This window comes from Paenibacillus kyungheensis, from assembly GCF_028606985.1.
In the GTDB taxonomy this organism is placed as follows: domain Bacteria; phylum Bacillota; class Bacilli; order Paenibacillales; family Paenibacillaceae; genus Saccharibacillus; species Saccharibacillus kyungheensis.
Genome location: NZ_CP117416.1, coordinates 4,252,501 through 4,367,843 on the forward strand (window position 1 = coordinate 4,252,501; position 115,343 = coordinate 4,367,843).

Annotated in this window: 107 protein-coding genes, 2 tRNA genes, 3 rRNA genes and 1 riboswitch (2 of these 113 only partly in view); of the genes, 24 read left to right on the forward strand and 88 right to left on the reverse strand. The window is 39.8% G+C overall.

Annotation, left to right across the window (positions count from 1 at the left end):
* The 23 genes from PQ456_RS18335 to yyaC form a co-directional block, all read right to left on the reverse strand.
* Positions 1–1,703 (reverse strand): 23S ribosomal RNA (locus PQ456_RS18335) (it extends 1,220 nt beyond the left edge of the window).
* 145 nt (positions 1,704–1,848) lie between these two features.
* Positions 1,849–1,924 (reverse strand) — tRNA-Ala (locus PQ456_RS18340).
* A gap of 22 nt (positions 1,925–1,946) precedes the next feature.
* Positions 1,947–2,023, reverse strand: a tRNA-Ile gene (locus PQ456_RS18345).
* 35 nt (positions 2,024–2,058) lie between these two features.
* Positions 2,059–2,175 (reverse strand): 5S ribosomal RNA (gene rrf / locus PQ456_RS18350).
* A 167-nt stretch (positions 2,176–2,342) separates the two neighbouring features.
* Positions 2,343–3,895: ribosomal RNA gene (locus tag PQ456_RS18355) — 16S ribosomal RNA — on the reverse strand.
* The 16S, 23S and 5S rRNA genes sit together here with 2 tRNA genes alongside, the layout of an rRNA operon.
* A gap of 404 nt (positions 3,896–4,299) precedes the next feature.
* Positions 4,300–5,184, reverse strand: a complete 885-nt coding sequence (locus PQ456_RS18360; protein ID WP_273613551.1) for a nucleotidyltransferase-like protein — start codon at positions 5,182–5,184, stop codon at positions 4,300–4,302.
* Between the two features lie 209 nt (positions 5,185–5,393).
* On the reverse strand, positions 5,394–7,016 hold the full coding sequence (locus PQ456_RS18365) for a glycosyl hydrolase family 18 protein (RefSeq protein ID WP_420540674.1): 1,623 nt from the start codon (positions 7,014–7,016) through the stop codon (positions 5,394–5,396).
* A gap of 209 nt (positions 7,017–7,225) precedes the next feature.
* A complete protein-coding gene (gene perR, locus PQ456_RS18370; protein WP_204827141.1) occupies positions 7,226–7,660 on the reverse strand; it encodes a peroxide-responsive transcriptional repressor PerR in 435 nt (144 codons plus the stop codon).
* A 143-nt stretch (positions 7,661–7,803) separates the two neighbouring features.
* Positions 7,804–9,210: a DUF4097 family beta strand repeat-containing protein gene (locus PQ456_RS18375; RefSeq protein ID WP_273613553.1), complete on the reverse strand. Its 1,407-nt coding sequence runs from the start codon at positions 9,208–9,210 to the stop codon at positions 7,804–7,806.
* Positions 9,200–9,775, reverse strand: a complete 576-nt coding sequence (locus PQ456_RS18380; RefSeq protein WP_273613554.1) for a hypothetical protein — start codon at positions 9,773–9,775, stop codon at positions 9,200–9,202. Before PQ456_RS18380 ends, PQ456_RS18375 begins: the two co-directional genes overlap by 11 nt.
* 29 nt (positions 9,776–9,804) lie before the next feature.
* Positions 9,805–10,512 (reverse strand): MgtC/SapB family protein, encoded by a 708-nt coding sequence (locus PQ456_RS18385; RefSeq protein WP_273613555.1) that lies wholly within the window; start codon positions 10,510–10,512, stop codon positions 9,805–9,807.
* A complete protein-coding gene (locus PQ456_RS18390) occupies positions 10,512–11,006 on the reverse strand; it encodes a GNAT family N-acetyltransferase (protein ID WP_273613556.1) in 495 nt (164 codons plus the stop codon). The genes PQ456_RS18385 and PQ456_RS18390 overlap by 1 nt, the downstream gene beginning before the upstream one ends.
* A 116-nt stretch (positions 11,007–11,122) precedes the next feature.
* Positions 11,123–12,556, reverse strand: coding sequence for an Asp-tRNA(Asn)/Glu-tRNA(Gln) amidotransferase subunit GatB (gene gatB / locus PQ456_RS18395; RefSeq protein WP_273613557.1), 1,434 nt, complete (start codon positions 12,554–12,556; stop codon positions 11,123–11,125).
* Between the two features lie 30 nt (positions 12,557–12,586).
* The gene (gene gatA / locus PQ456_RS18400) at positions 12,587–14,041 is read right to left on the reverse strand and encodes an Asp-tRNA(Asn)/Glu-tRNA(Gln) amidotransferase subunit GatA (protein ID WP_273613558.1); all 1,455 of its coding nucleotides are present in this window, start codon (positions 14,039–14,041) and stop codon (positions 12,587–12,589) included.
* Positions 14,042–14,089: 48 nt separating this feature from the next.
* Positions 14,090–14,377: an Asp-tRNA(Asn)/Glu-tRNA(Gln) amidotransferase subunit GatC gene (gatC, locus tag PQ456_RS18405; RefSeq protein ID WP_273613559.1), complete on the reverse strand. Its 288-nt coding sequence runs from the start codon at positions 14,375–14,377 to the stop codon at positions 14,090–14,092.
* Positions 14,378–14,506: 129 nt separating this feature from the next.
* Positions 14,507–14,884: an ATPase gene (locus PQ456_RS18410; protein ID WP_273613560.1), complete on the reverse strand. Its 378-nt coding sequence runs from the start codon at positions 14,882–14,884 to the stop codon at positions 14,507–14,509.
* A gap of 252 nt (positions 14,885–15,136) precedes the next feature.
* Complete coding sequence (locus tag PQ456_RS18415; protein ID WP_373461988.1) at positions 15,137–15,772, reverse strand: MBL fold metallo-hydrolase; 636 nt, start codon at positions 15,770–15,772, stop codon at positions 15,137–15,139.
* 6 nt (positions 15,773–15,778) lie between these two features.
* Positions 15,779–16,348: a thioredoxin family protein gene (locus PQ456_RS18420; protein WP_273613561.1), complete on the reverse strand. Its 570-nt coding sequence runs from the start codon at positions 16,346–16,348 to the stop codon at positions 15,779–15,781.
* Between the two features lie 4 nt (positions 16,349–16,352).
* Positions 16,353–16,964 carry an undecaprenyl phosphate transporter UptA gene (gene uptA / locus PQ456_RS18425; protein ID WP_273613562.1) on the reverse strand — a complete coding sequence of 204 codons (612 nt, stop codon included), beginning with the start codon at positions 16,962–16,964 and terminating at the stop codon, positions 16,353–16,355.
* 235 nt (positions 16,965–17,199) lie between these two features.
* Positions 17,200–18,381 (reverse strand): class I SAM-dependent methyltransferase, encoded by a 1,182-nt coding sequence (locus PQ456_RS18430; RefSeq protein ID WP_273613563.1) that lies wholly within the window; start codon positions 18,379–18,381, stop codon positions 17,200–17,202.
* Positions 18,382–18,410: 29 nt separating this feature from the next.
* Positions 18,411–19,064, reverse strand: a complete 654-nt coding sequence (locus PQ456_RS18435) for a DUF6483 family protein (RefSeq protein ID WP_273613564.1) — start codon at positions 19,062–19,064, stop codon at positions 18,411–18,413.
* A gap of 19 nt (positions 19,065–19,083) precedes the next feature.
* Positions 19,084–19,881, reverse strand: a complete 798-nt coding sequence (locus PQ456_RS18440; protein ID WP_273613565.1) for an alpha/beta fold hydrolase — start codon at positions 19,879–19,881, stop codon at positions 19,084–19,086.
* A 41-nt stretch (positions 19,882–19,922) separates the two neighbouring features.
* Positions 19,923–20,477, reverse strand: a complete 555-nt coding sequence (gene yyaC, locus PQ456_RS18445) for a spore protease YyaC (RefSeq protein WP_273613566.1) — start codon at positions 20,475–20,477, stop codon at positions 19,923–19,925.
* Between the two features lie 176 nt (positions 20,478–20,653).
* Here yyaC and PQ456_RS18450 point away from each other — a divergent pair, with 176 nt between their 5' ends.
* From PQ456_RS18450 to PQ456_RS18470, 5 genes are all read left to right on the forward strand, one after another.
* Positions 20,654–20,878 (forward strand): DUF1128 domain-containing protein, encoded by a 225-nt coding sequence (locus PQ456_RS18450; protein ID WP_204827128.1) that lies wholly within the window; start codon positions 20,654–20,656, stop codon positions 20,876–20,878.
* A 116-nt stretch (positions 20,879–20,994) separates the two neighbouring features.
* A complete protein-coding gene (locus PQ456_RS18455; RefSeq protein WP_273613567.1) occupies positions 20,995–21,723 on the forward strand; it encodes a phosphatase PAP2 family protein in 729 nt (242 codons plus the stop codon).
* A gap of 120 nt (positions 21,724–21,843) precedes the next feature.
* On the forward strand, positions 21,844–22,101 hold the full coding sequence (locus tag PQ456_RS18460; protein WP_273613568.1) for a GlsB/YeaQ/YmgE family stress response membrane protein: 258 nt from the start codon (positions 21,844–21,846) through the stop codon (positions 22,099–22,101).
* A gap of 170 nt (positions 22,102–22,271) precedes the next feature.
* Complete coding sequence (locus PQ456_RS18465; protein ID WP_273613569.1) at positions 22,272–22,838, forward strand: YtxH domain-containing protein; 567 nt, start codon at positions 22,272–22,274, stop codon at positions 22,836–22,838.
* A 118-nt stretch (positions 22,839–22,956) separates the two neighbouring features.
* On the forward strand, positions 22,957–23,328 hold the full coding sequence (locus PQ456_RS18470; protein WP_273613570.1) for a DUF5665 domain-containing protein: 372 nt from the start codon (positions 22,957–22,959) through the stop codon (positions 23,326–23,328).
* A 229-nt stretch (positions 23,329–23,557) separates the two neighbouring features.
* Here PQ456_RS18470 and PQ456_RS18475 read toward each other — a convergent pair whose 3' ends face one another.
* From PQ456_RS18475 to PQ456_RS18520, 10 genes are all read right to left on the reverse strand, one after another.
* Positions 23,558–24,334, reverse strand: a complete 777-nt coding sequence (locus tag PQ456_RS18475) for a sigma-70 family RNA polymerase sigma factor (protein ID WP_069325602.1) — start codon at positions 24,332–24,334, stop codon at positions 23,558–23,560.
* On the reverse strand, positions 24,331–24,783 hold the full coding sequence (gene rsbW, locus PQ456_RS18480; protein ID WP_204827123.1) for an anti-sigma B factor RsbW: 453 nt from the start codon (positions 24,781–24,783) through the stop codon (positions 24,331–24,333). The genes PQ456_RS18475 and rsbW overlap by 4 nt, the downstream gene beginning before the upstream one ends.
* An 18-nt stretch (positions 24,784–24,801) precedes the next feature.
* Complete coding sequence (locus tag PQ456_RS18485) at positions 24,802–25,140, reverse strand: STAS domain-containing protein (RefSeq protein WP_069325604.1); 339 nt, start codon at positions 25,138–25,140, stop codon at positions 24,802–24,804.
* A 213-nt stretch (positions 25,141–25,353) separates the two neighbouring features.
* The gene (locus PQ456_RS18490) at positions 25,354–27,024 is read right to left on the reverse strand and encodes a response regulator (protein WP_273613571.1); all 1,671 of its coding nucleotides are present in this window, start codon (positions 27,022–27,024) and stop codon (positions 25,354–25,356) included.
* Between the two features lie 18 nt (positions 27,025–27,042).
* Positions 27,043–27,876 (reverse strand): CheR family methyltransferase, encoded by an 834-nt coding sequence (locus PQ456_RS18495; RefSeq protein WP_273616357.1) that lies wholly within the window; start codon positions 27,874–27,876, stop codon positions 27,043–27,045.
* A 164-nt stretch (positions 27,877–28,040) separates the two neighbouring features.
* Positions 28,041–31,748, reverse strand: coding sequence for a response regulator (locus PQ456_RS18500; RefSeq protein WP_273613572.1), 3,708 nt, complete (start codon positions 31,746–31,748; stop codon positions 28,041–28,043).
* A complete protein-coding gene (locus PQ456_RS18505) occupies positions 31,745–32,914 on the reverse strand; it encodes a PP2C family protein-serine/threonine phosphatase (protein ID WP_273613573.1) in 1,170 nt (389 codons plus the stop codon). Before PQ456_RS18505 ends, PQ456_RS18500 begins: the two co-directional genes overlap by 4 nt.
* A 200-nt stretch (positions 32,915–33,114) precedes the next feature.
* Positions 33,115–33,459: a YflT domain-containing protein gene (locus PQ456_RS18510; protein WP_273616358.1), complete on the reverse strand. Its 345-nt coding sequence runs from the start codon at positions 33,457–33,459 to the stop codon at positions 33,115–33,117.
* A gap of 84 nt (positions 33,460–33,543) precedes the next feature.
* The gene (locus tag PQ456_RS18515; RefSeq protein ID WP_273613574.1) at positions 33,544–34,122 is read right to left on the reverse strand and encodes a hypothetical protein; all 579 of its coding nucleotides are present in this window, start codon (positions 34,120–34,122) and stop codon (positions 33,544–33,546) included.
* Positions 34,123–34,218: 96 nt separating this feature from the next.
* Positions 34,219–34,728: a DUF948 domain-containing protein gene (locus PQ456_RS18520; RefSeq protein WP_273613575.1), complete on the reverse strand. Its 510-nt coding sequence runs from the start codon at positions 34,726–34,728 to the stop codon at positions 34,219–34,221.
* 333 nt (positions 34,729–35,061) lie between these two features.
* Between PQ456_RS18520 and PQ456_RS18525 the strand changes: the two genes are divergently transcribed.
* Positions 35,062–35,226 carry a DUF1328 domain-containing protein gene (locus PQ456_RS18525; RefSeq protein WP_083243274.1) on the forward strand — a complete coding sequence of 55 codons (165 nt, stop codon included), beginning with the start codon at positions 35,062–35,064 and terminating at the stop codon, positions 35,224–35,226.
* Positions 35,227–35,321: 95 nt separating this feature from the next.
* Here PQ456_RS18525 and PQ456_RS18530 read toward each other — a convergent pair whose 3' ends face one another.
* The 11 genes from PQ456_RS18530 to isdC all read right to left on the reverse strand — a co-directional run bounded on the left by PQ456_RS18530 (position 35,322) and on the right by isdC (position 48,822).
* Positions 35,322–35,918 carry a hypothetical protein gene (locus PQ456_RS18530; RefSeq protein WP_273613576.1) on the reverse strand — a complete coding sequence of 199 codons (597 nt, stop codon included), beginning with the start codon at positions 35,916–35,918 and terminating at the stop codon, positions 35,322–35,324.
* Between the two features lie 34 nt (positions 35,919–35,952).
* The gene (locus PQ456_RS18535; RefSeq protein WP_273613577.1) at positions 35,953–36,828 is read right to left on the reverse strand and encodes a cation diffusion facilitator family transporter; all 876 of its coding nucleotides are present in this window, start codon (positions 36,826–36,828) and stop codon (positions 35,953–35,955) included.
* A 349-nt stretch (positions 36,829–37,177) separates the two neighbouring features.
* Positions 37,178–38,803, reverse strand: a complete 1,626-nt coding sequence (locus PQ456_RS18540; protein ID WP_204827114.1) for an ABC-F family ATP-binding cassette domain-containing protein — start codon at positions 38,801–38,803, stop codon at positions 37,178–37,180.
* A gap of 323 nt (positions 38,804–39,126) precedes the next feature.
* Positions 39,127–40,131 (reverse strand): MBL fold metallo-hydrolase, encoded by a 1,005-nt coding sequence (locus PQ456_RS18545; protein WP_273613578.1) that lies wholly within the window; start codon positions 40,129–40,131, stop codon positions 39,127–39,129.
* A 127-nt stretch (positions 40,132–40,258) separates the two neighbouring features.
* Entirely contained in the window at positions 40,259–41,035 is a 777-nt protein-coding gene (locus tag PQ456_RS18550) for an ABC transporter ATP-binding protein (protein WP_273613579.1), read from the reverse strand.
* Positions 41,025–42,089 carry a FecCD family ABC transporter permease gene (locus PQ456_RS18555; protein WP_273613580.1) on the reverse strand — a complete coding sequence of 355 codons (1,065 nt, stop codon included), beginning with the start codon at positions 42,087–42,089 and terminating at the stop codon, positions 41,025–41,027. Before PQ456_RS18555 ends, PQ456_RS18550 begins: the two co-directional genes overlap by 11 nt.
* 24 nt (positions 42,090–42,113) lie before the next feature.
* A complete protein-coding gene (gene isdE / locus PQ456_RS18560) occupies positions 42,114–43,010 on the reverse strand; it encodes a heme ABC transporter substrate-binding protein IsdE (protein WP_273613581.1) in 897 nt (298 codons plus the stop codon).
* Positions 43,011–43,106: 96 nt separating this feature from the next.
* Positions 43,107–47,114, reverse strand: coding sequence for an NEAT domain-containing protein (locus tag PQ456_RS18565; RefSeq protein WP_273613582.1), 4,008 nt, complete (start codon positions 47,112–47,114; stop codon positions 43,107–43,109).
* Positions 47,115–47,220: 106 nt separating this feature from the next.
* Positions 47,221–47,712, reverse strand: a complete 492-nt coding sequence (locus tag PQ456_RS18570) for an NEAT domain-containing protein (protein ID WP_273613583.1) — start codon at positions 47,710–47,712, stop codon at positions 47,221–47,223.
* A 122-nt stretch (positions 47,713–47,834) separates the two neighbouring features.
* Complete coding sequence (locus PQ456_RS18575) at positions 47,835–48,317, reverse strand: NEAT domain-containing protein (protein ID WP_273613584.1); 483 nt, start codon at positions 48,315–48,317, stop codon at positions 47,835–47,837.
* A gap of 28 nt (positions 48,318–48,345) precedes the next feature.
* Complete coding sequence (isdC, locus tag PQ456_RS18580) at positions 48,346–48,822, reverse strand: heme uptake protein IsdC (protein WP_273613585.1); 477 nt, start codon at positions 48,820–48,822, stop codon at positions 48,346–48,348.
* A gap of 393 nt (positions 48,823–49,215) precedes the next feature.
* Here isdC and PQ456_RS18585 point away from each other — a divergent pair, with 393 nt between their 5' ends.
* The 7 genes from PQ456_RS18585 (at position 49,216) to PQ456_RS18615 (ending at position 56,486) form a co-directional block, all read left to right on the forward strand.
* On the forward strand, positions 49,216–50,181 hold the full coding sequence (locus PQ456_RS18585) for an ABC transporter substrate-binding protein (protein WP_273613586.1): 966 nt from the start codon (positions 49,216–49,218) through the stop codon (positions 50,179–50,181).
* Position 50,182: 1 nt separating this feature from the next.
* Positions 50,183–51,187 (forward strand): FecCD family ABC transporter permease, encoded by a 1,005-nt coding sequence (locus PQ456_RS18590; protein WP_273613587.1) that lies wholly within the window; start codon positions 50,183–50,185, stop codon positions 51,185–51,187.
* Positions 51,184–52,014, forward strand: coding sequence for an ABC transporter ATP-binding protein (locus tag PQ456_RS18595; RefSeq protein WP_273613588.1), 831 nt, complete (start codon positions 51,184–51,186; stop codon positions 52,012–52,014). Before PQ456_RS18590 ends, PQ456_RS18595 begins: the two co-directional genes overlap by 4 nt.
* The gene (gene isdG / locus PQ456_RS18600; protein ID WP_273613589.1) at positions 52,011–52,346 is read left to right on the forward strand and encodes a heme oxygenase; all 336 of its coding nucleotides are present in this window, start codon (positions 52,011–52,013) and stop codon (positions 52,344–52,346) included. Before PQ456_RS18595 ends, isdG begins: the two co-directional genes overlap by 4 nt.
* Before the next feature lie 158 nt (positions 52,347–52,504).
* Positions 52,505–53,263 (forward strand): DUF4253 domain-containing protein, encoded by a 759-nt coding sequence (locus PQ456_RS18605; protein ID WP_273613590.1) that lies wholly within the window; start codon positions 52,505–52,507, stop codon positions 53,261–53,263.
* Between the two features lie 123 nt (positions 53,264–53,386).
* Positions 53,387–54,532 carry a virulence factor gene (locus PQ456_RS18610; RefSeq protein WP_273613591.1) on the forward strand — a complete coding sequence of 382 codons (1,146 nt, stop codon included), beginning with the start codon at positions 53,387–53,389 and terminating at the stop codon, positions 54,530–54,532.
* A 136-nt stretch (positions 54,533–54,668) separates the two neighbouring features.
* Positions 54,669–54,866: riboswitch (Lysine riboswitch) on the forward strand.
* A 147-nt stretch (positions 54,867–55,013) separates the two neighbouring features.
* Positions 55,014–56,486 (forward strand): amino acid permease, encoded by a 1,473-nt coding sequence (locus tag PQ456_RS18615; RefSeq protein WP_273613592.1) that lies wholly within the window; start codon positions 55,014–55,016, stop codon positions 56,484–56,486.
* 191 nt (positions 56,487–56,677) lie between these two features.
* On the opposite strand, the gene PQ456_RS18620 is transcribed toward PQ456_RS18615, so the two are convergent.
* The 5 genes from PQ456_RS18620 to PQ456_RS18640 all read right to left on the reverse strand — a co-directional run bounded on the left by PQ456_RS18620 (position 56,678) and on the right by PQ456_RS18640 (position 61,462).
* Entirely contained in the window at positions 56,678–57,610 is a 933-nt protein-coding gene (locus tag PQ456_RS18620; RefSeq protein ID WP_273616359.1) for an arabinan endo-1,5-alpha-L-arabinosidase AbnA, read from the reverse strand.
* A 524-nt stretch (positions 57,611–58,134) separates the two neighbouring features.
* Positions 58,135–59,256, reverse strand: a complete 1,122-nt coding sequence (locus tag PQ456_RS18625) for a transglutaminase domain-containing protein (protein ID WP_273613593.1) — start codon at positions 59,254–59,256, stop codon at positions 58,135–58,137.
* A gap of 241 nt (positions 59,257–59,497) precedes the next feature.
* Positions 59,498–60,595 carry an alpha/beta hydrolase gene (locus tag PQ456_RS18630; protein WP_273613594.1) on the reverse strand — a complete coding sequence of 366 codons (1,098 nt, stop codon included), beginning with the start codon at positions 60,593–60,595 and terminating at the stop codon, positions 59,498–59,500.
* Between the two features lie 254 nt (positions 60,596–60,849).
* The gene (locus PQ456_RS18635; RefSeq protein WP_273613595.1) at positions 60,850–61,179 is read right to left on the reverse strand and encodes a DUF3139 domain-containing protein; all 330 of its coding nucleotides are present in this window, start codon (positions 61,177–61,179) and stop codon (positions 60,850–60,852) included.
* Positions 61,180–61,195: 16 nt separating this feature from the next.
* Positions 61,196–61,462, reverse strand: coding sequence for a hypothetical protein (locus tag PQ456_RS18640; RefSeq protein ID WP_273613596.1), 267 nt, complete (start codon positions 61,460–61,462; stop codon positions 61,196–61,198).
* Between the two features lie 75 nt (positions 61,463–61,537).
* On the opposite strand from PQ456_RS18640, the gene PQ456_RS18645 reads away from it, so the two are divergent.
* Entirely contained in the window at positions 61,538–62,077 is a 540-nt protein-coding gene (locus PQ456_RS18645) for a GrpB family protein (protein ID WP_273613597.1), read from the forward strand.
* 124 nt (positions 62,078–62,201) lie between these two features.
* Here PQ456_RS18645 and xylB read toward each other — a convergent pair whose 3' ends face one another.
* Together xylB and xylA are read right to left on the reverse strand one after the other, a co-directional pair.
* Positions 62,202–63,698, reverse strand: a complete 1,497-nt coding sequence (gene xylB, locus PQ456_RS18650; RefSeq protein WP_273613598.1) for a xylulokinase — start codon at positions 63,696–63,698, stop codon at positions 62,202–62,204.
* A gap of 635 nt (positions 63,699–64,333) precedes the next feature.
* Positions 64,334–65,650: a xylose isomerase gene (xylA, locus tag PQ456_RS18655; RefSeq protein WP_069325632.1), complete on the reverse strand. Its 1,317-nt coding sequence runs from the start codon at positions 65,648–65,650 to the stop codon at positions 64,334–64,336.
* 234 nt (positions 65,651–65,884) lie between these two features.
* Here xylA and PQ456_RS18660 point away from each other — a divergent pair, with 234 nt between their 5' ends.
* Positions 65,885–67,048 carry an ROK family protein gene (locus PQ456_RS18660; RefSeq protein ID WP_273613599.1) on the forward strand — a complete coding sequence of 388 codons (1,164 nt, stop codon included), beginning with the start codon at positions 65,885–65,887 and terminating at the stop codon, positions 67,046–67,048.
* Positions 67,049–67,571: 523 nt separating this feature from the next.
* On the opposite strand, the gene PQ456_RS18665 is transcribed toward PQ456_RS18660, so the two are convergent.
* The 7 genes from PQ456_RS18665 to kduI all read right to left on the reverse strand — a co-directional run bounded on the left by PQ456_RS18665 (position 67,572) and on the right by kduI (position 73,481).
* Entirely contained in the window at positions 67,572–67,805 is a 234-nt protein-coding gene (locus PQ456_RS18665; protein WP_069325635.1) for a glutaredoxin family protein, read from the reverse strand.
* A 106-nt stretch (positions 67,806–67,911) separates the two neighbouring features.
* Positions 67,912–68,856, reverse strand: a complete 945-nt coding sequence (gene trxB / locus PQ456_RS18670; RefSeq protein WP_273613600.1) for a thioredoxin-disulfide reductase — start codon at positions 68,854–68,856, stop codon at positions 67,912–67,914.
* A 268-nt stretch (positions 68,857–69,124) separates the two neighbouring features.
* Positions 69,125–69,955 (reverse strand): SDR family NAD(P)-dependent oxidoreductase, encoded by an 831-nt coding sequence (locus PQ456_RS18675; protein WP_273613601.1) that lies wholly within the window; start codon positions 69,953–69,955, stop codon positions 69,125–69,127.
* 200 nt (positions 69,956–70,155) lie between these two features.
* A complete protein-coding gene (locus tag PQ456_RS18680) occupies positions 70,156–71,004 on the reverse strand; it encodes a sugar phosphate isomerase/epimerase family protein (protein WP_337957861.1) in 849 nt (282 codons plus the stop codon).
* Between the two features lie 70 nt (positions 71,005–71,074).
* A complete protein-coding gene (gene kduD, locus PQ456_RS18685) occupies positions 71,075–71,827 on the reverse strand; it encodes a 2-dehydro-3-deoxy-D-gluconate 5-dehydrogenase KduD (RefSeq protein ID WP_273613602.1) in 753 nt (250 codons plus the stop codon).
* A 17-nt stretch (positions 71,828–71,844) separates the two neighbouring features.
* Positions 71,845–72,606: a DeoR/GlpR family DNA-binding transcription regulator gene (locus PQ456_RS18690; protein WP_273613603.1), complete on the reverse strand. Its 762-nt coding sequence runs from the start codon at positions 72,604–72,606 to the stop codon at positions 71,845–71,847.
* Between the two features lie 44 nt (positions 72,607–72,650).
* On the reverse strand, positions 72,651–73,481 hold the full coding sequence (gene kduI, locus PQ456_RS18695; RefSeq protein WP_273613604.1) for a 5-dehydro-4-deoxy-D-glucuronate isomerase: 831 nt from the start codon (positions 73,479–73,481) through the stop codon (positions 72,651–72,653).
* A 262-nt stretch (positions 73,482–73,743) separates the two neighbouring features.
* Between kduI and PQ456_RS18700 the strand changes: the two genes are divergently transcribed.
* The 6 genes from PQ456_RS18700 (at position 73,744) to galU (ending at position 80,638) form a co-directional block, all read left to right on the forward strand.
* A complete protein-coding gene (locus PQ456_RS18700; protein ID WP_273613605.1) occupies positions 73,744–74,415 on the forward strand; it encodes a response regulator transcription factor in 672 nt (223 codons plus the stop codon).
* Between the two features lie 2 nt (positions 74,416–74,417).
* Positions 74,418–75,941, forward strand: a complete 1,524-nt coding sequence (locus PQ456_RS18705; RefSeq protein ID WP_273613606.1) for a sensor histidine kinase — start codon at positions 74,418–74,420, stop codon at positions 75,939–75,941.
* 244 nt (positions 75,942–76,185) lie between these two features.
* The gene (locus tag PQ456_RS18710; protein WP_273613607.1) at positions 76,186–78,261 is read left to right on the forward strand and encodes an ArnT family glycosyltransferase; all 2,076 of its coding nucleotides are present in this window, start codon (positions 76,186–76,188) and stop codon (positions 78,259–78,261) included.
* Positions 78,262–78,309: 48 nt separating this feature from the next.
* Positions 78,310–79,314, forward strand: coding sequence for a glycosyltransferase family 2 protein (locus PQ456_RS18715; protein WP_273613608.1), 1,005 nt, complete (start codon positions 78,310–78,312; stop codon positions 79,312–79,314).
* Positions 79,301–79,678, forward strand: coding sequence for a GtrA family protein (locus PQ456_RS18720; RefSeq protein WP_273613609.1), 378 nt, complete (start codon positions 79,301–79,303; stop codon positions 79,676–79,678). Before PQ456_RS18715 ends, PQ456_RS18720 begins: the two co-directional genes overlap by 14 nt.
* A 66-nt stretch (positions 79,679–79,744) precedes the next feature.
* Positions 79,745–80,638, forward strand: coding sequence for a UTP--glucose-1-phosphate uridylyltransferase GalU (galU, locus tag PQ456_RS18725; RefSeq protein ID WP_273613610.1), 894 nt, complete (start codon positions 79,745–79,747; stop codon positions 80,636–80,638).
* 373 nt (positions 80,639–81,011) lie between these two features.
* Here the strand turns inward: galU and cyoD are convergent, their stop codons facing one another.
* From cyoD to def, 12 genes are all read right to left on the reverse strand, one after another.
* A complete protein-coding gene (gene cyoD / locus PQ456_RS18730) occupies positions 81,012–81,353 on the reverse strand; it encodes a cytochrome o ubiquinol oxidase subunit IV (RefSeq protein WP_069325649.1) in 342 nt (113 codons plus the stop codon).
* A gap of 1 nt (position 81,354) precedes the next feature.
* Entirely contained in the window at positions 81,355–81,975 is a 621-nt protein-coding gene (gene cyoC / locus PQ456_RS18735; protein ID WP_273613611.1) for a cytochrome o ubiquinol oxidase subunit III, read from the reverse strand.
* Positions 81,975–83,951: a cbb3-type cytochrome c oxidase subunit I gene (locus PQ456_RS18740; RefSeq protein WP_273613612.1), complete on the reverse strand. Its 1,977-nt coding sequence runs from the start codon at positions 83,949–83,951 to the stop codon at positions 81,975–81,977. Before PQ456_RS18740 ends, cyoC begins: the two co-directional genes overlap by 1 nt.
* 68 nt (positions 83,952–84,019) lie before the next feature.
* Positions 84,020–85,051 (reverse strand): cytochrome aa3 quinol oxidase subunit II, encoded by a 1,032-nt coding sequence (gene qoxA, locus PQ456_RS18745; protein WP_273613613.1) that lies wholly within the window; start codon positions 85,049–85,051, stop codon positions 84,020–84,022.
* A 286-nt stretch (positions 85,052–85,337) separates the two neighbouring features.
* Entirely contained in the window at positions 85,338–85,607 is a 270-nt protein-coding gene (locus PQ456_RS18750; protein WP_273613614.1) for a hypothetical protein, read from the reverse strand.
* A gap of 364 nt (positions 85,608–85,971) precedes the next feature.
* Positions 85,972–88,389, reverse strand: a complete 2,418-nt coding sequence (locus PQ456_RS18755; protein WP_273613615.1) for a glycoside hydrolase family 95 protein — start codon at positions 88,387–88,389, stop codon at positions 85,972–85,974.
* A 116-nt stretch (positions 88,390–88,505) separates the two neighbouring features.
* Positions 88,506–90,197, reverse strand: a complete 1,692-nt coding sequence (locus PQ456_RS18760; RefSeq protein WP_273613616.1) for an ABC transporter substrate-binding protein — start codon at positions 90,195–90,197, stop codon at positions 88,506–88,508.
* 99 nt (positions 90,198–90,296) lie between these two features.
* Positions 90,297–91,199, reverse strand: a complete 903-nt coding sequence (locus tag PQ456_RS18765; RefSeq protein ID WP_273613617.1) for a carbohydrate ABC transporter permease — start codon at positions 91,197–91,199, stop codon at positions 90,297–90,299.
* Between the two features lie 31 nt (positions 91,200–91,230).
* The gene (locus tag PQ456_RS18770) at positions 91,231–92,211 is read right to left on the reverse strand and encodes an ABC transporter permease (RefSeq protein WP_273613618.1); all 981 of its coding nucleotides are present in this window, start codon (positions 92,209–92,211) and stop codon (positions 91,231–91,233) included.
* Between the two features lie 255 nt (positions 92,212–92,466).
* A complete protein-coding gene (locus PQ456_RS18775) occupies positions 92,467–94,002 on the reverse strand; it encodes a response regulator transcription factor (RefSeq protein WP_273613619.1) in 1,536 nt (511 codons plus the stop codon).
* Positions 94,002–95,807: a sensor histidine kinase gene (locus PQ456_RS18780; protein WP_273613620.1), complete on the reverse strand. Its 1,806-nt coding sequence runs from the start codon at positions 95,805–95,807 to the stop codon at positions 94,002–94,004. The genes PQ456_RS18775 and PQ456_RS18780 overlap by 1 nt, the downstream gene beginning before the upstream one ends.
* 257 nt (positions 95,808–96,064) lie before the next feature.
* Positions 96,065–96,640 carry a peptide deformylase gene (gene def, locus PQ456_RS18785; protein ID WP_273613621.1) on the reverse strand — a complete coding sequence of 192 codons (576 nt, stop codon included), beginning with the start codon at positions 96,638–96,640 and terminating at the stop codon, positions 96,065–96,067.
* 324 nt (positions 96,641–96,964) lie between these two features.
* Here def and PQ456_RS18790 point away from each other — a divergent pair, with 324 nt between their 5' ends.
* The gene (locus PQ456_RS18790) at positions 96,965–97,432 is read left to right on the forward strand and encodes a MarR family winged helix-turn-helix transcriptional regulator (RefSeq protein ID WP_273613622.1); all 468 of its coding nucleotides are present in this window, start codon (positions 96,965–96,967) and stop codon (positions 97,430–97,432) included.
* A 79-nt stretch (positions 97,433–97,511) separates the two neighbouring features.
* Here PQ456_RS18790 and PQ456_RS18795 read toward each other — a convergent pair whose 3' ends face one another.
* The 14 genes from PQ456_RS18795 to PQ456_RS18860 all read right to left on the reverse strand — a co-directional run bounded on the left by PQ456_RS18795 (position 97,512) and on the right by PQ456_RS18860 (position 110,527).
* A complete protein-coding gene (locus PQ456_RS18795) occupies positions 97,512–97,829 on the reverse strand; it encodes a thioredoxin family protein (protein ID WP_204827062.1) in 318 nt (105 codons plus the stop codon).
* A gap of 146 nt (positions 97,830–97,975) precedes the next feature.
* Positions 97,976–98,749, reverse strand: coding sequence for an alpha/beta hydrolase (locus PQ456_RS18800; RefSeq protein ID WP_273613623.1), 774 nt, complete (start codon positions 98,747–98,749; stop codon positions 97,976–97,978).
* 134 nt (positions 98,750–98,883) lie between these two features.
* Positions 98,884–99,657 carry a ZIP family metal transporter gene (locus PQ456_RS18805; RefSeq protein WP_273613624.1) on the reverse strand — a complete coding sequence of 258 codons (774 nt, stop codon included), beginning with the start codon at positions 99,655–99,657 and terminating at the stop codon, positions 98,884–98,886.
* Between the two features lie 121 nt (positions 99,658–99,778).
* Positions 99,779–100,687 carry an aldo/keto reductase gene (locus PQ456_RS18810; RefSeq protein ID WP_273613625.1) on the reverse strand — a complete coding sequence of 303 codons (909 nt, stop codon included), beginning with the start codon at positions 100,685–100,687 and terminating at the stop codon, positions 99,779–99,781.
* 77 nt (positions 100,688–100,764) lie between these two features.
* Positions 100,765–100,968: a YwbE family protein gene (locus PQ456_RS18815; protein ID WP_273613626.1), complete on the reverse strand. Its 204-nt coding sequence runs from the start codon at positions 100,966–100,968 to the stop codon at positions 100,765–100,767.
* A 111-nt stretch (positions 100,969–101,079) separates the two neighbouring features.
* Positions 101,080–101,343: a YqkE family protein gene (locus PQ456_RS18820; RefSeq protein ID WP_273613627.1), complete on the reverse strand. Its 264-nt coding sequence runs from the start codon at positions 101,341–101,343 to the stop codon at positions 101,080–101,082.
* Positions 101,344–101,411: 68 nt separating this feature from the next.
* Positions 101,412–102,740, reverse strand: a complete 1,329-nt coding sequence (locus PQ456_RS18825; RefSeq protein WP_273613628.1) for a hemolysin family protein — start codon at positions 102,738–102,740, stop codon at positions 101,412–101,414.
* A gap of 239 nt (positions 102,741–102,979) precedes the next feature.
* Complete coding sequence (locus PQ456_RS18830; RefSeq protein ID WP_273613629.1) at positions 102,980–103,486, reverse strand: hypothetical protein; 507 nt, start codon at positions 103,484–103,486, stop codon at positions 102,980–102,982.
* Positions 103,487–103,676: 190 nt separating this feature from the next.
* Positions 103,677–105,365 carry a glycerol-3-phosphate dehydrogenase/oxidase gene (locus PQ456_RS18835; RefSeq protein ID WP_273613630.1) on the reverse strand — a complete coding sequence of 563 codons (1,689 nt, stop codon included), beginning with the start codon at positions 105,363–105,365 and terminating at the stop codon, positions 103,677–103,679.
* A gap of 227 nt (positions 105,366–105,592) precedes the next feature.
* On the reverse strand, positions 105,593–106,564 hold the full coding sequence (locus tag PQ456_RS18840) for an ABC transporter substrate-binding protein (RefSeq protein ID WP_273613631.1): 972 nt from the start codon (positions 106,562–106,564) through the stop codon (positions 105,593–105,595).
* Between the two features lie 200 nt (positions 106,565–106,764).
* Positions 106,765–108,258: a glycerol kinase GlpK gene (gene glpK, locus PQ456_RS18845; RefSeq protein ID WP_273613632.1), complete on the reverse strand. Its 1,494-nt coding sequence runs from the start codon at positions 108,256–108,258 to the stop codon at positions 106,765–106,767.
* Between the two features lie 48 nt (positions 108,259–108,306).
* Positions 108,307–109,128 carry an MIP/aquaporin family protein gene (locus PQ456_RS18850; RefSeq protein WP_273613633.1) on the reverse strand — a complete coding sequence of 274 codons (822 nt, stop codon included), beginning with the start codon at positions 109,126–109,128 and terminating at the stop codon, positions 108,307–108,309.
* 207 nt (positions 109,129–109,335) lie between these two features.
* Positions 109,336–109,896: a glycerol-3-phosphate responsive antiterminator gene (locus PQ456_RS18855; protein WP_273613634.1), complete on the reverse strand. Its 561-nt coding sequence runs from the start codon at positions 109,894–109,896 to the stop codon at positions 109,336–109,338.
* Between the two features lie 37 nt (positions 109,897–109,933).
* Positions 109,934–110,527 carry a DJ-1/PfpI family protein gene (locus tag PQ456_RS18860; RefSeq protein WP_420540675.1) on the reverse strand — a complete coding sequence of 198 codons (594 nt, stop codon included), beginning with the start codon at positions 110,525–110,527 and terminating at the stop codon, positions 109,934–109,936.
* 286 nt (positions 110,528–110,813) lie between these two features.
* Between PQ456_RS18860 and PQ456_RS18865 the strand changes: the two genes are divergently transcribed.
* On the forward strand, positions 110,814–111,767 hold the full coding sequence (locus PQ456_RS18865; RefSeq protein WP_273613636.1) for a bile acid:sodium symporter family protein: 954 nt from the start codon (positions 110,814–110,816) through the stop codon (positions 111,765–111,767).
* Between the two features lie 237 nt (positions 111,768–112,004).
* Here the strand turns inward: PQ456_RS18865 and PQ456_RS18870 are convergent, their stop codons facing one another.
* The 3 genes from PQ456_RS18870 to PQ456_RS18880 all read right to left on the reverse strand — a co-directional run bounded on the left by PQ456_RS18870 (position 112,005) and on the right by PQ456_RS18880 (position 114,654).
* Entirely contained in the window at positions 112,005–112,433 is a 429-nt protein-coding gene (locus PQ456_RS18870) for an RrF2 family transcriptional regulator (RefSeq protein WP_273613637.1), read from the reverse strand.
* A gap of 255 nt (positions 112,434–112,688) precedes the next feature.
* A complete protein-coding gene (locus tag PQ456_RS18875; RefSeq protein ID WP_273613638.1) occupies positions 112,689–113,618 on the reverse strand; it encodes a manganese-dependent inorganic pyrophosphatase in 930 nt (309 codons plus the stop codon).
* 136 nt (positions 113,619–113,754) lie between these two features.
* Positions 113,755–114,654 (reverse strand): LysR family transcriptional regulator, encoded by a 900-nt coding sequence (locus tag PQ456_RS18880; RefSeq protein ID WP_273613639.1) that lies wholly within the window; start codon positions 114,652–114,654, stop codon positions 113,755–113,757.
* Positions 114,655–114,849: 195 nt separating this feature from the next.
* Here PQ456_RS18880 and PQ456_RS18885 point away from each other — a divergent pair, with 195 nt between their 5' ends.
* A complete protein-coding gene (locus tag PQ456_RS18885) occupies positions 114,850–115,293 on the forward strand; it encodes a rhodanese-like domain-containing protein (protein ID WP_273613640.1) in 444 nt (147 codons plus the stop codon).
* 12 nt (positions 115,294–115,305) lie between these two features.
* Here PQ456_RS18885 and PQ456_RS18890 read toward each other — a convergent pair whose 3' ends face one another.
* On the reverse strand, positions 115,306–115,343 hold the 3' portion of the coding sequence (locus PQ456_RS18890) for an O-methyltransferase (RefSeq protein ID WP_273613641.1). 631 nt of this gene lie beyond the right edge of the window; the window shows 38 of its 669 coding nt (coding positions 632–669); its start codon lies off the right edge, out of view; its stop codon occupies positions 115,306–115,308.

Consider the following 115,343-nt stretch of genomic DNA (forward strand, 5'->3'; position numbering starts at 1 on the left):
GTTCTTCCGCGCGCCTTAGAATTCTCTTCTCACCCACCTGTGTCGGTTTGCGGTACGGGCACCTGCTTCCTGGCTAGAGACTTTTCTTGGCAGTGTGAAATCATGACCTTCGCTACTGTAATTTTCGCTCCTCATCACAGCCTGGCCTTGGGGTATGCGGATTTGCCTACATACCAGCCTCACTGCTTGAACGGACATCCATCAGTCCGCGTCACTATCCTCCTGCGTCATCCCATTGCTCATAACGGCTTTCGGTGGTACAGGAATTTCAACCTGTTGTCCGTCGACTACGCCTTTCGGCCTCGCCTTAGGTCCCGACTTACCCTGAGAGGACGAGCCTTCCTCAGGAATCCTTGGGTTTTCGGCGGATCAGATTCTCACTGATCTTTTCGTTACTCATACCGGCATTCTCACTTGAATGAGGTCCAGCGCTCCTTGCGGTACACCTTCAATCTTCATTCAACGCTCCCCTACCCCTGATACAAAGTATCAAGCCATAGCTTCGGTGGTGTGTTTAGCCCCGTTACATTTTCGGCGCAAAGTCACTCGACCAGTGAGCTATTACGCACTCTTTCAATGGTGGCTGCTTCTAAGCCAACATCCTGGTTGTCTGTGCAACTTCACATCCTTTCCCACTTAACACACACTTGGGGACCTTAGCTGATGGTCTGGGCTGTTTCCCTTTCGACAATGGATCTTAGCACTCACTGTCTGACTCCCGGAATAAAGTCTGTGGCATTCGGAGTTTGACTGAACTTGGTAACCCTTGCGGGCCCCGCATCCAATCAGTGCTCTACCTCCACGACTCAACTTCCGAGGCTAGCCCTAAAGCTATTTCGGGGAGAACCAGCTATCTCCAGGTTCGATTGGAATTTCTCCGCTACCCCCACCTCATCCCCGCACTTTTCAACGTGCGTGGGTTCGGGCCTCCAGTACGTGTTACCGTACCTTCACCCTGGACAGGGGTAGATCACCTGGTTTCGGGTCTACGTCCACGTACTCAGTCGCCCTATTCAGACTCGCTTTCGCTGCGGCTCCGGCTTTTCACCTTAACCTTGCACGGGAACGTAACTCGCCGGTTCATTCTACAAAAGGCACGCCATCACCCAGTAATAGGGCTCTGACTTTTTGTAAGCACACGGTTTCAGGTTCTATTTCACTCCCCTTCCGGGGTCCTTTTCACCTTTCCCTCACGGTACTGCTTCACTATCGGTCGCTAGGGAGTATTTAGCCTTACCAGATGGTCCTGGCAGATTCATACGGGGTTTCACGTGCCCCGCACTACTCGGGATCCGTCTCGGAGAGAAGATGATTTTAGCTACAGGGCTTTCACCTTGTCTTGCGGGCCTTTCCAGACCTCTTCGCCTACCATCTTCCTTTGTAACTCCAAAGAGACGTCCCACAACCCCAACAAGCAAGCTCATTGGTTTGGGCTGTTCCGCGTTCGCTCGCCGCTACTGACGGAATCACTCTTGTTTTCTGTTCCTGAGGGTACTTAGATGTTTCAGTTCCCCTCGTCTGCCTCTGCACACCCTATGTATTCAGGTGTGAGTAACTGGAGATGAATCCAGTTAGGTTTCCCCATTCGGACATCCCCGGATCACAGCTTGCTTACAGCTCCCCGAGGCTTTATCGTTGTTCGCCACGTCCTTCATCGGCTCCTAGCGCCTAGGCATCCACCGTGTGCTCTTAGTAGCTTAACCTAAGTGTTTCTAAATTAATAGAAACGGTGTATTTCAATTTCTCGCCTACCACTGTTTACACAGTTTGTAGAGAAGAAACCTTCTAAAACGCGATGTTTCGTTTTCGGTATCCAGTTTTCAAGGATCAACTTGGGTAAAAATAATATGGTGGAGCCAAGCGGGATCGAACCGCTGACCTCCTGCGTGCAAGGCAGGCGCTCTCCCAGCTGAGCTATGGCCCCATAATTGGGAAGTAAATCTATATGGTGGGCCCTAGTGGACTCGAACCACCGACCTCACCCTTATCAGGGGTGCGCTCTAACCAGCTGAGCTAAGGGCCCGTATTGTAAGATTCTTTTCGACATGAAAAGAATGCGCTTGGCGGCGTCCTACTCTCCCAGGACCCTGCGGTCCAAGTACCATCGGCGCTGGAGGGCTTAACGGTCGTGTTCGGGATGGGTACGTGTGGAACCCCTCCGCCATCGCCACCAAACGATGAAACATACGGTAAAGATTGAGAAGATTGACCTCTCAAAACTGAACAACGAGTGAGTGGTGTCATTCAATGAATGACCACAGATCCACCGGAGTGTTCTGCGTTTGTCTTTCCCGAAAGAAAGACGTTCGAATGTTTCCGTTGCAGGAAACGATTCTCCATAGAAAGGAGGTGATCCAGCCGCACCTTCCGATACGGCTACCTTGTTACGACTTCACCCCAATCATCTACCCCACCTTCGGCGGCTGGCTCCTTGCGGTTACCCCACCGACTTCGGGTGTTGCAAACTCTCGTGGTGTGACGGGCGGTGTGTACAAGACCCGGGAACGTATTCACCGCGGCATGCTGATCCGCGATTACTAGCAATTCCGACTTCATGCAGGCGAGTTGCAGCCTGCAATCCGAACTGAGACCGGCTTTTAAGGATTGGCTCCATCTTGCGATATTGCTTCCCGTTGTACCGGCCATTGTAGTACGTGTGTAGCCCAAGTCATAAGGGGCATGATGATTTGACGTCATCCCCACCTTCCTCCGGTTTGTCACCGGCAGTCTGCTTAGAGTGCCCACCATAATGTGCTGGCAACTAAGCATAAGGGTTGCGCTCGTTGCGGGACTTAACCCAACATCTCACGACACGAGCTGACGACAACCATGCACCACCTGTCTCCTTTGTCCCGAAGGAAAAGACTATCTCTAGTCCGGTCAAAGGGATGTCAAGACTTGGTAAGGTTCTTCGCGTTGCTTCGAATTAAACCACATACTCCACTGCTTGTGCGGGTCCCCGTCAATTCCTTTGAGTTTCAGTCTTGCGACCGTACTCCCCAGGCGGAATGCTTAATGTGTTAACTTCGGCACCAAGGGTATCGAAACCCCTAACACCTAGCATTCATCGTTTACGGCGTGGACTACCAGGGTATCTAATCCTGTTTGCTCCCCACGCTTTCGCGCCTCAGCGTCAGTTACAGCCCAGAAAGTCGCCTTCGCCACTGGTGTTCCTCCACATCTCTACGCATTTCACCGCTACACGTGGAATTCCACTTTCCTCTTCTGTACTCAAGCTCTCCAGTTTCCAGTGCGACCCAAGGTTGAGCCTTGGGCTGTGACACCGGACTTAAAAAGCCGCCTGCGCGCGCTTTACGCCCAATAATTCCGGACAACGCTTGCCCCCTACGTATTACCGCGGCTGCTGGCACGTAGTTAGCCGGGGCTTTCTTCTCAGGTACCGTCACTCCGAGTTCAGTTACTAACCCGGACGTTCTTCCCTGGCAACAGAGCTTTACGATCCGAAAACCTTCATCACTCACGCGGCGTTGCTCCGTCAGACTTGCGTCCATTGCGGAAGATTCCCTACTGCTGCCTCCCGTAGGAGTCTGGGCCGTGTCTCAGTCCCAGTGTGGCCGATCACCCTCTCAGGTCGGCTACGCATCGTCGCCTTGGTGAGCCGTTACCTCACCAACTAGCTAATGCGCCGCAGGCCCATCCTCAAGTGACAGATTGCTCCGTCTTTCCAAATTCGTTCAGGCGAACAAATCATGTATTCGGTATTAGCTACCGTTTCCGGTAGTTGTCCCAAGCTTGAGGGCAGGTTGCCTACGTGTTACTCACCCGTCCGCCGCTAAGAATAAAAGAAGCAAGCTTCCTTCATTCTCCGCTCGACTTGCATGTATTAGGCACGCCGCCAGCGTTCGTCCTGAGCCAGGATCAAACTCTCCATAAAGTGTTTGACTTGCTCAATTGAAACTGGCGAGAACCGAAGTTCTCTATTTTGTAAAGGTCGGCTAAGACCTTTATTGACTCACTCGTTGTTCAGTTTTCAAAGATCAAACATTTCGTTTGTTTTGCTTTTGTGCACCGACGCGTTATCGCATCAGCAACTCTTATAATATATCATGCTCATTTCATTTCGTCAACACTTTTTTTTCAAGAAGTTTTTTTCTTCCTTCGTAATCTTTCATTTACTTATAGAAGAATATATAGTGTTAATCGCTGTATCCGTTGAAGCGGAACGTTTTATAATTTATCACAGATTGTTGATACAAGTCAACTACTTATTTAGCAAATTATTATAGATTGGATATTGCCGTATTCCGCTTCGTTAGTGAACATTAATTTCTTCAGTTGTTATCGGTTAAGCCAATAGCGAATTTCTCTTTCTCCACCTGCTTGTTCTGGTCTCCATGATACGACTTCATTGATCAATGACCGAAATACAAGTTTGCGAATAACCATAGGTAGCATATTGCCCACATGAGATAGGTCAGGATGCTGTAATAGTTCTTTGACGCTCCATGGTTGCTTACGGCTCCGAAGCACTTGGAATAGTATAGATGAACATTCTCTCATTTTGGACATGACTGAAAATTCACATGCCAGTAATACTAACTCTACTCGCTGCTCCATCGTCTCTGTACTGAATGCTAGTTGTTCATATAATTTGTAAACGTCTAGCTTGCATGTCCTTACTTGTTCCCATACTGCTGATTCAGGATAGATACCTTTTTCAGATAGATCAATTCTTGCCCAGTGTTGTAATGCTTGAAAAATACTATTATAAGCATCCATAACTTGATTCTGTTTCATATGGTGCTTGGCTTCTACGTATTGTGTTAGAAATTGTGTAAATTCTAAAAATATACGGCGCTCACGCAAAGGGCTGGAAAAGTGTATAAATTGTTTTCTTAAATGATCTACTTGTTCATTGGTATCCCAGAGCAATTCCCCTTTAAGGAAATGTTCGATCATAATACGGTTATCTCCAGTGATCATACATTGTTCTAGAATGTCTTGATCGACATAGATAACTTGTACATGTGTATTTGATCCATCAATACGATGCTCGATAACTTCTACCTGCTCATGATAACTGCATACTACAATAATAAGAACTTCAAAATCATGTAAAAGTGAACCATTGAATTGCTGGTTTTGGCCTTTCGATGCAACCGCCCCGATAATCTTATGGTTATTGGAATGTGCATGTAGAAAAGAAAGATTAGTTAATTCCACGTTGTCCTCCTTCATTTGGTTGAAAGTTGACTCATTGTTTTTATCGCTATAGAACTTATTTCTACAATTTGGAATCCCTTTCCTGCTTGAAATGTGAGTATTTCTATAAAAAAGGCTAGAACGCCTATAGATGGATACTCTATAGATGCTCTAGCCTTATAAAAGAAGATTACTTTATTGGTGATGAAGTGTTATTGATTCACCATGATTTATTTCTCTATCTTGGATAATGTACTCCATGCGCGATCATCACCTAAGCTACGTGTCCATGAAGCGACTCCACCTAGATTAAGCTTTTGAGCAAGTTCTACTCTTGCTTGGAGTGACACTTCATCTTCGATCCAAATTCGCTTGAGTGCTCCGTCTTGTTGGTACTCTACATAATTTTGTCCTGTGCTAGGGTCTAACTTCGGTGATAATTTCTTTTCTTTGATTAATTCTGCAATGCCGTTCATGCCTAATGCTTTGGATGAGACTTTTGTTTGGCCATCTTCAGTCTTTTCTGTCCATACACGCGCATATAAAGGAACACCCAGAATCAATTTGTTAGCTGGCACTTCATCTTCTTCCAGAACACGATTTACTGCTTTTTCTACCCAGGGTAATGAAGCTACTGAACCGGATTTGGGGCTTGCTGCCCAGTGTTCATCGTACGCCATGAGCATCATATAATCTAACGAAGGGGCTAATGCTTCACGATCTAAAAATTTCGACCATAGCTCACTATTGGACTTTGGTGTTACATCCATTGAAAGTACCAGGTCTTTTTGAAGAGCAAGTGGTCGTAGTTCACGTACAAATTGAGTTACGTTAGGACCATCTTTGGTATGGACACTTTCAAAATCAATATTGATCCCGTCTAGTTGGTACAGATCGGCATATTCTAATAGTTGTGATATAACACGACTTCTATTCTCATACGTTGATAGTGCTCCTGTTGTCATATCAGCATCAAAATTGTTAGTGACCAATCCCCATACTTCTTTGTTGCGGTTGTGTGCCCAATTTACATAATGCATATCGGCTTTACTGCGTACATTTCCTGTATTATCGACAATTTCGAACCATGTCGGACTGACGACATTAACTCCTGGTAACTCGCCAATCTTTGTAGTATCAGGTTGACGTTCATAGACTGCTTCCCATGTTAGATTCACTTTTTTACCAGCCCAGTCTCTATTGACTCGACTATCGGGCATCTGTGGCACTGATACTGTCTCTAAATCATCCAGAACAACGTTATCGCTCTGCATATAACCAACATACCCATTATCTAACTGAACGGTATACCAACCTTCTCCAGTCTCCCAAATACGTAAACGTGCGTTATCAGGAACGTCTTTGTAAATACGAGAATGAATATCTGCTTCTGCTCGCAATGCTACTGTCTGGTCTGATCCTCCTGTGACTGTGTGAGCATATTGAACTTTTTCGCCTGCTTTTAACAAAATCACAGCACCGGTAGTCGGATCTTCATATACATTAATGCCATACGTTTCTTTGAGTGGAGCTAGCGGTACATACAAAATGTCTCCTTCTTGTTGAGGAGCAAATCGCAATTGTACTGATTTCATATTCAGTTGTGCATCTTTACTTCCACTTTGTAATTGCACTAGATTACGATCTGTTGTTAAAATGACTGATTGCGTTGCTTCTTCATAGCGAATATTAGGATCTATCTGTTCTTGCAAAACAGGCAGAGGTAACTGTAAAGAATCTCCTGTACCTATTGCGGAATAAGGAAGGATCTCTCCTTTGATAAAAATAGGCTTGGTTAGGCCTTTCCAATCTGGGTCTTTATGTAAAGGGTTAGGGAAAATCTCAAATATCATCCAACCTACAACTAAAAGAGCAGCAAACCCTAGTATCCACCAACGACGTTTGTTTGATTTGCGTAGACGTGCTCGTTCTTTTCTATTCAAAGTATCCTCCTTGTGCTGCGTGATTCAGGCTCATGCTGTTCTTTTCTACTTTTACCCTGCTAGTTGCACATCTAATAAAAAAAGCGAGAAAAACCATACGGTTTCTCGCGCTTTGGAAATTACTGTTGATTCAAGCCTCTGCAATGTGCGCAAGTTCCATAGAGCTCCATCCGATGCCCAGAAATCTGAAATCCTGTATGCCTGGCTGCTTGTTGTTCTACTGCTTCTAAAGAAGGATAACTAAAATCTTCGATTTTGCCACATTGCTGACAAATGACATGATAATGATCTGTAATATTCGCATCGAACCGACTGGAATTATCACCGTACGTTAATTCGTGCACCATACCTGCTTCAATAAACATTTTCAAATTATTATATACCGTAGCTACACTCATACTTGGAAACTGAGGTTCTAACGAACGATAAATTTCATCTGCTGTTGGATGTTCCATTGATTCTAATAAATAACTTAAAATCGCATGACGTTGAGGTGTAATCCGTACGCCACTGACTTTGAGTTGTTCTAATGCGTGTTGAACACTTGTCGTCATCTTATTCACCGCCTTATTGAACTTTCCGAAAAAAACTGTATGTCCGGTAAGAACTAATAAAAGAAGAAAGTGACCAGACAAGGCAGACATTCGTCAGCTTTAATTGTACGGTTAGATGAAGAGGATTGTCAACGCGACCTCTTTTAGTTGGCTGAGGTGGACTCTGTGACCGCTTCATCTGTGTTGGTTGTATTGCTTTTTGGTATATTGCTAGAAGATTTCGAATTGGTGGAAGAATCAGTCTCTTCAGCATTGGATGGATCTATCGTCTGATCATCATTATCTTTGATCATTGCATCACTGTTACGCATAATATTCAAATCACCATTACCATCTACCTGAATCGAATGATCAGCCGTACCAAATTCACCTGTGATTGTTCTTTTTTCAACTTTTAACGGTAAATCTGTATTGATCGTTCCATAACTATTAGATCCGGAAACTTTGTAATCGCCTGTAGGTGGTAAATATAGATGAATGACACCAACAGCGCTATATACCGACCAATCTCCGCCAATACTGACAGAACGAATCTCTATATTTCCATTTAACGATTCAGCTTTGACTGCAAAATTGGCTTCATCCACCATAACATTACCATTTCTTGTGTTGACATCAATATCACCAAGTCCACCGATTAATGAAACATCACCTACTTGGGTATACAATTTGGCAGCGCCGCTAATATCGCTAGCTTTATATGTGCCTTGCTTCGTATCTGCTTCGACATTACCTAAAATAGACGAAATGTCCATATTTCCATTAACCGTCTGAGCTTTGATATCCCCTACAAGGTTACGCATAATCAGACTACCATTTCCTGAACGTACAGCAATATTGCGTAATGCTTCAATATTGGTCATCGTGACTTTACCGTTGGTTGTCTGCACATTGATATCTAGCCGACTTTTTTCAGGTAATGTAATCTCCATATTGATTCGTGGTTGCCGATTGTTGGATTCTCCATACGTCTGGGTCTGTGGACGAATTGAAATCTCATCGCCTTCTGAAACGTCGATACTTGTAGCATCTGCAATTTTCTGTGCTTCCTCTGCTTTGATCTCATCGATCCAGACAACAGGGCGAACTTCGATTTTTTCGACATCCCCACGATGAACGATTAAATCTCCGTTGATGCCTTCTACTGTTAATTCATCCGTATCTTTATCTACCGGAATCTCAACCGGCGTTAATTCTATTCGATTGCCAGATGCTTCGCTAAATTCAGAAGAAGCGGCGGTTAAATCTAAGCTTACTTTGCTCCATAAATATAAATACTGATTCTGCTCGGTCACGAAAAAAATAGCCGCAGTCGCAATCACAGCTGTCAGTATTCCTTTGATATCCAAACGGAATCTCATACGGTTACGCCGGGAAAGGATATAAAAGATAATATATTCCAAACCCCAGCATACGAAAATAAGCGGCCACCATTGGAGAAGGATCATTAATTGGCTACCACCGCTCCATTGATCTATCCAGATTAATATACCCAATGCTATCCATAACAGGGAAGCTGTAATTCGTCCTACTCTAATTCTACCGGTCATTGCTAGCACCTCCTACCGCTTGAGATGTAGCAGAAGACTTGTGTTTCTGAATCGTACGATAGATACGTACCATTTGAAAAGCAAGCAGTCCTACTCCAATAACTATACAAACGACGGCGATAATATAACCGCCCCAAAAGCTTACGATATTGCGTAGCCAATACGGTCGTACTAAAAACATACAGATTAATAATCCTTCAGCCATCAATACTAAACCGAATGAAATGCCGCGTACACCTGCAAATGACTTGCGACGCTTATACTTGGGAATCAATGCTTTTATATGATCGTTAATCCAATCTGTTGATTGCAAAACATCATATACATTATAAAAATAAATAACAGGAATCATTAATGCTAACAATATTAAAAGAGGTACGTTGATCTGAATGCCTTTTGATGTGAAATAAAAAAGGGCAGCAATATCAAGCAGTAAAACAGCAATAAACTGTATTCCCCTTTGCGCCAATCCTAGATACATATGACCAAATCCAGGAAGAATAGCAGCGATAAGAACAGCGATAAATTTACGTTTGAGAGGTAGCTTGGCAGGGGATTTCTTCACTGTTGATCATGCCTCCTTCTTCTTTGCTTTTACTCAATAGCAACTGCGGTGACTCCCTCAATCTTCTGAATACTGCCTATCAATTCTAATGAATCGTATTCGTGCTTGATCACTACGCTCAAACGAAGTTCAGTAACTAACAAATCAGATGTCATACTGATCCCGCCTCGTTCTTTAACATAAGTGACTTTTCTGATCTGGATATGTTCGCTATCCATAAAGCGAGAGATTTTATCTAATGTTAATGTCCCTGCTATGCCTTCAATCGTAATCTGATGATCTTTGCTACGACGAATATAACGTTGTTCTACGATATTAAGTACCCACAAATTCAAAAGAACGATCAATGTACAGACAAAAGCTGCAAAATAAAAACCAGCTCCAATCGCCAAACCAATCGCAGCTACTACCCAAAGTGAAGCGGCTGTAGTCAGACCAGTGATCGCTTTACCTGTAAATAAAATCGTACCTGCACCCAAAAATCCGATACCTGAAATAACCGCTGTAGCTAATCGAGCCGGATCAAGTCTTACATTCGGTTCTTTGACAAATTCAGCAAATCCATAGACTGAGAGCATCATAATCAAAGTAGAACCTACACATACTAAAATATGTGTTCGAAGTCCTGCTGCATGACTAGAACGCTCTCGTTCCCAACCGATCAATCCGCCCATCAGCATAGATGCAACTAAACGAAGTAAAATATGAACATTGGTAATGTACCAGGGATCAGACATTAGTCAACTGAGTCCTCCCTTACTTGAGAAAGAGCAGGATTTAACCGATGAAATGTTGTTAATTTCACACCTGGTGCTACTTCAAAAGTCTCTACCGGGCAAAATCCATACTTTTTATATAAAGCGACAGCAGGTTGATTTAACTTCCCTGTCGATACAATATATAAAGGAACATTAGGATATTGTGCAAACACATGTTCAATCAATTGACTTGCAATCCCTTGTCGAAAAGCAATCGGATGCACCATCATTCGAGCGATTGTTAATGTATCATGTTCTTCTTGCTCTATAGAAATAACACCTTGAATTTCTTCGTACTCATTCACATACGCATAAAACGTTTCACCAGAACGACGAATACTTTCCACCGTATCCATTAATGGTGGAAGTTCTTTAAACCCGATCAATTCAGCTTCTAATCGATAAGCAATATGTTGTAACGCCCATATTTGTTGAACGGTATTGTCATCTTCTAATACACACTTTTGAATCACAAGATCACTCCTTGATCGCCAGATATAATGTATTCAAAAGCAAAAAAAGAACAATAAAAGAGACATGCCATATGGCATGCCCCTATATTCCTTTATCATTCCGGGATGATGCCAGATTAGCGAGGCAATAATTCAGCCAATAGTTTGTTAACCATACCTGGATTCGCTTTGCCTTTACTTTGCTTCATGACTTGTCCAACTAAAAAGCCAATCGCTTTGTCTTTGCCTGCTTGGTAATCTTCAACAGACTGCGGATTCGCAGCGATAACTGCTTCAACAATACCTTTGATTGCACCTTCATCACTAATCTGAGTTAATCCTTGCTCTTCTACAATTTGTTGCGGTAATTTGCCAGACTGTAGCATTTCTTTAAATACGGTTTTGGCAATTTTATTACTGATGGTTCCTTTTTCGATCAATCCAATCAATTCACCTAGTGCTTGTCCTGTTAAAGGAACAGAGGCTAATTCAAGACTATTTGCGTTCAAATAACCTAGCAATTCCCCTTGCATCCAGTTCGCTACCGATTTGGCATCACTGGTATACGTCAGGCTATCTTCAAATAGATCAGCTAAAGGTTTGGAAGAGGTGATAACACCTGCATCATATTCAGGCAATCCGTATTCTGAAGTATAACGAGCTTTACGTGCATCAGGCAATTCAGGAATAGAAGCTTGAATACGATCTTTCCATGCTTGATCGATATGCAATGTCACTAGATCTGGATCAGGGAAGTAACGATAATCATGCGATTCTTCCTTGCCACGCATCGATAATGTTTTGCCTTGAGCTTCATCCCAGCGACGAGTTTCTTGAATCACTTTGTCGCCATCATCCAAAATCTCAGCTTGACGATATTCTTCATACTCTAATCCTTTTTGTACACCACGGAAAGAGTTCATATTTTTAAGTTCAGCACGAGTACCAAATTCTTTTTGACCTGCTGGACGTAGACTGATATTCGCATCACAACGAAGTGATCCTTCTTCCATTTTCACATCAGATACATCACAGTACTGCATAATCGCACGAATCTTTTCCAAATAGGCACGCGCTTCTTCTGGTGAAGAAATATCAGGTTCCGATACAATTTCAATAAGAGGTGTACCGACACGGTTAAAATCAACCAAAGAGTCATATCCACCGGATGTATGTGTTAATTTACCTGCATCTTCTTCTAAATGCAGACGTGTAATCCCGATACGCTTGGTTGTACCATTTACTTCAATATCAACCCAACCATGTTCGCCGATCGGTTGGTCAAATTGAGAAATCTGATACGCTTTGGGAGAATCAGGATAGAAATAGTTTTTGCGATCAAACTTACTAACATCGCCTATTTTACAGTTAATCGCCATTGCTGCTTTCATTGCATAGTCAACAGCTTGACGATTTAGTACAGGCAATACACCTGGATGACCGAGACAAACAGGGCAAGTATGTGTATTGGCAGGTGCACCGAATGCTGTAGAACAGCCACAAAAGATTTTGGACTTGGTATGTAGTTCAACGTGAACTTCCAGTCCGATTACTGTTTCGTATTTGGACATACTGATAGGTTCCTCCTTCTTCATACGGTTTTAGAGCTGCGGCCGTTGTTGATGATTGGTATTTTGTTCAAAAGCGTGTGCCACGCGCAAAACCGTCTGTTCGTCGAAGGCTTTGCCGATAATTTGCATCCCTACAGGTAATCCAGAAGCAAATCCACAAGGAACACTGATTGCTGGAACACCTGCAAGACTTACAGGAATCGTCAAAATATCATTAAGATACATTGTTAATGGATCATCTAATTGGGAACCTAACTTAAAGGCTGTTGTCGGCGCAGTAGGTCCAATAATAACATCATATTTTTCAAATACATTATCAAAATCACGTTTGATCAATGTACGTACTTTTTGTGCTTTCAAATAATAAGCATCATAATAACCAGAACTTAACGCATATGTTCCAAGCATAATACGACGTTTCACTTCATCTCCGAATCCTTCACTACGCGATTGATGATACAACTCTAATAGATTGCCAGGATTCTCTGCACGTACACCATAACGTACGCCATCAAAACGTGCTAGATTGGAAGAAGCTTCAGAAGAAGCAAGCAGATAATATGTGGCTACTGCATATTCAGTATGTGGTAAAGATACTTCTTCCCACTCTGCACCCAATCCTTCTAATACAGCCAAAGCATCCATAATCGATTGCTTCACTTCTGCATCGACACCTTCACCGATGTATTCAGAAGGAACTGCAATTTTGAGACCTTTGATTTCACCGGACAATGCACTTACATAGTCAGGAATATCCACTTTTGCAGATGTTGAATCTTTGGCATCATATCCTGCGATTGCTTGTAAAACATAAGCCGAATCTTCTACATTTTTGGTCAAAGGGCCTATCTGATCTAAAGAAGATGCAAAGGCAACTAGACCAAAACGAGACACAAGACCGTAAGTCGGCTTCAGTCCTACAACTCCACAATAAGAAGCAGGCTGACGAATCGATCCACCTGTATCTGATCCTAGCGTAAAGTAAGCTTCCCCTGCTGCTACAGCTGCTGCCGAACCACCACTTGAACCTCCAGGAACATAATCCAAGTTCCACGGATTGCGCACAGGTGCAAAGCTAGAATTCTCATTAGAACCACCCATAGCAAATTCATCCATATTTAGCTTGCCGATCGTAACAGCGTCTGCTTGACGAAGCTTGTCCGCTACGGTTGCGTTATAAATAGGATCGTAATTTTTAAGAAATTGACTACCACATGTTGTTCGTAGCCCTTCTGTCACAATATTATCTTTAACCCCTACTGGAAGTCCAAACAGTAATCCGCGCGCTTCTCCGCTCACTAGCTTTTCATCTAGTGCTTTGGCAGACTCTGTTGCGCCTTCTTCGTTAAGTGTAAGGTATGCTTGTATTTTGTCGTCTTGTTCACAGATTGTCTTGAATGCTTGAGCTACAAGGTCGGTGACTGCCAAGTCTTTGGCATGAAGCCGATTATGTATTTCATTCAGACTCAAATCAAATAAAGTCAATGCAGGTTCCTCCTTCAATTCTGTTGATCACAGTGGTTGATCTATAGTCTATTCCAGTACAGCAGGTACTTTGAATTGTCCGTCTTCATCGTCTGGTGCATTACGCAACACTTTTTCAATCGGAAGACTTTCGTGAACTTCATCTTCACGCATTACATTACTTAAATGCAATACATGAGTAGTCGGCTCTACCTCTTCTGTATCTAATTCTTTTAATTTTTCTGCATATTTCAAAATAGCACTCAACTGCGCAGTAAACATTTCTTTCTCCTGCTCGCTCAAATCCAAACGTGCTAGCTTGGCTACATGCTCTACATCATTGATATTAATACTCAATTGTGGTTCCTCCCTCGCTGAAAATAACTTTTTTAATTATAGGGTAGATAAGGTGACAATTCAATTGAAGTTCTATAATAAGTCGTTAGTTATTTGTAGATAATAAAAAAGAGCCGGCAAGCCGACTCTTTAAATCCAAGCACGCAAATTAATTTGTTTTACAAAATCTGCTTGCGCTACAGTATCCGTCAAAGGTTCTTCCACAAATGGAAGTTCTTCGCCATTCATAATATGATAAAATAATTTCTCATTATGTGTCGCTAGAGCATAATCGATTAGCGCCTCGCGTCCGACTCGTTCAGCTTCCTGCCGGAGCAACCGTTCTTCTGGCTCAATATCACCGGAAGGAACAAAAAAATTACGATTGACCTTAGGAATACGAATGACATAATCGAAGGCATTATCAGGGTTACGGTCATATGCAATAACATATCCGTAATCTCCTACAGGCAGACTTTGCTCAAAGGTATCAGCGACAACTACGATTTTTTCTCCTAAATGCAGCATCGTGTAACTCCCCCTAGCTTTATCTACTTTATTTCTGTATCATACTAAAAAAAAATAACGATGTCCAATTTTATTACGAAAAATCAGGCTAATTACACTTGCATAACGTTTATTTCTATATCCAAAGTCGATTCATGTCATTTACTGGTCAATTATTAATCTTATTCAATAAAAAACACGCAAACCAGAGAAATGATCTCGATTTGCGTGTTGGAACTCTTTTCGAAGATTGTAATAGATTATGCCTTCAAATTAAGCAGGAACGTAAGGATTACTGGATTTCTCTGCACCGATTGACGTTTTGGGTCCATGACCTGGATATACCGTCACATCATCTGCCAAACGATATAGCTTGGTACGAATAGAATCAATCAATTGGCGTTCACTACCACCTGTAAGATCAGTACGACCTACACCCATACGGAATAAGACATCACCTGCAAATAGTTCTTTACCACAAAGGAAGCTTACACTCCCCGGTGAATGACCTGGCGTATGATATACGGTGAAGGTATGACCGATTAACTTCAATTGTTGTCCTTCATCTAAAGCATATTCAGCAGGTTCGGCTGTAATCGGCGGTGTCACTTGAGACCAATTAGCAGAACCGTTTAATTTGGCATTGGTTAACCACTCTGCTTCTAGATCATGCAGGTATACAGGGCAGTTGCATAATGTACGCACTTCTTCCAGTCCACCCATATGATCAAAGTGAGCATGAGTTAGCAAAATCGCTTCTACGTTGAGGTTCAGTGATTGGATGCGGCGAACTAACGCGCCTGGATTCATACCTGGATCAATCACTATCGCATCGGAACTATTTTCAGCAATGAGTAAATACGCATTGGTCTGTAAAGGGCCTAACGAAAAACTTTCTATTTTGAACAAAATGTATTACACCCCCGATAAAATTTCACGCAATTCACGAATAATCATAGCGTGAGAAGCAGAACCTTCACCATACCGTTCAGCCATACCTTTACGGACAACAGCCATTTTTTCTTGATAGTCTGGTGCTTCACGATCTGGATTTTCCTGTTTGAAAGCGATCATTAATTCTTGTACGTGTTCTGGACGAGGTCCCCACTGAGCAAGCACATGTCCACCTGTATCTGTAATAATCACGACAGGTACAGAGCGACCACCCATTGTTAAATAGTCATCCATCGTATCAAAATGATCTTCCAAAATTAAAATTTTGGTTGGAATCTCTGCTTCTTCAAATGCACGGAATACGACAGGAACGTTACGAACGACATCTCCACACCAATCTGCTGCTAGAATTAATGAGCGCAAATCATCACGATGAGCAAGCAATTTAAAAAACTCATGATCGTCTAGATCCGTCCAGTTAAACAATTCGTATCCATGATGAAATTCGTCTTTATTTTGAGTCATCCCCTCCATAAATTCCTGAGGAGAAATTCCTTTTTCCCATTTATCTGCTAAGTTTGGTTTGTTCATAAGATTAGCCACCCTTCTTTTTGTTCTTCATCTTCCATTTAACCAAAAAGTAAGCTGCCAATAGCACAATAGCTGCAACAATCAATGGTACTGTATATTTGCTAGCGATATCATCAATATGTTCCCATTGACTTCCAAGTACCATTCCTAGATAAACAAATAGCGCAGACCATGGAATAACTGCAAGGGTAGTCAATAAAATAAAGCGCATATGTGACATTCTAGAAATACCTGCCGGAATCGAGATCGCATGACGAACGACAGGAATAAAGCGTGCTGTAAAAATAACACCTGAACCGTATTTATCAAACCATGCTTCGGCATGATCGATATGGCTTTTTTTGATCAAAATGTATTTGCCGTACTTTTCCAAAACAGGTCTACCGCCATACCGTCCTATCCAGTAAATAAATAGCTGAGCAACAACGCCCCCTACTGTTCCGAAAAAGACAGCTCCAAAATAATTGATCGCTCCTGTGGAGACTAGATATCCTCCATAAGCCAGTACAATCTCACTTGGAATGACTTCGATCATCAATCCAAGCATAATTCCAAAATACCCAAGTTGTTGAACCCAATGCAATAATTGGGCAATAATATCAGATATAATTTCCACCAATCCCCCTTAACCTTTTGTTTGATGTGTATCGTTCTGTATCTTTGTATCCCATATTTATGTATTCCCATGTCAGTACAAGTAAGCCAGCTATCACGATGTTCTGTTATTTTAGCACAGCCCATAGAAGGCATTCCACTATGTACCAGAGTGACTGAATCCCCTCTGCCCATGAAAAAAGCTGAACTCGCTGTTAAACAACGAATCCAGCTTGGATTATACCATAAAATATAGATTATACTAATGATTTTTGATAATGCTGTAGCAGATCTTTGCATGCATTTTCAAGATATGGCTTGGCTTGAATCATATCCCGAAATGCTGTATATTCCTGCCACATTTCCGCCGATTGCTCTGTATCTGCTTTGACAGCACGAATTAAAATATTTTTGGGTGTATGTTCCATGTCTATAAATTCAAGCAATTGCGTTTTGTATCCTAACAGATCAAGCAATTTGGCACGTATCGCATCAGTAGCTAGTGCAGAAAAACGCTCTTTTAAAATACCATGCGATAATAGTGGACTCATAGTATCGTTCTGAATCTGGCTGAATAATTCATGCTGACAGCAAGGAACCGATAAAATAACAGATGCGTTCCAGCGTACTGCTTTTTCTAACGCGGCATCTGTTGCTGTATCGCAAGCATGCAATGTCACTACCATATCGACTTGTTCTAGCTCATCGTAATCCGCAATATCACCGACTAAAAACTTCAATTGATCATAATGAAGCTTTTCTGCTAATTGGCTACAATGTTCAATCACATCTGCTTTGAGATCAAGACCGACAATATTTAGCGGACGATGTTGTTGAATATTCAGATAATGATAGAGTGCAAATGTAAGATATGATTTACCACAACCAAAATCAACAATCGTCAGCTCTTTGTTAACCGGTAAAGAAGGGAGTACATCTTGTACCATTTCCAAAAAGCGATTGATCTGGCGGAACTTATCATATTTACGAGCCAATACTTTGCCATCTGCATTCATAATACCTAGTTCAATCAAAAAAGGAACAGGTTCGCCATCTTCAAGAATATATTGCTTTTTGCGATTATGATTAAGATCGGTCGATGTTTTGGTTGGTGTTTTGGTCAAAATAGATACTTTATACTTTTTACTGATCAGTACTTGATAATCCGCTTCTTTGGTACAGATAAGCCCTTGACGCATCGTTTCTTGCAATAATGCAAATAATGTCGTGATGGCTTCTGCTGGTAACAGATTATCATGAGTCACTTTGTTGCTGTAATGATATGCGAATTGGTAATGAAGTTGCTTTTTCAATTCGACAGGTTTGATAATGACTTTGGTAAAAGCATCATTATCTTTTTTACGAAGTTGGCTTAGAGTTGCTGTAATTAGCTCGCCAACTTCGATACATTGAGTAATTAATCGTTGCAGTGAATCCATGGTGTACAGCTCGCTTTCTGTCTTTCAACTTAATTTGACTGGGCTTCAAGCTCGGCATGTGCTGTAGTCAGCTCTGCACGAGATACGCCACCTTCTTCTAACTGTTCATCGCTTAATAATAGTAGACGTTGATACAGCGCCTGACCTTCTGTATGACCTTGTGCAGGATCAAGCTCGGTAAGACGCTTCAAAGCATCTACTGCATTATCGTAGTAGCCTTCTTGCTCTTCATACTGGACAAATAGATGCTCAACCGCAGCCGGCAGTGCATAGTCTGCTAATTCATCGGTTAATTGATCGATCTGCTCTGGATAATCAAACATTGTCCGATCGGCATCATTAACTGCACAATATAAAAATAAATGTAAAGATTTAATTCGGCGTACGGCTGCTTCTTGTTCTTGCTCGCTTAATTCGTAAATATCTGCTTCTTCACGCATCAATCTTGCTAATGCTTGCAGACGATCGACTTCAACCACTGAACCGATACGGAATAGTTCTATTACTTCTTCTGCTGGCAATCGGTTAATCAATCCATTATTCAACTGGAACTTCTGGCGAACCATATCATCCAATTCCCAGAGCGCTTCTGTTAATTTCTTCTGTTGCTTTAATCCGAATACTTTCGAAATTACCGATGCCATATCTTCAATCATACCCATAAGGTAATCATTTCTGAACATTCCTATCCCGCCTTTAATATTAATCTTTTCGTTGATTTTCCATAAAATCATGAATAATATTGACCAATTGTTCAGGTGCTTCCATCATACTCATATGTGCAATATCTGGAATAACTGCTGTTGTAATATTCTTAGAATCTGCAATAAACATCCGATCAGGTGGAGCAATCGGATCATCTGCCCCGGCTACTAATAATACAGGAACATTTGCGTTTTGGATAATATGCAATCGTTCAGGACGTTCTCGCATCGCCGCCGCTGCTCCACATGCACCTTCTGGAGAAGTAATATAACCGATCTCTTTTACCTTTAATACAGATTCAGGTAATTTGTAGACTAAATGCGAAGCAAATAACCCTTCAGCAAATCCATCGACAAAGTCGATAATACCTGTTGTACGAATCTGTGTAATAGTATTCAAGCGCTTCTGCTTCGCTTCTTCTGTATCTTCGTATGCTGTGGAATGTACAAGTCCCCATGCTTTAATATATGAAGGATATAGATCGACCAATGCTAATGTAGTATATCCACCCATCGAGTGCCCCAGTACGGTCACTTGTTGTAGACCAAGTTCATCTAATACGTTCACCACATCAGCTGCCATGTCTTCTATCGTATAAGGATCTGTTGATACAGGGCTATGACCATGTCCACGCAGATCCGGCACAATACAACGATAATGTTTTGATAAAAGAGGAATTACTTCATCCCAATACGCTGAACTTCCTAGAAAACCATGTAATAATACAATCGGCTCTCCTTGACCAGTATCTGAAAAATGTAATTTGATCGGTTGCTGTTCTGTTGGTTGGCTCATATCCTCATCTCCTATCAATAATGAAATAACGTTGATTCTTTTTATTTTAATATACCTAGCCCTTGAACAACAGCTTGGACAATATCTTGTGACATATTCATCACTGTATGCAGTGAAGTGGTCTGAAGTGTCCAATATGGTTTGGGGCCATTTTCATTGACAATCGCTGCGATACTATAATTGCCTACTCCAGGAAAACGTCCTCCTACCGATAATGCAGGAAATAGTGGAGTTGCTCCTATACTATACAACCCCACAGTATGATGTCTACCCAGACACGCATCAATAGCGATCACTTGGAGATAATCTTCAATTTGGGGAATACGTTCATGAAGATTATGAGCATCACAAGGAAAGTCCATCGTACCTATAACATGAGGCAGTCCATAAGCGACTAGCCCGCTACCGGTTAAAGGCCCTAACGCATCTCCTGTAGAACGATCTGTACCAATACACACAAAAGCTAATGTATCTATAGAATGAGTAGCTCCTATATCGCGAAAAAAATCAGTCAGTCCATCTTGATTTACATTGCGGCGATCTTGATTATCATAAGGAAGCAGACTGGAACGACGATTGATCATAATAAAAACCATGTCCCTCCTTTTATCAACATATATACGTACTTGAGGTACGATTCGATAGCGTATCTTATCGATACTCATTTTACCTTATGCAACAAGTTACCGCAAAATAATTGGTTCCCCATCATTATCCATGATACAATACAAAAAATAAGCTAATGCTTAATGAAGAAAGGAAGAACCCATTCATGGATTTGTCTCAACCTACCCAAGAAAATATCGCTTTTATGATTGAAGGCATCAAAACCAAACTTCGGATGGCCAGCGGAGCAGCAATGCAAGCTTCTGCTTTTTCGACCGAACAATACGAAGATATTCAAGAAGTATACGATATCGTGATCAATAAGCCGAACTTAAGTATTAGTGAAGTAGAAGCTTTAGTGTCTGAATTAGGACGTTTACGTAAAAAATAAATAAAATGAATGAGTCTTTCCTGAATAATAAGGAGAGGCTTTTTTTATATTCGATTCATTTGTTAAACTAGGGTTAAATTAAACATAACTCTATGTAAAGAAAGAAGGCGATACAGATGTCATCCGAGCAGTTCTCTAATTCCAAACATGAACAACCCCAACGATTTTCTTCTATTCCGATCTGGCTCCTTATTGTTATGGTATTGGTAGGTGGAGGTGTAGCTTCCTTCCTATTATTAAGAGGAATCGTATGGATTGTTGAATCGATAGCATTATATGATATACACACATGGGAAAAAGGGCTTCAAGCGTATGTACGTACATTCCATGAAGAACCTGTACGAACGATTATGTTATTTTTCACTTATATGGGTTCATTTTATTCTACAGTGTTTGTAGCATTATCATTTTCGATCTTATTTATGTTCCATAATATGTATCGTGAAGGATTGGCTCTGCTCGTTACAACAGCAGGCGCATGGCAAATCAATGTATTGCTTAAATCTTTCTTTATGCGTCCACGTCCTGATCTTGAATTTTGGACACATGCTTCAGGTTATAGCTTCCCCAGTGGTCATTCTACAATTGCAGCCGCGATGTATGGTATGCTTTTTGTCATCTGGTCAATGCATCGTAGAAGACGTCACTTGTCGATTGCCCTTCCAGTCATTTGTGGTATTTTCCTCATTGTAGGTATAGGTCTATCTAGAGTATATTTGGGTGTACATTACCCTACAGATATTATTGGTGGCTATATTGCTGGTTCACTTTGGCTGTCTGCTTGTGCTTATTCTTTACACTTATGGAGACATTCCGATGAACAAAGGGCTTCGATTCGCTATTGAATAGAAGAAATGTAATGTTTCACCTTTTGGTACTGGGTTTATATACGAAGTAAGACAAACTGCTAACTGATTGATATTACGACAGGTGTTTTGACTTGTTCAGCAAAGGAGGCGATTACGATGTGGGGCATTATTATCAGTATTGTTATGGCGGTTATTATCGGCGTTATTGGTAATGCACTTGCAGGTAATGAAATGCCAGGTGGCATTATCGGGGCTGCTATTGCTGGATTTGTAGGCGCTTGGTTAGGCGCTCTCGTATTTGGTCATTTTGGACCAACGATTGGAGATTTTGCTATTATTCCTGCTATACTAGGAACTGCTATTTTTGTGTTTTTGCTTGGTCTGGTTTCCAGATTGTTCAGAAGAACAGCCTGAACCTTTACCAGCATCACATATATAAGCCATACTTAACGTGAGCTACACATAATACCTGAACTTCGAGAACAGCTTTATTAAGGAATAACATATGGCTAATTTTTTTCTTACTTACAAAGATTGATCTGTTCAGACAAATCGATCTAAATTAAATCAAGGAGTGATTAATAATGAATGAAGTCGAAAAACAGTACCCAGTCCAAACAAGTTCTACATTTGTAAAAGGTGTATTTATCGGAGGATTGTTGGGAGCAGCAGCAGCATTATTGTTCGCACCAAAACCAGGTCGTGAATTACGCGGCGATATTTCTGAAAAATTTGTAGAAGCTTCTGATAAAACGAAAGAAGTTGCAGGTAATGTAACTGATCGTACGAAAGAGATTGCTACTACTGTAGCAGATCAAACTTCTCAAGTAGCTGGTCTAGTAAGCGATTCTGCTGTTTCTTTAGCTCAAACGGTATCTACTAAAGCTAAAGATGTAGCTAGATCTATTACTGAAAACAAAGAAACAGTAAGTAACTCTTTGGCTGATGCTGCTCAAAGCGTAGCTAAAGACGTTAAAGAAGCTTCTGATAATGTAAGCAAAGATGTAAAAGATGCTTCTAACGACGTTGCTAAAGACGTAAAAAGCGCTTCTAACGATGTAGCTAAAGAAGCTCAAAATAAAAGCAATGAAGTGAAAAAAGAAGTGAATTCTACAACGGGTAGCAACAACACAAGTTTCCCTACACGTTAATAGGTATTCACCAATAGCCGGCTCATTGCAGTCGGCTATTTTTATGTCCGGTTCATAGAACATCTGAAATATATACTTAATTGATCTTATTATTTATACGAAAGCGAGGGAATATCCGATGGCTCATGACACCAAAGACAAGGAAGTATCACCACGGTCTCCAGAACTCGTCAAACCTCCTAGTGAAATTGGAGAGCATCCTTTTGAATTACGCCATGAAGTAAAACGACTCAATGAACGTCTGGATCAGATTGCAGAAGCGTTGGATAAAGCAGAGATTCAGGACATTATTGAAAACTATAGTAGTGTCAAACGCAGATTGGTCGTTAACTTTATTGCAGGTGCAGCACGTGGTCTAGGTCTATCTTTAGGAACGATTGTTATTCTAGCGATTCTGGGTTTTATACTAAGCCAATTGGTTTCTCTTCCTCTGATCGGAAACTATATTGCTCAAATCCTAGATTATGTGAAAGCTTCACAAGGTAGATAAGACGATATGATTTTCTATCAAAGTCAAAAAACCTCTATGTTCAATATATCCCCTACATAGTATAGGGATTGAATATAGAGGTTTTTTGATGTATTTAGCTCTGTATACTTACAAAAAATGCGCTTTTACTATTCCATTATTCGGAACAATAAAGCGCATTTTAACAATCTTCTATTTTCCAAAGTATCCTAGCATCATTGCTGCACTTCGTGGCATGTATAAAATGCATTTAGCCTGAAGTGGAAGCATTTGACATGATCTGCTTCAACTTTTCAGTTGCCCGCTTTTGGATACGGGATACACTCATCTGAGATACACCAAGCTTTTGAGCAATCGCGCGTTGAGATTGACCTTCCTGGAAAGCCAATAACAATACTTTTTGTTCTTGCTCTTTCAATTGACTAAGAGCTTGTTGTAAATCCATACGTTTCTCGACAGAATCGTAATCATTCACATCTGCACTAATCAATTCACCTAGTGTAGCCGCACTCTCCTCTTGTGAAAGTGGAGAATCCAAAGATACATAGTGATAGCATTCACGTCCAGCTAGAACCTCAATTGTTTCTTCTTCAGATAGATCTAGAAAATGAGCAATCTCACGCACATGGGGCGAACGTTCCAATTTCATGGTCAATTCATCGATAGCTTGTTGTACTAATGCTCCCTTTTCTTTAATACGACGGGGAACCTGTATGTACCAAGATTTATCGCGCAAGAAATTTTTCATATGCCCGATCATACTCTTCATCGCATATGGTTCGAAAGGAATCCCAAGTGAGATATCGTATTGCTGCAACAAACGGATTAATGCCATCTGACCTACTTGATACAAATCTTCGTACAAGTCCGGTCGGTTACGGGCAATTTTACCCGAAGCCATTTTGACCATAGGCTCGTACTTTTTGATCAGTACTGTAGCGATGTCATTATCTTTTGTTTGTTGATACTCCCAGATCATACTGATTGCCTCGTCCATAGACTCGGGGGGAGTTAATCTTTCACTCATACAGTTTCCTCGCTTAGAGCAAGGTTTTTAGATAATACTACACGAGTACCTTGACCAGCAGAATTTTCGATACTCACATTGTCCATCAATGCTTGCATCAAATAAAAACCTAATCCACCGATTTGTACATCGTTTAGGTCTTTATCATGAAGTGTATTGTTCTGTCCCATATCCTTTACTGATTCGAAGCTCTCCCCTTCATCTTCGACAATAATGGATAATGTTTCTTCACCAACTTCAAAAGTCACTTCCACATGTCCTCCCTCTTGTCCGTACGCATACAACACAGAGTTATTACAAGCTTCAGAGACAGCTACTTTCATATCTTCAATATCTTCATAAGAAAAGCCCATTTTAGAAGCAATTCCATACAAATTTAGTCTTACAACGTCCACAAATTCTGCCGTCGCAGGCAAATTAAGAACTACTTTTTGAGTATCAGCATTCATTCGATGTTCGATCCTTTCCTATTGGGAATTCTCCTGAGGGACAAAAAACTTAGCAATACCAGTCATTTCAAATAACTTTTGAATCTGTGGAGGAACTTCTTCAACAGTAAAGCTGGCATTCATACCGTGCCGTGCTTTTAGAATAGAAAGTAGAATACCAATACCAGTACTGTCAATATATTTCAGGTCTTTCATATTGATAATTAAATCTTGTTCTGCTTCCCCAACAAGCGGTTCCATAACAAGACGGAATTCCGGAGCAACCGATAAATCCATTTCCCCACTTAAAAATACGGTGCATGCTCTTTCATCCATTTCAGTTACAACATTAAATTTCTCATTTTTATTAGTAGTCATAGACATTCTCCCCTGAACAATGGTTTCTTTACTAATAACCCAACTGCAAAACTTCTGAAACATCCAAAATATAACATAAAAAATAGAGCAATAAAACTACTTTAATTCATTGTCTCAACAAATGTATAAATAAGAAAATAATTCTATCTCTTGTAAGTATACGCTCACTACAGGACATAAACATTATTTTCTTATCAGCGAATCTTATTTTATTTAAAAGACTGTTTTTTTGGTTTCATAATTATGAGGATTGGCAGAGTAATGTTCAAGCATATTTTTAACACTCATTAATTTGACAGGCTTGCTAATATAATCATCCATGCCTGCTGCAAAACAGCGTCCTTTGATGCCTTCCATAACATCAGCAGTCATTGCAATAATAATAGGATTCTCGTCTTTTTGGAGACTTCGAATCATTCTTGTTGCTTCAAGGCCATCAATATTAGGCATTTGAACATCCATAAAAATATAATCGTATTGATGAACGGAAGCCATTCGAATCGCTTCTTCTCCATCATCTGCCATATCCGGATTGTATCCTAGACGATTAAGCATACTTACCATTAATTTCTGATTGATAGGGTGATCATCTACAACAAGAATATTAGGAGCCGATGAATGTCTATTCGACCATAGATGCTCTGCACGCTCTTCTAACAATCCAAGCGTGGGATCCTCCATAACATATTCGCCTGTACAAATCGTAAATACAAATACAGCACCTGAGCCTTCATGAAGCGGTGTATTCTCTAATCGAATATCGCCATCCATCATTTGAACCAAGTTTTTGCAAATAGCTAAGCCAAGACCTGTACCACCATACTTTCTTGTCATCGAAGAATCAAGCTGTGAAAACGGTTGGAATAATTGTTCACGTTTCTCTTCAGCGATGCCAATTCCAGTATCTTTCACTCTAAATTCAAGTTCTAACCGATCTGCTAGTTTATCTTTGATCATGACTTCTAGATAAACTCCGCCTTCATCTGTAAATTTAATAGCATTCGCTGTTAAATTGATCAATACCTGGCGCAAGCGAGCCATATCTCCATACAGATAAGCTGGTACATCTTCTGTTACAGAATACATTAACTCTAGATTTTTTTTGCCAGCATCGACAGAGAACAGACTGAATACTTCTGAAATACAAGCTTCCAGTGAGAAAGGATGTTCTTCCAATTCCATTTTACCGGATTCCATTTTAGTAAAATCAAGAATATCGTTAATCACCATAACCAATGTATCTGCACTGCTTCGAATAATCGAAGCATATTCTTTTTGTTCTTCTTGAAGTTCAGTATCCATCAATAGATCAATCATGCCGATTACACCATTCATCGGTGTACGAATCTCATGACTCATCATTGCCAAAAATTCTGTTTTTGCTTTGGCTGCGATTTCTGCTGCTTCTTTGGCTATCGTTAATTCCTGATTGATTTTTTCCAATTCCAATGTTTTTTGTTGCAATAACATCGATTGCGTTTTATGACGTTTATTGGTCAAATACATACTTACAAATCCTTCAATTTTGGACTTGAGGATCTGTGGAATAAATGGTTTGACCATATAATCAATCGCACCCGCAGAGTAACCTGCGAATAAGTGCTCAGATTCTTTGCTATTTGCAGATATAAAAATGATCGGAATTTCTTTTGTTTTTTCACGCGCTTTGATTAGTTTGGCCGTTTCAATCCCGTCCATCCCTGGCATCTGTACATCGAGTACAATTACAGCAAATTCATCTTTTAGCAAACAGCGTAATGCTTCTTCACCGGATGTTGCTTTAACCAGATTATAACGTTCACTCTCAAGAACGGCTTCCAGAGCGAGCAAGTTTTCAGGTCGATCATCTACTAATAAGATATGAATCGGTTCATGAAACCTCATGGAATCCCCCTACAATCTCTAATTAATTTTGCGATATACTTTCTCTACGCGATCCAATAATTCATAACTATCACTGTATTCTGTAAATTGCATCGATTCTTTGGAGCCCAGTACTAATATGCCAAAACGACTCAAGCTCTCGTTGAATAATCCGTGAACTTGATCACGTAATTCATCATTAAAATAAATCATAACATTGCGGCAAAGAATAACATTAAATTCGTTAAATGAACGATCTGTTGCTAGATTATGCTCAGCAAAGATCATATTTTTTCGTAAAAACGGTTGAAAGATTACAGAACTATATTTCGCTGTATAATATTCAGAAAACGAACGCTTCCCGCCCGCTTCTAGATAATTTTTAGTGTAAAGTTGCATACGTTCTATTCCAAATACACCTTCACGCGCTTGTTGCAAAGAACGGTTATTCATATCCGTCGCATAAATTCTTGCTTTATCTAACAAACCCTCTTCATGCAATAAGATTGCCATTGAATAGACTTCTTCTCCTGTAGAACATCCAGCATGCCAGATCCGAATATAAGGATACGTCCGTAATAAAGGAACGACTTTCTCACGAAACATACGAAAAAGAGAAGGGTCACGAAACATTTCAGTGACCGGTATCGATAAATTCTGTACTAAGCGTTCAAAACAAGCACGATCATGCAGTACTTTTTCTTGAAGTGCTGAGATAGATTTAAGATTCTCTGCATGCACATGATGCCAGATTCGTCTGGTTAAAGAAGCTCTGGCATAGTTGCGAAAATCGTAACCATATAGACGATGAACTCCATCCATAAGCAAATCAACTTCGATATTTTCGCGTTCTGCCAGATTATTGACAATCATTTCATCCGCTTGGGGCGGTTCGGATTTGATTGGTAATTGGTCACGTTCTGTCTGTGTCATTATATTCAGCCCCGATTCAATATTTCTTGTATATTTTTCAAGTGTAAAATGTCTGTGAAAGATATAAAACTTCAGTATTACTATCCATTACCCAAATTATTCACTTACGAATACAACCATACACGCATTAATGATAAAAGTTGGTCCGTTTGAATCGGTTTTTTCACATAATCGGAAGCCCCGGCTTCAATACATTTCGCTCGATCATCTTTCATCGCTTTCGCGGTCAGTGCAATAATTGGTAATTTCTCATAAGCTGGAATTTGGCGAATAATACGCATCGCTTCGTATCCATCCATTTCTGGCATCATCATATCCATCAATACCAGATCAAAATCATCCTGCTGTAAAAGCTCGATCGCTTCCCGTCCATTTTCAGCAAATGTAACATCCATCCGATATCCTTCTAACACACTGGATAAAGCAAATACATTACGTACATCATCATCGACTAACAAAATGCGTTTGCCTTCAAACAATGTTTCTTTATTATGCAGCTTTTGTAAAATACGACGCTTATCTTCTGGTAAATCAGCTTCAACACGATGTAAGAACAACGTGGTCTCATCCAACAAACGTTCTGGAGATTTCACATCTTTAATAATAATAGACTCTGCATATTTGCGTAATTGTGTTTCTTCTTTATTATCGAGTTCTTTACCTGTATAAATAATAATCGGTAGATCACTCAATTGTTGATCATCACGAATACGATCTAATAATTCGAAGCCTGTCATATCTGTAAGCATCAGATCCAGCACCATACAATCATAACGCTTGCTTCGTAGTTCATTAAGAGCTTCTACACCTGTAGATACAGCAGTGATCGCAACATCATCATGTCCTATCAATTCAATAATCGATTTACGTTGATTTTCATCATCTTCGACAATTAATAGTTGTTTGAGACTTTGATCTGTATAAGATTCCAAATGAGAGAATGCTTGTTCAAGCGATTCTTTGCTTGATGGCTTTTTGAGATAGGCAATCGCTCCCATCATTAATCCTTGCTTCACATCATCGACGACAGAGATTACATGAACAGGAATATGACGTGTATGAGCATTACTTTTCAGTTCACTCAAAATTGACCAACCATCCATAATAGGTAGCTGAATATCAAGAATAATCGCATCTGGAATATACGTTTTGGCCATATGCATACCTGTATCACCTTGCATAGCGACTAAAGCTTTAAATCCGCGACCACGAGCCATTTCTAATAAGATTTTAGCAAAATTCACATCATCTTCGATAATCAAAATAACTTTATCGTTTTTACTCAAACGATCTCGATCATCTGCTAATGGTTGTGGAATAATCATTTGTTCTTCATTCGTGCTATTTTTGCTAGGTGTTAATGAACCTGGTGAATTGCGAAGCAATTGCTCTGTAAAGTCAGCTGGCGTATATACATCACGATTCGCTGTATTTGTATCCGATTCTTCTGCTTGTGTTACCTGCTCATCGGTCAGTGCATCTTGTCTTGGCAAATAAAGTGTAAAGGCACTGCCTTTATTTTCTTCCGATTCCAGTCCGATTCCCCCACCAAGTAGACGGGATAATTCACGACTGATCGATAATCCTAATCCTGTACCACCATACTTACGACTGGTTGTACCATCTACCTGTTGGAAAGCTTCAAAAATAATATCTTGTTTATCTGCTGGAATACCAATACCACTGTCTTTTACTGTAATAGCTATATAATCATGCTTGCGATTCAGATAAGAAGGTACTTGTTCCGCAGCAGGAATTTTAATATTGACATCAATATGACCTTTATCTGTAAATTTGAACGCATTCGATAACATATTACGCAACACTTGCTTCACTCGATGATCATCCGTCACTACAGCTTCTGGAACGTTATCATCAATATTGATATTTAGATCTATTCCTTTTTGGATAGCCACCGGAGCAAAGTTCATATTTACAAATGTTTCGATCGCTTTCATCGGTACAGCCTCTAGATTGATATCCATTTTACCTGCATCCACTTTAGACAAGTCTAAAATTTCATCAATCATTTTTAGTAGATCTGCTCCGGACATATAGATCGTGCTTGCATACTCTACCTGTTTCTCGGTCAAATTACCGCCTTTGTTCTCTGTAAGCAATTGAGAAAGAATCAATAAACTGTTGAGCGGAGTACGTAATTCATGAGACATATTAGCAAGGAATTCTGATTTGTATTTACTGCTTATTGATAATTGTTGTGCTTGTTGTTCTAATCGGTGACGACTTTGTTCGATCTCTTGATTCTGCTCTTCCACTTGTTGTACTTGTTCTTGCAATTCACGTGTCTTCGCAATTAATTCCGTGTTGAAATGTTCCAACTCTTCTTGTTGACGTTGTAGCAAATCTTCAGAACGCTTCAACTCTTCTGTTTGTTCTTCCAGATTTTCGTTGGTGCGTTTTAGTTCTTCTTGTTGCATTTGCAATTCTTCAGACTGACTTTGCAATTCTTCAGTCATTGCTTGCGATTCACGTAATAACTCTTCGATATGCAATCGACGATTAATATTATTCAAAATCACGCCTAAATTATGGCATAACAGCGCAAGTAATTGTTTTTGTAACTCTGTAAATGTGCCTAAAGAAGCTAATTCAATAACACCTAACAATTCATCATCAAATAAAATCGGGTAGATCATAATACTTTGAGGTGGGTTCTGTCCTGTTGCTGAATGAACAGAAACATAATTATCAGGTACATGATCTAACATGATAGGGTGTTGATCAGAAGCACATTGTCCTGCAAGACCTTCTCCCAACATCAAAGTAGGCTTCGCTTGTAATGTACCTTCCCCTGCATAAGATGCTTGCAAAGCAAGTTCATTAGGGTTGTTAATCTTACGTACATAAAGTGCACCAAAATGTGCGCCCAATGTCGGAGAAAATTCATTGATAAATGTCTGTGCACTCTGCTCTAATGTGCTAACGCCACGTAATAACTCTGTAATGCGTGCACTGTTCGAGTTGAGCCATGATTGATCTTGTTGTGCTTTTTGATAACGATGCTCTGCTTCTCGTTGCTGTTCCAGATCAGTTGCCATCTCTTGAAACACACGAGCTACATCGCCAATCTCGTCTTTGGATTGAACTTTAATTCGGCTGATCGCCCGTAAGCGCCCTTCCGAAAAACCGTTGATCATTAAGGAAACTGTCCCCAGCCCTTTACTAATACTTGGAATAATCCATAACATAATCAGTAGACTCAACAAAATGCCACCTAACATCACAAAGGTGGTTGTTTGAATAGAGTTCTGATATGCTTGGTTCGCATTTTTTATTTCTTGATCGATTGCAAGGTCTTGATAATCTGCTAATGCGTTCGCTAGAGCGCCCAAATTATTCTGAGCAGCTAGCCCTGTGCCGGTACGGTAATTGTTAGCTTGAGCAATCTGATTATCTTCTAATAGATTCAATACTTGATCGCCATAGGCATCAAAGTCTGTCCAAGCATCAGCGACTTCATTAACCATTTGCTTTTCTTCTAACGTTTGAGCACTCTTTTGTAATAAATCTACATTTTTTTGAGCATCATCACTTAACTTCTGTACAGTAGCACGACTTTCGGATACCGATTCTGATGAAGCGCTTAGCAATTGATTCGCTAATGCTTTGGCAATACTATTCATATCCCCGCGCAAGCTTGTAGAATATCTTACTTTTAAATACCGATCTTGATACACTTTATCTAACTGTGCATTCATGTAATTCATTCGATCATAACTGATAAAAGCCAGCGTCATCATTGTCAAAATGATAACGCTGAATCCTATAACCAGCTTCGTTCTAATTTTCATCCAAGCTCCGCCCCTTCAGCCAAAGAAATCCATACTAAGCATTTATCATCATCACGTTCTTGTGAAGATATCTCGTCAAAAAATACTTTTTCAATCTGTTGTTTATTGATGTGATGACTGGATTTCAATTCATTGATCAAGAATTCTAATTGTACATCTTGATCACCTTCAACCATTTCCAGCAAACCATCGGTATAAAGGACAAGGTGAGCAGCGCCTTCATATGAAAAGCTTTTCGGTTCTGCTTCAATACGATCAAATAATCCAACCGGGAATGTAGTGGTAGATAATTTGGTAATCTCTCCATTGTCATGGAAAAATAGTCCTGGTGGATGACCCGCATTTACATAATCTACCCGTTTGTATTTGGTATCGACAACAAGATAAATAGCGGTAAAGTAGTATTGCACCAGTTGATTTTCGATATGCAATTGATTAAAGCGTCGATTCAGCTCCTGGATTACTTTTTCTGGTTCTACATAAGTCGTTACTGTATCTTTCAATACAGAAGCGATAAACATACAGAATAAAGAAGAAGAAATACCATGTCCCATCATATCTAACAAAATAACTCCATATCGTCCTTCGCCTAACGGATACCATGCATACAGATCTCCTGCTAGTTCAAATGAAGGCTTATAAAGTGCTTCAATTTGAATATTGGTTTCTTGAATAGGTACACTTAATACAGCATGCTGTACCTGACTTGCTAATTTCAATTCATCTTGAATATGTTGATCACGCTCTTTGTGCCAATCTTTTTCATGTTTTAAACGTAACGCAAGGCGTATTCTTGCTAATAGTTCCACTTTGTTAATCGGTTTGGTCACATAATCGACTGCCCCTGCATCCAAAGCTTCAGCTAACTTTTTAGAATCCCCGACAGCGGTAACCATAATAATTGGAATATCACGTAGTTCATCATGTTGTTGTACTATCCGACAAGCTTCAATTCCATCCATTTCAGGCATCATCATATCTAGCAATACTAGATCCACTTTGTTCATCTTCGGTACATTAACTACACCTGAATCTTCAATCCCTAAATATCCAAACATTTCACGTGCAGAAGAAGAAGTCGTTATATTTGTATATTTTTCTCGCTTAAGAATTTCACGAATAATAATCACATTAGTAGGGTTATCATCAACTATTAATATATGCATAATTTCTCCTTGTCGCCTTATTTCAGCTTTTTTAGACGTATACTGATTGATATACATTACCAAATGCAGTTTCTATTATAGATCAAATACCTCTTTTGTCCAAAAAGAAGCTGTATCAAAACTCGTCAAAAAACCTTCAATTCTACTAAAAAGTAAAATTGAAGGTAGACGATTCACTGTTATATTTTGATACAACTTCTTTATGATTTACGATTGGCAATGACAAGTACTTTGCCCAAATCGAGTTCACTTTCATAGAAATCAGCCTCTTCTTTCGTAAAGCCCATAGATGTAATTTTGGAGCGCAATTCGTCTCCCCGTGAACGGAAAAAGTTAGCTACAGAATCGAACATTCCTTCTTCTTTCACGCCAACTTCTTTGGCATTAGCTGTTTCTGCAATTTTTTCAGTACGGTCTTTTTGATGTGCAAGTACATAAATCTCTTCAACGCTATATCCTGTATTACGCAGGTTTTTAGCTTCTTCGACTGCTTGTACACCATTTTCGACTACTTTAGCATAAGCTTTGGAATCTGTTGAACTCATCATTCTCCACTCTCCTCTATATACTTATGATTGAATAGTATTAACCTTACTTATCATGGAATGAAACATTTAAATGATAGGCTGTTATTCTGAAGTTGCATCAAATATGTCTACGCTACGAATAGCGCCTGTGCTGGAATCATAAAACACTTTTAGAGCAGATATACCATTGGTATAACCTTCTCCATCTTCTGCTGAAAAATCTGGAGTACCTAGTTCTTGTCTGATCTCGGCTTTGTCTATCGTTAATGTCCGACCATCTAGTGTAAATCTGCCTGCTTGTTTGGGCACACTGATATAGGTAATCCATTGATCTTGAAAACCAACACTTACATCTTTGTATTGATATTCTTGATCTCCTAACTCGTTGGTCACAATATTCATCGGTTTCCCTTTGATCCGTAGAACATCTTCTCTGGTATCTGCCAAAGAAATTCCATTCAAACGGCTATATTGTTCATCATAAACAGAGTCAGTCGTTGAATACACCGCAGTCGAAGCTGTTAACTTAGGTGTCGCTACTTCAGTATAAGATACTGGTGTTGCTTCATAATCAGCAGTTTGTACAGCTGTAACAGCTTGTACTGGAGTAGCAGCGGATACTTGAGCAGAACCGGAGTAAGGGGACAATATGCCAGCAAGTAACATCATGAAAGTAATCATCGTCTCACCCTTTCTTACGGTATAAACTCTCAATACAATATACGTTGTTATCGGTTATACCTTTGGTTAATGATCTTAAAAATGTACAAATTCCTTTTATTTACGATATCTTTGCCATACTGTAGCCGCTGTATCTACCCATTTCATCCAGTTGGTAGCTTTACTGTGGCTATATGTAGCTGAGTACGATTGCAATGTACGTTGTTGAGGTGTAGAAGCAGTCGCTTGATTGCTTACGCCTGTTTTTGTAGAAGCAACCGGTTTTGGTTTACTTTCACCAATATGTTTTACTTTTTCAATAACACGTGTCGACAAATCTTTAGAAGACAATGTCACTTCGTTTAAGATTTCGCCCAAGTTTTTTACAGTTTCCATTAAAGGATCAACCTGTTTTAGTTTGTGTTCAACATCCACTGTAATATCATTCACGTTACGGATCGTTTGTTTCACTTCATACGTTAACTCTTCGATCGTTTTTTGTACGTCTACCAAAGTAGAAGATACATTGTCTAAAGATTTTGCTGCGGATTGAAGCACTTTAATTAGGAAAATAACAAGTGCTACAAATGCTAATGCGATAACGGCTACACTAATCTCAATAATCATGGCATTCCCTCTCTTTTCTTCACAATATGATTTGGTGTTACTACATTTCTCTAGTAGAAAATGTATCTGTCAACATTTCAAGATGTTACTCAATAACTACCCTTCAGTTTTGTCACCGAAACATGATGGCGTTATGAGCATCAAGATACGCTTGCTTAAACAATGTAAATTGTTTCAAGCTAAACTTTGTCGGTTAAGATACAACTACCAACGACATCATAACATTGAGTCATCGTAGATTACACATACATATCTACTCAATAGAAGTCGTTTTACGATTATTTCAATCGTTATTTAATTATACTTAATATTGAAAAGGAATGGTGATTACTTATGTTGAAATGGTCTGTTATCCTACTAATCATTGCATTAGTAGCTGGTATCTTCGGATTCTTCGGAATTGTTGAAGCTGCTGCTTCTATTGCTAAAGTATTATTCTTTATCTTCTTAGTATTGTTCGTGATCAGCTTGTTTACAGGCAGAAAACGTAGTTTCTAACAAAGCACCAATCGGTTAGAAATGACTATAATACACCAAAAAACGCTTATCTCTTGAAGAGATAAGCGTTTTTGTTATGTAAGTACCCGTTATCATTATCGCAATAACAATCGGGGTAGACTCATCAAATTGAGCTTGAATGATACTTGAATATGATCTTGTTCAAATTCCATCTGGCTTACATTTGCTATAGCAGGGAAATATTTAGTTAACGATATTCGAATAGGAGAAATCAGTGCCCCTTGCACATTTCCATGACGAACATGAGTCGCTTGATGATCCAAAATCAAAAAATTATCTTCTCGTCTAATATGAAAATCAAGTATTGCTCCAAAAGGAATACCAAAATATGTTCCTGTTAGATCAGCTTTGACCGTATCATGATCCAGAGTGAATTGCGCTCCGGTCATTTTCAGACCGACCGGAAATTCATCTTCACGATCTATCAATTCCTTTTTGGCTAATTGATTAAATTCATCTTGAGAAATAGTCGTCTGTAACTTTTTGGTCTCGATCATTGCTAAAATTTTGGATGTTGTATCTACATCTGTATAGTTCAAATTAAGCTGGCGTTCAGGCGCTGCTGCCCAATATAATGTAACTGCTCCTGCAATCCCTATTACCAAAATGATGCTGATTATCCAAATGATCCACAAACGAATACGCCGAGTGGTAGAACGTGTACCGGACATGTAAGCTACCCCTTTATACAATATAATGTACTGTTTATTTGATCGTTTTTGGTTCTACATGTACATGAACATATCGGATATTATGAACTAATTCCATTTTGGCTTCAATCTCATCCGTAATATCATGACTTTCGATAATCGTTAAATCCGGCTGTACCTCGATCACTACATCCAACAACGTCTGACTTCCATTCACACGAGCTTTGATATCTTTGATATGCTCAACTCCATCAATCGATTCGATCGTTTGACGCAGTCCAGGTAATTCTTTTTCGTCGAATCCATCGGTTAAACGATGCATTGATTCACTTAGAATTTCCCATGCAGTTTTGCAAATAATTAATCCGACAGCAAGAGCGGCTACAATATCTAACCACGGCATACCAAATTGAGAACCGATAATCCCCACTGCTGCTCCTATACTTACCATCGCATCAGATAGATTGTCTTTAGCCGCCGCTTTGAGCGCTTGACTGCCTGTTTGTCTTGAAAGCTTAATATTATAGCGATATACGAAATACATCACTACAGCGCATAGTACAGCTACACCTGCTGTCCATAAAGCCGGAGATTCTTCCCGTCCTGCGAACAGGGATTGTACACCATCTACGAGCACCTGTATGCCTACCATCGCCATAATAAAAGAAGCAATTAATGCGGCAACCGTCTCTGCGCGGAAATGTCCATACGCATGATCAGAATCAGGCGGTTTTCTCGAAATTTTCAACCCGATTAGCACAGCTAATGAAGCTACAATATCTGTTAAGTTGTTAAGCCCATCGGCTTTGAGTGCACTTGATAAAAAAAGATAACCAATAACTAATTTGAAAGCAGACAATACCAGATAGCTAATAATGCTAACCCATGCTCCGCGTTCCCCTGCCTTAATATTTTGATATACATCAACCATTTTGTTCCCCCTGCTATAAATTAAGCATTCAAAAATGCTGAGATTATCTTTTTTAAATATCCTGCGTACATATACGTCTGTAGAGCTTGTTTATCTTATCAAACGAATACATAGTGGGTCTAGAGAAACGTTTTAGGTTAGGTCAAACGTTGTGAGACCAAGCAAATGTTGTATGACAGACGAAATCTTGTAACGACTATACAACATTTTTGCCCATAGGAAAAATGAGCCGAATTTTTCTATGTAGATCGCTATCTTCTACACAAAAAAATCCTTCTCTGAGCGCAAATAAAAAACGGCTCTCCGTAAAGAGCCGCTGTTTCACTCTAATCTTATCCTTTTGCTATCCTTATACTTGTACAGGGTACATCCGTTCACGCATTTCTTTAACTTCTTTGTTTTCCAAGTATTCATCATAGCTCATCATACGATCGATCAGACCTGTTGGTGTGATTTCGATAATACGGTTTGCAATCGTTTGGATAAACTGATGGTCATGAGACGTTAGAATAATCGTACCATCAAAATCAGTTAAACCGTTATTGAGTGCTGTGATAGATTCCAAGTCCAAGTGATTGGTAGGTTCGTCTAGTAGCAATACGTTACCGCCCATCAACATCATACGGGACAACATACAACGTACTTTTTCTCCTCCAGATAGAACGTTCGCTTTTTTCAGCGCTTCGTCACCAGAGAACAACATACGTCCTAAGAAACCACGTAGGAATGATTCGTCTGGATCTTTGGAATACTGACGTAACCAGTCTACTAATGTATCTTCTACGCCATCAAAGTAAGCCGAGTTATCATTCGGGAAATAAGCTTGAGACGTGGTAATTCCCCATTGGAATGTACCTGCATCCGGTTCAATCTCACCCATCAACAATTGGAATAACGTTGTTTTTGGTAATCCATTTGGACCAACCAAAGCAATTTTATCACCTTTGTTGACTGTGAATGTTAAGTTGTCGATTACTTTTTCGCCATCGATAGATTTCGTCAAACCATCTACTAACAATAACTGTTTACCTGCTTCGCGTTCACCTTTGAAGTTGATAAATGGATATTTACGGTTCGAAGGACGAATATCATCAAGCGTAATTTTGTCGAGCATTTTTTTACGAGAAGTCGCTTGTTTGGACTTGGACTTGTTCGCACTAAAACGCAAGATAAAGGCTTGTAGTTCTTTGACTTTGTCTTCTTTTTTCTTATTCTGTTCACGACCCAATTGTAGAGCAAGTTGACTGGATTCGTACCAGAAATCATAGTTACCCACATACATTTGGATTTTACCAAAGTCGATATCGGCAATATGCGTACATACGGTATTCAAGAAGTGACGATCATGGCTGACTACGATAACTGTACCATCATAATCGGCTAAGAAATTTTCTAACCAGTGAATCGAATCGATATCCAAATGGTTGGTAGGCTCATCCAGTAACAGGATATTCGGATGACCGAACAATGCTTGCGCCAGCAATACGCGAACTTTCTCGTTACCGCCAAGCTCTTTCATTAATTTGGATTGCATATCGGTTTTGATATCCAGACCGTTTAGCATTTCTGCTGCTTCGGATTCTGCTTCCCAACCGTTCATTTCAGCGAATTCAGCTTCCAATTCGCCTGCACGCATACCATCTTCATCTGTAAAATCAGCTTTGGCATACAATGCATCTTTTTCTTTCATAATATCGTACAGACGCTTGTGACCCATCATAACAGTCTCTAGCACCGGAAATTCATCATATTCAGATTGGTTCTGTTTCAAAATAGCTAAACGTTCGCCCGGTGTAATATGGACTTCACCTTGGTTAGGCTCGATTTCACCAGAAAGAATTTTTAAAAATGTAGATTTACCTGCACCATTCGCACCGATTAGACCATAGCAGTTACCCGGTGTGAACTTGATATTAACATCTTCAAAAAGCGCGCGCTTACCATAGCGAAGCGTGACACCTGTTGTATTGATCATGTATTCATTACCATCCTTATCGTTAGTGAAGTATTTGTTGTAGACGTGTTGACCTCTATGAAAATAAGCATCGCTGTTTTCATAAAATTGCCGATGGCAATAGTATACCACACAACACCATCTAATCGAACAGCAGTATTGAGGAAACTGGAAAAAATGTGCTGGAATATTTGAAGTGAGTTGCTCAGTTAAAATATCACTTGATATATCACGATCATCCAGCAAAGCAAAAAACCGTTTAACTTCAACTCAGTTAAACGGCGAAATATACAATATTTATTGCTATCTTATCAATACATGTATTCTTTCTACATCTTATCTATTTATAGCTTAGACTGAGCATTACCATGCACAATTAGAGTCTCGCCATGAGCCAGTACACGAATACGTTCTTCAGCGATCTCCAGACGTTGTCGTTCTGCTTCTAATCGATCTAATGCTTCGCGGGCAGTATCGTCAGCCAGACGGAATGTACCGTAATGCATCGGTATCATCGTCTCAGCTTGTACATCGCAAAAAGCACGAATTGCTTCTTCTGGTGTCGTATGTTGAGAGCTCATAAACCATTCAGGTTCATAGGCTCCTATCGGCATCAATGTAATATGAATCTTGTAGCGTTTACCAATTTCAGTGAACCCCGGGAAATAACCGCTATCTCCAGCAAAATAGATCGTTGGTGGCACTTTCTCTTCAATAGAATGATGAGTAGGATGTTCCGCCTGCTCTGAACTCACAGGATGATGCACAGGTTCTATAATATACCCGCCCCAGTGTGATGTATTGGTATCTAACAATGTACGCCGACTCCAGTGCTGAGTGGGTACAAACGTAATATTGATCTCGCCTACTTTAAACGTTTCCCACCACTGCATTTCATGACAACGTGCAAATCCTTTACGCTTCATTTTGGCTTTGAGCCCTTGTGGAACGATAATCAGTGTAGAACTGCGGTAAAGCTGGCGAATCGAACTAATATGCATATGATCGTAATGAGCATGTGAAAGTAAAATAATATCGATTGGAGGAACATCTACAATCGGAATTCCGGGCTGTCCTATTCTTTTTTGAAAGCCCATTCGACTTGCCCATACAGGATCAGTAACGATATTCAATCCTTCGTATTGTATAAAAAAGGTAGAATGCCCTACCCATGTAATCGAAGCATCTTCACGATTATGATGTAAATAATCCATCTCAGGTGGATGATTAGGCACTACATAGGAATAGTCTTTATTTTTGAGTCGTCGTTCTTCACGCCATTGCCGTAGCTGTTTGAGTGTCTTATCGGTACTGACATTATCCATATTGTTATAGCGAATCTTCGGCATGTGCTACTCACTCTCCTCAGTGCTTTTCTTTTTCCACTATTACCCTATTTTCAAAAAAGCGTATCAAGCTACACTTCGTCAATCCTAGATTCAATAGACAAAAAAGCACTACTTACAAGCGATATTATTACTGCCCTATCCCTATCGGAATTAGATGCAGACCTGCTTCAAGATCGCGTCTAACAAGCACTTCGACTCCATAAATATCACGAATAAGATCGGTAGTGATCATATCTGTTGGCAATCCACTGGCGACAATCGAACCTGCTTTCATTGCAATCAGATGATGGCTGTACCGAATCGCTTGATTGATATCATGTAATACCATCACAATCGTCAGTTGATGTTGTTCATTGAGATCGTGAATCAATTCCATAATTTCTAATTGATAATACATATCCAAATAGGTCGTTGGTTCATCGAGAAAAAGAATCGGTGTTCGCTGTGCAAGTGCCATAGCAATCCAGACCCGTTGCTGTTCGCCACCAGATAATTGATCAAGTGTACTGAACCTTTTACTTTGTAAATTCGTACAGTCTAGCGCCCACTCGATCGCTTGTTCATCTTCTTCTTGAGAACTGCTAAATAATGTACGGTGTGGTAATCGACCGAAGCTAACTAACTTTTCGATCGTAAGATCTGCCGGTGCTTCATTTTGCTGATGCACTACAGCTAATTTGCGTGCTAATTCTTTGGGTTTGTACTGAGCAACTTGCTTGCCATCCAGTATCACTTGCCCGAGACGGGGTACAGCATTGTTCGACATCACATGCAGTAATGTAGACTTGCCACATCCATTAGGCCCAATAATCGTAGTGATTTTACCCTGCTGAATCTGAGCATTCACTTGATGTAGTCGATCAATACGACGATCATACGAAAAAGTAATATCGTTAACGTCCATAGATACGGTCACTCCTTGTAATGAGGAAAATCAGAAAAGGGCCGCCAATGACGGCCATAATAATCGAAGCTGGAATTTCATTAGGAGCCAGTACGGTTCGACCTAGTGTATCTGCTAGCAGTAATAATAAGGCTCCTGCCACTGCTGAAAAAGGAATCAACCATTTATGATCTGATCCTACAAGTTGCCTTGCAATATGAGGAATCAATAGTCCGATAAATACAATCACTCCGGCAATAGCTGTTGCTGTCGCCGCCAAAATAACAGCAATCACTGAAATGATAAGCCGTGCACGAGTCACATGCAGACCTAAGTTTTTGGCTGTTTTTTCTTGTAACGCTAGAAAGTTACACCATGAGTAAACAAGCATTGCTAGAATCAGCCCGAGTCCACCATACATCAAAATAATCTCAACATCGACCCACTTTTTCATCGCTAATGTAGAGGTTGTCACCTGATTAATACTGGTGACTGCATAACTTCCCCGATAATTAAATGATTGCCCCAGCCCTGAAAAGATCGCATTAACCGCTACACCGATTAATATTAAGCGAATCGGATGCAGTCCAGATTTCCATGAAAATCCATACACCATTAGACATGCCAGCGCACCGCCAAAAAACGAAAACAAAGGCATCCAGAAATATAACGTTGGAAATACAGTCACAGCAATCAAAGACACCAAAGCCGCTCCAGAAGATATTCCGATCACACCAGAATCGGCTAACGGATTCTTCATCACAGCTTGTAGCAAAACCCCTGCTACTGCCAGTGCCGCTCCTGCCATCATCGCTACAATAATGCGAGGCAGACGCAAATCTCGAACTACATTGACCTGATTATCAGTACCTGTCCATAGACCTTGTACTAATTGCCATGCCCCTACTTTAAGACTACCGGTCATTGCTGAAAATAAAACAACATCGATCAGTAGTAAACATACGACAATAAAGCTCCATAGTCGTTTGCGGTTTTGACGAGAATACACAGGTTGGTGAGATACATTATATTCAGTTTCTTGTTGCGCATATTCAGTAGATGGTTTAGTTATCATTAATAACATCCTTCATATGATCGATTAGGAGGAAGCGTACATCATTTTCAATAATTCATCAAAAGCTTGTGGAGCAGAAAGACTTGCAGTCGTGCCAAATAATGGTTCAGGCAGATCATACACTTGCCCTGTTTTAACTGCATTAAAATGCTTCCAGATATCATTACTTTTGAAATCTTCGTCAAACATCTTCACGACTTCTTCTGGCATACCATGAGCAGCACGCAAAATAATGTCTGGATTAGACTTTTGCAGATATTCAGTATTTGAAGCTAAATATTCTACACTTTCTCCTTGTACAATATTGGTTCCGCCTGCAATTTTGACTAGATCACCAATATACGAATGTTCGGTAGCTACTAAATAACTGCCCGGTACGCCGAGAAGAATTAATACTTTAGGTGATTTTTTGCCTGCGGTTGCCTTTTTTATTGCGGCTACTTTGGCATCTAGCTGACCTGTAATTTCTTTAGCTTTAGCTACGCGATCAAATTTGGTTCCCATTTTCAAAATTTCATTTTCCATTTTTTGCAGACTTTCAAAATTTAAAAATTCAGCATTCATATTTAAATCTTTGAATTTGGGTTCAAGATCATATTGAAGCGTAGTTACAGACAATACATCTGTCGGTTGTAGAGATAATACTTTTTCCATATCAGGGCTCATCGGGTTACCGACATCTGGAATATCTTTATATTGTTCAGGTAATGTTTTGGTACTGGTTGGTTTACCGACTAAAGGAAGATCTAACGCAGACATAATTTCGGTAATGGCTACAGTGGTAGCGACAATTCGTGCAGATGAAGCTGAATCGGTTGCAGATGGATTAGCGGATGTAGATTGTTCTGCTCTAGCACCTGTTGAACACCCGGCTAATACAAGAACAATGACCAACAACCATGCTGTATATTTTACATTCACTGATTTCCCCTCTTTCTATCGATTGTCCCTTACATGCCTACAAGTCCTGGCACAATCGCACCAAGACTCAAAGACATGATCATTAGATTGATCGAGTTACTGCTCTTTTTTGCTTGCTAGATCAAACTGGAATTGTACGGTGTACCAGTGATCATAAGCGACACCGCCGATAACTAATCCAGGCACAATCACATGGGTGTATGCACTGATTTTTTGAGATAAATCACCTACTTCAAATTGCACTACACGCTGATCGCCTGATGTTGAGATCACTTCAACATCTTGCAAAGTACCGTTTTGCTTCACTTGCAATACCGGCATCCAGCTACTTTTATCCAGTGTAATTTGAGCAAATGTTTTACCGTCTTTTTCGATTAAGGTCGCTTTTTTGTTTACATAGTCATTCATCACTGATAGTTCGTTACTTTGATCTTTGTATACTTTATAAGCAATCGTGTATTTTTGTTCTGTTGTAGCTTGTGGTTCTGTTACTTCTGTTGTCGGATGGCTTGGTGTTGATACTGTTGGTTGTGTGTCTTGAGCAGGTGCTGTTACTGTTTCTTCGATTCCATTTGCTTTGAGTGTATTGCGATCAAATATAATTTGTCCGCCCATTTTCTCATTGTTCATATAACGATCTGGAATAGACACTTGACTGAAAATACTTAGCTTTTGATCCAGATTAGGCACTTCAAACGTAATCGTACGAGCGTTGTCTGTTGCTGTATTTGCCACAATCGTTGGATCGGTATATTTCCCTTCGAAATCAGTCTGGAATGTAGGTACAACCTGACTATTTTTGATCGTAATCGTGGCATAGACTTTGCCATTTTTCGCTGTCAGTTGAGCCGTCTGATCTACATAATCAGCCAGTACAGAATCTTGTTCACTACCATTTTGTAAAATGCGATATTGAGCGGTATACTCACCATCTTCGATGGTATTGGTTCCTTTTTCTACTGTTGTGGTCGTCTCGGTTGTATCTTTGGTGACTTTGGCAGTATCAAATTTAAATTCAAAATCATAGACTGTCTCGTTCTTATTGTCACTATCTGTCGGAGTACTCGCTATACTCACTCCACTGCTTGTGACTAATTGCGCAGCAATATTCTTTTTAAAATCAGCTACACTGAAACGTACTGTTTTGGTGTTGGCTTGCTCATCGGTTGCTGTTACTTCTGCATCTGTATAGACTCCATTATTGCTAACACGTAATGCTTTTACTTCTTTGGCATCTTGAAGAGTTACGATCACATACCGTTGATCTCCTTCAACCACGAATTGAGCAGGTTCATCTTTAGATAGAAAACGTTGCACAGGAGACACTGCATCTGAAGATGAATTAGGTACAAGAACCTGGAAAGGCATTTTGTACTTACCATTGCTTAATTTATCGTAATCCAATGGAATAACTGGCGTAGATGTGGTGGATGCTTTTGGTTCTTCATACGGTCCTAGCGGGCCAAATTTGAAATCAACATTGTACGTATGATCATAAGTGACTCCACCAATTTCAAGTCCGGGTACAACAACATGTGTATTAACAACGATCGTCTCTGACAAGTCTTTCACTGCAAATTGAACTATACGTTGATTACCACTTGCCGAAATGACTTGCGCATCACTTCCGCCTACTTTAAATGTTTTGATCCAATCGCTTTCTTTTAAAGTGATTTGCACATATAGCTTACCTGAACGTTTGATGACGGTTGCTGGATGTAATACATATCCATTCATCACCGATACGTCTTTTTCTTTAAATTTATAAGCTACAAAGTTAGCACTATATTTTCCGTCTGCCACTTCACTCGGATTCGTAGGTACTGTTGGTGTAGTTGGCTCTTCTGGCGTAGTAGGAATCACTGTCATCTTATCTAGATCGAATTGAAGACGAATAGCATAATCAGCTTCATATACAGAGCCTGCATATGCTGTTTTGATATGCACTTGAGCATTTAGTGGACGGCTCGGATCAGTCACAGGGAATGTAACGATTCTTGTGTTGTTGATCTTATCTTCGCTAACGATTTGAGTATCTGTAAGCGTACCTTTTTGTTCTGTTTTAAAAGCCGTAATTACTGAACTATCTTTAATCACTTTTAGCGTAGCTTGATAGTTACCATCGACTGCGGTCAATGTCACTTTGGAATCGAAATAACTACCCATTGTCGATACCGCATCTGATGTTGATTTTAACGTAGACATCGGAATACTATACGTTCCATTGTCCAGTGCTACAGGTGTAGGCACTGTTGGTATTGTCGGTTCTGGTAATTGCGTACTGTCGAATTTGAATTGAACCGTATAGTAATGATCATAATCAGGTGTAACTTCGGGTGGAACCACTACATGTGTATAAGCATTTAAAACAGGATTCGTTTTGGATAAATGTTCTGCTTCAAATTGAATGACTCTCGTATTTTTTGCTACATCCGTCGAAATAATAGTCACATCGGTATAATTTTTCCCACCGTTGCCGTCGACTTGTAATGACTTGATCCAAGCACTATTTTTAAGTGTAAGTTGGATATACTTTTTCTCATCTTTAATAATGAATGTAGCTGGTTTTTCTACATAGTCATCCATGACTGATATTTCGCTACTATTGTTTTTGAATACTTGATAATTAATTGGAGTCGTTTGATCTGGAACAGGCAGGACTACTGGGCCAATACTGTTTGTATCCCATTTAAAACGAATTGGATAATCAGCTTCATACACTGAACCTGCATATGCTGTTTTGATATGCACTTGGGCTTTGACTATCGATTCTAGATTAGCGATCGGGAATGTAACGACTCGCGTGTTCGCTGTGGAGTCTGTACTGACGATACTCGTCTCGGTCAATGCTCCATTGTATTCTGTTTGAAAAGAAGTAATCACTGAACTATCTTTGATAATATTCATTATGACTTGGTACTTACCATCTTTAGCTACTAGTGTTGCTGGATTACCAAAATAGGCAGCCATTGACGAAGGATCATCTGTTTTTTCTTTTAATGTCGCAACCTTGAGACTATACTGCCCATCGGGTAACGATAATGGAATCGAAGCTTTGTCAAAATTAAATTGAACCGTATACCATTGATCATAGGCTCCCATATTTGGAATCGTACCTGCTGGCATTACAACATGCACTTTGGCATTAATAACCGGATTCGTTTGGGATAATGAATCAGCTTCAAACTGCACTAGACGTGTATTGGCTGTTTCGTTTGCAGAGATCAATCCTACATCCGTATAGGTTCCATCTTTATCGATATCTGTCTGTAATGCTTTGATCCAACTGCTCTGATTCAATGTCAGTTGAATATACTTTTTGGTTCCATTGGTGATTAATGTAGCTGGCTTTTGCAAATAGCTATCCATCATCGATGTTTCATTTGTTCCATCTTTTAATACTGTATATACAATAGAAGTTTCCGTTCCTGTCGCAGGTTCAACTGGGATAACAGGCGGTGTTTTGTCTATAACTTTCAAAGTGGAAGGATCAAGTGTTAACCGTTCATTATAAGAAGATCCGTTAAATGTATAAGCAATATTGATTTCTTTGGACATGTCATATACATCAAAAGCAACTGTCCCTTTAGTCGTACTTCCATCATCTAAAGTTACTTTGGCATCTTGAGTCTGATCGTTCTCAGTAGCTTTGAATTGGGTAAATAAATAGGCATTTTCGCTTGCAAATAAGAAATGATATTGACCATCTTTGATAATCATTTGTCCTGGAGTCTTCGCATTGGAAGGATATTTAAATATATTAGAAGCAACTACTTTTCCAGAAGCATTCGTGCGCGTCACTTGGTAAGCAATAGTGTATTCACCGTCTGCATAAGTGTCATATGTAGCGGTAGTGACTGAATTTTGACTCGATTGTACTGTAAATAATGGCTTTTCTGTAGCAGGGGTTGTTGCCGGACTTGTTGCTTCAGACGTTGCGCCTGAAGAAGAATACGTATCGTCAGTTACACTTGATCCTGAAGTACTGCTTGATGAAGGGCTTGTCTCTTCTGCAAAAACAGCCGATAACGTCGGAGATACCAACGATAACATCATCAAAAATACAGTACATACGATCAAATAAGTTCTAAATTGCCTTTTCAAAGTTCATAATCCCCCTGTTAATAAAATAGACTTCTCTAGAACATAAAAGCTCCAGAGAAGTACGTTGTATTTTGGAATACTTTTTTACATAGATGAAGAAGATATGTTAGATGCTATCTTCGTCAAATAAATATTGCACTGTGTACGTATGGTCGTAAGGAACGCCAGCGATTTCGGCAGGAACTACGACATGAATTTGCGCGTTCACTTTAGCAGATAAGTTGCTTACCGGAAATTCAAATGTTTTAGTATCACCACTTGTTGTCGTGGTCGCTTCCACATACGTACCATTTTGTTGTGTTTTAAATGATTTGATCCAGTCTTTGTGCTTCAATGTTACTTTGACTTTAGCTACACCATTTGTAACGACAAGAGTCGCTGGTTTGACTGAATACTCGGAGCTATCCATATACGAAGCATTAGTAGTTCCATCTGCATATACAACGTAATCAATAGAATACGTGCCATTAGGAATAGCAGCATGTGCTGATTTTGCAGAAAATGGAGATAGTCCCGCAAATACCAGAGCCGCCATCATCAACATCATGACTACTTTTTTGAACGAAAATTTTTCTACTGTATTTATCATCATATTCATCGATATATCCTCTTTTCTACAGGTAGTGGTCTACATATTTGAAGCCATACATCTAACCATTCAAGCCAATCCGTACTCATCTATCGCACCCCAATGCCAATAGAATAGTATAGCGTTCTAAATTAGATACTGTCTGTGTCAAATTGCAGTTGTACGTTATATTTACCTGTGTAATTAATCACAGGGATTTTGATTTCTGCATACGCGTTTACTTTGCTATCCAAGTTAGCTACAGGGAACTCAACTACTCTTGTGTTAGCAGACGTATCTGTACTTACTACAGTCGCATCTACCAATTGTCCATTTTGTTCTACTTTGAATGCTGTAATTAAATTACTGCTTTTGATCGTTAAGCGCACAGTGTTCACGCCATTGACTACTGTTACTGTAGCTGGCTTCACAACATAACTATCTAGACGAGACGTATTTTCTGTACCATCTGCTAATACTTTATAATCTACGCTGTATGTTCCGTTTGCTAGAGCTGCATGTGCTGATTTGGCTGACAATGGAGCCAGTACTGCAAATGCCAAAGCTGCCATCATCAAAACGATTAATACTTTTTTCAAATCCCATTTTTCCATACGGTTCATTACTGCGTTCATTATTCAACACACTCCTATTAGTTTTATTTTATTTTTTGATCGCTTTCAGACTTTTTGAATCTAAAGCTAAGCGAATCGTATAGTCATGATCATAATTGTATGAACTCACTGTTACATGAATTTTAGATACAATAGGATTTTTGAGATCGGCAATCGGAAATTGCACAATCCGTGTATCCTTTTTACTATTGCTTTGAATCACTTTCGTATCCACAATCTTGCCTTTGTATTTCACTTTGAATTGCGTGGTCCACTCACTATGATTGAGTTGTACCTGCATCGTCATTTTTCCATTTTTCACGTATAACTTGGCAGGCTTCTCAAAGTAATCATTTGCCATGGAGACTGAATTATTTTCCGCTTTTAATACGTCGTACTTGAGGGTATATGTACCGTTAGCCAATTTGGAAGAAGCCGCTTGTATCGTATTGATAGGCGTTATCCCTATGACGAAAAGACTAACCATCAAGAGCGAAAGTATGATTACGGAATATCGTTTATACATATGGACAGCATTCCTCCTAAAATCTTTAATTTTAAATGATTATCATTCTCAATTAAGATTAAAAAAATAAGCTCTTACCGAGCGATTCATTCTCTCCTTTCACGATAAAAGATCGCAAATCAAAGTGGATACAACTCCGATATTAGAGCAACCTTCCAGTGCTTGTCAATACGTTAATATCATCATAAAATCTGTGATATATGAATTTTAATTATCTTTTTTCAAATTCCTTTTCCTATATATGCCTTCAAATTCAATATCCAATTCATCCTAAAATTTAACTAAAATATTTTATTTTCAATTGACAACTCAATTGATATTCATTATCATTTAGTTACAATTTAATTGAAAATGATTATCATTTGCAACGAAAGTAATTATAGGAGGATACTCATGAAATCATCATTGCTCTGGTCATCTGCTCTGCTCTTATTTGTAATGACCGGATGTAGTTCAGCGGCATCAACGAATGTTACTACTCCTTCTGCTAATGCTGCTACAGCACAACAGGCTTCTATCACAATTACTGATTTTGCCAAAAGACAGATCGCTCTCACTCAGATCCCACAGCGTATTATTGCACTCAGCAATGGCGATATGGATATTATCTATGCACTGGGCGGAACTGTAGTCGGTCGACCGAATTCTAATGGCCCTGCTGTTGTAAGCGCTGCTGAACAAGTAGAACAAATCGGTTCCACCCATGAAGTCGATCTGGAAAAGATTACTTTTTTACAACCTGATGTAGTGCTCGGGAATTATCCTATGAATGAAAAAGATATCCCTGCGATTGAAGGTATTGGTTCTAAGCTGATCTTAACAGGAGCTAACTCTATTCAAGATATTCAGACTCAAATTACATTGTTTGGACAACTATTGCAACAAGAAACAAAAGCCAAACAACTTAACAAACAGATACAAGATCATATCCATACATTGAACTCCAAAACTTCTACTGCCAAACCTAATGTATTGCTTGTGTATGGAGCACCCGGAACGTATATGGCGGCTTTGCCTAATTCATTAAGCGGTAATATTCTCGAAGTAGCAGGTGGTCATAATATCGCTGCTAATCTACCCGGTCTGCAAAACTTTCCGCAGTATGCACAGCTCAATACAGAGCAGGTTGTACAAGCGAATCCTGATTACATTATGATCATGACTCATGGTAATACCGATGAAGTCAAAGCTGGCTTTTTGAAAGAAATGCAAAACAATCCGGCATGGAACAGTATCAAAGCGGTACAGAACAATCAAGTGGAAGTCCTTCCATCTACGCTATTCGGCACTAATCCTGGCACTAAAGTCACCGATGCTTTGGACTTGATTCATCAAATATTGTATCCGGAACGTTCATAAGATGAACAAACAGCAACGTAACCGCAGACGATGGCTTGTCGCTATTATTCTGCCTTTGTTATCGATTATCGCTTGTCTGTATGGTGTGTTATATGGCTCTATCTCTATTCCACTGAGTGAAGTGATACCGATATTATGGGGTCAGGAGCCATCTGCATATCGTACGATTTTGATAGATTTGCGCTTACCGCGTGTGATGATTGGCTGGTTGGTCGGAGCTTGTCTGGCTACTGCTGGAGCACTGTTACAAGGTGTAATGAAAAATCCGTTAGCGGATCCAGGCATTATCGGTGTCTCTGCCGGTGGCGGGATCACAGCGATGATCACGATGGTTATGCTACCACAGTTAAGCTATCTACTTCCGATAACTGCTTTTTTAGGCGCTTTTGTTACAGCGGTATTGATCTATTTGCTAGCATGGGATCGCGGAGCTTCACCTGTAAAAATTATTCTAGCCGGGGTCGCTGTTAATGCACTACTGGGTGCCTTAACTAACGGGATTATGGTCATTTATAGTGATCGGGTACAAGCTGTTCTTCCCTGGTTATCCGGTGGACTGAATGGACGAAGTTGGTATCATCTTGAATTTATGGCGCCTTATGCGGTATGCGGGTTGATCCTGTCACTATTAGCTATCAAGCCAGCCAATCTATTATTGCTTGGCGATGATGCTGCTCAATTGTTAGGGCAACGAGTAGAAATGAATCGCTTGCTTATTATTTTATTGTCAGCTTTTCTAGCAGGAGCTGCTGTAAGTGTAGCAGGATTGGTCGGATTTGTGGGGCTGGTCGTTCCTCATATGATTCGGTTGATGATTGGAGAAGATTATCGCTTTTTACTCCCCTTCTCGATGATTGGCGGTGGCACACTGGTTGTTTTTGCAGATACTGTCGCACGTTCGTGGTTCGGGTCGATTGAATTGCCTGTTGGTATTTTGCTTGCTGTAATTGGAGCACCATTCTTTTTATTCCTATTGAAACGGAAAGGAAGGTTCGGTCTATCATGATACAGTCGATTCATCCTTCTACAATAACAGCAGCGATTGAAAGCAAGCAACTCAGTCTGGATAATGGTCATTTTCGTCTGGATCAAATTGATATTTCTTTGCCAAAAGGTCAATTAACCGCGATTGTGGGACCTAATGGATCTGGCAAATCCACCTTATTGCGATTGCTTACAAAACTGCTCAAGCCAGATCAAGGGCAAGTACATATTGGAGATCGTGAGATTACTAGCTATTCTTTACGTGAACTATCGACAACGATTACGATGCTACCACAAATGAAAGAGATGCTTCCTCAATTGACTGTGCATGAACTGGTCGCTTATGGTCGATCACCGTATAGACGAAGCTGGCACACCGCTCACAATACAACAGATACAGCAATTGTCGATCAGGTGCTGCAATGGACAGGGATAGAACAGTATCGAGATCGTATGTTCCATACTTTATCTGGAGGTGAACAACAGCGTACACGAATAGCGATGGCACTGGCTCAACAGACCGATATTTTGCTACTGGATGAACCGACCACTTTTCTCGATATTGCGCATCAATTTGAAGTCATGGATATGCTAAAACGAATTAATGCGCAATCTGGATTAACTATTGTTATGGTGCTACATGATCTGCAACAAGCAGTCGCTTATTGTGATTATATGATTGCACTCAAGCAAGGCAAAGTCGCTACGTCGGGTATTCCACAACAGATTCTTACGACTGAATTTATCCAAGACATTTACCATATGAAAGCTCGAATACTATTTGAGGGTGGTTATCCGCTTATTTTACCGGTTATCCCCCATCATCAATCAGGAGGTCATTTGATATGATTATTGTAACCAATACTTCTAAATTAACTAAAGGTAGTGCACATTTACTGGTGGAGCGTTTTGACAAGGTAGGCAAAGTGGAATACATGGAAGGCTTTTTGGGGCTTGAAGTGTTAGTTAATCAAAATAGCAAAGAGTTTGAAGAAGTTACGATCAGTACGCGTTGGGCATCAAAAGAAGCTTTTCAAGGATGGACTAAAAGTGACGCATTCCGCGAATCCCATGCTCATGGCTCTACACCGGATTATATTATCGAAAATAAAATTTCCTTTTATGATGTAAAGATTGTTCGTGATCCTCTTCAATCTTCCAACGATCAAGCTGTCGTCTAATACCAGACTTATTTTAAAAATAAGATTAAGCTTTCAAACAACCCCTTCTTTCATAGAACGGGTTGTTTTTAATTTGTTTTGATAGGAGTGATTACGTTATATTTAAAAGCAGATAGTACTCAGATACATACTTGAGATAATAAAGGAGCAGGATATTGATGAGTTCAGAAATACTGAATTATTTGCAACCATATAACCCGTTATCTATAGAAGCAAAAGAAATCACATTTCCTATCCAACCTAAAGGAACACCCTATTCATTACTTGTTATTCCTGATGATAATATTGAGGAAGTGATGGAAGATACGCTAGATGATTACGACTCCTTAACCGATTATGTCGATCAACAGTTAGCATTACTGCAACAGATGGATGTATTGGATACATTCAGAACATTGGTCAGTCATCAATTACTCGATACCGATCTAGCTGAGCAAGCTAAGTCGATACAACATATGAATTGGGCATCATTGTATGAGATGTATAGCAGATTATGGGAAGGACATGCGTGGTTAGATGAGCGATTGATTCCATATCAAGTGGATTCGTTATGGCCTGATTTTCATGCGGCAAGTGAACCAACAGATCAATGGATTACACTTCCTTTACCTGCTAGCAGAGAATATATCGCTCCATTGATGGTTCCTATGGGTGGGTTCAATGAATGCCCTGCTCCTATTGTGCAAGCTTCTCTTTTCCAGTACTGGCATCAACAATATAAGGCTATTCCTATTATTGTGAATGAAAGTATTTGGATTCTACAAGCCTCTACCAGACCTGTCACTGATGAAGAAGCTTTATTACTCGCTCAAGAACACTTTATGTTCTGCTCGTATGTTTTGGAATCATTTGAGTCGATTGGACAATATGCTACTTATCTTCAAAAGCAAGAGTTCTGGTATTTCTGGTGGGATTAACAAACGAGCAATCATCTATACCTCTTTTGGGGTACAATATGAAGATGGTAGTATATTAAATTTAAAACAAATGGCTATAGCTGTATCAGTCATTTGATTCCTAAGGAGGGTATCTACACCATTATGAAAATCACATCTATTGAACCTACGCCAAGTCCGAATACGATGATGTTGCATCTTGATGAGCAATTACCTCATGGTATCCGTAAAACATATACATTAGCGAATGAACGCTCTGCTCCTCTTTTTATTCAGCAAATGCTTCATATTGCAGGAGTCAAAAGTGTATTCCATACCGCAGACTTTGTAGCGTTGGATCGTAAAGCAAGTGCCGACTGGTCGGATATCTTAAATGAAGTACAAGCACAGATGGGTCAAGAAGGTGTAGAAAATAAATTTGAAGTACCGACAGATCTCTCAGGTGAGCACTTTGGTGAAGCTGAAGTATTTGTGCAATTTTTCCGCGGGATTCCGATGCAGATTCGGGTGAAGTCTGGAACAAAAGAAGAACGTATTGGGCTAGCAGATCGATTTGTACAGGCAGTTACAGAAGTAGCAGTCGCTACGATGATCAAAGAACGCAAATTAACCGATTATGGTGTTCGTTATGGTGAACTTGCTGATATTGCACGTGAAGTCGAACAAGAGCTTGAAGCGGCTTTTCCAGAAGATCGATTGAAAAAGATTATCGAACAAGCGATTTCTCATGGCGCAAGCCAGGAAGAATTTGTAGAACAGCGTCGGGAAATGAACGCAGATGAAATTGCTGTAGCACTTGAAAATCCAGATTGGCGTGTACGTTATGCGGCTTTTGATCTGTTGCAACCAGACGCGGATAGCTTACCTTTAATCGAAAAAGCTTTATTTGATGAAAAAATGCAATTGCGTCGTCTTGCAGTTGTCTATCTCGGTGATCTCAAAACACCTGCGGCGATGGAACTATTATATCAAGCACTACAAGATAAATCGGCAGCGGTTCGTCGTACAGCAGGTGATACTTTATCAGATATCGGTGATCCTGCGGCAACGCCGGCAATGCTAGCTACACTCAAAGACAGCAGTAAATTGGTGCGCTGGCGTGCTGCTCGTTTCTTGTATGAAGTCGGAACTGAAGAAGCACGTGACGAATTAGAATTAGCTGTGGATGATCCTGAATTCGAAGTGAGTTTGCAAGCCAAAATGGCTCTAGAACGAATCGAATCCGGGGAACAAGCCGCAGGGACAATCTGGCAACAAATGGCGAAAAGTCGTGCCAAAGATAACGTCTAATGATTACAATCATTTGTTCTTCATGAGAGATTCATGATATAAGTAGTTGTCAAATCAAACGACTACACGTATACTGGAAAACAGTCATCTTATCCATGACACTAATTTCATAATAATTGCCTCATCACACAATATCCGATGAGGTAGAGGTCGCAACTATAATGAGTCTATTTGGAGAAAGCGTAAGAGCCGCTGTTGATCCCAAATAAAAAGGTATCGTTGCCGAAGTATAACTAATGCTCTGTTGTTAGTTATGCTGGGGCTGTCTCCGAAAGGAACAGAACTGTCACAGTGAACCATCTACAGATGATTCCTGTGTTGAGCTATCTTTACAAAGGAAAAGTATGGTGCGGATCATAATTAAAGGATCACGTATATATACGTGGTCTTTTTTGTTGTGTTCTTGCATGTATCTACTTCCTTTATCTATTCACAGCATAAATTCATATGCTTAATTCAGTAAGGAGTGTATATAACTATTATGGCATCTTCTCCATCTTCACCACCGCGTGAACTCAAAGCAGGTCTACGAGCAAGACATATGACAATGATCGCTCTCGGCGGTTCGATCGGTACTGGTCTATTTCTCGCCAGTGGTGGGGCAGTCGCTCAGGCAGGCCCTGGCGGTGCATTACTCGCGTATGCTTGTGTAGGTATTATGGTGTATTTTCTAATGACCAGTCTAGGGGAAATGGCAACGTATCGTCCTGAATCCGGTTCGTTCAATACGTATGCCGCTCGTTATGTTGATCCTGCTTTTGGATTCGCAATGGGTTGGAATTTCTGGTACAACTGGGCGATTACGATTGCAGCGGAATTATCTGCGGCAACGATTATTATTAAGTACTGGTTCCCGGAAAGTTCTTCGTTTATCTGGAGTCTATTGTTTTTAGCGGTTATCTTTTTACTTAATGTTCTGTCTGTTAAAGGTTACGGGGAATCGGAGTACTGGTTCGCGATGATCAAAATTGTAGTTGTTATTCTTTTCCTTGTTGTTGGGGTGTTAATGATCTTCGGGATTCTCGGTGGCAAAGCAGTAGGATTCAGCAACTTTACTGTAGGTGATGCTCCGTTTAATGGAGGACTGTTAGCCTTTATCGGTGTATTTATGGCGGCAGGATTTTCATTTCAAGGCACAGAATTAATCGGGGTTGCAGCCGGTGAAAGTGAAAATCCACGTGAACATGTACCGAAAGCGATTCGTCAGGTATTCTGGCGTATTCTTATTTTTTATATTTTAGCGATTTTGGTGATTGGATTGATTATTCCTTACACCACACCTTCTCTTTTGAATGGTGAGCTAACTGATATAGGTGTCAGCCCGTTTACACTGGTATTTGAAAAAGCAGGGCTTGCGTTTGCAGCAGCAGTCATGAATGCTGTTATCCTATCTTCGGTTCTATCAGCAGGTAACTCGGGAATGTATGCTTCTACTCGTGTATTGTATGCACTGGCGAAAGAAGGCAAAGCGCCTCGTATCTTCGGACGACTGAATCGTCGCGGGATTCCACAAAATGCATTATTATTAACGACTGCTGTAGGAATGTTAGCTTTTCTAGCTTCTTTGTTCGGGGATGGAATTGTGTATCAATGGTTACTTAATGCTTCAGGAATGTGCGGCTTTATCACCTGGCTTGGAATCGCAATTAGTCATTACCGCTTCCGTCGTGCTTTTTACGCACAGGGTAAAAGTATGGATGAGTTGCCTTTCAAAGCAAAATGGTTCCCGTTTGGCCCATTATTTGCTTTTGTATTATGTGCTATTGTTATTCTGGGTCAAAGTCTATCGTATATTACACCGGAAGCTATTGACTGGAAATCGATTTTCGCTTCATATATCAGTGTGCCGTTATTTCTTATTTTGTGGTTAGGATATAAGTTCATCAATAAAACAAAAGTGGTTCCACTGACAGAATGTGATCTCAATAGCGGGCATTCTTTAGATAAAAAATAAAGTCATCCGCTATAACATTCAACAAAACAGCTACACCACTCAATCCAAAAACACCTTCTACACTCTATGCTTATCCAAGCACTATAGAGGTAGAAGGTGTTTTTTTTAGTTAGGGATCCGTCTATTTATGATTTGAGCTGATGATTGGTAGGAAGCGTAATCGTGATCAGTTTGCCTTGTATTTACGATTACTAATACGTAGGCCAACCACTGGAATCCCAGTTGAGATCACTAATTAACAGCTTGGGTGCTCCATTATCATTGGCATCATACGCATGACGAGCAATAATATTATTGCCAACGATATCTTCACCGCCCGGGCCTTTCCATTGTGCGTTACCACTATCTAAAATCGTACCGCCACCATTAAGCATATTAACACCATTTTTATCTACATAAGGACCGGTAATACTTGTAGAGCGTCCATAGACAATTTTGTACGTACTATTTACACCTTTACAGCAGTTATCAATAGAAGCGAACAAGTAGTAATATCCGTTACGGTACGTGATTGATGGTGCTTCAATTGCTCCACCATTGTTAGGACGAGCCGCGATCGAAGTGATACTGCCTGTTGGTTTCATTGTATTTTTGTCCAGTTTGGTTAATTTAAGACCGCTCCAGAATGAACCGAAAGCTAACCATGGATTACCAGAAGCATCGATTACCAATTCAGGATCAATCGCATTGTAATCGTTAGAGCCTGAAGTTGTGCGTAATACTAGACCATCATCACGCCAGCTACCTGCACCAATACTACTTGCTGAAGCTAGTCCAATAGCCGATGTATTGGAACCAAAAGAAGAAATCGAATAGTACAACCATGTACGGCCATTATATGTTTTTACATCAGGCGCCCAGACATCATTTGTTGCTTGTTTGGGTACATATGTTTTCCACCATGCTGGAGGAGATAAGAATACTTGCGGTACACGATACCAGTTGTTGCCATTATCGGATTTTAAGACTTGAATACCTTGTCCGGTCGAAAAAGTGTACCAGCTATTTCCTTCTTTAATTAAAGAGGGATCATGGACACCGACATCTCCTGATAATGGCCAGGCTGCCGCAAAAATTTTACCGTTAGGTACAACAGAAAAAAGAAGTGCTGTTAAGGTCAACATTAAAACTAATTTGCTTTTCAGCTTCATATGAATGATGTTCGCCTCCTGCTTCCGAAGTCCGCTATCTGTTACTGTTGTAACGTTTAGCGCCTATATTTAATTATAAAGCGCTTTCAATTATGTACAATATAATATTAAAGCATCTTTATACCAATCAATGTATTGATATTTTTATGTATATTTAATTAATATATTTATTTATTAAATAGCATTTATATTAATTTATAAATAGAAATATACATTATGAAAAGGTATATTCATTGTTTAAAATTTATATCCATTTTAGATATATAACAATATCGAATTAACGTTTATCTTTTTATATACGATACCCCTCTTTATTTTTCTAAAAATCTTGGTTCATTTGCTAAATAAGATGAGTATATCTATATGCTTATAAGGGGCGAAAATGACATCACTAATGCGTCGACAAAGAATGATAAAACAGCAAAAAGGATCGGATATGATATCCGACCCTTCTTTTAAAAATAATAAGTGTAATCTATCGACTTTTTATTTAGATCTTATTTCCAAGACAAGTTAACTTTAAGATCGTTAGAACTTCCTAGCGATTGTACAGTGTAAGAGATTGATTTGATCCCTACAGAAGATAGACGACTTAGATCGCTTTTTAAGCTAGTGATATTACCGCTATAGCGGAATACCAATGAAGATTGTCCGCCTGCTTTAGCGTTTTTCACTTGTTCTTTTAAAGCTGTTGCTGAGTCTACTGCCGCTGGAGAGTTATCTACAGCATAATTTAAGTTTTGTTCCAATTGTTTGTAAAATCCTGAAGTATCGCCACCGGAAGCTATTAATGTGTTCAATGTATCCTTGTAAGCTACATTTGCCGCAGGATACGTTTTGGTCCAGTTATGATCTTGTTTCATCTGAGCATCGGTACGTAGATAATAATTAGTATCTACTCCATCGCCTTGATCGGGTAATGGATCATCCCATGTTGTATCCATGTGGTACCAATTGCCATCGATATTCACAAGGTTCCAAGCATGAAGCTCGCCGCCTGCTGTACCTTCTACAATTTTGTTCTCTACGCCAGCTTGTTTGAGCAATGCATACGTCAATAATGCATAACCTTGACATACAGCTGTACCATCATGCAACGCTTCATAAGCCGTATAACGTGTATACGTTTCATCATATTTCAGATGTTGGACTACCCAATCATGAATTGCTTTTACTTTCTGGTGATCATTCATACCCGGTGTAATAATTTGAGCGACCGTCTGAACGACTTGATCATTTACATATTTAGTCTGAGCGACTGTCTCCCGGTACTTCATATCTACCGTTACCAGAGCAGAATACGCATTACTGCGCCATGTTAGACCATAGCTATCCAAGATATACATTGTATATGGATCTTTTTCCAATGCTGTCTCAAATGAGTCTTGTAACATTGCTTTTAATTTGGCTGTACTGCCTTTGTACGTAAATGTTACTTGTGCACTACGGTTCATTAATCCTTTGTACAATTGATCAACGATATCTGATGTGCTGTTTACAGTGATCTGTGAAGTAGCCGCGTATGCAGTATTACCACTAAACGAAATCGCTGGAACTGTAGAAAATACTAATGTTCCGGCTAAAAGGGTCTTCACCCAAAGTTGACTTGATCTATTCATGCAGACGTAACCGCCCTTCATCGTGTAGGTAATAGGTAAACATAACTATAGTGAGTGAGCAACTTAGCAATGATAAGCGTTATAATCTGTAGGACGATCTGTCGATTATATTTACTTATTTATAGAGTATAAGCTTAATTATAGTCGTTATAAACTGGATTGTACACAACCGCATATTTTCATGAGATATATGTATCCATTTTGATATTACTAACGAATAATATTACTTTATCACTATATTTTAATTATCGGTTGCAGATGCTTTTTCATTTACTGATTTGAGCCAACTTATTGGACTTTTCCATACACGAATATTCATTTTTTTGGCGGTCGTCTTATTTACGATAGGCGATTGAGTAATCGCTTTGGTTCTAGGTTGAGCATGCTTCACATGTTCATCCAAAAACGGCAACACTTTCGCCCAGAAATGAGGATCTTTTTGTGAAGAACTATGTCCATTCGTATCTACAAATAACGTCTCAATCGGTGGTGTGACTTGCCCCATAACAAATTCTAATTCAGTCGGTGGAATAAAAGCATCTCCGCGCGAATGGATCATTAGAATTGGCAAATCGGCTTCTTTACGTGCTTCATTGATTGAGAATACGGTATTTTTCTGTTGATATTCTTTGAGCGAAATATGAGAACGATAAAACCAGATTCTTGGAATAATATTAGCCATCGGAAATAGTGGTAGCCCCCGACGCTTAAATTCAGCTTCAAGTACACTCTCAAATTGAGCAGGCATCGAATCGGTAATAACAGCTCGTACAGGCAATCCATAAGGAAGCGACAAAATAGTACCCAGTCCCCCCATCGAATGCCCTAACACTCCAATCCGCTGAGGATCAATCTCTGGAATATGTACAGCATAATCCAGTGCCGCCAAAATATCATCCCGAAATGTATATGCAGAAGGTGCTTCGATCGGTTCACTATGTCCATGACTACGCGCATCATACATCAAAAGGGCATATCCTGCTTCCCATAATGGCTCAATATAGCGCAGTACCCGGGAACGATTAGAACCCCAACCATGAGCAATAATCATCAATGGTGAAGACGTTGTAGAATCCATATGATCTGTTGGATCTTTGATCGTGTTGTGATCTGTAAGATGTTGTTGATCTTCTTGTATTTTAGAAGGAATAAACCACCCTTGAATACGCAGACCGTCGCTCAAAAATTCAATATCTTGATAAGGCATCGCAGGCTTACGCTCTACCGGAATACGTTTGGGTGTTTGCGCTTTGACCGCTGTATTCCACACCATTCTTGTTCCTGCAAGTGCTAATACTGCTCCACTTACGCCACCAATTAACCAATACCGTTTATCCATCAGGGTTCCTCCTTTTTTTAATGTAAAAATCATGTATCTTATATTTGAAATGTATAATAGAATCCATTCCGCCGACACTTATTTAAACATATGTCTATTATTACACATTTAGTCTGAGATACTAAACAATTTTATTATTTATGAAGGATATTTATAGTGGAGAATGATTAATGTCGAAATGCTTAGTTCCGATTTTACTATAGTGTAGGTTATCGAGATTTACTATTATGTACTATTGCTTACTACTATGTAGATTACGGATTTTCTGCATGAATATATTTTTGCTTCAAATCATTAATAGCAGGGATACAATGATACTGCTCCATTTGTCCATTGTCTGATTTATACATATACATTGCATTTCTTTCGTCTTTGAATATTACACTTGTGCTGACTACAGGTGCTTTACTAATATACGTTTTGATTTCAGCAATATCTGTACTTTGATATCCTTTTTCCAGTACCAGATAGTTGATGACTTTTTGAGTCACTTGTTTTTTGTAATACTCTACTCCAAAATGAAAAAGAAGAGCGCTAATAACGACTACAATACAGATTTTGAGCGAAATGTTTTGGTTTTTCATCTCTTTTACTCCTTTCTTAGATAAGCATGTTTATTACATATGACCAATCTTGAAGTTCTACTAAGGAACCTGCACATACAGCAGATATCCCTATAACTATTCCTACCAGTCTATTCACTTTTCGCTCACTCATCTTTGTTTTTTCAAATAAAAAGATCAAACCTACAACCGATAAAAGATAAGCAATTTGTTGAGTACTCTCTCCCCAGAGCAAGCCAATACTATAAGACAAGCACAAAGCCATACTTAACGATAACAATAGTAATGGGATACGTAATTTCATATGAATTGCCCTCCTTTGTTTATTCTCAACAAGTTATAATACAACTTCATCATTTCTATAAAAGGATGTGTATATATGCCGAAAAATGAATTAGGTATTGCTAAAAATCAAATCAAGCTTGTTGATTACGATCCTGATTGGATTGGATTATTTGAAAATATGAAAAAAAGTATCTGTACTGCCACCTCATTACATCCAAACAGAGTACAGCATATTGGAAGTACAGCGATTGCTAATATCCAAGCCAAACCTGTAATCGATATTCTTGTCGGGATTGATCATTTAGAGCAAGTAACTATGTATGATGATTATTTAAAAACAATTGGATTTTATCGACTGAAAGTACAAAGAGAACATGAATATGTATACGCTAAATTCAAAGATACTACGTTTGATGTTAAAACTCATTTTATTCATATAGTAACGTTTGAAAGTGATATTTGGAAAAATCTTATTTTCTTTCGAGATTATCTAAATACTCATCCCGAGCAAAAGCTAGAATATCAGAAAATTAAACAATCATTTGTTGATCTGCAAAGTGAAGGAATCCAGGAATATACCGCACATAAAGAACAGTTTGTTCATTATATTTTTAGCTTGAGGCATTCTTTGTAACTATGCTATTTCTGCTTTAACAACAATGATATTGTAATATATTTCCACTTTAAAGCAAAAACCCTTCTTTGTGTTGTAAAAGAAGGGTTTTTATTAATTATTATTTTTCTATCTATACGTCTATCTATCCGCGAAAAGCCGCCAAACGTTTATTCAAGTCAGTAGTCTGTCCATAAATATCCTGATAAATCGCAAACAACTGATCATACTTTTCAGCACGTTCCGGATCAGGTTGGTAAGACTTCGCGTGACGTAAAAATGCCGCTGCACAGTCTTGTAAAGAAGGAAACCACCCGCTACCATAAGCCGCCAACATAGCTGCTCCCATAGCAGGCCCTTGTTCATTCTCTAAACGAACAATCTCGGCGTTAAAAATATCTGCTTGCATTTGTAACCAGGTCTCATTCTTCGCTCCGCCACCGATCGAGACGACAGAAGTGATACTTTTGCCTGATTCGCGTAAAATATCAATCGATTCTCGTAAAGAGAATGTAATTCCTTCCAATACAGCACGCGCAAAATGCGGTAACTTGTGCGCGGCATCAATACCGATAAAGCTTCCACGAATATCTGCATCTGGATGAGGTGTACGTTCACCTACGATATAAGGTGTGAATAACAACCCTTCTGCACCTGCCGCCACATTGTTCACGCCATGCAATAACTGGTCAAATGAAAGGTCTTTGCCAAATGCACTGCGGAACCATTCTAGACTGTACCCTGCCGCAAGAGTAACGCCCATAATATAAAAAGCATCTTGCTCACTATGATTAAAGAAATGAACTTTCCCTGCAAAATCCAAATCTTTGCGTTCTTCATAAGACAACACGACACCGGATGTACCGATACTGCACATCGTCTGCCCTTCACTTAGAATTCCTGCACCGATCGCACCACACGCATTATCTGCTCCACCACCATAGACGCGTGTATTTACACTCAATCCTGTCTGTTCAGCGACTTCCGGCAACAATCCACCTACATCATCAAATGATTCGATTAGACGCGGAAGCAACGACATAGGCAAATCAAAAGCTGAAGCGATCTTCTCACTCCACTGTTTGCCGGTTACATCGAGTAATAATGTACCTGCCGCATCAGAATAATCCATCGCTAGATCACCGGTTAACTGGTAACGCACATAATCTTTCGGTAGCAAAACTAATCGTGCCGCTTCCATATGCTCTGGCTCATTTTCCTGCACCCATAAGATTTTGGGCAATGTAAATCCTTCCAACGCCCGATTACGAGCAATCTGTAATAATTCATCGCCTAACGTCTCTTCAATTCGGCGACACTGCTTACTGGTACGTGTATCATTCCACAAAATCGCTGGACGAATTACCTTATTGTCTCCATCCAACAACACCAATCCATGCATTTGCCCCGAAAAGCTCAACCCTTCAATCTCTTCAGACGCTACACCTGAAATCTCTACCAACCGACGGAGCGATGTTAACGTCCCTTTTACCCAATCTTCAGGACTCTGTTCGCTATACCCTGCTTTCGGTTGAGATAACGGATACGATTCAGACGTCTCATAAGCAATATTCCCCTGCTTATCCACCAATACCGTCTTCACCGCACTCGTCCCCAAATCAACCCCAATCACATAACTCATCCTTACCCCTCCTTCAATTTATCTCTGCTACACGAATAATTACTAAATATATCAAAAAAATTAAATCCCTTTTACCACTTCATAACACCTTTAATTCTATACCTATATATTTTTCTTTCATCACATAAAATGCTAATCATTATTTATTATCTCTAAACTTATTGCCAACCATTATCACGTATTCTACGCCCATAACTGCACTCATAGCAGACATCTACCCACAATAAATCATTCAATCTTCTAATCTTTTAATCTTTTAATCTTTTAAAACTTTATATTTATTTATATTTTTGCCCTATATCAAAACCAAAAGCATTTTCCCAAAATGTTCACCTCATCAAAAAATGCCTCCCTCCCCACAAGGGAATAAGGGAGACATGCCTTTGACCTTATCTTTTAGCATTATCTTTTGCTCTAATCTTCTATCCTCATCCACAGTATCTACACGCTCAAGCGAAGAGAATCTATTCTTCTGAAAGAGCGAAGCGCTCGCCTTTAAGGTTGGATATCGACTGCCTAGCAGTCTAACCAAGATATCCAACCTTACCAGCGACGACAAGAAGAATAAATTCTCGTAGCGCTCTAACGCTAGTACACTATATTTAAACTAAATTAATCCCTAAAGTGTATCCCTCTTATTCCGTCACCAAATACTGATTAAGAACAGATTTCAACCATTCTTCACGACCAGATTCATTGGCACGAGGAGTTTCATTATTAAGCGCATACTCTGCTAGTGAAGACAATGTCGCTTTACCGCTCAATACATCGGCTCCAATACCTTCTTGGAAACTGCTGTACCGTTTGTCGATAAAGTCTTCGAATACACGATCTTCGATCAGACGCGCTGCTGTTGTTAGACCTTTAGCAAAAGTATCCATTCCAGCGATATGCGCTAAGAACAAATCTTCTGGCTCAAAAGAAGGACGACGTACTTTCGCATCAAAGTTAACGCCACCTTTGCCTAGACCGCCATTTTGCAACACTTCATACATCGTTAAAGTCGCTGCATAAAGATCTACCGGGAATTCATCCGTATCCCATCCGATCAATAGATCCCCCTGATTCGCATCCAGTGATCCCAACATACCATTCGTACGAGCAACACGTAATTCATGTTGGAAATTGTGTCCTGCAAGCGTCGCATGGTTCGCTTCCAAGTTCAATTTGAAATGTTTATCCAGACCATTTTTTTGCAAGAAAGCAATTGTAGTTGCCGCATCAAAATCATATTGATGTTTTGTCGGCTCTTTTGGTTTGGGTTCGATCAAGAATTGAGCATCAAACTGAATTTCTTTGGCATAATCGATCGCCATATGGAACATACGTGAAATATTATCTTGTTCTAGTGCATAGTCCGTATTGAGCAATGTCTCATACCCTTCACGACCGCCCCAGAACACATAGTTTTCAGCACCTAGACGTTTACCTACTTCAAGACCTTTTTTGATCTGAGCCGCTGCATGAGCGTACACATCTGCATTACTCGTTGAAGCTGCACCATGCATAAAGCGTGGATTACTGAACATATTCGCTGTATTCCAGAGCAATTTTTTACCGGATTGTTTCATATATCCTTCTAAAAGGTCGACAATCGTATCAATATTGCTGTAAAATTCTCGCAAGCTATCTCCTTCAGGAGCGATATCTACATCATGGAAACAGAAGTAAGGCATATCAAGCTTATCCATTAATTCAAATAATGCTTCTGCACGAGCTTTGGCAAGATCAAGACCTGTATACGAATCCCAAGGACGCACTGCTGTATTCACACCAAACGGATCAGCTCCACCTGCTACCATCGTATGCCAGTAAGCCATACCAAAGCGCAAATGTTCTTCCATCGTTTTACCAGCGATCACTTGAGTCGGGTTATAAAATTTAAAAGCGTATGGATTTTTGGATTGGACACCTTCGTAAGTAATTTTTTCGATATTTGCAAAGTAAGCCATAAATAAAATCCTCCTCTTATCATTCGTATAAGATTGTTACAAAAATCTCTTTTAGAGCGGCTTAGTAAGCAGAGAAGGTGCGCCTAAAATCGATCATCTAACAATCATTTAGCAGAACAATGTATCCAACATAATCAAAAAGAAATCGTTTACATCGCTATCCTAACATATATGATATACTTTGTCTATCGGTTAAACAAAGTTAGTGAATAGTCATCTGAAAGGAAGAAAATTATGAAAATCACAGGTGATCAAGCGCTTGTCAAAAAGATAAATAAGTCTCTGGTGTTAGATAATATTCGCCAGTATGCTCCTCTATCACGTACTCAAGTCTCGCAATCAACAGGGCTGAATAAAGCCACAGTCTCCAATCTTGTACAAGAATTGATTGACGATCAACTGGTAATCGAATCCGGTCAAGGACAGTCTAGTGGTGGACGCAAGCCGTTGATTTTGTTGTTTAACAAAAATGCAGGTTATGCCGCAGGTGTAGAGATTACAGTCAACGAGCTTATTTTGATTCTGACCAATCTAGAAGGTGAAATTATTGCCAACTCGACCTCTCCTCTTGCTAGTCATCAAGTGACTGATGTTATTGAGCAGCTACAGACCGAAATGACTGTATTGCTGCGCAATCTGCCTGATTCGATCCATGGAATTATCGGTATGGGAGTAGGTGTACCAGGAATGGTGGATGAACAAGGAAATGTATTATTTGCACCCAACCTCGGTTGGGAAGGTGTTGCTTTACGAGAACAATTAGAGCATTTATTTCATATTCCTGTAATTGTCGATAATGAAGCCAATGCAGGGGCACTTGGAGAATTGCAGTTCGGTGCAGGGAGACAAGCTCAACATCTGGTCTATGTCAGTGTAGGGACAGGGATAGGATCAGGCATCATTATTGAAGGGGAACTGTATAAGGGCTCACGTGGGTATGCAGGAGAAACAGGGCATATGTCTGTAGAATCTTACGGTCTGCCCTGTTCTTGTGGTAGTCAGGGGTGTTGGGAATTATATGCTTCTGAACTGGCTTACGATCATGCTGTCAAAGAACCGATTCCCGGTAGTACTACCGCAGATTGGGTAAGACGTGCTGAATTCGATGAACCGGAAGCTAGAGATTTATTTCAAAAAATCGGCGAATATTTAGGGGTTGGTATTACCAATCTAGTCAATGGATTTAACCCTGAATTAGTGATTATTGGCGGGCATATGAGACAGGCAGAACCATGGATCGATCAGTATTTACAAGAGGTGGTGTCCCGAAGAACTCTTCCTTATCATCGCCAAAAGTTAATCATTCAATACTCCGAATTACAAGATCAATCGACTGTGATCGGTACAGCGTATATGGCTGTCTCACAATTTCTAGGTCGGGTAAAAGTATCGCTTTAATATCATTTGGACACAATTCTTATTTATTTTGATAGTAAATGTGAATTATTTATCTTAAATTTGACGTAAAATTGCCTTATTTTAGTGGAAAATCTATTGCTCTTTCGGTCTATAATTTCGTTATGTGTTATGCAATACGAACGAATGTGAAACGGAGAGAGCTACCATGAACCTGTTGGGAACTGCCGACATTTCGCTGCCTTTTTACGTAATGTTGTTTTTATTTTCTTTTATCATCGTTCCATTAGTAAGCCTGAGTGTGTTTAACTTCTCACAAGCGAGGCGCAAAAAGGGCGTATCCTTTTTGATCGCAGGTTTTGGATTTTTTATGATTTTTCGCGCTGTCACCCAGTTATTATTTTAGATACGATATCATCTGTTAGTATGCTCCACATTATTTTTTTTGATACAAATGTACTTTATTTGCACAACGTACATGTTTTTCTTCATTCTTATACGATTATCTAATCAACAAAAAAACGGCAACCCATCATCCGGGCTACCGTTTATTTTTTTGCTTATTTTACGCTTCTGCTAGTGCTTTGTTAAATTGGGTCATATTCATACCCATAATTTTGTACTCACCGATCAATGTAACTGGAACAGCACGTACACCCATATTCCAAGCTTCTTCTGCATATTTTTCTTCCAATTCGATATTACGCTCTTCGAATTCGATGCCTTTGTCATTCAAAAAACTTTTCACCTGTTTGCAATGCGGGCAGTTAGTACTTGTATAAACGATAGCTTTTTCCATAATAATGTAACACTCCTTTTATCAAATTAGATTATGTAGATAGCAGAACGTGAACCTATTCTGCTACCTGTAGACATTATATATGTTAGATCTGTATAAAATACAATTAACCCATAACGACTTCTTGATGTTCCAACGCTTCGATAAATTTCTCACAATCCATCGCTGCCATACAGCCACTACCTGCTGCTGTAATCGCTTGACGGTAACGAGTATCTTGCACATCGCCACAAGCGAATACGCCCGGAATATTGGTCTCTGACGTACCTGGGTTAGATACGATATAACCATTCGCATCCGTTGTGAGTTGATTGTTCAAGAATCCTGTATTCGGATGATGACCAATCGCTACGAATACGCCATGTGCAGGAATGATTTCTTCTTGCCCTGTATTGTTGTTCATCACTTTAAGTCCTGTTACACCGCTATCGCCAGCAACCACTTCAAGTGGATTTTGGTTCAAAGCCCATTCGATTTTTTCATTGGAACGAGCACGATCTTGCATGATTTTGGAAGCACGCAATTCTTCGCGACGGTGAACCAGTGTTACTTTAGAAGCAAAACGAGTTAAAAAGCTAGCTTCTTCCAATGCAGAGTCTCCACCACCGACAACCACGATTTCTTTACCGCGGAAAAAGAATCCATCACATGTTGCGCAAGTACTTACGCCGCGTCCGATATTATCTTGCTCGTTAGGAATACCTAGATATTTAGCTGTAGCCCCTGTAGAAATAATCAATGTCTCGGTAACCAATTCGCCCATACCTTCTACTTGCAATTTAAAAGGACGATCTCCAAGATCTACACTGTTCACCCAACCTGTACGGAATTCTGCACCAAAGCGCTCTGCTTGTTTGCGCATATTGTCCATCAATTCCGGTCCCATAATACCATCAGGGAAGCCCGGGAAATTTTCAACTTCTGTCGTTGTAGTCAATTGACCACCTGGTTGTGGGCCTTCAATAATCAACGGGCTTAGATTTGCACGAGCAAGGTAGATCGCAGCAGTCAGTCCCGCAGGACCTGTTCCAACAATAATTGATTTGTACATATTGCATTCCTCCATATTTAAGATGAGCATGATGATCACACCCAACTGAATGTGTATAGTAATATAAATGTTATGAGCTAATAGATAATAGTTACAATTAATTGCATACAATTTATAATCATTCTAAACTATTACCAATTATGAGGAAAAGGAGGGCTATAGTCAAATGAAGTTTTCATGAAGGGATCACTTGGCACACAAATAAAACCTGCTTTCTTCTATAACAGAAGTCCGCAGGTTTGAAGTCTATATCATATAGGATGATCACTTAATCTTTGTCTAAATGATCGTAAATAACGCCCCAGCCATAACCTGCTTCTGGAGAAGTATCTTCTGGCATACCCGGCAAAATCAATCCGCCATCTACACGTAAATTGATGCCTGTAATATAAGAAGCATCATCAGAAGATAACCATGCGACTGCTTTGCCGATATCCGCAGGTGTACCCATACGACCTAAAGGAATCTTACGTCCTAGTGGTTGCTTGATAGCATCGTACTCTAATCGATTTACAGTCGCACCTGGGCCTACACAATTCACCCGTATACCGTAAGGAGCAAATTCAAGTGCAAATGAAGCAGCTGAGCGTATCAATGCAGCTTTCATGCCACCATAGATGCTGTCGGTAGGATAAGCACGTTCTGCGCGGGAAGATGTGATAAAAATAATATTTCCAGCAATTTCTTGATCAATCATCGCTTGGGCTGCATATTTGGAAGCTAGAATAGGTGCGCGATAATTAAGATGGATCGAATGATCTAAATCTCCCATTTCCAGATCCAATAAGGCTGTACCGTTGCCTCCACCTGCATTATTAACAAGCAAGTCGATCCTTCCGAAATGTTCTAATGTCTGCTTAATTACCGATTCTGGCTGATCAGGTTGCGTAAGGTCTGTCTGAATAGCAAACGGCTGTGCTCCATAAATATGTGATAATTCTTGAGTCACATTGTCAATATCATCCGATTCTGAATGATATGTAAGCGCAATACGATATCCTTTATGAGCAAGTACTTTGGCGATTCCTCGTCCAAGCCCTATGCCAGCTCCAGTAATCAAAGCTACTTTACGATTTCGATGATGTAGTAAATTATTCATCGTACCCTCCTTCTTCTTATCCCTATCTGCTTCTTCATACATCTGTTAAGAAGAATTAAACATGAACTTAAAGTATGAAGCTTATTGATAACGATAGCAATGATTTAATATTTTTCCACATTCTACAAAAAAAAGAATAGCCTTATGATCAAGGCTATTCTTCAAAAGGAGGATATAGAAAAATAATAATAGCTACACCATTAAGCCTGTACGTCTTGCCAGATCTTGCGCATATATAATGATGCTTGCGGAAGGTCATCTAAAGGTACACCCTCTAGCGAAATATCGATATGAGGTTTGTATTCTTGAAGCAAACGGAAAAATAACGGATAATCCAATATACCTGTACCTGCTGTACGATAAGGCTTACTGCCATCCGGTGCAAATGTAAAATCTTTCGCATGGATCAACAACATCCGATGAGCTAACTTTTCAAATGTATCCCGTAAAAAAGCTTCTTGATGATCTACATGTTCCGTTTTCATCATATTACAAGGGTCAAACAGCATACCTATCGCTGTCGTAGGAATATCCTCGATTAACTGTAACATCCGCTCGGTAGAATGAAGCGTATGATCAGCAACCGGTTCGATGGCCATATGTACGCCCCATTTATCAGCTTCTTCGGCTAATTCAGATATTGTTTCTTCCAAAATACGCCAACCCACTTCTGCATACCGTTCCGGTTCTGAAGCTTGATAGGTCGTATACCCGCCTGTTTCGGTAGCGACCATACTACATCCAAAGTCACGTGCATATCGCAAATGTTCTTTGAACCGTTCGATGCCATGACGACGTTCACTGAGAGCAGGATGAATAGGATCAATATAACAACCCAGTACAGCAATGCGTACATTCTGACGATCAAATTGTTCTGCAATATGATTAGCAAGTCCGGGACTTAATCGACCATTTGATGTATCTATATCCGAGATCGCTTTGGCAAGCGCTAACTGAACAGAAGTGAATCCACCAGCAGACACTTTAGCAGCAAGTTCTGCAATTGGCAATTGTCCATAGATATGTGCAAGTACGCCTTGTTTCATCATCACACTGCCTTTCTGTTATAGATTCTATGGTACACATTCATGCTAATCGATACGATCTATCCAAATCGAATTAGCGTGCCATCCATCCGCCATCTACACAGATGATATGTCCATTCAAATAATCGGAAGCTTTGGAAGCTAAAAAGACGACAGGTCCTTGCATATCTTCGGCTGTTCCCCAGCGCCCTGCTGGAATACGATCGGTAATCGCATCAAAGCGAGCAGGATCAGCTACAATCGGTGCTGTATTGTCTGTCAGCATATAACCTGGAGCAATCGCATTAATCTGAATCCCTTTGCTTGCCCATTCATTCGCAAGTGCTTTGGTAATTCCTGCAACCCCATGCTTACTGGCTGTATAACCCGGTACATTGATGCCACCTTGATAAGACAACATCGAAGCCACACTAATGATCTTACCGCTTCCTTGTTCGATCATATGACGACCGACCAATTGTGACAGATAAAACACTGTCTCTAAATTAATATCAATCACATCGGCAAAGTCTTTCCACGGATGATCGACTGCTGGAGCACGACGGATAATACCTGCATTGTTGACCAAAATATCGATTTTACCTTTAAATGCTAATGCTTGATGTACTACATCTTCTAATCGGTCATGCTTGCTCAGATCAGCTTCGATATCAATCGCTTCACGTCCTAATGCTTTTACTTTATCGACTGTATCTTGACTGCTTGAATAAGAGACCGAGATAATATCTGCTCCTGCTTGAGCAAGCCCTAAGGCCATCCCCTGTCCCAGACCACCGCTTGATCCTGTAACCAAAGCTACTTTGCCCGTCAAATCAAAACTGTTCATCAATATATTCATCCTTTCTACTGTGTAGCGATATCCAATGGAAGATTGGATTGTTTAAAATGTTCTATCTGTTCAGCAGACAATCCACTATCAGTAATAATCATATCGAGCTGTTGGCAGGCAGCAAATGTCCACAACGCAAATTGTCCGAACTTTTGATGATCCACTACTCCATAGACTTGTTGCGCTGTTTCAACCAGTGCTTTTTTGAAAGGAACCAGATCACCTGTATAGATCGACAATCCAAATTCAGGATGGAGCGCTGTCGAAGATACAAATGCTTTATGAATATTGAGACTGCGTATATACTCTACCGCTTGCGAGCTAATCAACATATTACGTGTTCGTTCCCCGCCAGGAACGACCAGACGTACTTGTTCACGCTTGGCAAGTTCACTCAAAATAAACAGGTCATTGGTAACTACAGTTAATGGCACATTAGGCAGTCGCTTGGCGATCTCCAGCGTAGTACTGCCTCCATCGAGTGCAATAATATCGTTAGGCTGTATATAATGAAGCGCCCGCTCCGCGATTTCTACTTTTTCAGACATATGCTTGGTATTGGTTCCTTGACCGGATAAAATGCCATATTGATCATTTTGTGCCAGTACAGCTCCGCCATGTACACGAGTTAACAATCCCATGTCTTCTAACTTGGCTAGATCTTCACGAATCGTTTTGCCTGTAACATTCATCATCTCGCTCAATTGACTGACTGTTACTTCTTGATGAGATATTAATATTTCCATAATGCGTTCATGACGCTTCAATGCACTCATAATTCCCCCGTCCCTTCCAGTATGATGCCGGAATGGTTTTGGGTTTATTTTAAATCTTTCATAGCTACTGCGTCCATATCATCGAACGTTTGATTTTCGCCAGCCATTGCCCAGCAGAATGTATAATTGCTTGTACCTACGCCACTATGGATCGACCAGCTTGGAGAAATCGCTACCTGTCCATCACGTACAACAAGGTGTTTGGTATTTTGCGGTTCGCCCATAAAGTGGAATACTGTCGCATTTTCATCCAGATTGAAATACAGATAGACTTCAGAACGACGGTTATGAGTATGACAAGGCATTGTATTCCACATATTACCTGGAGCCAGTTCTGTTATTCCCATCACTAACTGACAGCTTTTAATACCGCCTTGATGAATATATTTGTAAATTGTACGCTCATTTGATGTTTTGATATCACCCAGATGACTTGGTGTTGCATCTTCTTGGGTTGCTTTTACGGTTGGATATTGATGGTGTGCGGGTGTAGATACAAAGTAGAACTTAGCAGGCTCACTGCCACTACCTGAAAACGTCACTTCTTTGGTGCCTAGTCCGATATACAGACATTCTTTGGCAGCTACTTCATATTCCTGACCATCTGCGGTGACTTTACCGGGAGCTCCAATATTAATAATTCCAATCTCACGACGCTCAAGGAAAAAATCTGTTCCGATATCTTTAAGATTTACTTCTAATTTGATCTCTTTTGAAGCAGGAACAGCCGAGCCTACAATATAGCGATCTACATGACTGTATACGGTTACAAGTTCATCAGTTTGAAATAAAGATTCGATCAAAAATTCCTCACGTAGACGATCAGTATCAAAAGATTTCACATCATTCGGGTGAGACACATAACGGTTTTCCATTATTATTCATCCTCTCAATAAGTGTAATTTGGATTACAAATGTTCATATAAGTTCATTTTAGTTCATATTGTTCGTTTTGGGAAGTGATTAATCACACTTTTGGATTTTTTTGCAAATTCGTTGATAGGCGTGTTGCTGGGTTGATGTTATGATCTACATAATGTCAGACTACCTCGTTCATGTATTCTTCATATTGATCTGATATGATAATGCAAGCACCGGGTACGATTAATCTGATTACTTGTAAAGGAGCGTTACGATATGGTACGTATTTTGATAGCTGATGATGATCCTTCCATTTTGGAATTAATTCATATGTATTTGAGTCGTGAAGGATATAGTGTGCATACGGCACGAGATGGTAAAGAAGCATTCGATATGCTTGGAAATGGCAAATGGGATCTGATTATTCTGGATGTGATGATGCCTCATATGGACGGATGGCAACTAACGCAAGATATTCGCCGTTATTATGGAGATGTACCGATTCTTCTAGTGACTGCCAAAGGTGAATCCGAAGACAAAATCAAAGGATTCCGCTTAGGTACAGATGATTATTTAGCGAAGCCTTTTGTAGCTGAAGAAATGGTTATGCGTGTCAAAGCTTTGTTGCGACGCTATCGCATTTTTTCAGGCGAATCTCTTTCAATTGGTAATGTCAGACTGGATGCTTCGACCAAAGAAGCAGATACAAATGGTAGTCTACAAGCTTTGCCTGCCAAAGAATTTGATCTGTTATATACTCTTGCTGGATTCCCGGGACAGATTTTTACACGCGATCAATTGATCGAAAAAATCTGGGGACATGATTATGATGGTGATGAACGTACAGTCGATGTTCATATTAAGCGTCTACGCGATCGTTTTACAGAAGAAAATGGATTTACGATTCAGACAATTCGGGGCATCGGTTACCGGATTGAGGTGAAATAAGGTTGAAAAATATTTATAGTCAGCTGGTCCTTACGTTTATTGCAGTTGTAGTAGCCAGCTTTGTCATTACTTTACTGATGTCTGATTGGGTATTTCAACGACAACAGGTTAATTTTGTAGAAGATCGTATTTTGGCAGATGCCAAGTCTATGGCTGAGATTCAATCTTCTATTCCCAAAAATATGATTCAGAAATATCTAGATAGTCAGGGCGGACAGATGCAGATTGTAGTGATCGGCGCAGATGGTACGACGTATCGTTCTATTGGTGAGGGACCGGGAGGGCCTCCGGGACTTTCCCCTCCACCTGTACCTCCGACACCACCTGCTTCTACAACAAGTACCTCAACAGATACAAAAAATAAAGCAAAACCAACACCTCCTGATCCTTTAAATCAATGGAATATCCCAGAGACAGTGAAAGAAGAAGTATTAAATGGACAGGTCTATCACCCTACAGCTATACCGACTACCAATAACACTGTCCCTAGTTTTGATTTTTCATTTTTTAATTCAAAAGATAAAAAAGAACCTCGTTATGTCGGTGTACCGTTTGAACGTAATGGTCAAAAATATGCTCTTTTTGCTCGTCCTGCACCCGGTCATTTTGTGAATCAATTTAATAGTTGGATGTTTCTAGTCTTGTCGGTCATGTTAGTGATTGGGGTTGTACTGTTTTTATTTGCGGCTCGCTTAATTGCCAAGCCGATTGCCAAATTATCGGAAGCGACCCGACGTGTAGCCAAAGGCGATTATCAAGTTCGTGTGAATCTACGACGTAACGATGAGATTGGTGAATTAAGCCGTAACTTTAATCGAATGATTGGCGAATTATCTAAGATCGAAGCGATGCGTCAAGAATTTGTATCCAATGTATCGCATGAGATTCAGACTCCTTTGACTTCTATTCGTGGATTTGCAGGAGCTTTGCGAGATAGTGCTTCTCCTGAGCAGGTCAGACATTTGACGATTATTGAACAAGAAAGTGAACGATTATCCAAGCTTAGTAGCAATCTGTTAAAACTAGCTTCACTCGATGTTGTTAAGCTTCATACTGTTCCTTTCCGTCTGGATGAACAGATCCGAATGTCTGTCGCTTCTTGTGTACCGCTTTGGATGGAAAAAAATATCGATCTATCTGCTGATCTCGACAAAATTACATTTGACGGAGATGAAGATTTACTCAGTCAGGTATGGATTAACTTATTATCGAATGCAATCAAGTTCACTCCGGAACAAGGGAATATTTATATTACGCTTACACATGATCAGCAATGGATTATAGCGTCGGTGCAAGATACCGGTTGCGGAATAGCACCTGATCATTTAGAACATATTTTTGATCGCTTTTACAAAGTCGATACGTCACGTACATCGGTTACCGGTGGGAATGGATTAGGATTGTCGATTGTGCAGAAGATTATTGGATTGCATGGTGGACGAATAGAAGGATCTAGTGGGGATGGACAAGGAACCAAAATGACTGTTTTTTTACCGTTAACTGTTGAACAACCCAAAGGTTCTTAACTTTTTTAAATAAGAGCTAGGTGTTGACCCATTTTATAATATCAATATATTCTTTTCAGGTTCTATTCATCTTGTATCAATAAGCGAGAAATTCCTTGTATGTTAAGGATTTCTCGCTTTTTTATATGTATTTATAGCAATCTTTAACCGCCTTTAAGGCAACGTTCATTTTTTGTTCATAAAGCCTTGTTATATTTTTTACATAAAGTTATACGACGTGATCAACAAAGGAGGATATATACAAGTGAAAGAATCCCGCATTCGAAGGATAGATCCGATTTTAGCTATACTGGCGCTTATCGCCGCGGGTCTTTCGCTATATAACATTAATCAATCAGGTGACCTGAACAGTTACTATACTGCTGCTATTACAAGCATGGTGCAGAGCTGGCATAATTTCTTTTTCAATGCTTATGATCCCGGTGGTTTTATTACAATTGATAAGCCACCGGTCGCTTTCTGGCTTCAAGCGATCAGCGCCAAACTATTTGGAATCCATAGTTGGAGTCTAGCATTACCATCTGCACTTGGATTAGCTGGCTCCGTTATTTTACTGTATCTCATAATTAAGCCTCACTTTGGAATCACTGCCGCACGTATCGCCGGGCTGATTATGGCGTTAACGCCAATCGCTGTAGCTGTTAGCCGCACGAATAATGCAGATAGCACACTAGTTTTCTTTTTAATGCTAGCGACTTATCTATTGTTCAAAAGTGTACGCAGTGGCAAACTACTTACCCTTTGTATCGCATTCGGACTAGTTGGAGTAGGATTTAATACCAAAATGCTACAAGCGTTTATGGTACTCCCTGCGTTCTACCTTCTCTACTGGTTAGCTCGTAAAGGACAATGGAAACAAAAAATACTTCATTTGTTAACTGCTAGTGTATTGATGGGAATGATTTCTCTATCATGGGCAGTCATTGTTGACCTTACACCTGCGGATCAACGTCCCTTTGTAGGAAGTAGTGGAACATCCAACTCTGTACTGGAACTTGCGCTTGGCTACAACGGAATCAGTCGTCTTACAGGTGATTCTAGTGGTGGCGGCAGTGGTGGAATGGGTACTATGCCATCCGGTACACCTGATGGTCGTAGCAATAATAGTGCAACATCAAGCTCTATCAGCTCAAGTAGCACACCAACAACAGCTAACACTTCAACAGATACATCCAATGCAAAAATATCGACAATATCGGATCAGCCTACAACTACTACAGTTAGTGCAGATCATTCTACCGCTTCTGTTCAGAATACTAACGGAAATGCTCCACCACAAGCCGGATTTGGTGGGGGTAATGATGGTGGACGATCTGGCAGTGGTGGAATGGGTGGTTCTGGCGGTGGTAGTAATGACGCTGGTGATGCTGGATGGCTTCGATTATTTAGTACAGCCAATGCAGGGCAAATCGCATGGTTCCTTCCTTTAGCCTTATTGAGTGCTCTGATATTATGGCGCCGGGAACAACGACATATCGTGCTGTTCTGGGTAGCATGGCTTGCACCGATGATTATCTTTTTCAGTATTGCAGGGCATATTCATCGTTATTACTTTATTATGATGGCTCCTGCGATTGCCGCTCTCACAGGTGCAGCGTTCGCTTATTTATGGCAAAATATACACAAGCGCTGGTTGACGATATTTATGCTCATAGGGATCGCAACTGGATTATATATTACAATTTCGTTAGATCAAATGATTCTTGGTATTGTAGCAGCTCTGATCGGACTAGTGTCTATAGGGATTGCCCTTCGTTCACGTCAATCGATGAACAGAATCTCACTCACTCTTGCTCTTGTCGCTTTACTTGTTGCACCTGCCTACTGGTCGATAACACCAGCAATCTATGGAGGGAATTCTACACAACCTTCTGCCGGACCAGAATTAGCAACCTCTAGCGGACGCAGTAACAGCTCTACTATTGATTCTGGTTTGATCACTTATTTGCAACAACATAACACTGGTGAGAAATATCTGGTAGCCACTACTTCTTCACAGACAGCTACACCGATCATTTTAGCTACCGGCTCTCCTGTAATAGCATGGGGCGGATTCAAAGGCTCTGATACTGCCCTGACAACGACTCAACTCGAAGCGCTAGTCACCAATGGCGAACTTAAATATGTGATTCTTGGTGGCGGTATGGGTAGTGGGAGCTCAGATTTGACGTCATGGGTACAAGCACATGGCACTGAAATTACACAAAGTGAATGGAGTGCTAACTCTACTACATCAACCGATACGACTTCTCAACGTTCTCAACGCGGTGGCGGTGGAAGAAGTTCTCAACTGACTTTATATGAATTAAATCAATCGTAACCCCACTGTTGTGATGACATAAAGATGTATTTATAAGGAGGAAAACCTATGCGATATTCAATCGTTGTACCTGTATATAATGAGGAAGCTGTTGTAATGGAATGTTACCGTCGCCTGACTGAAGTGATGCAACAAACAAATGAACCGTATGAATTAATTTTTGTAAACGATGGAAGTCGTGATCAAACGGCTTCTATTGTGAATCAGCTTTGTGCCCAAGATACATCTGTGAAATGGATCGACTTTTCCCGTAACTTTGGTCATCAGATTGCGATTACTGCTGGTATGGATCATGCTCAAGGTGAAGCGATCGTTGTTATTGATGCTGATCTTCAAGATCCACCAGAATTGATTTTGCAAATGATCGAAAAATGGAAAGAAGGCTACGATGTCGTCTATGCTACCCGGGCAGAACGTAAAGGTGAAACAGGCTTTAAAAAATGGTCTGCTTCGATGTTCTATCGCACACTGAACAAATTAAGTGATATTGATATCCCGATGGATACAGGTGATTTTCGCTTAATCGATCGCAAAGTATGTGAAGCGATGAAAACATTAAAAGAAAATAATCGATTTGTTCGTGGTCTGGTGAGCTGGGTAGGCTTCCGCCAGACATCTATCAGTTATGTACGTGAAGAACGCTTTGCAGGTGAAACCAAATATCCTCTTAAAAAAATGATCCGCTTTGCATCAGATGCACTGGTCGCTTTTTCGCTCAAACCTTTAAAATTAGCTAGTATTCTAGGTAGTGTTGTATCGTTATTTAGTTTCTTTTATCTGATCTTTGTACTGGCTCAGAAGTTACTGCATTTTTCAACCACACCAGGGTGGGCTTCTATCGTAGCGACGATCTTATTTTTAAATGGGATTACGTTAGTCATTCTTGGTCTTATCGGTGAATATATTGGCCGGATCTATGATGAAGTGAAGCAACGTCCTCTTTATCTGATACAGCAAACTAGAAATTTTGCTCAAGAACAACCACTTCCTGTGCATGAACAATTGCAAGAACAACGTCGTATGATGAGCGAACAACGTCATGCTGGTTTCTAAATTATTTGCGAATCAAGCGATTCGATTTGCTACAGTTGGTGTCTCCAATACTGTTATCGACTTTGTTGTTTTTATGCTACTACAGAGCTTTACAGGCGTTGTAGCCGCTCAGTTTATTGGTTATGGTGCTGGAACATTGAACAGTTATCTCTGGAATCGTCGTTGGACGTTTGCACGTGGTAAAGGCTTTGACTTTTCAGAAATAATCCGTTTTTTACTGGTAAATATAACAGTTGCTATTATTACAGCTATTGCAATCAGCTTGGTTCCTGCGAGTATTCCAGTTTGGATTGCCAAAATAGCAGTAACTATTTTGGGATTAGGAATCAATTATACGGTCAGTAAATTATGGGTATTCCGTTAATCAAACGTCTGCATAACAGATATAGCGTACCTGTATGATAACAATACAGATTCAGGAGGAATTCCGATGAAAGTTCGTAAAGCGATTATACCTGCTGCTGGGCTTGGCACACGTCTGTTGCCTGCTACCAAAGCACAGCCGAAAGAAATGTTACCTATCGTTGATAAACCAGCGATTCAATATATTATTGAAGAAGCCGTTGCTAGTGGGATCGAATCTATCCTTATTGTTACCGGACGTGGCAAACGCTCGATTGAAGATCATTTTGACCATTCGATTGAACTTGAACTTGATTTAGCTTCCAAAGGGAAACATGCTTTACTAGAACAGGTGAATCGTATTTCGGAACTGGCAGATATTCATTATATTCGTCAAAAGAAACCTTTAGGTCTAGGACATGCCATTTTGTGCGCCAAGCAATTTGTTGGAAATGAACCTTTTGCGGTACTACTGGGTGATGATCTTATCGTTAATGAAGTACCCGGATTACAACAATTATTGAATCAAAATGTATATCCTTCTACAGCGATTGTAGGTGTACAACATGTACCTTATGAACATACGAATAAATACGGGATTGTCGCTCCATCGGTTATACCCAACACTCCTTATTCGATTATTCCTGTTAGCGATATTGTAGAAAAGCCGGCTATCGAAGATGCTCCATCTGATCTAGCAGTGATAGGACGGTATGTATTGCCTCCTGAAATCTTTGATTATTTAGAAGATACGTTACCTGGTAAAGGTGGCGAAATTCAATTAACCGATGCGATCTCACGCTTACCTCATATCGCAGCGTTAGAGATTCAAGGCAATCGTTATGATATCGGTGATCCGCTTGGTTATGTCAAAGCAACAATTGATTTTGCTCTTCAGCGTCCTGAACTTCGTGATGAAGTCCAAACGTATTTGGATCAGTTGCAACATCGTGTTACTTCTTCTATCCCACAATTAGGATAATGCTCTCAAGTAGCTATACATTATGATGATCATTTTGTATCTGCTATACATTATGTATCACATCTATAAAAGAGTCTTGCTTTGCTGTTTGTCACAGCAGAACAAGACTCTTTTTGTTATACTGCTGTTGTTATCTATTACAGTATTACATCATCGACTATGATGATGCACTGCACTGTATCTGCTGTTGTCCTTTAAATTAGATATTAATTAGGCTTACCTGGATTACATAATCTAATCATTCCTATCAAACGCTATAACAAAAAAGCTCTCTCACTTTCACCACTACAGCATAACAATCTGTAGTAGATCCAGCAAAAGAGCTTTTAAAGTCTATCTCGTATCTTGCACTTATGAGTTCTTATCTAGTGGATTAGTATCCTACGCCGTTGTAAGCCATGATCCATACAGAACCAGATACAACAACCAATACAATCGCTAGACCAAAAATCAAAGCCATTACGTTCCAACGAGGTTGGTTACCTGTACGATCGCGTACATGCATAAAGAAGAATAGCTGTACAACGAACTGCAATACCGCAGTGATCATAATGATTAGAATCGTTGCTGTTGCTTGGAACATATGGTTCATAACAACAACTAACGGAATAATCGTTAAGATAATCGAAAGGATAAAACCAATGATATAAGATTTAAGCGAGCCATGAGCATGATCTTCACCATGTGCATGTGAATCTGTTGAATGCTGCGCCATATTACATCACCCCCAACAAGTAGACGACGGATAGCAAGAAGATCCATACCGCGTCCAAAAAGTGCCAGTACAAGCTGATGACGTTAATTTTACCGCGTGTTACGTCAGTGATACCACGACGAGACAATTGGATAATCAATAACAACATCCAGACTAGACCAACCGAGACGTGAAGTCCGTGAGTTCCGACAAGTGTGAAGAATGCACTTAGGAATGCACTTGCAGAGATTCCGTGTCCTTCTCCAATCAATTTCACGAACTCTGTTACTTCAAGCCCGATAAATGCTGCACCTAGAATAAAAGTAACGATCAACCAAGAAATAAGTTGTTTTACATTTCCTTTGTTCATAGCAAGTACAGCAAGTCCGCTTGTAAAACTACTTGTTAACAAGATAAATGTCTCAGCGATAACGCCAGGCATTTCGAATATTTCTGCACCACCGGGACCACCGGCAGTGTTTTTATGAAGAACCACATATGTTGCAAATAAAGTACCGAACAAGATAACGTCGGTAATTAGGAAGATCCAGAAACCAAGAAGTTTCATTTCTTGCGGATCGTGATGCCCGTGGTCATGACTATGATCATGGTCGTGACCATGCTGTGATACAGCTTGTGCCATTAGACCGTCCCCCTTATCGATGCTTCCGTCTTCTCAATTTCTTCAACTGGAATGTAATAGTCGGTATCGTATTGGAAAGAGCGAGCAATCATACAACCTGCTACACCAATCAGACCAAGAACCGCCATCCATGTCCATAAGAAGACAAAGCCGAATCCGGCAATAAAGAAGAATGTTGACATTATAATTGGAATTGCAGAGTTTTTCGGCATATGAATTGGAGCATATACAGGTTTTGGCGGATTTTTCGGAAGCTTACCAGCCGCACGACGCTGTTTCTCAACCCATAGCGGATCTCTACTATCCACAACTGGAACCACTGCAAAGTTATACTCTGGTGCAGGAGAAGGAATACTCCATTCCAAAGTATGAGCGTCCCAGATATCGCCAGTCGTATCGACTTCACGATTTTTGATACTATAAGCAATTTGAAGAACTTGGAACAAGAACGCTACACCCATCAAGTATGCACCCATTGTGGATACAACGTTTAATGGACCCCAGCCAGTGTCCCAATCAAATGTACTGATACGACGAGTCATACCCATTAGACCAAGCAGGTATTGAGGCATGAAACACACATAGAAACCAATGTTCCAGAACCAGAATGCCCATCTACCTAATGTTTCGTTCAGTTTGAAACCGAACATTTTTGGCCACCAGTAGTACATACCAGCGAAGTAACCGAATACTACACCACCGATAAGAACTTGGTGGAAGTGAGCAATTAGGAAGTAACTGTTATGATACTGGAAGTCAGCAGGAGCAACAGACAATAGAACCCCTGTCATACCACCGATAATAAAACATGGGATAAATCCGATCGTCCAGAGCATCGGCAGATCGAAGCGAATTCGACCACGATACATCGTAAACAACCAGTTAAAGATTTTAACCCCTGTAGGAATTGCAATCAGCATCGTGGATAATGCGAAGAACGCATTAACATCTGCGCCAGAACCCATCGTGAAGAAGTGATGCGCCCAGGTAAAGAACGATACGAATGCAATAATCAACATGGCGAATACCATGGATGTGTAACCAAATAGCTTTTTACGTGAGAATACGCTGACGATTTCGGAGAAAATACCGAACGCCGGTAATATAACAATGTATACCTCAGGGTGACCCCACATCCAGATCAAGTTGATATACATCATCGGGTTACCGCCACCATCGAGTGTAAAGAAGTGAGCCCCCGCAAACCTATCGATAAACAATAGTGCTAGTGTAACTGTCAAAATTGGGAAAGCGAAAATGATAATGATACATGTTGCGAATACAGACCATGTAAACATAGGCATTTTCATAAATGTCATGCCTGGTGCACGCATTTTGATAATCGTTACCAAGAAGTTAATACCCGTTGCAAGGGAACCAATACCTGAGATCTGAATACCCCAGATGTAGAAGTTCTGTCCAGGTCCTGGATTAAATTGGAGTTCTGATAGTGGTGGATAACTCAACCATCCTGCATCCGGTGAACCACCGATAACGAAAGATAAGTTAAATAGCATCGCACCCAAGAAGAACAACCAGAAACTTAATGCGTTCAAGAATGGATAAGCTACATCGCGTGCTCCTAATTGAAGAGGAACAACAATATTAAAGAGTCCGAACATAAATGGCATCGCCATAAACAGGATCATAACTACGCCATGCGTCGTAAATACCTGATTATAATGTTCAGGATGTAAAAATTCGAGATTTGGGAATGCGAGTTGAGTACGCATCATAATGGCATCCACGCCGCCACGGAACAACATCAAAATCGAAGCAAGAATATACATGATACCGATTTTTTTGTGGTCAACTGTTGTTAAATAATTACGCCACAACCAGCCCCATTTTTTGAAATAGGTGAGTCCCACAACGATAGCAATCATCGCAAGTCCGATAGATACATCTGCACCGTAAATTAGTGGGTCGCCGGTGACGAAAAAGTCAGATGCAAAATCTTTAATTTTCTCGAGCATCGGGGAGCTCCTTTCCCTGTCTTTTATGTCACACGCTACGGTACAACTAACTTCAAATAAATCTGAACTTAATTGCTAGTATTCGTGTCTGTGCTTTCTTGATCATTCATTTCCATGCCATCGTGATCGCCTGTTCCCATATCACTTTGTCCTTCTTCACTTTGTTTCTCATCAATCTGAGTAGAAGGAGTGGTGTGAGTAGCACGATCTTTACCGCCTGCTAAACCGCCTGGCAAGTATTTGGTAACAAGTTGTTGGAATAGACCTTCCGGGAATGCAGAAAACGTTTGTTTGTCAGCAGTTCCAGGAACCGTTAGCGACTGGTATGTTTCCATACTCATAGGTTTAGACTCGGTTTTAACTTTGTTGACCCAAGTCTGATATTGCTCGTCAGATACAGCATTCACATCGAATCTCATTTGGGAAAAATGCTCACCACTGAAGTTAGCACCTGATCCAAAGAATGTTCCTTGATGATCAGCTTGTAGATACAATGTCATAGCCATACCCGACATCGTATAAATTTGTCCACCAAGTTCTGGCACCCAGAAAGAATTCATCGGAGCATCAGAAGTCAGTTCAAATCGTACAGGTGTATCTTCTGGAATCGTAATAGAGTTCACAGAAGCAATACCTTCGCCCGGGTACATAAATAACCATTTCCAGTCCATAGAAGCAACTTGGATTGTAATAGGTTCCTTCTGTGATTGAATCGCTACAGAAGGCTCTAATGCATAAGTGTAACGCACAGTTACGATACCAAGTACAGCAATAACGATGATTGGAATCCCCCACCAGATGGTTTCAAGCTTGGTGCTGTGGTTGAAATCCGGATCATATTTTGCTTTTCTACCTGGTTTGTCACGGTATCTCCACACTATAACAAAAGTGAGTATCGTTACCGGAACAATAACAATGGCAGTTAGAATCGTGGAAATCACGATTAGATCTCTTTGTCCTGCGGCAATAGGTCCTTTCGGATCGAGAACAAAGTAATTGTGGCTACCTGCATAAAGTGCCCATACCGTCAAAGCGAGTGACAGAACCGACACAATAATCATAACCCACATCATAAGACGAGAACCCGGTTTTTTGTTCATCTTAATCCCCTTTCTCACATAACGTTTAAGACGTTCATAATATTGAAACCACACATTTCTATGTTAACACTAAGTGTGCTATTTGCGTATCCATAGAAGGTGTAAATTCCACATTTTTTTGACTTGTTAACAAATCTGTCAATTTATTAACAGGTTATCGTGAATCTTTTCACATTATTTATATATTATCATATTGTGATTCCGTAAAAAAGCCCCTTTAAGAATTAATTCTTAAAGGAGCATGTATTTAATTAAAAAGGATTTATTTTATCGTAAATCTCATTTTTTAATCATCATTGATACTTTCTTTTCCTTCTTCATTACGAACCTGCATAGAACCGATCGATTTACCAATAAAGTAAATAAATACACTTCCTACTACACATCCGATACCCATCATCAATCCAGCGTTGTTATCATTAAATGGTTGGATATTCAAAATAATCGTTACTACACCAACAACAAAAGCAATCCAACCTATAATTGTTAGCAAACGAGTTAATCCACGCGCATTTTTTCCGGGTGAATTTGAACGGCCTTTTGTATTTGTCGCCATATTAAGCACTCCCCTCTTATGTTAGTATCCATTGCTACTCCAAACTAGGAGCACTTTAAAAATTACGTTTCTATTGTTATAGTCTCTATTACCACAATTTGCCCCTTTTGATTCGTTATTTAATTATATTCTTCTTATTTCTATATTATTTATTACAAATTATTGTCAAATAGTATGTATTTCATGGTCAAAAAGGCGACATTCTCTGTATAATACAGAAAATATCGCCTTAGTTCATCTCCCTATTAATATATTCATAGTTACATATTTGATAAGAATATATTTATATATAGAAGAAAAAAATATTTTTTCATTACTTCTCGTCAAAATATTCGTAGATTAACTGTATGATTAGACCCGAATTTTAGACCTTTGCATGTAATGTATAACTTCTTCCCGCTTCCGCAGTAAACTCCAGCACAAAATCAGTTTGTTGCTCATCAGGTTCAGTCAATGTAGAAGCTGTTAATGGATCTTCCAATTGCAGAGCAATAGAACTCACCAAGCGACAGGTTCCATGAAACTGCGATTCTACTGTCACTTCTACCAGTTGTGCTTGTTGCCAGTGCATATCTACTGTATATCCGCCACGTGCCCGTAGCCCTTTCACAAGTCCTTTATTCCATACTTGTGGCAACGCAGGCAGTAGATGTAGTTCTTGTAAATGGCTTTGAAGCAACATTTCAGCAATACCTGCGGTTCCACCAAAATTACCATCAATCTGAAATGGAGGATGAGCATCAAATAGATTCGGATATGTAGAACGCGATAATAACGTACTTACAAATTCATGTGCAGTCTCTCCATCCAACAAACGAGCATACAGATTAATAAGCCAAGCACAGCTCCATCCGGTATGCCCTCCGCCATGCTGAATACGTCGTTCTAGCGAGACACGAGCAGCTTCTACTAGCTCAGGTGTCTGATAACGATTAATCTCATGCCCGGGATACAGACCATACAAATGAGACACATGACGATGCCCTGGTTCATGCTCTTCATAATCCCGGTACCATTCTTGTAATTGACCATGGCGACCAATATGAAAAGGATATAAGCGCTTATAAGTCTCTTGTAGCTCAGTTGCCCAATCTTGATCGACTTCAAGCAATGTTGTGCTGGTGATACAGTGATCTAATAATTCGCGGATCAATGTCATATCCATCGTAGATGCTGCTGATGTACTACATCCTTCTCCAGAAGCAGTTAGAAATTTATTTTCAGGTGAAGTCGAAGGAACAGTAACCAAATAGCCTTCACGATCTTCAACCAACCAATCCAGTGCAAACCTAGCAGCTTCTTTCAAAATCGGATAAGCCGTTTCCCGTAAAAAGTCTAGATCACGATGATATTCATAATGCTCCCACAGATGCGCACATAACCAGATTCCACCAAGAGGCCAGAACGCCCAGCTTGCATCGCCTTGAGTCGGTACAGCCAAGCGCCAGAGATCACTATTATGATGGGTTGTCCAACCTTTAGCTCCATAATGAACTTTCGCCGCTTCCTGACCACTTACACTCAGATCTTCTATCATACGAAATAACGGTTGATGACATTCTGAAAGCTGACACACTTCAGCAGGCCAGTAATTCATCTGTGTATTGATATTCGTGGTGTAATCACTATTCCACGGAGCTTGTACATGTTCATTCCATATCCCTTGTAGATTAGCTGGCTCACTTCCAGGTCTGGATGAGGAGATTAACAAATATCTTCCATAATGAAAATATAGTGCTTCTAAATCTGGATCATGACGATGCTGTTGATATTGTTGCAGTCGCTGATCGGTTGGTAATTCTTGGTCAGTTATACTTTGATCGGATGCTAACAGATGTTGCTCATCTTCTAATTGAAGCTCTACCCGATTAAATAGACTACTATAATCTGCTAGATGTTGTTCTAACAATGACTGGTATCCGATACTTCCCGCTTGATTGAGAATAGCTACACATTCTTCTGCTAATACACGTCCACTACTTCCCGGGACTTGATCGTATCCTTCAAAGTTAGTAACGACTGATAATACAATCATAATTTCATGTGCTTCTTGAATAGATAAGTGCTGATCTTCTACTTGAATATGTCCTTGATCTACATACACTTTGACGCCTACATGAAATTGAATACCTTGCTCTGCTTGTGCATCATACGCGTAAGGTGGTTCTGTCTGGCGATAGTCTTCGATACTTGGCAAGCAATAGCCAGCTAACGATAATTCATGATCTTGAGCATACTGTTGATGTGGTTGTACACTATCTAGCCGTACATGAATATTCAGAGGTTGCTGACCATCACTACGTAACCGATAGACCATCACTTGATGCGGATGACTGACAAATACTTCTTTTTCGATACGATGTCCATCTGCTTGCCATGATGTACGAGTGAGCGCTTGATCTACCAGTAACTCACGACGATAATCTGTAATTACAGGTTCAGTCGCAGGGTATTGTATATCAACCCACAGGTCGCCTACAGGTTGATAACCTTCAGTATCGTGCCCTAACATGCTGGTGTTAATAATCGATTGTGCTTCTTCTAATTGGTTATCAAAAATCAGTTCTCGAACATGAGATAACTCAGCTAGACTACTAGGATTGACTGTCTCACGTGGTTTCCCTGACCATAATGTATCTTCATTCAATTGAATACGATCCTGCTGTATACCACCAAATACCATGCCTCCTAGACGACCATTCCCTATCGGTAACGCTTCCTCCCAGAGTTGTGCAGGTTGGTTGTACCATAGTTTCCATAACGACTGCTTGTTTTGATCCATCGGTATATGACCTCCTGATTGAAATTCGTACATTTGAAATTCATACATAAAGGGGCTTCGTTAATCCGAAGCCCCTCTTTGCGCTGTATCACAGCTTTTGCAATTATCTAAGATGTTTATTTTGCAGTGACAGGTTTGCTCCACAATTCAACGGTATCTTTGATCATTTGTGTATACGATGCTTCCATTTTTTTCATTGGTTCTGTACTTAACTCAGCAACCATTTCATCGTAAATGCCATCAAATTCTTCTGGAGAAGCTAAAATTGCTTCTGGAATACGTTTACGCACAATATCTTGTCCTTTTTGGAAGTTTACTGTGTATTCTTGATCATCCGGTGCTGGTAAATTGTACGCTGCACCCCATGGTTTAACCGGGAACTCATCTTTTTGCGGGAATAAGTCTTTCCATGTTGTTGCACCATAAGCTTTTAATGTTTCTTTTTCGGAAGCTGTGTAACCTGCAATAATTTGTTCAGGGAAATTCGTAGTGTAATAGTTACCTGATGGATCTTTCACGCCATCACCATAATGAACACCAAATATAGTATATCCACTTACACCTGTTGTTTTAACAAAGTTTGTATTATCATTTGTTTTCATGTCTTGGACATCCGCAGGAATAACACGTTTGCCATCTTTCATATTGTACTGCTTACCTTCGATACCCCATTGATTCAAGACTTGAGCTTCATCTGAAGACATCCAATCCAAGAATTTGATAATGCGGATCGGATCTTTCGCAGAAGTAGTAATCCCTATACCGTAACCTACTGGTGCACCGATATCCTGGAATGAACGATCTTTTGTTTCTGTTGTTAATTGAACAGGATAATGTCCGTATGCACGTTCATTCATACCTGAAGATTTTAGAGCATTTTCAGCTTGTTGGTAATCCCAATCTTGATCGATTAGACCAAGAACACGTCCACTTGCAATTTTAGAGTTATATTGGTCTGTTTTTTGTGTGAATGTCTCAGGATCTAACAAACCTTCGTTATACATATGATTTAACCAGCGGAAATATTCTTTTTCTTCAGGACGTTTGTAATGAAGTTGTGCTTCATAGGTCTCAGGGTCGATGTAGAATTCGCCATCATCCGGTGCACCTGTTGATAAGAATGCTGGGTTTGTAACTGTAATCTGAATTTTCCAATCATCTGCATTAAGAGATAATGGAATCGTTGGTTGTCCATTGATTGTCGGATTTTTTTCTTTGTACTCTTTTAATACTTTTTCGAAATCTTTAACCGTTTCGATTTTAGGATAGCCTAGTTCTTTCATTACAGCATTTTGCACTTCAAAGCCGCCACCTGCGTCAAAGCTTGTTTGCCCTACGCCTGCATTGGTTGGCAATACATAGATAGAAGGATCTTCTTTACTGTATTGTAGGCGAGCCAAATCGTCTCCATATACTTTTTTGATATTAGGACCATATTTATTAATAAGATCAGTCAAATCGATCAATGCGCCAGCTTCTACTAATTTACTAATCGAACCTTTAGGAGTAATCATATCAGGATAGTCACCAGAAGCTGTCATCAAAGCAATCTTCTGTGTCCCCCCACCACTTACATCATATTCAGCATTGAGCGTTACATTCGTTGCTTTGGTGATTGCTTTACCAACATCATCCTGCATATTATTCCACGTTGGATTCGCATCAGAACCAAAAAAGGAAATCGTGATCGGTGTGGACACATCAGAAGTTTCTGTTTCTACTGGATCTGAACTTCCACATGCAGTTACACTTGCTAGTGCTACCACTAACATAGGTGCCAAAGCATATCTGAATAATTTTCTCGGCATTAAAATTGCCTCCCTTTTGAATATAGATAGTCCTTCAATCATAGAACAGGGTAGAAATAAGTATATGCTAAGGTGGTGACACACCACCCGATAGCTATATTAAGCTTTCACTGCACCTAGCGTCATACCGCTGACAAAATACTTTTGCAAAAACGGATATACGATAAGAATCGGTAATGTAACGACAATCGTAATCGCCATTCGAATCGATTCTGGAGAAATACTTGCCATCTGCTTCGCCATATCGTTCGCATTCACAGCACCACTTTGCTGTGTACTTTGTTGCAATACTTTCATCAACTCATATTGTAGCGTGGTCCATTCAGGACTGCTGGCGTTATACAAATACGTATCAAACCAAGAGTTCCATTGTCCAACTGCTAAGAATAAAGCGATCGTTGCAAGTACAGGCTTACAGAGTGGTAAAATAACTTTCCAATAAATTGTGAAATCATTCGCTCCATCAAGCTTCGCTGATTCTTGCAAAGCATACGGTAAGCCATCAATAAAGGAACGGATAATGAATACGTTAAATGCACTCACGATTCCTGGTAAAACGTAGACCCAGAATGTTCCGATCAAGTGTAGATCTCTCATTAACAAGAACGTTGGAACCAATCCAGCAGTAACATACATGGTTAATGCTAAGAATGTTGAAATAAATTTACGAGCTTGAAAATCGACTCTACTCAATGTGAAGGCTAGCATTGAAGCACTAAGCAGTCCAAGTACTGTCCCAATTACTGTTCTTAATACTGAAATCCATGCTCCAGTTAACAGTCCTTGATATTGAAAAATAGTGGCATAGTTCTCTAATGTAAATGCTCTTGGAAAAATATGAATACCGCCTCGAACTGTATCTGTCGATTGGTTAAGTGAAATCGCAAGTACGTTCAAGAAAGGATATAACGTTACTACAAGTACCATTAACATCACGATCGTATTACAAATATCAAATATTTTATCGCCTCTGGTCGCATTAAAAGCTTTGTTTGCTGCCATGGTCGCCCGCCTCCTTTTGAATACAGATTATTTACATAATGCTTTCTTTGGTTGTTTTCTTGAAAATTCCATTAGCTGTAAACAACAAGATAATACTAATCACCGAGTTGAAAATACTAATAGCCGTACCGTATGAATAACGGTTCATTTCCAATCCATATTTCAACGCGTACAAATCAAGCACTTGTGAATAATCCTGCACCAAATTGTTACCGAGCAAGAATTGCTTCTCAAAACCGATACTCACCAAATGTCCGATCGACATAATCAACAGCACGGTAATCGTGGTACGCATACCTGGAAGTGTAATATGCCACATTTGGCGAAAACGTCCAGCACCGTCTACACGAGAAGCTTCATACTGTTCCTGGTCAATACCTGTGATCGCTGCCAGATAGATAATGGTATTCCAACCCATCTCTTTCCAAATATCTGAAGCGGTTACAATTCCCCAGAACCATTTCCCTTGAGCCATAAATTGAATCGGCTGATCGATAATATGCATCGATACTAATAGTTCGTTGACTATACCACCATCAGTCGATAACGATTTCGTTACAATACCTGCTACAACAACCCATGATACAAAGTGAGGAAGATACGAAACGGTCTGTACCGTTCTTTTGAAAAACATGCCTTTGACTTCATTCAGCAAAATGGCAAAAATAACAGGAACAACAAATCCAAAAATCAGACCCATAAAACTCATTGCCAGCGTATTACGCAGAGCTAAGTAAAATTGTTGATCTGCGAATAAGGCTGTAAATTGATCGAATCCAACCCACTTCTGATCAAAAAACGATTTGGCTGGTTTAAAATTCTGGAATGCCATTGTCCAGCCCCACAAAGGAACATAACTAAAAATGAAAGCCCAGATTACAAACGGTAGTGACATCAGATAAAGATAGCGCTGCTGTTTAAATACTTTCCAGAAGCCACCGCCTCTTTTGATCGTTGTTTTGGATACTCGCTCTCCCTTATTAGAAGAAGCACGCTTGGTTGTTGTGTCCATAATACAGTCCACCCTCCTATAATCGATCATTCATCCCTTACGGGTTCCGCTTCTTCATCCCTATTGTCATACGACTCAGGGGTATATACCGATTATAAAAGAAAGCGCTTTCTATTTATACCTTCTAAATTATACATAAAATCATATAAAAATTAGATATCGCTTACATTTGGTTCTTCAAAGTCAAATTTTTACCTGATTGTGGGATTATAAGCGGTAATAGTCCACGCAAATCATTGTACTTTTTTTACTGATTTACACATCATCATTTTGTTGATCCCGGTAGGCAGACGGCGAAATTCCTGTATACTTTTTGAATTTGCTATGAAAATAATCTACATTCGCATATCCAACTTGAGAAGCGACTTTGTGTACTTTCATTCCTTGTGCCAACAACGATTTGGCTTGCTCTAACCGTACCTGATCTAGAAAATGGTTAAAGGATTCGCCTGTGTGTGTTTTGAACATTTTGCCAAGATACGCACTATTGTAATTAAATATTTCCGCTAATAATTCAAGCTTGAGGTTATCGCTATAATTGCGCTGAATAAAATCGGTCATCTGCTTCATTACTGATTCATGTGTGCCATGATTGATCGACTGTAACAATTTTTCTAATCGGCTTACTACTAATGTAATCATCTGTCTGGTAGTCGATACAGCGTACAATTCAGGGATTAGAGACAGACATTGTTGCACAGCGGCACCAGAACCCGGTACACTTGCTGGCAAGCGGCTAAGAGCCAGTGATAACACATGCGAACAAAGACTTTTCACTTCACGTTCAGATAATCCAGCTTTCCATGAAATATCACATAATTCTTCCAGCACTCGCTCAGCGGCAGCCACATTACGAATATCGACAGCATAATACAGACGGTCTGACCATTCTCCTGCCAAAGGAACGTCAGCAAGTGGCTCAGTGGTAGCTCGATCTACAGCAAGTTCTGTCGACATGACACCATGATCATCACACCAGAAGCGTTGTGCAATCAATGTGGATGCTTCTTCATAGATCAAGCGAAGGTCTTCAAGGTCTGTTACTACATGACTTGCAGCTAGATACATTTCAGGTTCATCGTGTAACCATGACCAGATGTGTTCTTTCAATTGGATTAATTCATGATGTTGCATATACGCTTGCTCTGTCAGCAAACCGATATATGGACCTGCACGAAATACAATACGATGATAAGCGTCATTCGAGTATTCAGCCAACTTTTGCATTTGAGTAAAAAAGTTTACTTTTTCATCGCCTTGCACATGACTACATTCGATCAAAATCAATTGGTAACGTTCCCAATGTAACTGAAGCGAAGTTGCACTTTGATGTTGTGATGATGAAGATACTAATAATTGTTCGACTTTTTCAGATAATGGAGTCTCTGGAATATGGATAATCATATCTTGTTGCTCCCGATGAAGAGATCCATGTACACGACGTAGTTCATCTTGCATTTCATCTTCATCTACAGGTTTGAGTAAATATCCATCAACTCCAAATCCTAATGCTTTGCGTGCATATTCAAAATCAGCATGTCCGCTTAAAATTAAAAAATGCGCTTGCTGGTGTTGCTCACGAATGTGTTCAATCACTTCCAGTCCACTCATTCCCGGCATACGAATATCCATAATTGTTAGATCCGGTTTCCAGCGCTCAAACTTTTGAATTGCATCTCTTCCATTTACCGCAGCATCAACAACTTCAAATCCAATCTCATTCCAATTAATAATCGTTTTTAGTCCTTCACGAATCGAGGGTTCATCATCTACGATCATCACTTTAAACATTATTTATTGCCCCCTGACATTAATTGATCGGTTGTGGCTGGTATTTTAAATGAAATTTGAGTTCCTTCCCCAAGCATACTGGATATATGAAGCCCATACGCTGCACCGTACGACAAAATCAATCGCTGATGTACATTGCGTAATCCAATACGATCTCCTTCCTGACTTTCATTGACTTGGAGTGAATTTTTTACCCATTGCAAACGTTCCTCTGCTATCCCTGCTCCATTATCGATAACATCTATCATGACATCTTGTTCAATCCGTAATGTACGAATAATAATCAATCCACCATTTTCCCGACTTTCCAGACCATGAATAATCGCATTTTCTACTAAAGGCTGAATAATTAACGGTGGAATCGATATTTCTTTTGTTTGAGGATCGATAAGCAATTCATAATTTAAGCGATCACCAAAACGAAACTTTTGAATTTCCAAATACGATTTAATTAATTCCATTTCGCCTTGTAAAGTTGTATTTTTCATACCGATTTCTAAATTATTACGAATCAATTTACCCAGCAAACGCACAATATACGCAATCTCTTGTTCACCTCGAATATGAGCTTTCATCCGTATCGATTCTAGAGCATTAAATAGAAAGTGAGGATTGATTTGACTGGCTAACATTTTAAAGCTGATTTCTTTTTGACTCACTTCCAAGCGAGTATTGCGCTCATTCGATTCATATACTTGATCCATTAAAGTTCGTATACTCACGACCATATCGTTGAATTTTCGTGAAAGCTGTCCAATCTCATCAGCTCCTGCAATATGGGAAACGACTTTTAGATCGCCTGTTCCTACTTTGTTCATCTGACGACTTAGACCGGATAAGCGGCGTGTAATCAAGTGTGAGATCAAGTATAAAAATAATAATCCAGTACAGAGAATCAATATTAGTAATCCGGTACCAATCAGAATAATACGATTCGAATCCCGAACTATACTTTCATTAGCAAATACAGAGATGATTTTTAACCCGTTATCACTGCTATCAGGCATCACTTCATCCACTACAATATTCGAAAGCTGTCCTTTTACATCACGTTCATAGATTCCTTTGCCTTGTAGATCGGAGCTTATGCCTAGCTCTGGATCACCCAACTGTTTGCCGATTAAAGTGACATCTTTGGCAGCGACTACATAACCGCTATGATCCAAAATCATTGTCTCAAATGGTTCTGCACTCAAAATTGAATTAAGATAGGACTGGCTGAGTTCAATAACGAGTACACCATTTGTCGTATAATCGGTAAAGTTGATTTTGCGCACCAGACTGAGTTTTTTAGTTTCACTAATTTCGATATCATTGCGGTAAATCCAATTGATCTTGCGACTATTGATCGCCGTCTGATACCATTTGCTATCACGTACTTCATTACTGACTTTCATAAATTCCAAATTATTCTGAATAGTGTTGTTAGTGGTGTAAAATCGGATTGCTGATATTTCAGAGTACAAACGCAGATATTCTTGAAATTCCTGATAATTGTGATAAGCGACAACCAGATCATATACTTTGGTATAGCGTGTGTTGACCACATCACTTAGTCTGGAATCAAATAGTAGCTTGTTAGATATATCAATAGGTACACGCAACATAGTATCCATTTGATTTTTGACACGCTCTACATTATTGGTGGTCTGCTCAATCGCATTATCCAGAGCCGATTGTCTAAAATAATCTACTACGACCCCACCAATCCCCAGTACAGGAAGCGCGACAATAAAGATATACGCAAAAATCAATTTATTTTTAATTTTTACATTATTCATACGCTCAATCAACGGCTTCCACATGACTCCCCCTACTTTCTACACCATTTGTTTGCCGTTTTGGATAAAACGCTTACAGAAATCAGAATAATATAACATAAAATCTAGTTTTTGTTTATTCTATTTATCATATCACAAACCAATTTGAAAAGACTGCCTTCACAACAGCAGTCTTTTCGCCGATATCATTAATAGCTTAGTATATTAACAATATCAATCCATTTTCATCCATAATATCCATTTGATATGATTCAACCGTCCGCTATAGCTGTAATGAATAGTTACAGTGGACGAATAAACTCAACCTCTGGCAAACGGCTTGGATCTTTTTTATTGATATGATCATAGAACATTACACCGTTCAAATGATCTAATTCATGCTGAATGACGACAGCTTCAAACCCTTTTAGTTTCAATGTAAAAGGCTTCCCGTCAGGTGTAAATGCTTTAATCGTTATTTTCTCATACCGTGGTACGAATCCTTCTACATCACGGTCAACTGACAAACATCCCTCTCCGTGCTCCAGATAGACCATTGCTGTGGAATGACTAACTAATTTGGGATTGCAAAACACATATTCAAGTTGCCGATCTTGGTCATTAGTAAAGTAGACTACAAACACTCTTCCATCCCAACCAACCTGATTAGCTGATAATCCTATTCCTGGACGCAAACCATATTTCTCAGCTAATTTCTCATCTTGCGATTTTTTCAAAAAATCCATCATTCGATTCGCACGTGTACGATCTTCATCAGATAACGGTAATTTCACAGGTTCCGCTACTTTTCGCAAAATCGGATCACCTTCACGCACAATCTCGTCCATCGTCACAAAAGAAAGTGAAGAATTATTCAATGTATAGAGCCACCTTTATATTTGTCATAGATTGGAATTCACACAAAGTGATAGTCAAATCACATTATTTTAGATTTAATTATAAAAAATGTTCAATTTTACGTCAATGATAACGTTTACTTGTCTCAATCTGTCGAATTTGCATTGACGATAGTATGGTAACAAATTACTATAATGTTAAGGAAGTTTTAAGAATGATCGAAATCTTAGTATCTTTTTCACATTTACTTTCGTTTTTTACTGTTAATTGTAGTTGTATAGTGCAGTATACAATGATAGTTAACTAAGAGTTTTATTTATATATATCGAAGGAGGATTTACAATTTGGAAACGTCTAATGAACTTCTCAAAAGCTATTTAACACTTGTGGATCGTATGCCACGTATTATGGAGCTCCCTACCTTAATGCGACAACTCAAGTCCAATGCTACAGAAGTGTATATCCTGCACTTTTTGTTAGCAAACGGCAGTCAATATGGTACAGACATTGTCCGGGCAACAGGTCTGACTACCAGTGCCGTTACACAGATCTGCGATAAGTTAGGACAAGAAGAGTTGATTGAACGTACACGATCCGATCAAGATCGTCGGTATGTGAGTATTTCGATTACCCGTAAAGGGGAAGAAGCACTAGATGGAATGTACAAAATCATGTCTAATAAATTAGTTGAAAGTATTCGTGGGCTTAGTGATGATGAGGCACATGAATTACTAGGACATTTCAGAAGTGTAGAACATTTAATTATGAAGCGTAAAGATTTGACGGTAAACGAATTATCTGTAAAAAGTTAAGACATTGCTGTTGTAGTATCCTGTTGTATATAAAAAACGTCCGAATGGAATATATTCCATCCGGGCGTTTTTATTTATATTACTCTACTGTTGCTAAATATTCAGCAACTTGCGTAGGTGTTTTAGCAAATTTACTGTGCAAATGAGCTATTTTTTCACCATTACGATATACAAGCAAGCTTGGAATTCCTCTTACTTCATTTTGCTCAGCCAAATCTTGAAACTTTTCTGCATCCATCGCAAAGAACTGTTTGTCATTGTTCTTTTCGATAATATCCACCATAAAACGGTCAAGCGTTTTGCAATCCGGGCACCAGTTTGTATCAAATTTGATCACAGTAAGGTCGTTACCATTAATCAAATTGCGGTATTGATCTTCCGATTCTATTCTTTCCATTAGGAAGTGATCCTCCTTTAAATGATGATTCAATTAGCAACAATACAAAATATAATCTCTTAATATGAAGATGTTGCTATCTTTATTATCTGCTCTTTATTGTAATTTAGCAACAATGTAGTGTATAAAGTGTATTAAAATGCTTATTATTTCAACAAACCGACTGTTTTTTGATCAAATAACCAGCCCATCAGATCAGGAAAACGCTGATAAAACGTTTCAGGATCATGATCGTCACCTTCGATTCGTTCAAAATAGAAATGAGATTCTGCCAGATTATTCATCAAAATACCTACCGCTTCATCTGTGCACGTCTGTATCAACCGCTGACGATTTGCTTTACCTAATCCTTCTAGATTACCGATATCCATATAGATACGCAGATCAGGAGATAGATGCTGACGTTCTCTCATAAATTCAATAAATCCTTCATACCAGAGCGAAGCCGACATAATTCCAATTCTGCCAAACACATGTGGATAGACATAGGCGGCAAATAAAGACACCAGACCACCCAAAGACTTGCCTACAATGCCTGTCATTTCAGGTCGACTATCTGTATAAAAGTTCTGATCGATCCATGGCTTAATCTCATGAGCAATCAGATTCAAATACTCGGTCGCCCGTCCGCCAAAATCTCCATGACCCAATCCTGGATAAAGAGCACGTGCATACCACGGTGTATATTCAACTAAAGGATCATACGCAGCTATCCCGACTAGAATTAATTCCGGTAAAGTACCTGCAGCAAAGCGTTGTTCTAAATTATATAAAGTTCCGTTCAATACCAGATCAAATACATCTCCGCCATCATGAACATAGACGACTGGTAACGGATACGATGCTTTATCATAAGAAGGTGGCAAATAAATCAGCAAGTCTCGACCTGCATACATTTTGGTAAAAAGTGTTCCTCGCATACGACTCTCTCCCCCTACTGATAATCATTATCAATTAGTATACCAAATGATCGAGAAGATGACAAAAAAAGCTTATCGATGTTATGTACACCGAATAAGCTCCTTTTCAAACACAGATATCGATTGATATTTACTTATGATCCGATACTTAACAACAATGCAGTCAGTAATCCAAGTGAAGCGATCAACCCTACTAACGGGCCGCCATCTTCATACGCTTCCGGCATCATCGTTGAACAGATCATCGCTATAATACCACCACCGGCAAAAGCACCAATTCCTGCTTTGATCTCATCTGGCAATAATTCTAAGAATAGATACCCTGCCATCGAAGCCAGAGCAGAGATCACCAGAACAACAGCCCACATGCCAAAAATTTTGCCACGTGAATAATGACTTTGCTTCAACCCTACCGTACTGGACAATCCTTCAGGAATATTGCTGACAAAAATAGAAATAACCAATACCAGACTTACACCCTGACCTGCAAGCAAACTTGCTCCGATCATAATCGATTCAGGAATAGCATCCATCACCGTACCTGCAAATATACCAAGTCCACTTTGACTGCCGCCACCCTTTTCTTTAGAGGATGAATTAGAAGAAGACGAGTCTTCCTTGCTCATATAGGAACGTTTACGGTTCGCTCCCCCTTTACGGGATATGTATAGATCAAATGCAGTGTATACAATCGCACCCACCATAAAGCCTATACCTGTTGCCCAGATGCCTCCATCTTCTACTGCATCTGATAACAATTCAAAAGCAACCGCTCCGATAAGCGTCCCTGTACCAAAAGCCATAATCCAGCCAATAATCTTCTTGGGCATATTGAAAAACATAGCAATCAAAGCTCCTAATAAAACAGCAGAGCCTGCTATCGCACCCCACATTAACGCATTCCACATATTTATTCTCCTCTCACTACACTGTCTTATTATTAACCCAAAATAAGAACTTTAGACCGATGTGAGCATAAAAAAATAGAATAAATGAATTTAATGCGAATATGAACGCTTTTTCATATCATTAACGGTGTTGTGTATACTGGTTAGCAGCCCGAATAGAACGGATCATTTGCACTTCATCATCTGTTAATGCTGGTGATGAAGCGGCTTCTACATTTTCACGTAATTGTTGTGATGAACTTGCTCCTGCGGCTAGTACTGCTACTGCTGGATGAGCAAGTACATATTGAATAGCAGTCTGGGAAAGGCTTCTATTAGCCTGTGTAAGAGGTTCTAATTGCTGGCGCAGACTAATAACATCTTCACCGCTAATATCCAGATAACCCTTCTGTGCTTTGTCTTCACGTCCATCTGCTAAAGCACCACTTGCTACAGCACCACGTACAATAGAACTGATCCCTTTTTGTGTTAATAACGGTAATACTTCTTCTTCAGGACGACGATCTAGAATACTGTACTGGCTCATTACACTGACAATATGCGAACGATCTACATATTCACGAATCACATTAGGACGAATCGAAGAAATACCGTATTCTCGAATCAGCCCTTCTCTTTTTAATTGTGCAAAAGCTTCGATCGTTTCGTCAATATTGTCATCCATTGTACCGCCATGCAGTTGATACAGATCAATATAATCGGTCTGTAAGCGTCGTAAGCTTTCTTTGATCGCTTCCATAATATGAGCTTTGGATGGATTCCATACTAATCCGTCTTGACCTTCTACACGAGTATTACCTACTTTGCTAGCGATAATCACATCACTGCGGCGACCTTTGATCGCTTTACCAATCAATTCTTCATTGTGCCCGTTATCATAAATATCTGCTGTATCCAAAAAGTTAATCCCCAGATCCAGCGCTTCATGTAGCAACGGAATCACTTTGCTCTCGTCTGTTCCTAGAGACATACAACCCAGTCCAATTTCACCGACGATTAAATCTGATGTACCCAGTCTATTCTTTTTCATGATTGATCATCCTTTCACGATATCGATCTGATCTTTCTTTTACTTATTGGTATAGCCGTAATACTACATATTAAACATTACACGTTGCTATTAATAATATGTTTTACCCGTCCTACGTCTCCTGATTGAAGGCGTACTTTGATTCCATGTGGATGATTGGGTGAATTGGTTAAGATATCTTTGACAATTCCTCTTGTTAATTTGCCTGTGCGTTGATCTTGTTTGAGTACAATATCGACTTCGATTCCTGCTTTAATATTCGCGCGTGTCTGACCACTCATTTATAATTCCCACTTTCTATATTTAACATGTATAACAAATGCCGATAAGGCACTCCTACGAGCACAATACCGGCATTTGGATCATTGATATATACGTTGTAGCTAACAGATTTATTTGAATTTTTTCCAGTCTTGTTTGGTGTTTTCGAGCAAATATTCAAAATCGTTATCACGACGTTTTTGTTCTGCTTTGCGAGCATCGTCTGCTTCTTGTTGTTGTTTTTCTTTGCGTTGTTGCTCTTCTGCTTTGAGCTCGGTTGCTTGCGCTTTGAGCTTATCTAATACATCAGCACTTAGCATGTCTTTGAGTGTAGCTGGTCGATCTTGTGCTGGTGTGGCTGTCGGTCTTGCAGATGCTCTATTTTTCTTAGCCATCTATAATCACCTCTTTTACTATACGAACTTGTTATAGTATACCATCGTTACGGAATAGACGAAAATGATTACTCTTGCTCCTCTTCTTCATCTTCTTCAAACGTAGTCACTTCAATTTCTTTAATATGACGGTTTTCCATACGGGTTACGGTAAATTCATATTCTTCGACCCGTACCGATTCACCTTCATGAATATTAAATTTCTGCGCCCAGATCCATCCACCAATCGTATACGCTTCTCCAGCTTCGATATCCGTTCCTAGACGACGATTCACTTCATGAATCAATGCAAGTGGTTGTAGACGATAATGCTTGTCTCCTAGCTTATGAATCGCTGGAGTAGCAGCAGGCTCAATATCCGATTTGGAAGGAATATCGCCCACAATTTCTTCTAAAATATCTTCCAATGTCACCATACCTGCTGTTCCACCATACTCATCTAGCAAAACCGCCATATGAATATTTTGCTTTTGCATTTGCCCTAATAATTCACGAGCAGGCACAGTCTCTATCAATTGCAAGACAGGCTTGATAAAAGGCGCAATCGGATCAGTAGGTGTATGCGGATGACTCACAGCATCACGCAATACTTCTTTGACATTGAGCAATCCAATAATCCGGTCTTTATCTCCATCCAGAGCGACAGGAATCAAGCTGTATGGCTCTTCTTTCACCAGCTCATAGAAGTCTGCTAATTTCGCTTCATGCCCGATATACTTCATCTCTGTACGTGGAACCATAATCTCGCTACCGACTAATTCATCAAATTCAAACACATTATTCAAATAACGATATTCTGTCGGTGTAATATTACCGCTTTTGAATCCTTCCGATAGAGCAAATCGTAACTCTGCTTCACTCTGTGCGGCATCTTGTTCAGAGATAGGCTTTACTCCGAATAATCCCGTAATCAGACGTGCTGAACGGCTCAGTACCCAGTTAAATGGATACGTAATCCGGTAAAAAATCATCATCGGACGAGCAAAAAATAATGCCATCGGTTCAGCCAGTTGAATAGCGAACGATTTGGGAACCAGTTCTCCGATCAACACTTCGAAATAAGTCAATAACAAAAAGGCGATAATAAATGATATGACCGATTCTAATCCTGCTGGAACATGAACCCAGACAAAGATCGGATGAAGTAATTCTTCTATCGTCGATTCTCCTAACCAACCCAGTGCTAGTGATGTGAGCGTTGTTCCTAACTGACAAGCTGATAAAAACTCATCCAATTTGGAAATAATATTCTGAACAGCAACTGCATTTTTGTTACCTTCATCAGCCAGTTGATTGATCTTGGAAATACGTACACGAATAATCGAATACTCAGATGCTACAAAAAAGGCTGTTAATAAAATCAGTACAATAACCAATATCAAATTCAAAAATTCCATACCTTGCTCCCCTTTGCGTGATCTATCTATTTGCTCACTAAAAGTATGTATAGATGTACACATATGAAATACATTACCCATTTTTGACTGCTATGCTTTGATTCTATGCAAAAAATCCTAACGATACACAACAAAAAAAGCGATCAAAACAGAAATTACTGTTCAAATCGCTTTGTTTAAAAATCGTTGTATCACATATACGACTTCATCATATATATGAATAACTTCAATATGTTATATTATTTTGTTTTCGGCTTACGATCGACCAATAACCATGCTCCGCCTAATAAAACAGCAAGTGCAACCAAAGGCTGTACAAATACCACATGATGGAGTACAGAATCTAACGAAAAGACAGCGAAAAACAACAATCCGATTACTGTCAAAATATTGATCGGAATCAACAACCATTTGTTACGAGAACCTAACCAGTAAAACTCAAACAATCCTAACGCTACTGCAAGTATGTAACCCGGCCACATCACAGCCCAAAGATCAAACAATGTAGCGATTTGACTCACTACACCTGCTCCTAGCAAAATTCCACCTGGAATCAATAACCCTTTGTGTTTGGAATTCATTAACGAAAAGTGTAACCAGTGAAAAAATAGCCCTAACGGAATAACAAACAAAGTCGGCCAAAATGTAGCAAAAATAGTTCCTACCCCTGTAGACCCGCCCGGATTCAAAAATAAATAAACACCTAACAACAATAATACCGGTGCAAGAACTGCTTTTTTAATCATGATCCTTACACACCCCTTTTCTATTCGATTATCCTTGATTACACTGTATCACACCTTGCTTTGCAACTCATCCGCCTATAGAAGAAAATAAACCTAGACTAAAGTCGTAGATGACTTCAATCTACATATAAAAAGACCCTTCCACAAAGGAAGAGTCTTGAATACATTATATTCTACATTAAAGTTGCTATTAGACTGCAAATTCGCTTTTCGTTGGAGCATCGACAGGTACAACAGCATCATGTAAATGTCCTTCTAATTCGTCAGTGTAACGACGTTTTTGGTCGGCTGTCCAGTTAAAACGTCTGGACATATATTCGATCACAGGTTGTTTCCATTCATGTACCCAATTGATATTGAAGAATAAAGCTCCTGTACGACGGATAAAGAAATCGACCGGTTTGACTGTCATTTCTTCTTGAATAGCATACGCAATACGAGCGCGAATATCTGCTGGTAATTTCAATTCATCTGCGATAGAGTCTGATTGACGTACCAGATCGAATAATTTGCTTACATTGGAACCGTAGAAGCCTGCTAGATATTCCGCTTGTTCTATTGTTAATCCAGCTTGTCTACCTTTGTCTCCTTGTTGCAAAATAAAAGCAGGTAAGTTCGCTGAACCGCCTACATCCCCACCAGAGATTGCCATATGTTTGGTCTGACAAGGTTTGAATTTTTTGCCTTGTTCTTTGCCGATCAATTCAGCAGCTAGATCTATAACCATTTCCGCCATTTTGCGGTAACCTGTTAATTTACCACCCGCAATCGTAATCAAGCCACTATCTGATTGCCATACTTCATCTTTACGCGAAATTTCAGAAGGATCTTTACCTTCTTCATAGATCAATGGACGTACACCTGCCCAGCTTGATTCGACATCAGCGGCTGTAACTTTCACAGTTGGGAACATATAGTTAATCGCTTTTAATACATAATCACGATCTTCCAGTGTCATTTGTGGGTGGATCGGATCTGCTTTGTAGACGGTATCGGTTGTACCAACATACGTTTTGCCATCTCTCGGAATCGCAAATACCATCCGACCATCCGGTGTATCAAAATAAACAGCTTGTTCTAACGGGAAACGCTCATGATCGATAACCAAATGAATCCCTTTAGTCATTTGTAGCACTTTACCTTTTTTGGATTTATCCAATTGACGAAGTGTATCTACCCATGGACCGGCTGCATTGATTACTTTGCGAGCGAAAATACTATATTCTTGACCGCTAATCGTATCGGTGACTTTTACACCTTTTAGCTTGCCATTTTCATAAATAAATTCAGATGCTTTGGTATAGTTAGACGCATAAGCACCACGTTTTACTGCTTCTTTGATTACTTCAATCGTTAAGCGAGCATCATCGGTACGGTATTCTACATAATAACCGCCACCTTGTAGACCATCTTTTTTGATCAAAGGTTCTTTGCCCATCGTTTCTTTAACACTTAACATTTTACGACGTTCATTTCTTTTGACGCCTGCTAAGTAATCGTATACACGTAGACCGATTGAAGTACTGAAGCTACCGAATGTTCCGCCTTTGTGAAAAGGAAGTAGCATCCATTCTGGTGTAGTGACATGCGGTCCATTTTCATATACGACAGCACGTTCTTTCCCTACTTCTGCAACCATCTTCACTTCAAATTGCTTCAAATAACGCAATCCACCATGAACCAGTTTCGTAGAACGACTGGATGTTCCTGCGGCATAATCCTGCATTTCTACCAGCCCTGTTTTCATTCCGCGAGTAACAGCATCTAAAGCAATCCCTGATCCTGTAATTCCGCCACCGATTACCAGTACATCTAATACGTCACTGCTCATATGTTCTAATGCATTTGCTCTGTTTTGTGCTGAAAATGTTGTATTCATCGATATATCCTCCCTTATTTGAACGCGCTATACTGTTTATTTTTACCAATCATAAGCCATAAAAAAGAGACCACGAATAATTACACTAAAACGGCTGTATACCGCGTGTACTCGTGGTCTCTCCAAAGTCTCATGACATTATTATTAACTTGTTAACTGTATTGTACCATATTAGCTTTAGGGTAGCAAAGAATTTAGACAATTTTTTAAACATTAGTAATGATGGGTTACGATTGAGTTAGGCATTTTACAATATAATCAAGCTGTCCATTCATCGAAATCGGATCGTTGAAATAATAAGCAATCGGATCAATTTTGAATACGTGATTATTTTTCACTGCCGGCAAGTCTTTCCATAGACTGCTGTTGTATACGTTACTTCCATCTTTGTCACCATCTCCACCCCACGGTGAAGTGAAAATATAATCGCCTGCGAAATCAGGCAGATTTTCAAGAGAAAGACTTGCAAAACCTTTGCCACTATCAATAGCTTCTTTTTGTAACATCGGTGTACCTTTAAGACCTAATGCTTGATAAATAATCTCTCCTCCACGACCATACGTATCACCCATCGCATAGATCCCTTTAGCATATGGTTGTAGAATAGATACTGTTTTGTCGCCGACTGCGGCTTGTACTTGTGGTTTTAGCTTGTTGATTTTGCTTTCCCAGGCAGCGGCTACTTCTTTAGCTTTGTACTCTGTGCCTGTCATTTTACCGAATTCTTGCAATAAATCCTTATACGTATATTGTCCGTATTTGATCGCAACAGTAGGAGCAATTTGCTCATAATTTTCTATATTTTTATCGTTATCCCAGACTACAATTAGATCTGGATTTAGAGCTAATACTTTTTCGACATCAGGGTTATTACCTAAGTTGGTTACACCTTCGGTCGTTTCTTTTAAAATTGCACTTTGAAATACATAATCAATTGTTGCAATCGGCTTGATCCCTAATGCATACAAATATCCGTAATAACTATCTGCTATCACAACTACGCGCTGAGGATGACTGGGTACTTGGACTTCACCATTTGCTGCTTTGTATGTAATCGTCTTATTCGTTGTTGCTGGTGTATCTGTAGAGGTTGGTGCAGATGTAGAAGATGTGGGTGTCGTGCTTTGACCACAAGCTGCCAGAATAGCAATTAGCACAATCGTCGTTAAGATCATACTTACCTTTTTGATACTATACATGCTGTATAACCGCCTTTTATATTATGATATGTCGCTTTTAAATGATAAAGATTATCATTATCAATTGAAATCTTAGCATAGAATGAGAAGGATTGCATCCATTTTTTTGAAAATAACATATACTAAAAACCCCTTCTCTTGAATCCAGAAAAGGGGTTTTTGCTATTACATATTTATTCGATTCTATTTGCTTACTTTATTTATTTAAAAGCCATGGTTGCATGAACAGCTTTTTGCCAGCCAGCATATAGAGTTTCACGACGGGACTCTTCCATATTCGGTGTAAATTGATCATTTAATTCTTCATGTGCTGCGGCAATCTCATCAAGACTTGTCCAATAACCTGTTGCAAGTCCTGCCAGATAAGCTGCTCCTAGCGCTGTTGTCTCATTCACTACAGGACGATCTACAGGAACGCCTAGAATATCGCTTTGGAACTGCATTAAGAATTTATTTTTTACTGCGCCGCCATCAACTTTCAATGATTCTACTTTAAGCCCTGTATCGCTCTCCATTGCGGTTAATACATCTTTGGTCTGGTAAGCTAGTGATTCTAATGTAGCACGAATAAAGTGTTCTTTGGTTGTTCCGCGGCTGAGACCAAATGCGGCTCCACGTACTTCACTATCCCAATATGGACTACCCAATCCTACAAAAGCAGGTACAAGATATACGCCATCTGTAGATTCTACACGTGCAGCATAAGCTTCACTATCTGCCGCATCCCGGAACATACGTAGACCATCACGTAACCACTGAATAGCAGAACCAGCTACAAAGATACTTCCTTCTAGTGCATAATGAATTTTGCCATCTACACCACAAGCGATCGTTGTGATTAGACCATGTTCAGAGCGAATCGGTTCTTCACCAGTATTCATAAGCATAAAGCAACCTGTACCGTATGTGTTTTTGATCGATCCTTTTTCATAGCAAGCTTGTCCGAATAGCGCTGCTTGTTGATCTCCTGCTGCGCCAGCAATCGGAATATTTTGACCGAAGAAATGATAATCAACGGTATGTGCATAGACTTCAGAAGAAGGGCGCACTTCTGGCAACATTGAAGCTGGAACCCCTAGAATATCTAGCAACTCTTCGTCCCATTTCAATTCATAGATATTGTACATCAAAGTACGAGAAGCATTAGAATAATCCGTTACATGCGCTTTACCACCGGATAATTTCCAGATCAACCATGTATCAATAGTCCCGAACATTAATTCTCCACGTTCTGCACGTTCACGTGTACCTTCAACATGATCTAGAATCCATTTTACTTTCGTACCGGAGAAGTAAGGATCGATCAACAATCCTGTTTTATCACGGAAAGTTTGTTCTAGATCACGCTTTTTAAGATCTTCACAGATTTCAGCACTTTGGCGAGATTGCCATACCAGTACATTATAGACAGGATCTCCTGTTTTGCGATCCCAGACTACAGTGGTTTCACGTTGGTTCGTAATACCGATCCCTGCGATTTGTACAGGCTTGATTCCAGACTCGGACAGACAAGAAGCGATAACCGCTAGAATCGAACTCCAAATTTCATTCGCATTTTGTTCTACTGTACCTGGCTTAGGGAAATACTGTGGAAATTCACGTTGTGCCATGTATACAATTTCACCTTTTTTGTTAAACAAAATTGCGCGTGAGCTTGTTGTTCCTTGATCCAGTGCCATAATATATTTTTCCATAAATAAGTTCCTCCTTGAGTGGTATACATAGTGTGAATAGTTTTAGATTTAAGCGGTTACTTTGCTAGAAACAGATTCTTGTGTTTTGCGACCTGAACGATGAGCGAAAAACAAGCAAATCACCGTAACCAGTAATAATACCCATAACATCGGGGTGCTTTGACCCTGAAATACATTTTTATAAAATAGACCACCAATTGAACCGCCTAACAATGGACCGATAAATGGAACCCAAGCGTATCGCCAATTGGAAGATCCTTTACCAGCAATCGGTAACAATGTATGCATCAGACGAGGACCTAGATCACGAGCTGGATTAATAGCATACCCTGTTGTACCTCCAAGCGACAATCCGATACTAACAACTAATAAACCGACAATCAATGGATGAACACCTTCTGTAAATTGATTGGCACCCATAGATAACAATACCATGACAAAAATAAATGTACCGATAATTTCACTCAACATATTTCCGACAGGATGTTTAATAGCCGGTGAAGTTGAAAACACGCCTAATTTAGTCGCAGGATCTGGAGTTGCTTTCCAGTGCGGTAAGTATTGTAAGTAGACCAGTAATGCGCCTGCCATAGCTCCGATCATCTGTGCCAGAATATATGATGGAACCTGACTCCATGGAAAATCGCCGTTAAATGCAAGTGCTAATGTTACAGCCGGGTTCAAATGAGCCCCACTAATATCGCCGACAGCATATACTGCCATTCCTACTCCAAGACCCCAACCTGCGGTGATAACCATCCAACCAGAACTTTCTGCAAAAGATCCTTTGAGTGCAACCCCGGCAGAAACACCAGCGCCTAATGCAATCAGAATCATCGTTCCTACCAATTCAGCTATAAATGGTGACATTCTATTTCCCTCCATTCGAAGTAGCAAGTTATTTCAACCGATAGACAACAGAAAAAGCCACTGCAAACCACCCCTTCAGATGTAGGGGTCTTTGCGTGGCTCTCCGGTTCTCCGTCACATTATTAACTTGATAAGTTCATCATATCGTAACATGTAAGCGGTGTCAACATGACAATATTCATGTCATCTTCATTATGACTGTTTTTTTTACTTGTCTGTACGGTAATGAGCAAACAACTGATCATTGGATGTCGTAACTGCTGTTGCCCCCGCAGCAAGTGCTTGTTCCACATCATTAGCTGTACGAATCAACCCACCTGCAAATACAGGAATATTGGTGCGTTCAATGACTTCTTTGATCATATGAGGAACCACGCCGGGTAAGACTTCAATATAATCAGGCTGTGTCTTTTGCAATAAAGCATAACTTTTCTCCAGCGCAATCGTATCAAGCATGAAAACACGCTGAATAGCGATAACTCCTTTTTGCTTGGCTTTTAAAATCATATTACCGCGTGTCGAAATAATACCGTAAGGCTTAATCTCCTGACACAAATATTCAGCTGCATACTCATCATTTTTGAGACCATGTACTAGATCGGCATGCAAAAACATTTTTTTTTGATGATGATTTGCCATTTTATAAATATTTTTGAGTTGAGCAATATGGGTATCCAAAAATACTCCATATTCATACGAACTGGATAAGATTTGTTCAAATTGCTTCATACTTTTGGCTGCTGGCAAAATCGCCTGACCGTGAAACATCGTTAATCACTCTTTTCTCCCTAAGTAAGTTGTTTCATTACATCTCAATATCTATATCCATTCGTTTGATGATAGTACGAGCACAGTCTATATTAACCCATTCACTTACAATATGTAATGCCAAATGGATACCTGCCGAGATTCCTGCGGATGTCATAATCGATCCTTGATCTACAAATTTCACACCTGATTTGACGATCACATCAGGATAATCTTGTTGCAATCGATCCAGATCCATCCAATGAGTAGTTGCTTCTAGACCTTGTAACAGCCCTGCTTCTGCTAGCACCAATGCACCGGTACAAATAGAAGCTAGTAATTTCACCTGTTGAGCTTGTGTTTGTATCCATTTGATAATGACAGGATCATGAATAATGATTTCTTCTGCCCCGTACCCACCGGGAATAATTAAAATATCCATTGCAGGCATATCTTGAATCGCATAATCTGGTTGTACTTTTAGTCCGTTACGAGCACTGATAAGTTCACCATCTGGAGATATCGTGTGTACTTGAAATAACTTCTGCTTATCTACCGTCTCTGCAAGTGAAAACACTTCAAACGGCCCTGCAAAATCCATTACTTCCACTTCATCAAACAACAAAATACCGACCTGATAACGTTCTGGGATATCATTATGTATTGGCATATTTGATCATTCTCCTTATGTATTGAAATGGTTGTTACTGTAAGGGATGCTAACCTCATTTTTTTGCGAATTGGATGTATTTCTCTATCATGCCTTATATGTGAAATAAAAAACAATAGCCATGTAAAATCTTTTATAGTAAAATTTGCATACTTTAGTTTTTACGCATTAAAGCGTTGATGGAGAATATTCTAAATAAACATGGTTGATATTTATTGTTTAGACAATCACCGTTTTGATCAAAACCACAAGAATAGGAGATTACATCATGAATGCTGTAGCCAAAGTTAGTAAGTTTGTAGGGGATACATTTTCGATCTGGGTGATATTATTTGCGTTACTTGGATTTTTTATGCCTGCTGTATTTACAGGGTTGAAAGGACAGATTTCGTTATTGCTTGGAATCGTGATGTTTGGAATGGGATTGACTTTGTCTTCTGCTGATTTTCGCGAAGTGTTTCGTCGTCCGTTGGATGTTGCGTTGGGAGTAGTAGGGCATTATATTATTATGCCGTTACTTGCTTATGGTCTAGCGATTGCGTTGCAACTTCCGCCTGATATTGCTGTAGGTGTGATTCTTGTCGGTTGTTGTCCAAGTGGTACATCTTCTAATGTCATGACTTTTTTATCTAAAGGAGATGTAGCGCTAGGCGTATCTATCGCTTCTGTATCGACTTTGATTGCTCCACTAGCTACACCGGCGATGATTTCGTTACTTGCCGGACAATGGATGGATATTAGTGCAAGCAGTCTTATTCTAGATATCCTCAAAGTAGTGATCGTTCCTATTGTACTAGGCGTTATTGTAAAATCACTATTTCGCAAACAAGCAGAAGCGGCTACAGTGGCGTTGCCTTTTGTTTCTACGCTTGCGATTGTATTGATCGTCTCGATTGTTGTAGGTCTAAATCGCGACAAAATTGTGGAAACGGGATTATTGATTTTCCTTGTCGTTATTTTACATAATGGACTTGGTTATTTGCTCGGATATTTGTTTGCCAAAGCGATTCGTATGAATCCTGCACAACGTAAAGCTATTGTTTTTGAGACAGGTATGCAAAATTCAGGGCTAGGAGCAAGTCTGGCTGCGGCTCATTTTAATCCTTTAGCCGCTGTGCCAAGTGCCATTTTTAGTGTATGGCATAATATTTCAGGTTCGTTATTAGCAACATGGTTTGCTCGTCGTGCTGCCAAAGAAGAACAACAGATAAAAGAGACTTAATATTTTTTTGAAAGTACATCTACTTATATTCAGCAAGTAGGATAATACTTCTGTCTATTCAGTCCATACAAAGACTCTATTTCAATAACAACTGTACGATGTTGTTGAGAAATAGAGTCTTTATGCTGAGTACTTACTGTCCTTTGATATACTTTTCAGTTTTAAGTTTATCCTGTGCTTGGTGTATTGATATAGCCGCTCTGCTTGTAGCTGAATAAGAAATTACACAACATCCGTCTAATAATCATCTGAATCTTCTATAATATCAGCTAAAGTGAATTGTTGAAGATAATCTATCACTTGTTGTTCTGCGCCTTTCATGATGTTACTCAATCGCTGATTTGCCTTTTGGCTATCTTGTATACCATCAGCATTAGACAACTCATGAATCGGTTGTTCGATACGAATAGCAAGATAGATAGCAGACAACGTTAATTGATCGGCTGGCATCCGCAAAGTATAACCACCGTCTCGTCCTTCTCGCGTATCTACAATTTTATGACTGGCTAGTGTAGCTAGTATTCTTCGTAAAAAGGTTGGATGGGAATGAACTTGAGCAGCAAGCATCGCGCTGGATAATGTTCCACCATTTGAAGCAAGCCCGGCAAGAGCATGAACAGCTACACTAAAGCGTGCGGGTCCAATCAATTTAGCTCGTGTCGTCATAAACGCCCTCCCACTTGATGTTGATGTTGATGTTGATGTTGATGTTGATGTTGATGTTGATGTTGATGTTGATGTTGATGTTGATGTTGATGTTGATGTTGATGTTGATGTTGATGTTGATGTTGATGTTGATGTACAAAAGTGTAGCCTAGCACTAGCTTGAAGGCAATATATTTATACAAAAAAAAAAGACGATTGGAATAGAACTCCAACCGCCTTTTGGATAACAATATGCTTATGTAGCATATGATTATATTATTTAGCAAATGTATCTGTTAATACAGGTACGATTTGAGATTTACGAGAAACAACACCTTTAAGCATAGCTTGATTATTCTCAAGTTTTACATTGTATGCTGCTTCTACAACATCTGTACGTTTGCCTAGAGCAAGACCTACAGAATCGTTGTTCAAAATGTCGGTTACTACGAATAAGAATAGATCCAGACCTTTTTTCTCAATGACTGCTGTTAATGCTGCTTCAATCGCTGTTTGTTGAGACAATACGTCATTCACATCTACCGCATTGACTTGCGCGATTTCGACTTTAGCATCACCCATTTGGAATTCTTTTGCATCCAAAGTGATCAATTGCTCTACTGTTTTGTCGCTTAGGTCAGCGCCTGCTTTAAGCATATCCAGACCGTATTTAGCAATATCCACTTCAGCAATACGAGCCAATTCATTCGCTGCTTCTACATCTTGTGGTGTGCATGTAGGCGATTTGAACAACAACGAATCTGAAATAATTGCAGATAACATCAAACCTGCATTTTGCTTGGAGATTGATACGCCATGTTCTTTATACAATTTATTCAAAATTGTTGCTGTGCAACCTACAGGTTCTGCACGATAGTATAACGGGCCGCTAGTCTCAAAATTAGCGATACGGTGATGATCGATAACTTCGATTACTGTAACGTCTTCGATATCATCAGCACTTTGTTGACGCTCATTGTGGTCAACAAGAATAACTTCTTTCGCTTCAGCAGCGACTTTTTCTACAAGACGTGGAGCTTCTACTTTAAAATAATCCAAAGCGTATTGTGTTTCGCCGTTTACTTCACCTAGACGAATCGCTTCAGCATCTACACCCAATTCTTTTTTCAATGCTGCATAAGCAAGCGCAGCTGTAATCGTATCCGTGTCCGGATTTTTATGACCAAAAACTAATACTTTTGACATAATGACACTCCTTCGCAATCTGTTTTGGCAAAAAAGGGCTAACCCTTTCAAGTTTCCTTCCATAGTATACCTTGATTTCAAATGAAAATGAAGTTTAATCCTATTAATTGTATAGGAATAACTGTGTAACATTTTTTCAAAGTACGGCTACGGTAGGATTGGCTCTACATAAAGTAACCCAATCTGCGGCGATACTACTCAGCGGTCGCTCTGCATGGTACAGAATCTGGCTATATAACTGCAGATCTTCTTCTTTCCAGGGGAGAATGTGCAATCCACTGTATGCTTCTTCTTGATGTAATACAAATTGAGGTAAAAAAGCGATCCCCCATTGCTTGGCAACAGCTTGCTTAATCGATTCGATATTACCCAGTTCCAGATAAATCTGACTGATCTGTTGTTGTTCTTTCATCTTTTGGATCAGATAAGCGCGGTACGTACATCCTTCTTCTGTCAAAATTAACGGTTGTTGATGCAGATCACCAGCAGAGATGGAAGAACGTTGAGCCAGTGCATGCTCTGGATAGATCACGACTTTCATTTCTACAGAAAAAAGGGGAATCGATGTGATATCACGAGCTTGATACGGTGTATCCAAAATAAGAGCAATATCTAATTCTTGCTCGCGTAGACGACGTATCAGTTGTTGTTCTTGATCTAATACAATTTTGACTTGTACATGAGGATACTGTTGTCGGAACTGTGCCATAATACCGGGTAAATAGTAAAGAGATAGACTTTCAATCGTTCCTATCGTTAGCACCGAAGGTTCAAGATCTTCTATAGATAATGCTTGTCTGGCTTGTTGTTGTAAATCAATCATTTGACGAGCATAGGGTAATAACTTCTCCCCAATTGGCGTTAATATCACAGTATTGCCTTTGCGCTGAAATAATCGTTTTCCACCATATAATTGTTCTAATCGCTGAATATGATTGGTTACACTGGATTGAGCATAATCGAGTACCTGCGCAGTACGTGTGTAATTGCCCCATTTTACCAATTCACAGAACGTTTTGAGATATAACAGCTCCATCTAATCACTCTTTCTCTACGCAAAAATACGGAATCTCTTATATAGCTTCTATCAAATAAATGTATTATCGATCAGATCGATAGTGAGTATCTATAACTCTATAACACTTGTATCTTTTACTTTTTGTACAATCAATACAGACCCTATCTCTTAGTCTTATTCAACATAACCCACTATTGAAGGAGTTGTCTACTTATGAATCGTGCTCCACGCTTTTCACTTACACTTGAAACCCCTGCGGCAAATACGACAGATGCTTATCGTCATTTTACAGCTAAAGCCGCATACGAAACCGATGTAGCTGATGTCATGATTGATTGTCAAAAAGGAAATCCGCCATTTGTAATATTAGATGTACGAGATGAAGCAACTTATGAGCAATGCCATATTTCAGGTGCAATCCATATTACAGGCAGGCAGATCAATGAGAAAACAACTGCCCATTTGGATAAAAACACAACTATTGTAACTTACTGCTGGGGACCTGCTTGTAATGGAGCAACCAAAGCAGCAGCCAAATTAGCTTCTCTTGGATTTCCAGTAAAAGAACTACTAGGTGGAATCGAATACTGGCGCAAAGAAGGTGGACCCGTTGAAGGGACATTAGGTGTAGAAGCTCCAATGTACTGGTCGATATAATCAACTCATGTACTAGATAACAATTCCAATTGCAAAACCATCATAACCTT

Excerpts from the sequence above, each read along its gene's own strand:
- PQ456_RS18610 (WP_273613591.1), top strand. The coding sequence starts at position 53,387 with ATGAAAATCACATCTATTGAACCTACGCCAAGTCCGAATACGATGATG.
- PQ456_RS18795 (WP_204827062.1), bottom strand. The coding sequence starts at position 97,829 with ATGGAAAGAATAGAATCGGAAGATCAATACCGCAATTTGATTAATGGT.
- isdC (WP_273613585.1), bottom strand. The coding sequence starts at position 48,822 with ATGTATAAACGATATTCCGTAATCATACTTTCGCTCTTGATGGTTAGT.
- PQ456_RS18365 (WP_420540674.1), bottom strand. The coding sequence starts at position 7,016 with ATGATATTTGAGATTTTCCCTAACCCTTTACATAAAGACCCAGATTGG.
- PQ456_RS18430 (WP_273613563.1), bottom strand. The coding sequence starts at position 18,381 with ATGGATTCACTGCAACGATTAATTACTCAATGTATCGAAGTTGGCGAG.
- PQ456_RS18630 (WP_273613594.1), bottom strand. The coding sequence starts at position 60,595 with ATGGATAAACGGTATTGGTTAATTGGTGGCGTAAGTGGAGCAGTATTA.
- PQ456_RS18660 (WP_273613599.1), top strand. The coding sequence starts at position 65,885 with ATGAAAATCACAGGTGATCAAGCGCTTGTCAAAAAGATAAATAAGTCT.
- PQ456_RS18420 (WP_273613561.1), bottom strand. The coding sequence starts at position 16,348 with ATGAACAAACCAAACTTAGCAGATAAATGGGAAAAAGGAATTTCTCCT.
- PQ456_RS18690 (WP_273613603.1), bottom strand. The coding sequence starts at position 72,606 with ATGAGTGCATTGAAGCGTCATGAACGCATTATGGAAATATTAATATCT.
- PQ456_RS18570 (WP_273613583.1), bottom strand. The coding sequence starts at position 47,712 with ATGAATATGATGATAAATACAGTAGAAAAATTTTCGTTCAAAAAAGTA.
- PQ456_RS18460 (WP_273613568.1), top strand. The coding sequence starts at position 21,844 with ATGTGGGGCATTATTATCAGTATTGTTATGGCGGTTATTATCGGCGTT.
- PQ456_RS18810 (WP_273613625.1), bottom strand. The coding sequence starts at position 100,687 with ATGAAAAAGAATAGACTGGGTACATCAGATTTAATCGTCGGTGAAATT.
- PQ456_RS18750 (WP_273613614.1), bottom strand. The coding sequence starts at position 85,607 with ATGGCGACAAATACAAAAGGCCGTTCAAATTCACCCGGAAAAAATGCG.
- PQ456_RS18495 (WP_273616357.1), bottom strand. The coding sequence starts at position 27,876 with ATGATTGTCAATAATCTGGCAGAACGCGAAAATATCGAAGTTGATTTG.
- PQ456_RS18575 (WP_273613584.1), bottom strand. The coding sequence starts at position 48,317 with ATGAACGCAGTAATGAACCGTATGGAAAAATGGGATTTGAAAAAAGTA.
- cyoC (WP_273613611.1), bottom strand. The coding sequence starts at position 81,975 with ATGGCACAAGCTGTATCACAGCATGGTCACGACCATGATCATAGTCAT.
- PQ456_RS18855 (WP_273613634.1), bottom strand. The coding sequence starts at position 109,896 with ATGTTTCACGGTCAGGCGATTTTGCCAGCAGCCAAAAGTATGAAGCAA.
- cyoD (WP_069325649.1), bottom strand. The coding sequence starts at position 81,353 with ATGGCGCAGCATTCAACAGATTCACATGCACATGGTGAAGATCATGCT.
- PQ456_RS18645 (WP_273613597.1), top strand. The coding sequence starts at position 61,538 with ATGCCGAAAAATGAATTAGGTATTGCTAAAAATCAAATCAAGCTTGTT.
- PQ456_RS18485 (WP_069325604.1), bottom strand. The coding sequence starts at position 25,140 with ATGACTACTAATAAAAATGAGAAATTTAATGTTGTAACTGAAATGGAT.
- kduI (WP_273613604.1), bottom strand. The coding sequence starts at position 73,481 with ATGGAAAACCGTTATGTGTCTCACCCGAATGATGTGAAATCTTTTGAT.
- PQ456_RS18590 (WP_273613587.1), top strand. The coding sequence starts at position 50,183 with ATGAACAAACAGCAACGTAACCGCAGACGATGGCTTGTCGCTATTATT.
- glpK (WP_273613632.1), bottom strand. The coding sequence starts at position 108,258 with ATGGAAAAATATATTATGGCACTGGATCAAGGAACAACAAGCTCACGC.
- gatB (WP_273613557.1), bottom strand. The coding sequence starts at position 12,556 with ATGTCCAAATACGAAACAGTAATCGGACTGGAAGTTCACGTTGAACTA.
- PQ456_RS18465 (WP_273613569.1), top strand. The coding sequence starts at position 22,272 with ATGAATGAAGTCGAAAAACAGTACCCAGTCCAAACAAGTTCTACATTT.
- rsbW (WP_204827123.1), bottom strand. The coding sequence starts at position 24,783 with ATGAATGCTGATACTCAAAAAGTAGTTCTTAATTTGCCTGCGACGGCA.
- PQ456_RS18850 (WP_273613633.1), bottom strand. The coding sequence starts at position 109,128 with ATGTCACCATTTATAGCTGAATTGGTAGGAACGATGATTCTGATTGCA.
- PQ456_RS18665 (WP_069325635.1), bottom strand. The coding sequence starts at position 67,805 with ATGGAAAAAGCTATCGTTTATACAAGTACTAACTGCCCGCATTGCAAA.
- xylB (WP_273613598.1), bottom strand. The coding sequence starts at position 63,698 with ATGAGTTATGTGATTGGGGTTGATTTGGGGACGAGTGCGGTGAAGACG.
- perR (WP_204827141.1), bottom strand. The coding sequence starts at position 7,660 with ATGACGACAAGTGTTCAACACGCATTAGAACAACTCAAAGTCAGTGGC.
- PQ456_RS18830 (WP_273613629.1), bottom strand. The coding sequence starts at position 103,486 with ATGATTAAAAAAGCAGTTCTTGCACCGGTATTATTGTTGTTAGGTGTT.
- PQ456_RS18470 (WP_273613570.1), top strand. The coding sequence starts at position 22,957 with ATGGCTCATGACACCAAAGACAAGGAAGTATCACCACGGTCTCCAGAA.
- PQ456_RS18715 (WP_273613608.1), top strand. The coding sequence starts at position 78,310 with ATGCGATATTCAATCGTTGTACCTGTATATAATGAGGAAGCTGTTGTA.
- PQ456_RS18780 (WP_273613620.1), bottom strand. The coding sequence starts at position 95,807 with ATGTGGAAGCCGTTGATTGAGCGTATGAATAATGTAAAAATTAAAAAT.
- PQ456_RS18605 (WP_273613590.1), top strand. The coding sequence starts at position 52,505 with ATGAGTTCAGAAATACTGAATTATTTGCAACCATATAACCCGTTATCT.
- PQ456_RS18765 (WP_273613617.1), bottom strand. The coding sequence starts at position 91,199 with ATGGCAGCAAACAAAGCTTTTAATGCGACCAGAGGCGATAAAATATTT.
- PQ456_RS18615 (WP_273613592.1), top strand. The coding sequence starts at position 55,014 with ATGGCATCTTCTCCATCTTCACCACCGCGTGAACTCAAAGCAGGTCTA.
- PQ456_RS18525 (WP_083243274.1), top strand. The coding sequence starts at position 35,062 with ATGTTGAAATGGTCTGTTATCCTACTAATCATTGCATTAGTAGCTGGT.
- PQ456_RS18805 (WP_273613624.1), bottom strand. The coding sequence starts at position 99,657 with ATGTGGAATGCGTTAATGTGGGGTGCGATAGCAGGCTCTGCTGTTTTA.
- PQ456_RS18885 (WP_273613640.1), top strand. The coding sequence starts at position 114,850 with ATGAATCGTGCTCCACGCTTTTCACTTACACTTGAAACCCCTGCGGCA.
- PQ456_RS18875 (WP_273613638.1), bottom strand. The coding sequence starts at position 113,618 with ATGTCAAAAGTATTAGTTTTTGGTCATAAAAATCCGGACACGGATACG.
- PQ456_RS18870 (WP_273613637.1), bottom strand. The coding sequence starts at position 112,433 with ATGACGACACGAGCTAAATTGATTGGACCCGCACGCTTTAGTGTAGCT.
- PQ456_RS18535 (WP_273613577.1), bottom strand. The coding sequence starts at position 36,828 with ATGGTTGATGTATATCAAAATATTAAGGCAGGGGAACGCGGAGCATGG.
- PQ456_RS18740 (WP_273613612.1), bottom strand. The coding sequence starts at position 83,951 with ATGCTCGAGAAAATTAAAGATTTTGCATCTGACTTTTTCGTCACCGGC.
- PQ456_RS18625 (WP_273613593.1), bottom strand. The coding sequence starts at position 59,256 with ATGAATAGATCAAGTCAACTTTGGGTGAAGACCCTTTTAGCCGGAACA.
- PQ456_RS18530 (WP_273613576.1), bottom strand. The coding sequence starts at position 35,918 with ATGTCCGGTACACGTTCTACCACTCGGCGTATTCGTTTGTGGATCATT.
- PQ456_RS18540 (WP_204827114.1), bottom strand. The coding sequence starts at position 38,803 with ATGATCAATACAACAGGTGTCACGCTTCGCTATGGTAAGCGCGCGCTT.
- PQ456_RS18775 (WP_273613619.1), bottom strand. The coding sequence starts at position 94,002 with ATGTTTAAAGTGATGATCGTAGATGATGAACCCTCGATTCGTGAAGGA.
- PQ456_RS18375 (WP_273613553.1), bottom strand. The coding sequence starts at position 9,210 with ATGACCGGTAGAATTAGAGTAGGACGAATTACAGCTTCCCTGTTATGG.
- PQ456_RS18620 (WP_273616359.1), bottom strand. The coding sequence starts at position 57,610 with ATGTTGACCTTAACAGCACTTCTTTTTTCTGTTGTACCTAACGGTAAA.
- PQ456_RS18755 (WP_273613615.1), bottom strand. The coding sequence starts at position 88,389 with ATGGATCAAAACAAGCAGTCGTTATGGAAACTATGGTACAACCAACCT.
- PQ456_RS18435 (WP_273613564.1), bottom strand. The coding sequence starts at position 19,064 with ATGTTCAGAAATGATTACCTTATGGGTATGATTGAAGATATGGCATCG.
- PQ456_RS18510 (WP_273616358.1), bottom strand. The coding sequence starts at position 33,459 with ATGAGTTCAACAGATTCCAAAGCTTATGCTAAAGTAGTCGAAAATGGT.
- galU (WP_273613610.1), top strand. The coding sequence starts at position 79,745 with ATGAAAGTTCGTAAAGCGATTATACCTGCTGCTGGGCTTGGCACACGT.
- PQ456_RS18865 (WP_273613636.1), top strand. The coding sequence starts at position 110,814 with ATGAATGCTGTAGCCAAAGTTAGTAAGTTTGTAGGGGATACATTTTCG.
- PQ456_RS18820 (WP_273613627.1), bottom strand. The coding sequence starts at position 101,343 with ATGGCTAAGAAAAATAGAGCATCTGCAAGACCGACAGCCACACCAGCA.
- PQ456_RS18550 (WP_273613579.1), bottom strand. The coding sequence starts at position 41,035 with ATGGACGTTAACGATATTACTTTTTCGTATGATCGTCGTATTGATCGA.
- PQ456_RS18680 (WP_337957861.1), bottom strand. The coding sequence starts at position 71,004 with ATGATGAAACAAGGCGTACTTGCACATATCTATGGACAATTGCCAATT.
- PQ456_RS18720 (WP_273613609.1), top strand. The coding sequence starts at position 79,301 with ATGCTGGTTTCTAAATTATTTGCGAATCAAGCGATTCGATTTGCTACA.
- PQ456_RS18585 (WP_273613586.1), top strand. The coding sequence starts at position 49,216 with ATGAAATCATCATTGCTCTGGTCATCTGCTCTGCTCTTATTTGTAATG.
- PQ456_RS18815 (WP_273613626.1), bottom strand. The coding sequence starts at position 100,968 with ATGAGTGGTCAGACACGCGCGAATATTAAAGCAGGAATCGAAGTCGAT.
- PQ456_RS18555 (WP_273613580.1), bottom strand. The coding sequence starts at position 42,089 with ATGATAACTAAACCATCTACTGAATATGCGCAACAAGAAACTGAATAT.
- PQ456_RS18640 (WP_273613596.1), bottom strand. The coding sequence starts at position 61,462 with ATGAAATTACGTATCCCATTACTATTGTTATCGTTAAGTATGGCTTTG.
- PQ456_RS18595 (WP_273613588.1), top strand. The coding sequence starts at position 51,184 with ATGATACAGTCGATTCATCCTTCTACAATAACAGCAGCGATTGAAAGC.
- PQ456_RS18450 (WP_204827128.1), top strand. The coding sequence starts at position 20,654 with ATGGATTTGTCTCAACCTACCCAAGAAAATATCGCTTTTATGATTGAA.
- PQ456_RS18385 (WP_273613555.1), bottom strand. The coding sequence starts at position 10,512 with ATGTCTGATCCCTGGTACATTACCAATGTTCATATTTTACTTCGTTTA.
- PQ456_RS18760 (WP_273613616.1), bottom strand. The coding sequence starts at position 90,197 with ATGCCGAGAAAATTATTCAGATATGCTTTGGCACCTATGTTAGTGGTA.
- PQ456_RS18410 (WP_273613560.1), bottom strand. The coding sequence starts at position 14,884 with ATGCTGCATTTAGGAGAAAAAATCGTAGTTGTCGCTGATACCTTTGAG.
- trxB (WP_273613600.1), bottom strand. The coding sequence starts at position 68,856 with ATGTACAAATCAATTATTGTTGGAACAGGTCCTGCGGGACTGACTGCT.
- isdG (WP_273613589.1), top strand. The coding sequence starts at position 52,011 with ATGATTATTGTAACCAATACTTCTAAATTAACTAAAGGTAGTGCACAT.
- kduD (WP_273613602.1), bottom strand. The coding sequence starts at position 71,827 with ATGAACAGTTTTGATTTGACGGGCAAAGTAGCTTTGGTTACAGGATCA.
- PQ456_RS18800 (WP_273613623.1), bottom strand. The coding sequence starts at position 98,749 with ATGCGAGGAACACTTTTTACCAAAATGTATGCAGGTCGAGACTTGCTG.
- PQ456_RS18440 (WP_273613565.1), bottom strand. The coding sequence starts at position 19,881 with ATGAGCCAACCAACAGAACAGCAACCGATCAAATTACATTTTTCAGAT.
- PQ456_RS18635 (WP_273613595.1), bottom strand. The coding sequence starts at position 61,179 with ATGAAAAACCAAAACATTTCGCTCAAAATCTGTATTGTAGTCGTTATT.
- PQ456_RS18880 (WP_273613639.1), bottom strand. The coding sequence starts at position 114,654 with ATGGAGCTGTTATATCTCAAAACGTTCTGTGAATTGGTAAAATGGGGC.
- PQ456_RS18545 (WP_273613578.1), bottom strand. The coding sequence starts at position 40,131 with ATGCCGAAGATTCGCTATAACAATATGGATAATGTCAGTACCGATAAG.
- PQ456_RS18505 (WP_273613573.1), bottom strand. The coding sequence starts at position 32,914 with ATGCATATATTAATAGTTGATGATAACCCTACTAATGTGATTATTATT.
- PQ456_RS18515 (WP_273613574.1), bottom strand. The coding sequence starts at position 34,122 with ATGATTACTTTCATGATGTTACTTGCTGGCATATTGTCCCCTTACTCC.
- PQ456_RS18520 (WP_273613575.1), bottom strand. The coding sequence starts at position 34,728 with ATGATTATTGAGATTAGTGTAGCCGTTATCGCATTAGCATTTGTAGCA.
- PQ456_RS18455 (WP_273613567.1), top strand. The coding sequence starts at position 20,995 with ATGTCATCCGAGCAGTTCTCTAATTCCAAACATGAACAACCCCAACGA.
- PQ456_RS18770 (WP_273613618.1), bottom strand. The coding sequence starts at position 92,211 with ATGGACACAACAACCAAGCGTGCTTCTTCTAATAAGGGAGAGCGAGTA.
- PQ456_RS18500 (WP_273613572.1), bottom strand. The coding sequence starts at position 31,748 with ATGAAAATTAGAACGAAGCTGGTTATAGGATTCAGCGTTATCATTTTG.
- PQ456_RS18475 (WP_069325602.1), bottom strand. The coding sequence starts at position 24,334 with ATGAGTGAAAGATTAACTCCCCCCGAGTCTATGGACGAGGCAATCAGT.
- PQ456_RS18490 (WP_273613571.1), bottom strand. The coding sequence starts at position 27,024 with ATGAGGTTTCATGAACCGATTCATATCTTATTAGTAGATGATCGACCT.
- PQ456_RS18700 (WP_273613605.1), top strand. The coding sequence starts at position 73,744 with ATGGTACGTATTTTGATAGCTGATGATGATCCTTCCATTTTGGAATTA.
- xylA (WP_069325632.1), bottom strand. The coding sequence starts at position 65,650 with ATGGCTTACTTTGCAAATATCGAAAAAATTACTTACGAAGGTGTCCAA.
- PQ456_RS18840 (WP_273613631.1), bottom strand. The coding sequence starts at position 106,564 with ATGTATAGTATCAAAAAGGTAAGTATGATCTTAACGACGATTGTGCTA.
- PQ456_RS18675 (WP_273613601.1), bottom strand. The coding sequence starts at position 69,955 with ATGAATAATTTACTACATCATCGAAATCGTAAAGTAGCTTTGATTACT.
- yyaC (WP_273613566.1), bottom strand. The coding sequence starts at position 20,477 with ATGGTTTTTATTATGATCAATCGTCGTTCCAGTCTGCTTCCTTATGAT.
- qoxA (WP_273613613.1), bottom strand. The coding sequence starts at position 85,051 with ATGAACAAAAAACCGGGTTCTCGTCTTATGATGTGGGTTATGATTATT.
- PQ456_RS18825 (WP_273613628.1), bottom strand. The coding sequence starts at position 102,740 with ATGGAATTTTTGAATTTGATATTGGTTATTGTACTGATTTTATTAACA.
- PQ456_RS18835 (WP_273613630.1), bottom strand. The coding sequence starts at position 105,365 with ATGAATACAACATTTTCAGCACAAAACAGAGCAAATGCATTAGAACAT.